Consider the following 111982-nt stretch of genomic DNA (forward strand, 5'->3'; position numbering starts at 1 on the left):
CGGCCGCATGGAGATCATGTCCGCACGCGAACAACAAGATCACCTCGAAGTCCTGGACTGGGTACGTGAACAGCCCTGGTGCAACGGCGACCTCGCCATGACCGGCATCTCCTACCTCGCACTCACCGCCCTGCAGACCGCCGGGCACCGGCCCCCGGGACTCAAGGCCGTGTTCGCCCTCGTCGGCTCCGAGGACCCCACCCGCGACCTCATCCTCACCGGCGGCGCCCAATCCATGTTCACCCTGGCCTGGTTCGCCGCCGTCAACGGCAGCAAATGGCTGCCCTCGGTGCCCGGCCTCGTGAAATCCGGTGCCGCCGTGCGCTATCTACGCGACCGCGTCGCCAGCCCCTTCACCCGGCTCACCGATATCGCCGGCGCCATGATCGACGACGAACACCCCGAACACTTCTACAACGCCGACGCCCACGTGCGCCGCCCGCAACTCGAGAACTTCGCCGCCGCCACCTGGATCCACGCCGGCTGGCACGACGTCTTCGCACGCTCCGCCTCGGCCCTGCACAACCGCCTGCAATTGCCCGCGGGCGCAGCGCAACTCGTCGTCGAGGACGGCTACCACATCAACCCCGGCAGCGGCTTCGGCGCCGCCGAGAACCCGCAACGCCTCGACGAACTGCAATGCGCCTTCTTCGACCGCTGGGTCAAAGGCATCGACAACGGCATCGACCGCTACGGCCCGGTCACCCTGCACCAGATCGGCGGCGACTGGATCAGCCGCGACCACTTCCCGCACCCCGCCGCCCGCGTACACCGCTGGTACCTGTCCGGGCAGAGCAGCGGCGCCGCCCCGCACGCCGCCACCGACGGATCCCTGCGCGAACAACCCGACCGCTACCCGCACCGAATCCGGCTGCCCCGCAAGCGACCCAGCATCGTGTCCCAGACCAGCACCTGGATGCTCATGGGGCTGCCCACCTTCCTGGGGGAGAACTGGTTCATCGACGACCGCACCCACGAGGAATCCGCCGCCACCTTCACCAGCGACGCCTTCGACGGCGACCTGCTCATCTCCGGACCCGTGAGCCTGCACCTGCGCGTGCTCGCCGAAGGCACCGACGCCTTCTGGGCCGTCACCGTCTGCGATGTCGCACCCGACGGAAAATCCACCGTCATCACCCGCGGCGCGCTGCGCTCGACCCGGCGGGCCCTCGACGAAACCGGCAGCGGCTACCTCGACGGGGAACTGGTCACCCCCGAGCACCCGCTCTCCGCCGATACCGTGCTCCCGGTGAAACCCGGTGTCCCGCACGAACTCGACATCGACCTCACCCCCACCGAAGCCGTCCTGTGTGCCGGGCATCGCCTGCGAGTGGCCGTGGCACGCACCAGCTGGCCGCGCTACTTCCTCACCCCGGCGGTCGCGCGCACCATCAAGAAGCAGTCCATCCTGCTCGATCCCCGCCACCCCAGCCGCCTCACCTTCCTGGCCACCCCCGTGAACACCGGAATCGAACGCCGACCGGCCTGAAACCGATTGCCGCAGCGCAGAACCGGTCACACACCCTTGCCGTGTGGCCGCAACGGCCGGTGATCACCCCGGTCCGGATGCTCGAAACTCGCTGTGCGGCAAGAATGCGGCCCGTACGGTGAGCGTATGGAGCCGGTACTCGTCACCGGTGCCGCCGGGGGTAGGCAGGGATCCACCGGGCGGCATCTCACAGCGCAATTACTCGGACGCGGCATCCCGGTCCGCGCACTCGTCCACACCGACGACGTCCGCGCCACCGTGCTACGCGCACTCGGCGCCCAGGTCGTGGTCGGCGACATCCGCGAATACGCCACCATCCGCAGCGCACTCGACGGGGTCCGCGGCGCCTACTTCACCTACCCGGTCACCGACGGACTGCTCGACGCCGCCGGCGCCTTCGCGGTCGCGGCCCGCGAAGCCGGCATCGACCGCGTCGTCTCGGTCTCCCAGCTCGCCGCCGGCCCGCAGGCCCTCACCCCGCGCATGCGCCAGCACTGGGTAGCCGAACAGCTCCTGGACTGGGCCGATATCGGCGCCATCCACCTGCGCGCCGCCGTCTTCCACGAAAACCTCGCCCGCATCGCCGACACCGGCGACGGCAACACCCTCACCATGCCCATGGGCCCGCCACACACCGAACTCCCGCTCGTCGCCGCCTCCGACGTCGCCCGCGTCGCCGCCGCACTGCTCGCCGACCCGCAACTCGAGGCCGACCCGGTCATCCTGCTCGCCGGGGACGTCCTCACCATCGAGGCCGCCGCCCACACCCTCGGCCGCACCTACCGCGACACCGACCCCGACGACTGGCACCGCTGGGCCCTCGAGTTCTACGGCAGCCACCACGCCGCCGAACACCTCACCAAACTCTGGGAGATCTTCCGCCTCCTCGGCGAAGGCACCGGCCTCTACCAGGTCACCCCCGGCATCGAGCAATACGGCGGCCACCCCCCGATCACCCTCGCCGACTTCACCATCCACCGCCCCGGCCACTGACGGGAACCGTCCACGAGGAGTACACCAGCGAGCATGATCCATTACCCGACGGGTAATAGTCCTGGGCGTGGCGGGTCAATACGATCGGGGCATGCACACACAGACGGCAGGGGATCTGCTGCGGCACTGGCGGGTCGCCCGGCGGCTCAGCCAGCTCGAACTGGCCGGGCGCGCGGAAACCTCCACCCGGCACCTGAGTTTCATCGAGACCGGGCGCGCCACCCCCAGCCGGCAGATGATCCTGCACCTGTCCGATGAACTGGAAATCCCACTGCGCGAACGCAACCGCATGCTGCTCGCCGCCGGCTACGCGCCCGTCTACTCCGAATCAGCATTGGACAGCCCCGCCATGGAACCGGTACGCAATGCCGTCCGCCAGATACTCACCGGGCACGAACCCCATCCGGCACTGGCCGTGGACGCGAGCTGGAACATGCTCGACGCCAATGCCGGCATCGCCCTCTTCCTCGAAGGCATCGACCCCGCGCTGCTCGCCCCGCCGGTCAACGCCCTGCGCCTGAGCCTGCACCCCGACGGCCTCGCCGGGCGCATCACCAACCTCGCGGAATGGCGCGGCCACCTCTTCGAACGGCTGCAGCACCAGATCGACGCCAGCGGCGCCCCCGACCTCATCGCACTCCTCGCCGAACTGCGTGGCTACCCGGGCGGGGAAGAAGCCCCCGGCCTGCCCGCCCCCGACCAGGCCGTCGTGCCGCTGCGCCTGCGCCTCGACGGGCACGACCTCGCATTCATCAGCGTCACCACGGTTTTCGGCACACCCATGAACGTCACCGTCGCCGAACTCGCCATCGAAGCGTTCTTCCCCGCCGACGCCGCGACCGCCACCCTGCTGCGCGAACGACTCGCCGTCCAGGCCGACTAACCGGTCCGTATTCTCCCACTGTCCGGGACACCATGCCGCACAATGAGACTCCATGGACCTGCCCGCACACCTGCGCCGGCTCCTGGGCGAACCCGTCGACCACCTGGAACCCCTCGGCCACCGTCACGCCTGGACCCTGCATCGTGCGCACCTCCCCGACGGCCGCACCCTGTTCGTGAAGGCCCGCACCGACACCGACCCGGACGCCGTCGGAGTCGGCGCCGGCGTAGGCGGAACCACCTCGGACGGCGTCTTCACCGCCGAAGCCGCCGGACTACGCTGGCTCGCCGCCGGCAACCCCGACCTCGTCGCCCCGGTCCTGGCCTCCGACGACCACGTACTCGTATTGCCCTGGCTGCCAACCGAAACCCCCTCCGCGATCGCCGCGGAACACTTCGGGACCGGCCTGGCACAATTGCACGCCGCCACCCCCGCCAACTACGGCGCCACCTGGCCCGGCTTCATCGCCACACTGCCACTGGACAATTCACCGAGCACGGGGGAGTGGGGGACCTGGTACGCCGAACACCGCCTCGCCCCCTACCTGCCCGCCGCCGCCCACGTACTCGGCCGCGACGGCATCCGCCTGATCGAACGCGTCATGGACCGCATCGGCCACCTCGCCGGCCCACCCGAACCACCCAGCCGCATCCACGGCGACCTGTGGTCCGGCAACATCTTGTGGGGCTCCGGCCACGCCGTCCTCATCGATCCCGCCGCGCACGGCGGACATCGAGAAACCGACCTGGCAATGCTCGCCCTGTTCGGTACGCCCCACCTCGACCGCATCCTGGCCGCCTACCACGAAGTCGCACCCCTGAGTTCGGGCTGGCGGCAGCGGATTCCACTGCATCAACTACATCCGCTGCTGGTGCACGTGGTGCTGTTCGGTGGCTCGTATCGCGGAATGCTGCTGGCCGCGGCCGCCTCCGCCCTGGCAGGTTAGTCGCCGTACATCAAGGCCTTGACCAGCTTGTCCGGCCAGATATTGCACAGCGAGGCGACGATCTTGGTGTTACCCGGGTTGATCTTCCAGCCGGGGCCATAGGTCGTAGCCAGCGAGTTCAGGACCGAGGCCATCGTGTCGTCGTCGAAACTCTTGTATTGGGAGCAGGTTACGGTCGCGGCATCGCCCGCGTAGGGCGCGATGGCGACGCTGGTCGTGACAGGCGGCGTGGGCAGCGCGGAAGAAGTCTGATCCGGGCTCGTCGTCTCGGCCGCACTGGTCTCGGTCACCGTCGCCGGCCCGGCCTGCGGATGCCCATCGGTGGTGCTGCCACACGCGATCAAGGTGGCGGCCAATCCGGCCATAGCGACCGGTAGCAGTAGCAGGCGCGTGCGAACACGGAATTGGTGCGCAGACATACGGTTCCCTCCCAAAGAATCTCCGGGTGTGAGTATGCCCGATCACGATATCGCCTATCCGATACGTACATGGAAATATGCGCATCTACGCATGTGGCTTGGATGGGTCTCCGCTGAACGGCAGAGCGCGGAGCGGGGAAGGGGAGTGGGATAGCGTCGGCCGAATGGAATTGCAGCGCATCCATCACGTCGCGATCATCGCCTCGGACTATGTGAAGTCGAAGGCGTTCTATACCGAGATCCTCGGCTTGAAGGTGATCGCCGAGATCTATCGTGCCGAAAGGGATTCGTACAAGCTGGATCTCGCACTGCCCGACGGCGGGCAGCTCGAGCTGTTCTCGTTCCCGTCGCCACCGCCGCGGCCCTCCCGCCCGGAGGCCGCCGGCCTGCGGCACCTGGCCTTCCTGGTGCCGGACGTAGGGGAGGCCCTGGCCGAGCTGGCATCCCACGGGGTAGCGGGGGAGGAGATCCGCGTCGACGAGTACACCGGCAAGCGTTTCTCCTTCTTCGCCGACCCGGACGGCCTGCCGCTGGAGCTGTACGAGGCGTGATCGATGGCCACCTCCTCCAGGAGGTTCCTCAACTCAATTAGGAGATGGAAATATGCGCATCTAACGATGTGTTGGTGTATCAAAGACACTTCGGTGCACCGGACCACTCGCAGCCTTCTGACCTCACTCATCACCTACTCGCACAGAAGAGGGGAGGGGTTGGGCCACTGGGCTTTCGATGCCGCGCGGCCGGGTGGTTTCGGGCTCCCATACGATGGGCGGCATGACCAAAGTGCTCCTGAAGACCTCTGCCGGGGATATCACCCTGGAACTGGACGAGGCGAAGGCACCGAAGACCGTCGCGAACTTCGTCGACTACGTCAAGGCGGGCCACTACTCGGACACCGTGTTCCATCGGGTGATCCGGGGCTTCATGATCCAGGGCGGTGGGCTGACCGCGAACATGCAGCAGAAGCCTGCCCCGAACACTGTCGAGAACGAGGCCTCCAACGGCCTGAAGAACGACAAGTACACCGTTGCCATGGCGCGTACCTCGGCCCCGCATTCGGCCAGCGCGCAGTTCTTCGTCAACACCAGCAACAATGACTTCCTGAACTACCCGGGCCAGGACGGCTTCGGTTACACCGTGTTCGGCAAGGTCGTCGACGGCACCGCGGTGGTCGATGCCATCGAGGGTGTGGCCACCGGCAGCAAGGCCGGCCACCAGGACGTGCCGAAGGAAGCCGTCACCATTCTGTCGGCCGAGCTGGTCTGACGGAGTCCGTTTCTCCGCGAACGTAATACGCGCCGGGTTCGAGAGTCGAACCCGGCGCGTTGCTTTTGCCGTGAGGGTCAGGCGTCTAGGACGCGTGGCTCGCGGGTGACGACGGGCGGCAGCACCGACCACGGGAAGTTGATCCAGCGGTCGGTGTGCTTCCACACGTATTCGCAGTGCACCTCGGTGCGTGGCTTCTCGTAGATGACCGCGCATCGGACCTCGCGGACATGCTTGATGCAGAAGTCGCGCACCAGTTTCAGGGTCGCGCCGGTGTCGGCGACGTCGTCGGCGACCAAGACGGTGGCGCCGGTGAGGTCGACGGCGCTGGGCACGGGCGGCAGCATGACCGGCATGTCCAGGCGCTGATCCACGCCGGTGTAGAACTCGACGTTCATGACGTGGAGGTTCTTCACGTCGAGGGCGTATCCGAGGGAGCCGGCGACGAAGAGCCCGCCGCGGGCGATGGAGAGAATGAGGTCGGGTTCGAACCCGTCGTCGGCGATCTGCTGGGCCAGCTCGCGGCTGGCGGTGCCGAATAGATCCCAGGTGAGTTCTTCCCGATCGCTCATGCGCGGTCCTCTCTTACGGGTGGTGGCTGATCGTGTACCAGAGCAATGCCAGTGTGCCCAGTGCGAAGATCGGGACCAGGATGAGGGTCTCCATCTTGTTGCCGGTGCGTTCGATGATCGGGAAGCGCGTGCGAATCTTCAAGGGCCACAAAAGCCGGCAGCCGCGGTCGGTGAGGCAGTCGCCGATGAGGTGGGCGAGGGCGCCCAAACCGACGGAGAACGGTAGCCAGGCGGGTTTGTCGCTGATCCAGTGGTCGATGGCGAAGGTGCCGCAGGCGGCGAGGATCACGACGGTGCCCCACGCCTGGGGTCCGTCCCCGGTGGGTGCGAAGTTCAGGGCACGGATGGCGAGCGCCAGTAGGAAGAACGAGAGCGCGAGGGTGAAGTAGCGGCCGAGCCAGTGCTCGCCCGCCCACGTCCCGTAGGTGACGAGGGCCACGAAGGCGAAGGAGTGGGTGCCGTGGCGGTGTCCGCCGGAGATCCACGAGATGAAGCGGCAGGCGTAATGCGAGATCGGCCCCAGCACATGGGAAATGGTCCCGTTGGGGTGATCCGCGTCGGGGAGCAGCGCGGCGCCGGCGGTGAGGAAGGTACCCATGATCAGGTCGACCGCGCGGATCGGCCCGTGTTCCATCACCGGATAGGTCAAGAGCGTGAGCGGTAGCGCCGCTGCCGCTGCCGACCAGGCGAGCGCGCCGCTGGTCGCGTGAGAATGTCCTAGCACCGCGGAAACGTTAGCCCATCTAACTGGGCCGATGTCCAATGTCCGGCGGGGAGGCCTTCGAAAGTGCTTGCGGCCACACTTGTTTGACCCCTCCATGGTAAGACCGGGCCCGCCCGATTGGACTCGAGGTGAGTGAAATAGTCTCGGGTGGAACACGCTTTCCGCTCAGAGAGGAACGGGCAATGCCGGTAGCGTCCGCTGTCAAGGACCAAATCCAGCAGATCGGTGGAGGATTCATGTTCTCTCGGGAAGCGCGGGCCTTCGCCGCGAGCACCGGCGTGGACGGCTTCCTGCCCGGCTACACCCGCGGCCGCGGCGGTGTGCTCGGCGATGTCGACGCCGATGTGGTGACCGCCGCTTTCGGGTTCTTCCGTCCCGATACCGTGCGGGCTGCGTGGGAGTCGACCTCGGCCATGCCCGCCGCGGAGGGCGCGCTGGGGTATCTGAAGGCGTGCCAGGACTTCGGCCGCCGCAAGCTGGCCGAGTTCGACGGCGTGGAGCGGCTGGCCGGGTTGCTCGGCCGGGTGGTGGACGCTGCGACGCCGGTCGGCGTGCCGCTGTTCGCCGGCTGGCGGGCCCTGCCGCGGGCCGAGGACGCGCCCGGGCTGACCCTGCAGTTGATCCACACGCTGCGGGAGCTGCGCGGTGGCCTGCATCTGGTGGGTGTGCTGGGCAGCGGCCTGGCGCCGCTGCAGGCGGTGCTCATCGCGGGCTCGGCGCTGACCGCGGGCCCGGATCAGGCCCGCAATTTCGGCTGGCCGGAACCGTTCGAGGAGATCACCCCCGAGCTGAAGGGCCGCTGGGTCGCGGCGGAGAACATCACCGACGACCTGATCGCGCCCGCGTTCGCGGCACTGTCCGAGGCCGAGGGTCAGGAGCTGGTGTCGCTGCTGAACGCCTGCCAGGCCACGGTTTTCGCGCGCGCCTGAGACGCGCCGGCTACGGGGCCGAGAGCAGCCAGCGCCAGCGCGGCAGCTCGGCCACCGTGGTCGCGGCCGCCAGTACGGTGGTCAGCACGCCCGCCCAGACCGGCAGTACCGACCAGGCGCCGTAGAGGGCGCCGGCGAGCTGCAGCAGCATCATGACGATGGTGGCCCAGCCGGGCACCGCGACCATGACGTCCTTCTTGTCCCCGCGCGTGGAGAGCACCGCGGGGACCGCGATGAGTACGAGCAGCGACAACACCGACAGCGCAATCGAATACGAGGCGAGTGCCCACGGCACGGTCACCCAGGCGATCAATTCGGTGAGAACCCGCAGGACCGCGGGGATCCGGCCCCGGTCGGTGAGGTTGGGGGAAGTGGCGGCACGCTCTGACACCGGGAGAGCTTGACACAACACGTGTTCGGCCGCGATTCGGCGGGAACACCCGCCGAATCGCCACGAATCATGCTCGGCCCCGCGCAGAGTCGGCGCCGCCGCGAGAGTTCGTCAGCGCTGCAGGAACTCGAGGGTGACGCGTTCGAAGGCGTCCTTGGCCTCGTACATCACCCAGTGCCCGCAGTGCGGGAACACGTGCATCTCGGCCTCGGGGATGAGCCGCAGCGGGATCAGCGCCATGTCCGGCGGGCACTGGCGGTCGTTGGCGCCCCAGGTGAGCAGGGTCGGCGCTTTGACCTTGTGCAGCATGGACCAGTAGGGCGGGTTGGGGGAGTTGGCCAGGAACTGCTGCTGCAGGGCAAGGGCTTCCGAGCCGTACATGGCCTTGAGTGCCTGCTGGGCGTCGGGGCGGCTGGCGGCGGTCCAGCGTTCGTCGACGAGGTCGTCGGTGACGAGCTTCGGGTCGTAGATCATGCATTCCAGCCATTGCAGCAGCCGCTCGCGGCTGGGCTCGTCGGCGAAGTGCTGCAGCAGGCGGGTGCCTTCGCTCGGGTCGGCGCTGAACACGCCCGCGCCGATGCCGCCGATGGCGACGAGCTTGCGGACCCGATCCGGGTGGCGCATGGCCACATTGACCGCGACCACGCCGCCCATCGAGTTGCCGATGATGTGGGCGGAGTCGATGCCGAGGGCGTCGAGGAATCGGGTGACCGCGTCGACGGCGGTGAGGACGGGGTGGCCGGGGACCGGGTCGCTCACGCCGAAGCCGGGGAATTCCAGCACGTAGCAATGGAAATGGTCCGCATAGAACCCGAGGTTGCCACGATAATTGCGCCAGCCGTTCACGCCGATGCCGGAGCCGTGCAGCAGGAGCAGGGGAGGCCCGTCACCGGCCTCGTGGTAGCGGAGGATGCCGTTGTCGGTGGCGATTTCCCGCTTGGTGCTCTCGTATGTCACATCCACTCCGCCAGAGTAGAACACGTTACAGTCAGGAGGGTCATGTCCGAGGCCGGAGTACTACGGGTCGTACAGCTCAATATGGGATCACTGCTCGAACCGCACTGGGACGAACGACGATTCGAGATCCTGGCCTGGCTCGACCGGCTCGACCCGGACATCGTCTGCCTGCAGGAAGTCTGGGAGGACCTCGCCGAACCCGGCAGCAATACCGCTGGCTGGCTGGCCGGGCACGCCGCACCGGGACGCTGGCACTGGTGTTTCGGCGGCTTCCCCATCCGGGAACTCATCCGCGGCGACCGGGACCTGCTGTTCGGATCCGCCATCCTCAGCCGCTGGCCCATCGACCGGCACGAAGTGGTACTCCTGCCCGTGGATGCCGCCCCGCCCGACCCGCACCCCTCCTGGCGCATGCGCGCGGAACTGCTGCACGCGCACACCGGCGGCATGGACGCCTTCGGTACCCATCTCGCACCACCGCCCGCGCAGGCCTATCTGCGAGTGCGGCAGGTCCGCGCCATCGACGAGGCCATTCGCGCCCGCCATCGCGCCGACGTGCCGCTGCCGGCGGTCCTGTGCGGGGACTTCAATGCCAAACCGCCCTCGGACGAAATGCGGTTCCTGTGCGCGAACGCCGTCATCGACGGGCACAGCACGCACTACCAGGACGCCTGGCACGTCATGCATCCCACCGAACCCGGGCACACCCTCGACCCGCTCACCAACCCGGCGGCACGCTCGCTGAACGTGCCGCCGCAGCGCATCGACTACGTGTACGTGGGCGACCCGTTCATGCGACCCGGTGGCGCGGGCCGGATCCTGCGCGCCGACTTGGGTTTCCACGAGCCGCTCACCGGAATCCTGGCCAGCGACCATTATGGTCTGGTGGTGGACGTGAACTGGCCGCAGAAACCCGCGCCGTGACCACCGTGCCGGACCGGGTGCTGGTCGCCGACGGCGGCCTGGCGAGCGAGCTCGAAGCCCGCGGGCACGACCTGTCCGACCCACTGTGGTCGGCGCGGTTGCTCCTCGACGCGCCCGGCGAGATCCAGGCCGTGCACGCGGCCTACTACTGGGCGGGCGCGACGATCGCGACCACGGCGAGCTATCAGGCCTCCTTCGACGGGTTCGCCGCACGCGGCATCGACCGGGCCGGCACGGCGGAATTGCTGCGGCGCAGTGTCGAACTGGCGCAGGCGGCCCGCGACGAATTCGACGACGGCCGCACCCGCTGGGTCGCGGCCTCGATCGGGCCTTACGGCGCGGCCCTGGCCGACGGCTCCGAATATCGCGGGCGCTACGGGTTTTCGGTTGCCGAACTCAAGGCCTGGCACCTGCCGCGACTGGAAGTGCTCGCCGCCAGTGGGGCCGATGTGCTTGCGCTGGAGACGATTCCCGATATCGACGAGGCGGAGGCACTGGCCGGACTGCTCGACGGCAGCGGGGTGTGCGCATGGTTGAGCTACAGCATCGACGGGCTGCGCACCCGGGCCGGGCAACCCCTGGCCGAGGCCTTCGCCGTGGCCGCGGAGGTACCGGAGATCCTCGCGGTCGGCGTGAACTGCTGCGCACCCGGAGATGTCGCGGCGGCGGTCGCGCTGGCCCGGGAAGTGACCGGTAAGCCGGTGATCGCCTACCCCAACAGCGGTGAGCGCTGGGATGCGGGGGAGCGCTGCTGGACCGGGGTAGCAGAGTATTCGCCTGAGCAGGCCCTGGACTGGATCGATAGGGGAGCGGCGGTCGTCGGAGGCTGCTGCCGTGTCGGGCCTGCCGAGATCGAGCGACTGGCCGCACTCGTTTCGAAACGGTAGACCTGCCGGTCGGGGCGGGATAGCGAGCAAGAAATAGTTACATGCAGACATGCGCATGTATTGCTGTTATCTTCGTAGGTATGACGAGAGCAGCGAACCCTCGGTTATCAAAAGACCGCACGGAAGACCGCCGCAATCCGGGCGCCGGCCACGGGCACGGCAACAGCCTGCTCTGGCCACGCGCCGAGATGATCTTCGCCATCGGCTCGGGCATCACCTATACGGCGGGGATGGCGACCAAATACCTGATCGACAGCCCGTCCTGGATACCGTCCATGCTGTTCCTCGCCACCTACGTGCTGGGCGGGTTCTTCACCGTCCGCACCGCGTACGAGACCGTGCGCCGCGGCCGGTTCGAGGTCGACTTCCTCATGCTGGTCGCTGCGGCCGGCGCGGCCGCCGTCGGCAAATGGGCCGAGGGCTCGGTGCTGCTGTTCCTGTTCAGCCTCGGGCACGCGCTCGAGGAGTACGCCATGAGCCGCGCCCAGCGCTCGATCGCCGCGCTCGCTGAACTCGCGCCGCGGACCGCGCTGGTACGGCGCGCACCCGATCAGGTCGAGGAGGTCGATGTCGACGCCCTCGAGATCGGGGATGTGATTGTGGTGCGGCCGAATTCGCGGCTGAGCGCGGACGGCATCGTGATCGCCGGAACCAGCGCGGTCGACGAATCCTCGGTCACGGGCGAGAGCATTCCCGTGGAGAAGCAGGCCGCGGAGGATCCGCAGGCGGCGCTGAAAGCGCGTGGACCGGTGCCGGAATCGCAGCGCGTGTTCGCCGGGACGCTGAACGGGTCGGGCGTGCTGGAGGTGATGGTGACCAGCCGGGCCTCGGACAGCATGCTGGCCCGGGTCATCGAGATGGTGCGGTCGGCGGATTCGCAGAAGTCGCCGACGCAGCGGTTCATCGACCGCTTCCAGATGTTCTATGTGCCCGCGGTGATTCTCGGCGTGCTCGCCGTGATCGGTTACGGCGTGCTCGCCTTGAGTGAGCCCTTCGCCGACAGCTTCTACCGGGCCATGGTGGTGCTCGTGGCCGCGAGCCCCTGCGCGCTGGCCATCGCGACACCCAGTGCCGTGCTCGCCGGTGTCGCGCGTGCCGCACAGGCCGGGGTGCTGGCCAAGGGCGGCGGGCCTCTGGAGTCGCTGGGCCGGGTGCGGTCGATCGCCTTCGACAAGACCGGAACCCTTACTTGGGGTCGTCCCCGGGTCACCGATATCGAGCCTGCGAGCGCCGAGCTGCAGGAGCAGTTGGTGACCACGCTGGTGGCGGTCGAATCCTTCAGTGATCATCCGCTGGCCGCCGCGATCACCCGTGATCTCGCACCGCAGGTCCCGGTGGGTGTGGAAGAGACTGCTACCGAGGTGAATTCGGTGACCGGGCGCGGTGTGACCGCGCTGGTCGACGGGCAGGCCACCGAGATCGGCAATCTGACCATGTTCGCCGAGCTCGACCCGGACGGGGTGCCTGCGGCGGTGCGTGCCACGGTCGATCGCCTGCATGCGGCGGGGCGCACCACGATGATCGTGCGCCGCGCCGGTGTGTATCTCGGCGTGGTCGGGGTGATGGATACGCCTCGCGCGGAAGCCAAGCCGGTCATCGAGCAGCTGCGGGCCATGGGCATCGCCGATATGGTCGTCATCTCCGGTGACAATCAGCGGGTCGCGGACTCGGTGGCGCAAGGCCTGGGCCTGGATGCCGCGCACGGCGGGCTGTTGCCCGAGGACAAGGTCACCAAGATGGCCGAGCTGCGCGAGCGCGGCGGCGCGGCCATGGTCGGGGACGGGGTGAACGATGCTCCGGCCATGGTGAATTCGTCGGTGGGCATCGCCATGGGGGCGAGCGGGTCCGCGGTGGCGCTGGAGACCGCGGATGTGGCGCTGATGACCGATGACATCGGCCGGCTGCCGTTCGCGGTGGCCTTGAGTCGGCGGACGGCGATGATCATCCGCCAGAACCTGACGGTGGCGCTGGTGATCGTGGCGGGTCTGGTGCCCGCGACCTTGATCGGGTTGCCGATCGGCCCGGCGGTGTTCATCCACGAGGGTTCGACGCTGCTGGTGGTGGCGAATGCGTTGCGGCTGTTGCGTTTCCGGCGCGGCGCCGAGCATGCCGGGATCGAGCACGAGGCCCGGCCGAACTGATCACGGCAAGCCCGCAGCATTCACGACGCTGGCACACAGTGTCCACCCAGTGAGTTCACAGAGTTGGCGCGCATTCTGAGGTCCGGTCGCTCGTCACGGGAGGGAAACGCCCTCCGGTGGCGAGCCGAAGGACAGGAACCCTCATGGCGTCATCGCATCCCAGCCTGCGCGCCGGCCGCACCGCGACGGCCGCACTGGCCGCCCTCGCCGTAGCGGGCACGCTCACCGCCAGCGCACTCGCCTACGCCTACACACCTGGCAGCGACTCCGGCGACGGCACGGTCAGCACCGCCCAGACCACCCGCCACCGGGAACTACGCGGACGTGGTGCGGCGCTCGGGCTTCGAACCGCACGCCGGGCGTGATCGCAGAACCTGCCCGGCCGCTCGGGGCCGGGCAGTACCCCTCTCGAACACAGGTCATCAATCAGCGGGTCGAGCGAAAGGTGTGGGAATGATCGGGCATGCACCTGCGGTGCTGGGCGTGGACAGTGGGATTCGGCTGCTGGCGGCGGATTCTCCACAGTTGAATGCGCACGTGGACTGCTACGGCCCGCTACCCGCTGTGACGCCGGCGCTGATCGACGCCGTCGCCGAAGCGGGCTTGCGCGGCCGCGGCGGGGCCGGGTTCCCGATGGCGCGCAAGCTGGCGGCGGTGGCCTCCGGACGCAAACCGATCATCGTCGCCAATGGCGCGGAAGGCGAACCGGAAAGCCGCAAGGATGCCGTATTACTCACGCGCGCACCGCATCTCGTGCTGGATGGGCTGTTCGCGGCAGCCGCGGCCGTGGGGAGCCGCAGCTGCCGCCTGTACGCACCGGCGGCCGTGCTCGAATCGGTCCGGCAGGCGCTGGCCGAGCGGTGCGCCGCGGGATTCGAGGAACCGGAGGTCGAGCTGACCGCCGCGGCCGAGACGTTTCTGGCGGGGGAGAAGACAGCCGTACTGAACCGCCTCGCCGGGCGCGCCGCCGTCCCGAGGGACCTGCTGTTCAGCACCTCGAAGTCGGGCCTGGAAGGCCGGCCGACACTGGTACAGAACGTGGAAACCCTGGCACACCTGGGTTTGATCGCCCGCTTCGGGCCACACTGGTTCCGCACCGCCGGGACACCCGAGGAACCGGGCACCATGCTCATCACCCTGACCGGCACCGCCCGCGAGGGCGTCTTCGAAGTACCCGCCGGGATCGCCTTACCCGAGGTGATCTGCGGCCTGGGCGGCACCGAACCCACCGGGCTGCGCGCAGTCCTGATCGGCGGCCGCCACGGCACCTGGGTCTCGAGCGGCGCACTCGCCCACACCACCCTCTCCGAAGCCGGTCTGCGCCATGTGCACGCCAGTCCCGGCGCGGGCGTGCTGCGGGTGCTGCCGCGTGGGCAGTGCGGGCTGTATCTCACCGCCGCCATCACCGGATACCTCGCCGAGCAGAGCACTCGCCAGTGCGGGCCGTGCCGCAACGGATTACCCCGCCTGGCCGCCGGTTTCGCCGATCTCGTGCACGGCGACGGCAATGCCGGGGAACTCGAGCACGTGGCCGGGCTGGTCGAGGGCCGCGGCGCCTGCCATCACCCCGACGGCACCGCGCGTCTCGTGCGTTCGGCGCTGACCGTGTTCGCCTCCGACATCCAGTTGCACCGCCGCGGTACCTGCGAAACAGCCATGCACGCCAAGCGAATCGGAGCCCTGCAATGACCACCACCGCGCGCCTGCACATCGATTGGACCCGCTGCGACGGCCGCGGCCTGTGCAGTGAACTGCTGCCCGAGCTGCTCACCCGCGACGACTGGGGTTACCCGCTGAGCAGTGATCACCGCGACCCGATCCTGGATACCGGCCAATTACCCGTGGCCCGTGATGCGGTCTCGCTGTGCCCGCGCCTGGCCCTGACCCTCGCGCCACCGAACTGACACCTGGCATGATCGGCGGGGAGCACTCAGGACGGGGAGGACATGCCGACCACGACATCCGAGCGAATCCGCCGGCTCCGCACACTCATCGACCATCCACGCACCGGCACGGCCGAACGTGCTGCCGCACAACGCATGCTGGACCGGATCCTGGCCCGCACCGCCACCGAAACCCGGGCGACGGGGGACCGCCGCTACGGTGAGCGCCACGACCGGCCCGGCCGGCATGCGGGACTCTCACGGATCGCGGACATGATCGGTGAGGACGTCGCGCTCGCCCGCCTCTTCACCCTGCCCGGCGAACCCGGAGAAGTGGAGCGGCGCAACATGATTCGCGACGCGCCCCCCGCGATCACCTACAGTGTCGAGTCGCCGTTCGACCTGAGCATCGTCATCACCGTCGACGCCGTACCCGAGGGGTGGGCCGGGACGGAGGATCTCGTCGCCGAGCTCACCACGCTCATGGACGCCTACAACCATGACGGCACCGACACCGGCAAACGTTTCTTCGGCACGGTCCGGATCCACACCGCAGGGGAGTAGCACCCCCCGGCCTTGGATACGCGAACGCCCCGCGAACCGGATCCGGTTCGCGGGGCGCCGCGGGTCATCCTCGGACAGTCACTGCCCGGTGAGAATGGCTCAGACCAGGTCGAACCGGTCCAGGTTGGCGACCTTCGTCCAGGCCTTCACGAAGTCCTGCACGAACTTGCCCTTGTTGTCGTCCTGGGCGTAGACCTCGGCGATGGCCCGCAGCTGCGAGTTGGAGCCGAAGACCAGGTCGACGCGGGTGCCAGTGCGCACGACCTTGCCGGTGGCGCGGTCGGTGCCCTCGTAGACGTTCTCGTCCGAGGTGGGCGCCCACTTGATGCCCATATCGAGCAGGTTGACGAAGAAATCAGGCGTCAACGAGCCCGGGGTCTCGGTGAACACGCCGTGCTGGGTGCCGCCGTGGTTGATGCCCAGCACGCGCAGGCCACCGATCAGGACGGTCAGTTCCGGCGCGGTCAGGGTGAGCAGGTTGGCCTTGTCGACGAGCGCGAACTCGGCGGGCAGGCGCTGGCCCTTGCCCACGTAGTTGCGGAAGCCGTCGGCGGCCGGCTCGAGCGCGGAGAAGGACTCCACGTCGGTCTGCTCCTGGGTGGCGTCGGTGCGGCCCGGGGTGAACGGCACCTCGACCTCGACACCGGCGTTCTTGGCGGCCTGCTCGACGGCGAAGCCACCGGCCAGCACGACCAGGTCGGCGAAGGAGATCTTCTTGCCGCCGGACTGCGCGGCATTGAAGGACTCCTGGATGCCTTCCAGCACCCGGATGACCTGCGCGAGCTCATCGGGCTGGTTGACCTCCCAGCCGGCCTGCGGCTGCAGGCGGATGCGGCCACCGTTGGCGCCACCGCGCTTGTCCGAACCGCGGTGCGAGGACGCGGCCGCCCACGCGGTCGAAACCAGCTGCGCGACAGACAGGTTCGAGTTGAGCAGGCGCTCCTTCAGGTCCGCGATCTCGGCGGCGCCGACCAGCTCGTGGTCGACGGCCGGGATCGGGTCCTGCCACAGCAGGGTCTCGGCCGGCACCTCGGGTCCGAGGTAGCGGACCTTGGGGCCCATATCGCGGTGGGTGAGCTTGTACCAGGCCTTGGCGAACTCGTCGGCCAGCTCTTCGGGGTGCTCGAGCCAGCGGCGGGTGATCTCCTCGTAGATGGGATCGATCCGCATCGACAGGTCGGTGGTCAGCATGGTCGGGCGGTGCTTCTTGCCCGCCTCGAACGCGTCCGGGATGACCTCGTCGGTGGTCTTGGCGATCCACTGGTTGGCGCCGGCGGGGGACTTGGACAGCTCCCACTCGTAGCCGTAGAGGGTCTCGAGGAAGGAGTTGTCCCACTGGGTCGGGGTCGGGGTCCAGGTGACCTCGAGACCGGAGGTGATCGCGTCCTTGCCGACACCGGTGCCGAAGGTGGAGTGCCAGCCCAGGCCCTGCTCCTCGAGGGGGGCGGCCTCGGGCTCGGGGCCCACGTGGTCGGCCGGGCCGGCGCCGTGGGTCTTGCCGAAGGTGTGGCCACCGACGATCAGCGCGGCGGTCTCCACATCGTTCATGGCCATGCGGCGGAACGTCTCCCGGATGTCGACCGCGGCCAGCAGCGGATCCGGGTTGCCGTTGGGGCCTTCGGGATTGACGTAGATCAGGCCCATCTGCACTGCGGCAAGGGGGTTCTCGAGGTCACGCTTGCCGGTGTAGCGGGCGTCGCCGCCGAGCCACTCGTGCTCGGGACCCCAGTACACGTCCTCCTCGGGCTCCCACTGATCGACGCGGCCGCCGCCGAAGCCGAAGGTCTGGAAACCCATGTCCTCGAGGGCGACGTTACCGGCGTAGACGATGAGGTCGGCCCAGGACAGCTTGTTGCCGTACTTGGCCTTGACCGGCCACAGCAGCCGGCGCGCCTTGTCCAGGCTGGCATTGTCGGGCCAGGAGTTCAGGGGAGCGAAGCGCTGCATGCCCGCGCCGGCTCCTCCGCGGCCGTCGTTGATGCGGTAGGTACCGGCGGCGTGCCAGGCCATGCGGATGAAGAAGGGGCCGTAGTGACCGAAGTCGGCGGGCCACCAGTCCTGCGAGTCGTGCATGACCTCGACGATGTCGGCCTTGACGGCGGCCAGATCGAGGGTCTTGAACGCGGCGGCGTAGTCGAAGTCGCCGCCGAAGGGGTTGATCTCGGCCGGGTTCTTCTGCAGCAGCTTCAGGTTGATCTGGTTGGGCCACCATTCGCGGTTGGCGTTGCCGCCCTCGACCGGGGGCTTGAGGCGACCGAATCCAGCGGGGCAACCGGCTTCGGGCTCGGTCTGGGCCTCTCCGATGGGCGGGTGTTCCTCAGGCACTGTGATTCCTTTCGGGAGTGGGGGATTGGGCTGTCGTGCAGTCGGGGCACAGGCCCCAATAGATGACCTCGGCCTCGTCATAGTTGAATCCGTGGGAATTCGACGCGGTCAGGCACGGTGCGTCGCCGACGGCGCAATCGACGTCGGCGATGGCGCCGCAGGTGCGGCACACGATGTGGTGATGGTTGTCGCCGACGCGGGTCTCGTAGCGGGCGACGGATCCCATGGGCTGAATTCGCCGCAGCAGACCGGCGGCGGTGAGCACCCGCAGTACGTCGTACACGGCCTGATGCGAGACCGTGCCGAGGGAGGTACGGACCTTGGCGAGGATGGTGTCCGTATCGGCGTGCGGGTTGTCATGGACCGTGCTGAGCACCGCGACTCGCGGTGCCGTCACACGCAGAGCGGCCTCGCGCAGCTTCCGCTCGAAGTCCGTACTGGTGGACATGTTCCGAAGTATGACTGATTCCAGTCTTGGGGGTAGTCGTTTCAATGAACGGGGTCGGGGCGGCGGGGAAGGATCTGGCTTGGAGGAAGCCACGATCTTGATTGCCGCTAGTTGACATAATGTAGATTATCGGCGCATTTACGGCCTCGGTAGGAAGATCAAAAACTGCTGTGCCACAAACGTATTCACGTATCCGCCGCGCCGCCGGTTCGATGCCCCGCCGGCCTCGGGGCGCCGACCCGCCCCAGTGTCGTCGCCGTGCGGCAATGACGTGAACCCCTACCGGAATATATTTTCCGTGCACCCCACCTGGTGAACCGGAAAATTTCCGAACGGGAGCATTCGGGCCGATCGGGGCTCCCGGTACTTTCCCCGACACTCCCCTGACTCTCCGCATACCCGCCGTCAATACGTCACAGTGACGGAATAATGCAAGGGTGGGAAGCGTCATCGGCGAATCAGGTGAACGCTACGAGGTCGACGAAACACCGTTTCGGGACATTGACGGACGGTCGGTGACCTACCGGTGCTGGGACAGCCGAGGACGCGAACGGGTATACCGCCGCTACACCGAACCCGTCGGGCACGGACGATGGATCCGCGGCACCACCGTGCACGGGCACGCCGCGGTGTGGGCCGAGGAATTGAACGGGCCCGTCGCCGAATCGGCGATCGGCTGGCCCATCGACGTGGTGGCACTGGGCAATTCGGTGGCCGGCGTGATCGCACCGGTGGTACCCGCGGGATTCCGGCTGCGCGACGGGCGATTCCGGACCCTCGAGGATCTGTGTGTGCCCGCACGCAATCCGCCGGACGCGGCGCGGCGGGTCGGGGTGCTCCTCCGGGTGTGTGATCTGTTCGTGCTGCTCGAGGCCGCGCAGTTCGGGCACGGACACGTCGAGCTCGACGAGATCGCCTGGCGTGACGAACCATTGGACGCCTATCTGCTGCGCGCGGATCGGCTGCGACCTTACGGCGCGGGCTGTGACGGGGACGGGGATCGGCTCACCCTGGCGGTGCTGATCTATCAGGGACTGTTCCTCGGGCCCGCGAACCGGCAGAGCGTGTACGAGGCGTGGCAGGTGCCCGGCGGGCTGCCGGCGGGGCTGGATATGCGGTTGCGGGTGCTCTTCGATCGGGCGTTCACCGGTGAGAGCCGGCCCGGGCCGGTGGAATGGCGTGACGGGCTGGCTGCGGTGTATCTCACGCCGGACGGGAGTTCGTTTCTGGCACAACCACTCGGCGTGCTCGACGAGTTCGGTGAATACTTCCGCGGCACGGTCATCGGGCAGGTGGCGGCGGTGCCGCCTTATCTCACGCCGCAACCGCGGCCCAGGCGGCGGCGCGGATGGCCGATGGGGCGGATCGCGGCGGTGGCGGCGGGGATCATGCTTTTGCCGGCCGTGGCGATCGGGCTCGGCATGGGTGCGGCGGTGGTGGCCAAGCGAACCAGCCATCAACCCTCGGCCGGTGATCTGGGCGCGACGACCTCGGTGCGGTTGAACACCGCGGCCGCCACGGTCGTGACATCCACGGTGGTGATCACGTCGGCTCCGGTGGTGACGACCTCGGCGGTCGCGGCTGCTCCCCCGGCGCAGGATCGCTACGCGGCGGTGGTGCTGGCCTACTTCGATGCGATCAACCGCCACGATTACGACGCGGCCTGGAGTCTGGGTGGCAGTGTCATCGAGGGCGGTAATCGCGCGCATTTCCCGCACGAGTTCGACAGCCTGTCCCGGGACGCGGTGACCGTGTATCCGACCGGTGGGCCGACGGTGTACGCACATCTGGATGCCTATCAACTCGACGGCAGCGTGCAGCATTACGACGGGTACTACGTCGTGCAGGGGTCATCGATCGTGCAGTGGAACATCCACCCGTCCAGCTGACCCGCTCCCCTGCCATGTCGACCCCCCCATTGATACGTCACAGTGACGTATATCGGTGTGCATGCAGGTCTGCGCAAAAAGCCGCGCACTAGACACCCCGAGCCTTACTGTCTGGGAAAGCGAGCGGTGAGTGGATCGAGATCTGTGATGAGCGAACAGAATACGTCCTGTGCGGCCTTCCAGCGGGTGGCGGCCATCGACCCCGGCGCCGTCGCGGTGCGATCGATCGGCGGGACCCGGCAACTGACCTGGAGCCAGTACGCGGCCCAGGTCCGCGACGTGGCCGCCGGACTGGCCGCCCTCGGCATCGGACGCGGCGACACCGTCGCTTCCATGATGGCCAACCGGGTCGAGTTCTACCCCCTCGAAGTCGGCGCCCAGCACACCGGCGCCACCTCCTTCACCGTCTACAACACCCTCTCCCCCGAACAACTGCACTACGTGTTCACCAATGCCGGCAACCGGGTGGTGATCTGCGAAGCCCAATACGTGGACCGCATCCGCGCCTCCGGCGTGCCGATGGAAACCATTGTGTGCGTGGACAATCCGGTACCCGGCACGCTGTCGGTGGCGCAACTGGTCTCACTCGGGCGCTCGGACTTCGACTTCGACGCCACCTGGCAGGCCATCACCCCCGACGACATCGTCACCCTCTGCTACACCTCCGGCACCACCGGCAACCCCAAAGGCGTCGAAATCAGCCACGCCAACCTGGGATTCGAATGCCGCACCTACGCCTCGGTCATGCCGGTCGAATTCGGGGACCGCAATATCTCGTATCTGCCCACCGCGCACATGGCCGACCGGGTCATGAACCTGTACCTGCAGGTCTACTACGGCACCCAGATCACCGTGGTACCCGACCGCGCCGACCTGCCCGCGGCACTGGCCGACGTGCACCCCACCATCTGGGGTGCGGTCCCGCGCGTATGGGAGAAACTCAAAGCGGCCGTGGAATTCTCCGTCGCCACCGAAACCGACCCGGCCCGCAAGGCCGCACTGACGTGGGCGCTCGAAGCCGCCGGACGCAAGGCCGCCGCACAACTGGCCGGCGTCCCACTCGATGACACCCAAGCCGCGGAATGGGCGCGCGCCGACGAACTGGTGCTGTCGAAGCTGCGCGCCAAACTCGGCCTGGACCAACTCAAATGGGCGCTGTCGGGCGCCGCGCCCATCCCGCCGGAAACCCTCGGATTCTTCTTCGGCCTCGGCATCCCCATCTCCGAAGTCTGGGGCATGTCCGAACTGACCTGCGTGGCCAGCGTCAGCCCGCCCGCCGAAGCGCGACTGGGCACGGTTGGCAAACTGCTACCCGGGCTGGAAGCCAAGATCGCCGACGATGGCGAATACCTGGTGCGCGGGCCACTGGTCATGCGCGAATACCGCCAGGAGCCCGGCAAGACCGGCGAAGCGCTCGACGACGACGGCTGGCTCTACACCGGCGACATCATCACCGAGGACGCCGACGGGTACCTGCGGGTGATCGACCGGAAGAAGGAACTCATCATCAACTCCGGCGGCAAGAACATGTCCCCGGCCAATATCGAGAACACCATCAAGGCCGCCACGCCGCTCATCGGCGCGCTCGCCACCATCGGTGACCGCCGCCCGTACAACACCGCCCTGATCGTCATCGACGCCGAATCGGCCGCGCCCTATGCCGTCGCGCACGGCCTCGGTGACGATTCGGTCGCCGGGCTGGCCGCGCACCCCGAACTGATCGCCGAGATCGCGCGCGGCGTCGCGGTCGGGAACGCGAAACTCTCGCGCGTGGAACAGATCAAACGGTTCACCATCCTGCCCGCCTTCTGGGAGCCCGGCGGGGACGAGATCACGCTGACGATGAAACTGCGGCGCAAACCCATCGCGGAGAAGTACGCGAAGGAGATCGACCGCATGTACAGCGCCGAGGTCGAGGACGGCGTGCACGAACCCGCCTGACCCACTCGGGCCGATCGCGAGACACCTGCTCGCACAATCGCATTCCCCTGCCTGTTCGCGGTCCCGGAAAAGTCCGGTGATCGGTCGATACCGCGTGCGTATAACTGGTTATCAGCACAGGCGCTGCGGTGCGGCGCGCAGGTGAAAGCGAGACCTGATGACCGAGGAATACTCCGCCGTCCCCGCGGACGGCCACGACCCTGCTCTCGAACGCCAGGCCGCTGATGCCGAGCTGTTCAAACTGCTGCACACGCACGGCTTCACGGGCCCGGAATGGGAATGGTTCCAAACCCAAGTCGCCCGCTATGCCGTCGGAGTACTGCACGCCTGGCTGAGTACCGGGCACATCACCGCGCAACTGCGCGCCCACCGAGTTACGCCGCTTCGCCCTCGACGACGAATTCCGGCACGGCGCGGTCGACACCATCGTGGCGGTCGCGCTGCACACCTTCCGGTCGCGCAGCCTCGACGACCGGGGCTGGCGTCCCGACGGGCAAGCCACGCTCCGCACCTACCTGATCACCGAGTGCCTGTACGCCCTCTACGACGAGATCCGCACGCAGCGTCGCAGCGAGGAACGCTACATCCGCGCGGTGGAAGCCGTGGCCCGCAACGAATCCGCGCGACCCGACGCGGACGGCTACACCCACCCCGACCCGGTCCACTATCTCAGCGGCCACGACATGCTGCGCCACGAGCTGCGCAAGCTCGAGCCCCGCGATCGCTACATCGTGTGGGGCAGGGCCGCCCGCAAGACCTTCGCCTACCGCACGCCAGGCCGCGACGACGCCCGCGAATGGCAGCTGAGCTGGCTGCCCGGCCGCGCCCTGACCCGCAACCAAGCCCTGCACGGCATGGTGCTCGACCGCATTCTCGGCGATCCCGAGCTGGTCGAAGACGCCGAAGCCCTCGACGTGGCCGCCGGGGCTGCCGCATGCCTCGACCTGACCGTCGCCGAAGCCGTGGTCGCCATGACCGAACGGTATCTGCAGGGACGTGGACGACTGACTCACCGCGAGCTCGCCGACTGCCGCGGTGCGGGCATCGAACGATGAGTGAAGACAGGGGGAAACATCATGTCCGAGAACGCTTTCCGGTCGGGTGAACCGGTCGCCACCACACTCTCACCGGCCGTCGCGGACCCCGTCGGCCTCCCGGCACCACCGTGTGTCGTCGTGCAGCGGGTCGTCGTACAGCCGGACCTCGCGATGCTCGACACCGCCCCGACCGCGAACGAGCCCTGCCGCCGGACCGGAAGCTGCTCCGGCACAGGCGATGCATCCTGCCCCTCGCTGCCTTCCGGCGAACCTGCGCGCACGGGCCGTTCGAGCGAGCACTCCTGGACCTGGCAGACCATCGTGCTGGTCGCGGGATTGGTGGCCATGAGTTTCGGGTTCACGTTCGGGCTGGTCGATTGCCACGGCACCGCACCCCTGGCCGCCGCCGCGGCGACATTGCTACTCGTGTCGGGCATCATCACCTGCGTGGTGCCCGGACGGCCCAGCGGCACCATGCGCCGCCTCGTGCGGGCGCTGCTCACCCTGCTGGATGCCCGCAACGGGTAGTGCGATTTTCGGGGGAATCGTTGAGACATCTATCCCGTTGTGCGCCGCCGCATTTGATGCCCTGCCTGCCGTGAGCCGACCCGCCGAAGACGCTCTGACCTGGGGCGGAGCCGTTCTCGAGGGCACTACGAGTGGGCGACTTCGCCGATGCGGGCGGTCCGCGTTGTATGAACTGGCATTTTATGCCCCCTGCGGCATGCCAATAGCGTCGTTTTCATGGATTGGAACTTTCGCTCGGCCGAAGAACTTACGGTCGCTTTGCATGCTGGTGACGTGACGTCGGTGGAGCTGACCGAGGAGGCGATCGATCGAATCGAGCGCGAGGACAAGGCAATCAATGCGATCTGTGTCCGCGACTTCGACCGGGCACGCGAGACCGCACGCGAGGCGGATCAGGCGCGCGCCCGCGGTGAGAACCGGCCGCTGCTCGGGATTCCGATGACGGTCAAGGAGTCCTACAACATGGCCGGGCTACCCACCACCTGGGGCATGCCCGCACACCGCGACTACGTGCCCACCGAGGACGCGGTGCAGGTCTCGCGGATCAAGGCCGCCGGCGCGGTGGTGCTCGGCAAGACCAATGTGCCGCTGGGACTGCAGGACATCCAGAGCTTCAACGACATCTACGGCACCACCAACAACCCGTGGAACCACGCCCGCACCTCCGGTGGCTCCTCCGGCGGGTCCGCCGCGGCGCTGGCAGCCGGATTCGGTGCCCTGTCCCTGGGCTCCGACATCGCGGGCTCGTTGCGCACTCCCGCGCATTTCTGCGGCGTCTACGCCCACAAGCCGACGCTCGGGCTGGCCGCGCCACGCGGCATGGTCCCGCCGCCCGGACCGGCGCTGCCGATCGATCTCGATCTCGCCGTCGTCGGCCCGATGGCGCGCACCGCACGCGACCTCACGCTGCTGCTGAACGTGATGGCCGGACCGGATCCGCTGACGCACGGCATCGCCTACGACCTGAAACTGCCTGCCGCACGCCACGATCGGCTCTCCGAGTTCCGCGTGCTCGTCCTCGAGGACCATCCGCTCATCCCGAGCTCGGCGGCGGTGCGCGCCGCAGTGAACCGGGTGGCCGATGCGCTCCTCGACGGCGGCGCTAACGTCGCCCGGCACAGTGCGCTGCTGCCGGATCTGGCCGAGGCCGGCACGCTCTACACGCAGTTGCTGATCTCGAACTCCGTGGCACGGTTTCCCATCGACTCCTACGAAATGCTGCAGATCCGCGCCGCCGCCCTGAGCCCGGAGGATCGCAGTCTCGACGCCGCGCGACTGCGTGCCATGGTCTTCACCCACCGTGACTGGCTCGAGGCGAACAACCTGCGCGAACGGCACCGCCACGGCTGGCGGCAACTGTTCACCGAATTCGACGCCGTCGTCTGCCCGATCACGCCGACCCCCGCCTTCCCGCACGACCACCATCCCGATCCACTCACCCGCCGCATCGACGTCGACGGTGTCACCTACCCGTATTTCGATCAGCTGGTGTGGGCCGGTGCGGCGACCATGCCGGGCCTGCCCGCCACCGCCATCCCCACCGGCCCGTCGCCCGAAGGCCTGCCGGTGGGTGTGCAGCTCATCGGCCCGATGTTCGAGGACCGCACCCCGCTGCGGCTGGCCGAACTGCTCGAAGAACAGCTGGGCGGCTTCCGCGCACCGTAGGAGAGACCGGGGTGGTGTGACGAACCACCCCCATAACAGAGCAGTTGCTCTGTTATGGTGAATCCATGCCGAGGCCACGCCAGTACGATCCCGAAACGGTGCTCGACGCCGCGGAATCACTGGCCGTGGCCGGCGGTCCGGCCGCGGTGACCATTCGTGCGGTCGCCGCGGCCACCGGCATGTCCAACGGCGCGATCTACCACACCTTCCCCTCGCGCGCGGAACTGCTGGCGCGCACCTGGATTCGTGCCGCACAACGGTTCCTCGCGGTCCAGGATGAACTGGCCGGTGCACACACCGGCGTGGACGCCGTCATCGCCGCGGCCGACGCACCCGTCGAATTCGCCCGGCGCTACCCGCAATCCACGCGGATGTTCTTCGCCGTGCACAGTAGCGACCTCACCGCCACCGACCTACCGGACCCGGTGCGCGCCGAAGTCGAAGCGCCGCAACGCGCACTGGTGGGCCTGATGAAACGGCTCGCCCTCGACCTGTGGGGGCGACGCGACGCCGCCGCCGTCGACACCCTCACCATCTGCCTGGTCGATCTGCCGACCGCGATCCTGCTCGACCGCGACCGGCTCGCCGATCCCACCGCCCGCGAACAACTGCGTGCCGCCGTGCGCGCCGTGCTCACGGTCGGACCCGCACCGAAATAACCTCTCTCCGAAGGAAACCGTCATGCCCTCGCTCAGCTACCTCGACAAGATCGCCGTCCTCGACCTCGGTGACGGCGAGAACCGGTTCAGCCCCGAGTTTCTCGACCAGGTCGGCGCGCACCTGGACACCGTCCTCGCCGACGGCGTGCAGGCACTGATCACCACCGCGAGCGGCAAGTTCTACTCCAACGGCCTGGACCTGGACTGGCTGGGCGCCAATTCCGAACGCTTCGGATGGTATGTCGGACAGGTGCAGGCACTGTTCGCGCGCGTGCTGACCCTGCCCGTGCCGACCGCGGCCGCGCTGCCAGGGCACGCCTTCGGCGCCGGCGCCATGCTCGCCATCGCACACGACTTCCGGGTCATGCGCGAGGACCGCGGCTACTTCTGTTTCCCCGAGGTCGACATCCACATCCCCTTCAGCGCGGGCATGGCCGCACTGATCCAGGCCAAGCTCAGCCCGAAGTCGGCGGTCGCGTCCATGACCACCGGGCGGCGCTTCGGCGGGCCCGACGCCCTCGCCCACGACATCGTCGACGCGGTCGCACCCGCCGACGCGGTCACCGAGGCCGCCGCCGCACTGCTCACCCCGCTGGGCGCCAAGGATGCCGCCACCCTCGGCGCGATCAAGAACACCATGTTCGGGGCGGCCGTCACCGCTCTGGCCACGGTCTGACGCCGGGCTCGGTAGGTCACTGCGCTAAGCCGACCGCGTACACCGCGAGCCGGACGCGATTGTCACAGCCGGTCTTGTCCATCAGCGTGGCGATGTGCTTCTTGACCGTCGTCACGCCCAGGTGCAGGCGGTCGGCGATCTCCTGATTACCCCAGCCCTCGGCCACCAGCGCCAGCACCTCACGCTCACGGGCGGTGAGATCGATTGCAGCAGTAGCGTTCTGCCGCACCGGGGCGGTGACGGCGCGATCGACCAGGCGGCGCAGCAGAGCCGGGGAGAACAGCAACTGCCCGTCCATGGTGCGCCCGATGGCGTCGAGCAGATCGGCGGGTTCGGTGTCCTTCACCAGATACCCGCACGCACCGGCGGCCAGTGCGGGGAACAGGTGCTCGTCGTCGTCGAAGGTGGTCAGTACCAGCACCTTCGACGACGGGTGCGCCGCCGTGAGCTGCCGGGTCGCCTCCACACCGTCCATCCCGGGCATGCGCAGATCCATCAGGATCAGATCCGGGCCCAACTCCGCGGCCGCACGCACCGCCGCCACACCATCGGCAGCCTCCCCCACCACCTCCAGGCCCGGCGCGGATTCGATCAGCATGCGCAACCCCGCCCGCACCAGACGCTGATCATCGACCAGCAACACCCGGGTCATCGCGCCACCACCGGCAGCCACGCCTGCAACCGCCAGCCCTGCGGGAGTGGCAGGACTTCGACTGTGCCGCTGGCGAGTTCGGCCCGCTCACGCATACCGATGATGCCCTGACCAGCGAACAACCCCTGCCCGGCTGAATGGGTGGCATGCGCGGGATGGGTGGTCGCGGCGGGTGGGTCGGTGCGGCCGTTGCGTACCTCGAGATCGAGCCCGGACGCGGTGCCGGCCACGGTGATCCGCACCGGTTCGCCGCGGTCGGCATGCTTCATCGCGTTGGTGAGCGACTCCTGCACCAGCCGCAACAAGGTCAGGCGCCCGATCGCATCCAGCCCGGTCGGGATCTCCCCGATACTCGCCTCCACCGTGAACCCGGCCTGGCGCACCCGGGCCACCGCCGCCTCGATTTCTTCACGCACCGAACCGGTATCGAGCAAGGCCACCTCACCCAAGGTCGGATCACGCAGTGCGGCAAGCAGCCGACGGATATCGGCGAGCGCGCCCGCCGCCGTGGCGGCCACATCGTCGAGAACCTCACGCACGCGCGGGTCCGGATCGGCCAGCACCGTGCGAGCCACCTTGACCCGCAACACGATCGAAGCCATATGGTGGGCGACCATATCGTGCAGCTCGCGCGCCAGCGCGGTGCGTTCCTCTGCGCGCGTACGGTTCTCGGCATCGGCGGCGCGCAGGCGCAGACTCTCCGTCAGCTCGCGCTGCCCGCGCAGATACAGCCCCAGCACCAGCGGCAAACCCACATACGCGACCGCCTGCACCACCGTGGCGCCGCGCCACATGCTCGGCTCGTGCCCGCCCCACTGCCCGGCCGCCACCGCCACCGCCCACGCCGCCGTCGCGAGCACCGTGGCCCGGCGATCCCCGCGCGTCACCACCACGACCAGCGCCGCCGCCCCCACATACGGGACCAGACCCGAGGGACCCCACGCCGGAATCACGAACATCGGCAAGGCCAGCGCCGAGATCGCCAGCGACACCGGCAGCGGCCACCGATCACACAACGCGAACAACGCGCACGCGGCGAGGGCAAGCACCCAGTAAACGACCGGGACCCGGTACTTGCCGGGAAAGGTGCTCGCCGTCAGCAGGACGGGCGTCAGCAGCAGCGGCAGAAAGCGCCCGGCCCGCCACAGCTCTCGCGGCGTACGGAGGTCCATCACGAATCCACCGTAGAGAACCCGAGACTCGCGTGCCGCAGACGGGTCGCGATAGCAGATCGTTAGCTCACCCACAAGATGCCCGAGGCCGCGAATCCGGGGTTCGAATGCGGCCGCACGGAGGAGCCGCGCGCATGCGTGTTCGCGAAGGCTGGTCCTGACCCCCGCAATCCGGGGACCGCCGGCCATTTCCGAGGAGCCTCAGTGATCTCGAGACGACGACTGCTCGCCGCCGCCGCCACACTGCCGCTGGTCACCGCCGCGGCCGGCTGCGGGCGCACCGGTGCCGCCACCGCGACGACCCGCCCGCTGCCCGTGCCGCCGCTGGCGCCCGCGGTCGTCGGCGCCGACGGGGTGCGCCGCTTCGGCCTCACCGCGCAGGCCGGGGTCAGCGAGATCGTGCCCGGAAAGTCCACGCCCACGTGGGGATACGACGGCGCCATGCTCGGGCCGACGCTGCGCGCACACCGTGGGGAGACCGTCGCCGTGCAGGTACACAACACGCTGCCCGAACCGACCAGCGTGCACTGGCACGGCATGCACGTCCCCGCCGACTGCGACGGCGGCCCGCACCAGAGTGTCGCGCCCGGCGGCACCTGGCATCCGCAATGGCGCATCGACCAGCCCGCCGCCACCCTCTGGTACCACCCGCACCCGCACGGCAGCACCGAGAAACACGTCTACCGCGGACTGGCCGGACTGTTCCTGCTCGACGACGCCGACACCGACCGGCTCGACCTGCCCCACGACTACGGCGTCGACGACATCCCCCTGGTCATCCAGGACCGCCGCCTCAACGCCGACGGAACCCTCGACGAAACCCTCACCGGCAGTTTCGGACTGCTCGGCGACACCCTCACCGTCAACGGCATCAACGGCGCCCACTTCGACGCCACCACCGCGCGCGTGCGGCTGCGACTGCTCAACGGGTCGGCCAGCCGGCTGTTCAATCTCGGCTTCGACGACGACCGCCACTTCGCCCTCATCGCCACCGACGGCGGACTCATCGCACAACCGGTGCCGCTCAACAGGATTCAGCTCAGCCCGGGAGAGCGGGCCGAGATCGTCGTCGACCTGCACAGCGCCGACACCGCGACCCTGCGCGCCTTCCCGGTCGATATGCGCGGCGGGATCGACCAGCCGGATCGCTTCGGCTTCGACGACACCTTCGACGTGCTCGCCGTGCGCGGCCCTGCCCGGGCCACCGTGCTCCACCACGAGGACAAGGGCATGATGGGCCAGTTCCTCATCCTCGACCCCGGCCAGCAACCCGCCCTCGCCGATATGCCGCCGATGGGTGACATGCCCATGAATGGCATGGGGACGCACGGTCATTGAGTCAGCCGAGCCCGGGCGGGCTAGGCCGTGCGATCGGTCCCGTCGTGGGCGCGCAAGTGCGGGAGCAGATGCGCGGCCACCGCGTCCGGCCGCTCGGCCTGCAGGAAATGCCCGCAGTCCTCGAGCACCGCATGCGTGGCCCCCGCGCGCTGCGACAGCAACCGGCCCATCTCCACCGACAGACACCCGTCGCGGGCACCCGCCAGCGCCAGGGTCGGCAGCTCCGCGGCCGGGGCCATCAGCAGCTGCTGGAACTCCCGCGAGGGCGCCTGCGTGACGGTGAACAGCGAACGGTAGTAGCGCGTCGCCGCCCACCCCAGCTCGGTATCGGTGAAAACCGCTGCCGTAGGCGCGAATTCGAGATCGGTGAACTCCCAGCCCGGCGACCACCGCCGCCACAACCACCGCACGAACGCCGCATCATGACGCGCCAGCAACCGCGCCGACGCCCGCGCCTGCATCACCGGGATATACGACGACAACAGCAACTGCCGCGGCAGACACCGCACGATCCCCGGCGCGAACCCGCCCCCGAACGACGGAATCGCCAGCAACGACAGCGAAAGCCACTGCCGCGGCTCCTGTTTGGCCGCCACCATCGCCGCGAACGCCCCCCAATCGTGCCCGACCAGATGCGTCGGCGGCCCACCCAGCTCCGCATGCCACGCCGCCACATCCGCGGCCACCGCCATCAGGTCATACCGCGCCCGCCGATCCGCCGACCCTCGCGTATACCCGCGCAGCCACGGCGCCAGCACCTGATACCCCGCATCCACCAGCGCCGGAATCAGCCCGTCCCACCCGTGCGGCGTATCCGGAAACCCGTGCAACAACATCACCAGCGGCGCATCGGCCGGCCCGAACCCGCGCGCCGTCAACTCCAGCCCATCCCGGCGCAACGTCAACGTCGACTCGCTGAACCCCATGACCCAACCCTCTCCGGCGATCGAACAACCCGCCCCGCCACGCTAGAACATGTTCCTATTCCCGGCACCCCGTCCGCCCCGATCCACCCCCGCGACCCCACTCACCGAGACCACACCGCAGCCTGTTCCGCACACCCGCGCTGCCAGCGGTGCACCCGGGTGACACCGGACAGATGATCCCTGACGGGTGCACCGCTGGGCGGAGCTATGACGCCGGACTGCGGCCAACCGGTGACGGCGCGTGCCGGGCCGGCATTCGCCTGTGGCTACACCCCGCGCCACACCGGCGGGCGCTTCTCCACGAAGGCGCGCATGCCCTCCGCGGCGTCCTGCGAGGACAGGGCGGACGCGGCGGCCCGGCCTTGTAGATCGAATGCCTCGGCGGTCGACCAGTCCGGGGACTGGTCGATGATCTGCTTGCTCGCGTCGATGCTCAGGGGGGCGTTCACCGCGATGCGTTCGGCCAGGGCGAGTGCGGCCTCGAGGGCCTTGCCGGGGTTTGCGACCTGGTTGATGAGGCCGATTTCCGCGGCGCGGGTCGCGGTGATCGGGTCGCCGGTCAGCGCCAGTTCCATGGCCAGGGCGCGCGGTAGGCGCTGGGACAGGCGCAGGACGCCGCCGCCGACGGCGACCAGGCCGCGTTTGACCTCCGGGATGCCGAAGGTCGAATCACTGGCCGCGACGATCAGATCCGCGGCCAGGGCCAGTTCGCAGCCACCGGCCAGGGCCGGGCCTTCGACGGCGGCGATGAGGGGTTTGGCCGGTGGGCGCGAGACGATACCGAGGATGCCGCGCTTCTCGGTGATGGGGACCTCGCCGCGGGCTGCTGCCTTGAGATCCATTCCGGCGCTGAAGTAGCCGCCGGCGCCGGTGAGGATGGCGATGCGGGCGTTGGGGTCCGCTTCGTAGGCGTCGATGGCGCGTTCCAGGCCCAGGGCGGTGGCCAGGTTGATCGCATTGCGGGCCTGCGGGCGGTTGATCGTGATGATCATGACGTGGCCGCGGCGTTCGATCAGCACGGGAGCCGGTGGCGGCGCGGGCAATTCGACCCGATCGGTCGATGTCACGGTCAGGCCCTCGTCCGACACGGTCACCGGCAGGCCCAACAGGTCATCCTCGCTCAAACGGGTCAGCAGTTCGGAATCGTTGCTGCGCAACAGGACTCGCTCGCCCTGGGGGGTCAGCAGGCTCACGATGGCGGCCTCGGGGTCACCGTGGCGGTCGTAGGGCAGGGTGTAGGCCTCCACCACCGCCTCGCCGGTGTACTCGCTGCGGGCCGGGCGCGCCGGTGGATGCTCGATCACCGGAGTCAGGTGCCGGAATGCCTGTTTGGGCGGGGTCGCCGAGTACACGCCGAGGGCATGCTTGGTCAGATACCAGCCCAGTGAGGAAGCCAGGCCGAAGGATTCGGGCTCGGCACGCAACCGCTGCACCAGGCTGGCCACCGCATGCCCGCCGTAGTTGTTGCCCGGCCCGCCACCGAAGGTCAGGCCACCGGTCACCGTCAGCGGCCGCTTCGCGTCATCGGAGGGCAGACCCAGTTCGCGTGCGGCGATCTGCACCGCCACCGGGAAACAGGCATACAGATCCACATGGGTGAGCTCCTCGGCGCTGACCCCGGCATGACCGAGCACCGCCGCACCCAGCGTGCGGATGGCCGGGGAAGCCGCCAATTCGGTGCGCTCACTGACGAACCACTCATCGGTGCCCGAGGCACCGGCGTGGATGAACACCCACTTGTCCTGCGGAATACCCGCCGCCTCCGCGGCCGCCGCACTGCACATGATCAGGCCACTGGCCATATCGACGGTCAGGTTGGCGCATTCGAGCTTGGTGTAGGGCGCCGAGATCAGCCGATTGGCCTCACTGGGCGTGGCGATCTCGGCGGGGGTGAACTCCTGCGGCTGCCAGGCATACGGATTACCCGCCGCCACCGCCGAGAACCGCGACCACAACTCGGCCACCGCCTGCGCATGCTCGGCCGGCGTACGACCCAGCCGCTGCCGATTCGCCGACTCCAGCAGCGCATACATATTGATCGGCGCGAGCAACCCGGCCGTGGTCTCGGCCGCATTGTTTGCCGCCTTGTCGATCCCCACCGTGCGCGTCGGATGCACCGCCGGATCCTGCACCGGCCACGACAATTCGATCCCCGCCCGCTGCGCCGCCGCCTGCGTGGCACCGGCTTCCGCGCCGGTCACCAGCACCACGTCGTACTCACCCGCCGCGATGGCAGCCGCCGCCTCGTTCACCACCAACTGCCCGCCGTCCCCACCGAAGGGACTGGACTGCACGGTCTCCGCACTCAATGCCCCGACGCTCCCGGCCACCAGCGCCCCGAGATCGCGGTACTGCCACGACGTCGGCGCCACCGCGAACACCGCATCCGCCGCCGCCAGCAACCGCGCCCCCGCCCCGGATTCCTTCGGGTCGGCAGTACCTGTGCTCGCGCTGCCTGCCGATGCCGTGGCGGCAGTCGATGCGCCGCGAGCGGTGACCGAGCCTGTGCCGCGGCCGCTTTCGGCCGATGCGGCGGCAGCGGACCGGCTCGTGGCGGCAGCGGGGCGGTTCTCCTGGACGGGGGCGGCCGCGGCGCTGCCGGTGGTAGTGCTCGTTGTCGCACCGAAGGCATCGGCCGCGGCACGGCGCAAAGCGCGCACCGCCAGGGTCGACGGATCCACATACGCCGGATCGGGGGTGCGGTCCACCACCTGGCCCACGCCCACCAGGATCGGGGTGTTGGGTGCGAGGACGACACCGGAGGCCTTGTGCCGCACCGCCTTACGCGGTGCGCGACCGGCAGGCTCCGAGGCGGCAGCGGAGAGGGCGGCCGGGACGGCGGACAGGGAATCGCTCAGGGCCTCACCGAGACTGCGGGCCACCGTCGCGCCGAGAGGGCCTTCGATCGGCTGGCCGGCCAATCCCGCGTCCAGGTACACCGTGGAACCGGAACCGCTCGGGGCCACCGAGATCCACAAACCCAGGGACAGGCCCTGTGGTCCCGCGCCCTGCAGTTCGAGGCCGGTGGCGCTCACCGCGGCGACCGTCCAGGCCAGATCGGCCGGGATGCCCATGAACTTGGCCACCTGCACGTATTCCAGGCCGGGTTCGGCCTGGGCGGGCGGGTCGCCGCGCCAGCCGCCGTGGAAGGTGACCCACTCCGGGATGTGGTGCAGCGCAGTCAGATACGCGAGCGTGGTGGCCGGGTCGGAGTCGACGGACTGCTGGGCGTGCGCGGTGCGGGTGAACGCGGCGAGCCCGGCCGGGGGCTGATGTTCGCCCAGGTCGGCGGGTGGTTCGGGAGCAGGTGCGTGGCCGGTCAGTCCGGCTACCAGTTCGCGGGCGATCCGTGGGTCGCGGCGTATCGCGCCGAGCAGTTCGCCGCCCGCCCGCAACTGCTTGCGCAGCGCGCGGCCCTGGTCGAAAACCGTACGGAACCTGTCGGATCCGGGTACCTCGGTCACCGTCACACCTCCTCGTCGAGCGTTCGAGGCCCACCGTAGCGCGCGGTTGCCGCTCGCCGGAATGGCCGAACGGACTTCGCACCCCCGCCAACTCGGCCGATTTCAGCAACCACGGATCCCTTCCACCCCGAATTGCGTAAGTGTAGGCTTACGGTTCGTGGGGACTTACCAAAGTGCCGCGCTGGATGCCCTCGGGGATCCGACCCGGCGAGCCATCTTCGAACGTCTCGGCCGCGGACCCGCCGCCGTCGGGCAACTCGCCGGCGAACTACCCGTCTCGCGACCGGCCGTCTCCCAGCACCTGAAGGTGCTCAAAAGGGCCGGACTCGTCCGCGACGAGGCCGTGGGCACCCGCCGCGTCTACCGCCTCGACCCGGCCGGCATCGACGCACTGCGCATGTACTTCACCCACTTCTGGTCGACAGCACTGTCGGCGTTTCGCGAGGAAGTGAACCGACAGGCCCGCGAGGGCCACACCGAGGAACCCGCACCCGATCCCGCCGGAAAGGCAGAGCAGCAGTCATGACCCAGCAACTCGACAACACCGTGCGCGTCGAACTCAGCGTCGACGCGGACGCCGCCACCGCCTACCGCGTCTTCACCACCGGCATGGACAGCTGGTGGCCGCGCGATCACCACATCGGCGCCGGCCCGCTCGCCGAGGCCGTCGTCGAACCCCGTGTCGGGGGCCGGTTGCTCGGCCGCGAAGCCGACGGCGCCGAATGCGCCTGGGGCACTGTCCTGGTCTGGTCGCCGCCGGCCCACTTCGCCTTCACCTGGGACATCACCCTGGCGTGGAAACCCGAAACCGACACCACCCGCTCGAGCCGCGTCGATGTCACCTTCACCCCGATCGACGCCACCCACACCACCGTCACCCTGGTGCATTCCGGCCTCGAAAACCACGGCCCCGGCTGGCAATCCATGCTCGACGCGGTCGGTTCCCCCGACGGCTGGCCCGCCCTCGCCGACACCTATGCCGAGGCCGCCGCCGCAGCCTGACCCGAATCCCTCCGCGCCCCACCGCCTAGGGCGCAACGCCGACGGCGCGGACCCGTGAGGATCCGCGCCGTCAGCGTCGAATGTGGAGTTGTCCGAGTGGAGTCAGAGCCGGATGCCCAGCAACGCGTCCACCGCGTCCTTGACCAAACCGGGGGCACCGCTGTCCGGCCCGCCGTAGGCGAGAGCCTGCTCGGCCCAGCTGTCCACAGCGGCAATGGCTTTCGGAGTGTCCAGATCGTCGGCCAGATGCTGGCGCAGGCGAGCGATCGTGTCCTCGGCCCCCGGCGCGGAGGCCAGCGCCACCGCCGCACGCCAGCGCTCGAGCCGCGAGAGCGCCTCGGCCAGTACCTGATCCGACCATTCACGATCGGCGCGGTAGTGCCCGGCGAACAAACCGAGCCGGATCGCGGCCGGATCGGTCCCGGTACGGCGCAGCGTGGAGACGAACACCAGATTGCCGCGCGACTTGGACATCTTCTCCCCGTCCAGCCCGATCAGCCCGGCATGCACGTAATGACGCGCGAACCGGCGCCCCTTCACCAACGCTTCGGCGTGTGCGGCGGAGTACTCGTGATGCGGGTAGATCAGGTCGCTGCCCCCGCCCTGCACATCGAATTCGGTGCCGATGCGGTTCAAAGCGATTGCGGCACACTCCACATGCCAGCCCGGCCGGCCCGCACCGAAGGGCGCCGGCCACGACGGCTCACCCGGGCGCTCCGCACGCCACAGCAGCGCATCGATCGGATCGCGCTTGCCGGGACGATCCGGATCACCGCCGCGCTCGGCGAACAGCGTGTCCATGGTGGCCCGGTCATAGCCGGACTCGTAGCCGAACTGCTCGGTGGCGTCGTGGCGGAAGTAGATGTCGGGGTACTGCGGATCGTCGACCACATAGGCCGCGCCGGAAGCCAGCAGCTTGTCGACCAGATCCACCACTTCCTGCACCGATTCGATGGCGCCGATGTAGTCGCGCGGCGGGATCACCCGCAGCGCCGCCATGTCCTCACGGAACAGTTCGATCTCGCGGGTGCCCAGATCACGCCAGTCGATGCCGTCGCGTTCGGCCCGCGCGAACAGCGGGTCGTCGACATCGGTGGTGTTCTGCACGTAGTGCACCTCGTGCCCGCCGTCGCGCCAGAGCCGGTTCACCAGATCGAAGGTCAGGTAGGTGGCGGCATGCCCGAGATGGGTCGCGTCGTAGGGAGTGATGCCGCAGACGTACATGGTGGCGGTCTTACCCGGGGTCACCGGGCGCACCTGCTTGTCGGCGGTGTCGAACAAGCGCAACGCTGGTCCGGATCCGGGGACGGTCGGGACAGCGGTATCGGACCAGGACTGCATGGTTATGAGGGTAAACGGATGAGCGATGAGCGAATTGCCCGCCCCGGTGCGCGTGTGCGATGCGACACTCTCCACCCCGGTGCCGACCTGCACTTTAGTGCTTCAGCGGGAATGGTCAATGGTTGAAATCATGATGCTGGCAACGACTTCGGTGCGAGCGCCGCACGCGATGAACAAAGCCGGGCCGGACACCGGTTCAGAACGCCGGCCAGGGGATCGGCCGCTGCGAGTTGGGCAGCGGCAGCACCGGATTCTCCAGCAGTGCCCGCCCGCGCGCTTCGAGAGCGTCGATCTCCGCGTCGGTGAGATGTTCGGCCAGCCGCTCACCGAGTTCACCGGGTAGCGCCTTCACCAAAGCCGTGATGTCGGTGAGCAATTCATCCGCGACACCCTCACCGGCCCACCCCCACAACACCGTGCGCAGTTTCGGTTCGGTGTGCAGGCAGATCCCGTGATCCACCCCGTACACGTGTCCGTCCTGCCCGGCCAGGGCGTGCCCGCCCTTGCGGTCGGCATTGTTGATCAGCACATCCAGCACCGCAATGCGATGCAGCTGCGGATCCTCGGAGTGGATGAGCGAGACCGGATGTCCCGCCGGATCCAGCGCGCGCAGCACCTCCCGGAATCCGTCGGGCACCTGCCCGGCCGGGCACAGATCCACCAGATCCGGGCCCTCGCCGTCCTCCACGACCTCGATCCAGCGCTGCACCATGCCCGGACCCAGCGGGCCCTCGCGCAGGATGGTCTCCGGAATCACGCCCCAGCCCAACGCATCCGACACCAGATACGAGGCCACCTCACGCCCAGCGAGCGTGCCGTCGGGGAAATCCCACAGCGGCCGCTCCCCGCGGACCGGCTTGTACACCACCCGCAGCTCGGTGCCGTCCTCGCGCGGGGCCTCGCACACCAGCGTCACATTCGATGCGGTGGTGACCTGCCCGATCACCGTCAGCTCGGCGGTGCGCAGCAAGTCGTTCACAACTATTCCTCGTCGTCTTCGATACTCGTGGCGCCGAAGATGTCGCCGCGCCTGTAGCCGTTGGTGCGAACACACATGTGGCCCTTGGCCGACAGCGGTTCCCCGCACAACGGACAGGGGGGCCGGCCCGCGGCGATCACCCGCGCCGAGCGTAAGGCGAACTCGCGCGCCTGCACCGGGGTCAGGAACACCCGTACCGCGTCGGGGCCCTCCTCGGTGTCGTCGAGTACCACCGATTCGTCCACCTCGGTCTCGGTGATGGCCAGTAATTCCACCACCACCGCATTCGCGTCGGCATCCCAGCCCAAACCCATGGTGCCGACCCGGAATTCGGCATCGATCGGCGTCATCAGCGGGGCGGTGTCGGCCACGTCCGACGGTTGCGGCGGCACCGGTGTGCCGAAACGCCGCGAGACCTCGTCCAGCAGCAGACCCATCCGATCGGCCAGCACCTTGACCTGCTGCTTCTCCAGCAGCACGCTGATCACCCGCGGCTCCTGCACGGCCTGCAGGTAGAAGGAGCGGTCGCCCGGCTCGCCGACGGTGCCGGCGATGAAACGATCGGGGGTGCGGAAAATATGGATTGCTCGGCCCATGGCACCTCCTGAAAGTTCGTTCACACTAAGAATCGGGGTGTTCCGTTACCCCATTATCCGTACTTCCGGTCATACCCGTTTCGCCGCCGGGGACCGGCCCGGATCTGGATTCGCCGCCGGTGCGCGGCGAAATCGCCGCCAAACCCGACAGATCGGCGCCCGTGTCGTTCACCCGCCACACGTAGGGGGCCGTCGCGGTGTAGCGGACCACGCTGATCGAGGCCGGCTCCACCACGATGCGCTGGAAGCCGTCGAGGTGGATGCCGAACGCGTCGGCCAGAACAGACTTGATGACATCCCCGTGCGTGCACGCCACCCACAACACATCCCCGCCGTGTTTCATGGCGAACTCGCGGTCGTGTTCGCGGATAGCTGAAACCGCGCGAAACTGTACCTGCGCCAAGCCTTCTCCGGAAGGGAACACCGCACCCGAGGCGTGGCGTTGCACCACCTTCCACAACGGCTCGGTCACCAGGTCCGCCAAAGCCTTGCCCGTCCAGTCGCCGTAATCGACCTCGAGCAGGCGTTCGTCGGGTTCGGCCTCCAGGTTCAAGGCGTCCGCGAGCGGGGCGACGGTGCGCTGGCAGCGCAGCAGCGGCGAGCACACGATGCGTTCGATGGGCAGCGACCCGAGCCGTCGCGCAATGGCCTGCGCCTGTTCGCGACCGCGGTCGGTCAGATCGACGCCCGCGCTGCGGCCGGCCAGGGTGTGGGCAGTGTTCGACGTCGAGACGCCGTGCCGCAACAGGATCACCGTCACCGGAACAGCCTACTGGCTAGGTCGCGGACACGACGCCGGTCGCCAGCAGTGCCATCACAGTCAGCCCGAGCGCGATGCGATAGCCCACGAACCAGTCCAGCGAATGGCGGGTCACGAACTTCAGCAGCCACGCCACCGACGCATACCCCACCGCGAAGGACACCAGGGTCGCCACCGCGATCTGCGCACCCGACGCATTGAGGCCCTCACCAGCGGGTTCGAACGCATCCGGAAGCGAGAACAGCCCCGAGGCCACCACCGCCGGAATCGCGAGCAGGAACGAAAACCGCACGGCCGCCGCACGAGTCAGCCCGCAGAACAGCCCCGCCGAACTCGTCGCCCCCGAACGCGACACGCCCGGGATGAGCGCCAGGCACTGCGCCAGGCCCATCAGCAACCCGTCGCGGGTCGTCAACTGCTCGATCGGGCGCCGCTTGGTCCCGAAGTACTCCGCGGCCGCGATCACCAACGCGAACACGATCAACATCGCCGAGACCAGCCACAGATTCCGTGCGCCCGTACGGATCTGGTCCTTCAACAAGAATCCGAGCACCCCGATCGGGACGGTGGCGATGATCACATACCAGCCGACGCGATAGTCCAACTCGCGCTGCGTGTCCGGGTTCGGGCCGTACTCGAGGCCACCCTCGCCGGTGTAGACCGGCAGCTGCGTGGTCGCCATCTCGTGCACCGGGACCGGTTGCCGCCGCGGCGCGCTCACCTGCCGCCACACCGTCGTGCACCAGGCCACGATGATGCGCCGGATGTCCTTGGCGAAATACACCAGCACCGCCGCCTCGGTGCCCAGCTGGGTCACCGCGGTGAACGACGCGCCCGCATCGTCGCCGAAGAACACCGCCGACACGATGCGCATGTGCGCCGACGACGAAATCGGCAGAAACTCCGTCAAGCCCTGCACCAGACCCAGAATCAGGGCCTGCCCCCACGTCATCGCCTCGCCCACACGCCCTCCGGTCTCGAATCGTCCACTGCCCGAGCGTGATCCGCGCGGGCCCGCGAGCGCCGGCGCACCCGCTCACCGCGCGCTCCGCCGCAACACGGCAGCGACCCTACCCGGCCGATGTCCGAATTCGGACATGCACGGGCGGGATTCGTGACCCCGATACGCCTCCGCGCAGGCAGCACCCCACAGCCCGGCGCGCCGCGTGAGCGGCCCGCCGGTCCCCGTGCGCGCCAGCACGGTTCGCCGCGTGCGGCGCCCGCGTGTGTCGGTGGTGGCGTAGCCGAGCAGATGCGACCCGTGCGCTTAGGCTGACGCGTGTGACGAAAGTGCAAGCGCGGTGATGGAACAGCGAACAGTGGGACGCAGCGGGCTGCGCGTCTCGAGACTCGGCCTGGCCACTCACACCTGGGGCAGGGAGACCGACGCCGACGACGCGGCCGCTCAGCTGATGGCCTTCGCCGAGGCCGGTGGAACCCTCGTCGACACCTCCCCCGCCTACGGAGACGGTGCCGCGCAACGCATCCTCGGCGACCTGATCCGCGAACTCGGCCGCGAGGACCTCGTGCTCAGCGGCAGCGCCGGGCACACCCCGGTCCGCGTCGACGCCGCCACCCCGCATCCGGTGCCCACCCGCTGGATCGTCGACGCCTCGCGGCGCACCATGATGCGCCAGCTCGATCAGACCCTGGCCCTGCTCGGCACCGATCACCTCGACCTGTGGACCGTGTCCGCCTGGGACCCGCACACGCCCCTCGAGGAGATCACCGACACGCTGCAGTGGGCGGTGCGCACCGGGCGTGTCCGCTATGCCGGTGCCCGCGGCTACGACGGCTGGCAGCTGGCCACCCTCGCCGCCGCCGCACCCCTGACCGCCGCGCAGACCCAGTACTCGCTGCTGGCGCGCGGCGTGGAACACGAATTCGTGCCCGCCGCACAGCATCACGGCATCGGCATCATCGCCACCGCACCTCTGGCGGGGGGCATCCTCACCGGCAAATACCGCGACGGTGTCCCCGCCGACTCGCGCGGCGCCGACGAGGCCACCGCCGCCGAGATCACCGCCCGCCTCGACGATCGCGCGGTGCGTGTCGTCGATGCCGTGGTCACCGCCGCCGACGGCCTGGGTACCTCACCGCTCGCGGTGGCCCTGGCGTGGATCCGTGATCAGCCCGGCGTGGCCAGCATGCTGGTCGGTGCGCGCGATATCGGTCAGCTCACCGGCATCCTCGCCGCCGAAACCCTGGAACTGCCCCGCGCCATCGCCGCCGCCCTCGGCGACGTCAGTGCCCGCACCGAATGAGGGCCGCATCCGGCCGGAAGGCATGATCGGGGTGTCCGCACCGCTTCCTCCGGTCGACAGGCCGGAGGCTAGCCTTACCTGCATGAGGTGTTCCGTGAGTGCCCGATCGGCCGTGCTGTTACGCGCCCTGCTCATCCTGCTGGGAGTCGCGCTGGTCGCCGGCACCACCGCCTGCGGCACCACCACCTCGAGCGCGCCCGGTCAGCAGGGGCCCGCGACCGCGTCCATCGGCGACCCCAATCCGGTGCCCATCGGACCGGACCCGACCCCGGTGCTGCCGGTCACCGTGAAGAACTACGACGGCAGCGAGGTCACCGTCACCGACGCGAGCCGCATCATCGCCGCCGACCGCGACGGGACGCTCGTGCAGACCGTCATCGCGCTCGGCATGGGCCCGAAACTGGTGGGCCGCTCCACGAATGCGCCCTCGACGGTCAGCAGCCTGCCCGTCGTGAGCTCCGGATCCGGCCAGCTCAGCGTGGAAGCCATTGCGGCGCTGCGGCCCTCGGTGTTCCTCACCGATACCACCAGCGCCACCCCGGTCATGCGCGACCAGCTCAAGGCGCTGGGCATCACCGTGGTCTACATGGACCCCAATCGCACGATGGACGGTGTCGGCCCGCAGATCCAGGCCGTCGCGGCCGCGCTCGGCGTGCCCGAGGCCGGGCAGAAACTGGCGAAGCGCACCAGCGACGAGATCTCCGCCGCCACCGCCTCGGTGCCCAAGCAGGACAAGCCGCTGCGCATCGCGTTCCTCTACCTGCGCTCCACCGCCATCACCATGATCGCCGGTAAGGGCTCGGGCGCCGACGCGCTGATCGCGGCCATCGGCGGCGTCGACGCCGGCACCGCCTCGGGCATCAACGAACCGTTCGTCCCCATCACCAGCGAAGCCCTCATCGCCGCCGCCCCCGACGTCATCCTCGTCATGACCGACGGGCTGGCCTCGGTCGGCGGCGTGGACGGGCTGACCAAGATCCCCGGCATCGCCCAGACCCCGGCCGGTAAGAACAAGCGCGTCGTCGACATGGCCGACAATGTCGTGCTCAGCTTCGGCCCCAACACCGGCCGCGTCGTCGGCGCCCTCGCCAAGGCCGTCTACGGCGACCACACCGCATGAGCCCCACCCACCCCGGCTCGGACCAGCAGCACCCCGCACCGCCAGACCAGGACCCGGACCTACCCTCGAATCCGATTGCCGCCACCCCCGATTCAGCGGCCTCGGGTTTGATCGGCGGCGGGCGGCGGTGGTCGCGGACCGCGGTGTTCTTCGCCGCCGCCATTGCCGGACTGATTGTGCTGGCGTTGATCTCGGCGGCGGTCGGGCAGGTGCCGACCACGCCGGGTGAGGTCGCGGGGGCGTTCTTCCATCGGATCGGGTTGGACTGGGGGCCGATGCCGCACCATCCGGCCGGGTATGTGACGTTGTGGGAGGTGCGCTTCCCGCGGGTGGTGCTCGCGATCCTGGTGGGTGCGGCGCTGGCGACAGCGGGTGCATTGTTGCAGGGCGTGTTCGCCAATCCGCTTGCCGAGCCCGGGGTTATCGGTGTCTCGGCGGGTGCGGCGGTCGGCGCGGGCGCCGTCATCGTGGTCGGGGGCGCGTTCGTGGCGGCCTGGTCGGTCGCGGCGGGCGCGTTCGTGGCCGGGCTCGGGACGACGCTGCTGGTGTATCTGCTGGCGCGCTCGGGTGGGCGCACCGAGGTGGTGACGCTGGTGCTGACCGGTGTGGCCATCAATGCGTTCGCGGGCGGGCTCATGTCGTTCCTGCTGTTCACCGCGTCACCGGCGGCACGGGATCAGATCGTGTTCTGGCAGTTGGGCAGTCTCAACGGCGCCACCTGGCAGTCGGTGTATGTGGTTGCGCCACTGACCTTCCTCGGGGTGGTGGCGGCGATCTTCATGGCGCCCAAGCTGGATCTGCTGGCATTGGGAGAATCCGCGGCCCGGCATCTGGGTGTGGACGTGGAACGGTTGCGGCGCAATGTGATCGTCGTGGTCGCGGTGCTGGCCACCGCGGGCGTGGCGTTCACCGGGATCGTGTTGTTCGTCGGGCTGATCGTGCCGCATCTGGTGCGCATGATGGTCGGGCCCGCGCATCGCGTGCTCATCCCGCTCAGCGCGATCGTGGGCGCGGTGGTGCTGCTGGCCGCCGATATCGGCGCACGCGCCCTGGTCCACAATGCAGATCTGCCACTGGGCATGCTGACCTCGCTGGTCGGCGGGCCGTTCTTCTTCTGGCTGCTGCGGCGCACCCGCGCCCGCTCGGGAGGCTGGGCATGAGCACCATGCTGCGCGGACTGACCACCTTCACCCGCCGCCACGAACTGCCTGCCACTCCGGAACCGGGAGCGGTGACGCTGCGGGCGCGCGGAGTCGGGCTCGAACGCGGTGCCGGGCGGCGCGTACTCGACGGCGTCGACTTCGATGTGGTCGCCGGGTGCATCGTCGCCCTCGTCGGCCCCAACGGCGCGGGCAAATCCACCCTGCTGGCCGCCCTGGCCGGGGAACTCGAACCCAGTGACGGCACAGTCGAACTCGACGGGCGGCCCCTCACCGAGTGGGCGCCGGTCGATCAGGCACGGCGCCGCGCCGTGCTGCCGCAGAACCACACCGTCGGATTCCCGTTCACCGCACGCGAAGTCGTGGCCATGGGCCGCGCCCCGTGGGCCCGCACCGACCGCCAGGACGACGACGAGATCCGCATTGCCGCGGCCCTGGCCGCCACCGATGTCGAGCACCTTGCCGGACGCCACTTCCCGGCCCTGTCCGGCGGTGAACGCGCCCGCGTCGCCCTGGCCCGTGTGCTGGCCCAGGACACCGCGACCCTGCTGCTGGACGAACCGACCGCCGCCTTGGACCTCGGACACCAGGAACAGGTACTGCAGCTCGCGCGCGCTCGTGCTGCCGCGGGCGCGGCCGTCGTGGTCGTGCTGCACGACCTCGGTGTCGCCGCCGCCTACGCCGATCGCGTCGCGGTCCTGGAGTCCGGTCGGATCGCCGCCGACGGCCCGCCGCGCGAGGTGCTCACCACCGAGCTGCTGACCCGCGTCTACAAACATCCGGTCGACGTGTTCGATCACCCGGTCACCGGTGCGCAGCTGGTGCTGCCGGTGCGCGGCGGTGAGTGAGCACCCCCGCAATTAGCTGGACGGTCGCCCATGACAGTGGGTAGGGTGGCCGTCGTTCGTGTTCACACAGTTCGAGGAAGGGAGGTGGGGTTGATGACCGCGCGTACCGCTGTCGCCGCGTACCGGATGTCCCCGGCCTCCCCGGCGACGGCCTGACGGTCCGTCCCCCTGACCGACACAAGATCACCAGCACATGACCGAGGCGGAATCGGGCGAATCCCCTCGGTCATGTGCTTCTCGTGAACAGCTCAGCGCCAGACCAGTTTCAGGACCGCCGGGGTGAGCAGCATGCGGATCACGGTGGCGTCCAAGACGAGTGCCGCGATCATGCCGTAGGCGATGTACTTCATCAGCACCAGATCCGAGAAGCCGAACGCCCCGGTCACCACGATGAGAATCGCTGCCGCCGAAGTGATCACACCACCGGTGTGCGCGATCCCGTACCGGATCGCCTCCGCCGGCGCCGCCCCCGCGGCCCGCGCCTCGGCCATGCGCGACTGCAGGAACACCTCGTAATCGGTGGACAGCCCGAACAACACGGTCACGATCAGCACCAGCACCGCGAACATGAGCGGTCCCGCCGTGAAATCGAACAGCCCCGACCCGTGCCCCTCCACGAACACCCAGGTCAAGATGCCGAGCGTCGAGCCCAGGCTCAGCGCGCTCATGACCACCGCCTTGAGCGCAAGCACCAGCGACCGGAACGCCGCGTACATCAACGCAATCGCCGCCACGACCAGGATCAACGCCAGCAGCGGCAGCCCGTGGATCAGGCTCTGGATACTGTCGCGTTCCAGCGCGGGCACCCCGCCCACCATCACCTTCACTCCCGGCGGGGCAGGAATACCGCGCAATTCCGCGATCACCGAGTCGGCGTCCTGCTTGTCCTTCAACCCGCTCGCCAGCACGGTCACCGCATCCTTGGTCGGCGCCGCCGGATCGAACGGCCCGGTCATCTGCGCCGCGGTCCGCTGATCGGCCTCGTAGCGGATATCGGAGAGCTGCTGCTGATTTCCGCCCACCACCACCAGTTTCAGTGGATCGGTGCGGAACTGCGGGAACATCCGATCGAAATCCTCCTGAGCGACACGCGCTGGATTGGACGCGGACAGATACCGCTCGCTGAGCCCGCCGAACTCGATACTGCGCATCGGCAGGATCAGCACCAGCAACCCCAGCACGATCGGCACGATCACCGCCCACGGCCTGCGCATGGCGAATTGCGCCAGCCGCGAGAAGAATCCGGCATCGATCTGCTCGGCGGTGCGGATGCTCGCCAGCCGATGCCAGCCCCACAGATCGATGCGCCGCCCCACGATCGACAACGCCGCCGGCAGCGCCGTCACCGACAGCACCGACGCCAGCACCACCGAGGAGATACCGCCCAGAGGCACCGAGCGCAGCACCCCGTTGGGGAAGATGAACAACGCACCCAGGCTCACCGCGATGATGGCCGCCGAGAACAACACCGTGCGCCCCGCCGTGGCGACCGTGCGCGCGCTGGCCTCCTCCACACTGCGCCCGGCCGCCAGCTCCTCACGAAAACGCGTGACCGCGAACAACCCGTAGTCGATGGCCAGGCCCAGGCTCACCAGAGTGACCACCGCGGAAGCGAACACATTCACGTGGATGTAGTTCGTGAGCAATCGCATGATGCCCTGACTGCCCAGGATCGTCATCCCGCCGATGAGCACCGGCAGCAGCGCCGCGATCACCCCGCCGAACACGAAGTACAGCAGGATCGCCACCAGCGGCAGCGCGATCAGTTCCGCGCGGTGGATGTCGTTCTGCATGCCGGTGTTGATGCCCTCGACCACCGGCTGCATGCCCGCCAGCTGCACGGTGGTGCCGCCCGGTCCGGAACCCGGTGTGCCGGACCGGAATTCGCTCTTGATGGCCAGGTAGTTGTCGACGGTGGCGGTGCCGCCGTCGCCGCGCAGTCCGATGGCGGCGAAGGCGTGGGTGCGCGAGTCGTCGGCGAACTGACTCATCATGGCGCCGTCCCAATACGAGTCGATCTTGAGGATCCGGTCGGGATGCTCGGTGAGCAGCCGATTCAGTTCCCCCGCAACGGCATTGCGGATCGGTTCCTCGTCCAGGGTGTGCCCCGGCGGGGCGGTGTAGAGGGCGATGAGGTCACCGTCGGTATCGCGCCCGAAAGTGGAATCAGCGAGTTTCGAGGCGGCCACCGATTCACTCGAATCGTCGAACCAGCCCTCCTGCGTGAGGTGTTTACCCAGGTCACGGCCGTAGAGCCCGGACCCCAGCACCGCGAGCACGAAGACCGCGAACACCACGAACCGGTAGCGGTGGATCAGACGCCCCCACCGTAGGGATCCGGCCTCGACCATTACCCGCAGGCCGTGGTCTTGTAATCGGCCGAGCGCAGGATGCCGCAGAGGTCGTTCTTGGAGATCTTCCACCGGTTGTCGAGGTAGATGAAATGCACCACCGTCGTGCGCACGTCGGTGCCGGTACCGTCCTTGTCCAGGCTCAGCGTGGCGGTGAGGGTGCCGTCGTGATTGTCGAAAACGGGGTCCTTCACGCCGTACACCGCCCGCGGATGGTCCTGCAGCGCCTTGTACATGTCCGGAATGGCGTCCTTGAACGCGGCGCCGTCCTGGATGAGGTCGGTGCGGTCACTGTCGGGCAGATTGGGATCGAGCGCGGCCTTGATCTGCGCGTCGAGCTGCTGCGCGGTCGGGATCGGCCGGCTCGCGGCGCTGGTGGCGGCCACCGCCGAGGACGAGCTCAACGCCGCGTACGCCGAGGAGCGGGCCGCGGCCACCGAGGCCTCGCTGTCGTCGCTGCTGCACGCGGTCACGGCGGCGCCGATCACGGCGAGAGTCAGGGCGGCGGCGGCCGTTCGTCGAAGTCGCATCGATTCCTCGGGTGCTCGAACTGCGGTTGTGTGCCGTTAGTTTGTCACGCGCACGCCGCCACGGTGATTCGCACCTCATCGGCCCCCGTGTTGTGGCCCGGCGCGCAGGTCACGGCGGTCGATGCGAATGTCGCGGCGTCGACCGCCGTGTCACCGGGCAGGGCAGACCGTGTCGACCGGCCGAGCGGTTCAGATGCCGTCGAGGACGGCGGCCAGCCGACCGAGCAGGGCGCGCACGGTGGTGGCCTCGTGCGGCTGGGCGGCGGGCACCGGGATGGCCTGCGGGACGAGGTCGCGGACCAGGGCCACGATGCTGCGTTCGTCGTCGAGGTCGATATCGGTGACGCGGGCGACGGCGACGGCCTGCACGTCTTCGGGCGCGGGGACCGCGGTGTCGAGGTCGGCGCGATAGATCTCCAGCGTGAGCGTGGCCCGATTGGTGCGGAATGCGAAGGATCGCCCGTCCGCGGTGACCCCGAAACCGTGCGCGTACCGGCCCACGGTCACGTCTTCGACGGCGAAGCCCGAGGTGTGGTCGCTCATCACCAGAAACTCCCTGACACTTCCCACTTTTACGTTCCACGGTAACCGCAGCCACCGACAAGGGCAGCGAACCCCCATGTCACGTCATGCGGCGCAGGTCCGAAGTGTGACGGCGCGCCGAACCGGGCACCCCCTCCACCGGGCGTGGTCGGCGACCATGGTCAGATTAGGGAGCACGCATGATTACGTCGGTCAGTTCGGTCAGTTAAGGAGTTCGCTGCATGCGCCGTCGCGGCTGGATCCGGTCGGCCCTCGCGGGCGCGGCAGTGGTGGGCTTGCTCGCCGGATGTTCGTCCAACGGTGGTGACAGCGATCATCCGACCATCGACCGGGTGCCCGCGGCCCCCGCACCCGCGGTCACCGTGGCCCCCGCCGGGTCGGTGACCCCCAGCGCCGCGATCACCCAGCTGCTCTCGGAACCGGCGACCGGCACCCTGGTCGAGGTCACCGACGGCGCGAACGCGCTGCAGCTGAACGCGAACGGGACCACCCGCACGGTGGCGCTGCCCGCCAAGCCCGCTTCCCTCGCCCTCGGCAAGCCCGGTGAGGTCCTGGTTGCCGTGCCCGGCAAGGTGATCCGCGTCGACGTCGCCACCGGCACCACCAGCGAGATCGGCGTCGACGGCGACGTGCTCTCGGCGGCCCTGCGCCCCGACGGCACCCTCGCGGTCGGCCTGGCCAACGGCAAGGTGCTGCTGCTGGACGCGAACGGTGCTGTGCAGCACACGATTTCGGGTCTGGTCTCCGCGGATGCGGTGGACGCGAGCGACAATCACGTCGTCGTCCTCGATCAGCGCCAGACCACCATCACCCAGCTCGATCTGCCCGCGCACCAGCTCGGTTTGAGCCTGCGCGCCGGTGACGGCGCCACCCACATGATCGGCGATCACTTCGGCCGGCGCCTCGTCACCGACACCAAAGGTGGCGAACTGCTGGTCTACACGGCCGATCCTTTGGTCCTGCACCAGCGTTTCCCGGTAGGCTCTTCGCCCTACGCACTCGCCTACGATCAGCGGTCCGAGACCGTGTGGGTGACGCTGACAGGCAGGAACGAAGTCGTCGGCTACGACTTGTCGACGGGTATACCGGTAGAGGTAGGGCGCTACCCGACGGTGCGCCAGCCGAACACGGTGACCATCGACAGCCGCACCGGTGACATGTTCGTGGGATCCGGGACCGGTGACGGTCTGCAGCGGATTCCTGCGGACCAGCGGAAGAGAGGGCAGTGATGGCGCAGGCCTCACGATCTGGGCGCGGTTCGCGCCAATTACCGGAAGGCTGGGAGGAAAGCAGCGACGAGTGGGAGTATCTTCCGCTCCGATTGCCTCCCGGCGTCAATCGGGTCACCGCGTCCATGCGATTGACCATTCACGCTGAATTCAGTGGCTGGGAGCTGTCGCGGGTGCGTGCCTACACCGACGGTTCGCGTCGGGTGTTATTGCGCCGCCGCAAGAGTTCCCTGCTATCCCCACGACCCGAGGCGGTGATGTAACCCGCATGTCTGAGCGTCTGTATGCCCTGCTGTTGAAGGTGATGTTCCTGCTCCCGCCGGAACGCATCCATCATCTGGCATTCGGTGCAATGAAACTGGCCACCCGGTTCGCGCCGGGTCGGCGGCTGACCGGCACACTGCTGGTCTCCGGCGATCCGATCCTGCGCACCCGGGTGTTCGGCGTGGACTTCCCCGCGCCGCTCGGCTTGGCCGCCGGTTTCGACAAGAACGCCGAAGGCGCCGACGCCTGGGGGCCACTCGGTTTCGGCTACGCCGAGATCGGCACCGTGACCGCACAGGCGCAGCCGGGCAATCCGGCGCCCCGCTTGTTCCGCCTGCCCGCCGATCGGGCGCTCATCAATCGCATGGGCTTCAACAACTTCGGCGCGGCCGCGGCGGCCGATCATCTGGCACACCGCCTTCCCGGCGGTGTGCCGATCGGCGCCAATATCGGCAAGACGAAGGTCATCGAACCCGAGGACGCCGCAAGCGATTACGCCATCAGCGCCAAACTGCTGGGCCCGCTCGCCGACTTCATGGTGGTCAACGTCAGCTCCCCCAATACCCCCGGCCTGCGCGACCTGCAGGCCGTGACCTCCCTGCGCCCCATCCTGCAGGCGGTCCTGGACGCGGTGACCGTCCCGGTGCTGGTGAAGATCGCCCCCGACCTCTCCGACGAGGACATCGACGCCGTCGCCGACCTCGCCGTGGAACTCGGCCTGGCCGGAATCGTGGCCACCAACACCACCATCCGCCGGGACGGCCTGGCCACCCCCGCCGCCACCGTCGAGGACTGCGGCGCCGGCGGCCTGTCCGGCCCTCCGGTCGCCGACCGCTCCCTCGAGGTCCTGCGCCGCCTCTACGCCCGCGTCGGCGACAAGGTTGTCCTCATCTCCGTCGGCGGCATCGAAACCGCCGACCAGGCCTGGGAACGCATCCTCGCCGGCGCCTCCCTCCTGCAGGGCTTCACCGGCTTCATCTACGGCGGCCCCCTGTGGGCGCGGCGCATCCACCGCGGCCTCGCCGACAAGCTGCGCGCGCACGGCTACGCCAGCCTGTCCGACGCGGTCGGCGCGGAACACAAGGCCCGCGCCTAGCCCTGGCTTTCCCTGCGCTCGTTGCGCATTCGGTGCGAGGTTGCACCGAATGCGCGAAACGGGGTGTGCCGGTGGGCGATCGGCCGCCGGTGGGCGATCGGCAGGAGCCCCGGCCCGGATTGGGGCGCCGGCGGCCCGCGGATCAAACCGGGGGCTGCGGCGGCAGCCGCCACCGACCCGGTGGCGCGCGGATTCGCGCCCGGCGCACCGATTGTGGGCGCGGTTCGCGCCTGCGCCCACACTACAAACGGTGTCGAGCGGGAACAGTCAGCCCCAGCGGTGCCGGGAGCGGGCGCCCGCGGCGACGGGTGCGCAGTCCCGCCGGCCGCCCGCTCTCGGGTTCGTCCCGGCCGGTTCGGGTTCCGCGCCCCACTCCGCCGCGTCGGCCCGCGCCATCCGTTCGTTCATCCGTTGCACGAGCACGATCACCGCGTGCTCGACGGGAATCCCCAACCGTCGCGCCCGCACCGCCGCCCGCTCATGCGCGGTCTCGTCGTACACGATGTCCGGATCGGAGAGGATCTCGTCCAATTCCATTCCGGCCCGCGCCTGTTCACCTGTCAGCCGGAGCTCCGGCAGCCAGCTCAACCGCCACGCCCCCGATTTCCCGGCCACGCGAATCGCGTATTCGGGACTGACGTCACTGGTCATCGCCCGCGTGCTGATCTGGATCGTCACCGCTGGGTCCTCCTGAGCCGTTCCGGCGAGCGCCGGGATCCCCGCCGCCTCGCCTCGTTGTGCTCCCGCCCGGGCGGTCGCCCGGAACGGGGATTGCTCCTACATCGAATCCCGATCGGTCGGTATTTCACCGCCCGCCCGAATCCCGCCGCAGTGCGCGAGCATTCACCCCTCCCGCCGCGTCAGCACCGCCATCGCCTCCTCGACAGCGATCCCGAGTTCGTCCGCGCTCACGATGGCCCGCACCGCGAGCACCACATCCTGCTGGTAATGCCGGCCGGAGAAAATCTCCGCCAACTCCATCCCGGCCAGCGCCTGCCCCCGCGACACCAGCCGATGCGGCAGCCAACTGACCCGCCACCCCAACTCCCACCCATCGGCCACCTTCTGCGCCGACTCCGCGGTGAGATCACTGGTCATCTGCCACTCCGTGTAATAGACGGTCACGACCCCGTCCCCCTTTCTCTGCGCCGCCGCTGCAGCACCGCCATCACGTACTGCACGGTGATCCCCAGCTCCGCGGCAAGATCGGCCGCCCGAGCCCCCGGCTCCGCACCGGTACTGCACAACTCGGTGAGCTCCATTGCGTCCCTGGCCTGTTCACGCGTCAGCAGCGGCTCCGGCCGCCAGCTCAACTCCCACGTGGCCCCGCCCTCGCGCGCCGAGAATCGGCGCGCCCATTCCTGGACGCTGCTACTGGTGATGGATCGGGTGCTCTCGTAGATCACGGCGGTTTCCTCCAGGGTGTGTCGTCGCCCTGCGGAATCCGTTGTGCGGAATGCGTGAGACCGGCCGATCGTGGTGTCCTGATCGGCCGGTGATGTCGCTGGATCGTGCGGTGGGCACCGGCAGGCGACGACGAGGCGAATGTGTTTGGGCGACAGGCGGATGCAGGTGTCCGCCTAGTGCACCGCCGCGTCGGCGTCGAGGTCGGTCTCCGGTTCGCCGGCCGCTGCGCGCGTGCCTCTCCGAAAGTGTCGAATCACGAGAATCGCTCCTGGCACCAGAACCTCCCGAAAACGTCTGGTGGGGCGTGTTCCGCCAAGTCCAGTATGGCATTTGCCGGACAGATCCGGCATTTGCCGTAACGAGAAGGGAATTGACGAATCCTGCCCGGGCTAAACCTGCCCGGCGGTATCGTTGAGGCGAGAATGGTGATGAACCCCAACTCCCGCAACGATGTCTCCGTGACCGCCGTGCCGAAGTCACGGACCCGCGCGGTCCTGAGCATCCTGGTGGGTTTGCGTAAACGGGCGGGGCTGAGCCCGGATCGGTTGCGCTCCACCGAGATCGACGTCTCGGATCTGCTCGATCTCCCAGTGGTGCGGCGCTATGCGCATCTTCAGCGGATCTCCCCACGCGAGGCACTGCCGGGGCTCGTCGCACACGTCGCCCGCCAACTCCCAACTACGCAACGGCTGATCGTCGACAGCGAGCTGTGCCTGCGATTGTTGGATTCCGACCCGCCTGACGGTGTGGACCTCGGTCGCCTCTATGCCCCCGATCTCGGTTTGCGCCGCCGCGCTCTGAGCGAGCAGTGGGATCGGTTGCACGAGGCGCTCGGCGTCGGCGATATTCCGGGCGCCCCGACCGAACGTGCCCTGCGTGACGCACCCGAGCAGCAGGCATTCACCGCTCTGGCTGTGGCGCTCACCGCCGGGGCGGTACCCGATGTCGTGCAGCGGGTCACCGCGACCGTCGTCGGCGACGCGGTGATGGATCACAACATCATGGTCGACGAGATCCCCGAGGACGGGATGGACGTCTGGGGGGACCTGCAGGAGCACCCGGGCGGAAAGGGCCTCAACCGCGCGGTCGCCCTGGCCCGGCTCGGGCTCGATGCGCGGCTGCTCACCGTAATCGGCGATGATGCCCGCGGTTCGGAGATCCAGCAGTACCTGTCCGACCGGGAGGTCGACACCAGCCTGGTCGAGGTGAAACACGGTCGCACGCCGGCAACGACAGTGATCCGATCGCTGAGTGGCAAACGAACGACGATCGCGTTCAAGCAGCATCGTGTCTGCCTTGCGGATGCGGATATCGACAGGGCATCGAATCGGCAGGCCATTACCGACTCGGACGCGGTGCTGGTCACCTTCGAGACGCCGATGGAGGTGGTGGAACGGCTACTGCGGGTGGTGGATTCGCTGCCACGAACTCAGCGGCCGCTCCTGATGCTGAATATCTCCCCGCCCGAACAATTGCCCAGGGTGGCGCGCCGGTTCCTCGGTGCTGTCTCCTACGTTGTCGGTGCCCCCAAAGATTTGACTGCAATGTGGCGGGTCGGCGATTCCCACCTCGATACCGTCTTCGAGCTGCTGAAAAGCGTGACTGGCGCGGTATGCGTGATCGACGGTCCGACGTACCGGTTCCATCGCCCGGAGTCCGATCCTTACGAGACTGTGTTACCAGATGGGGTGGCGGCCAAATCTCCTTACTCGTCCGCGGCGCTGTCTGCCGCGCTGGCGTTTCGGTTGCTGGGGCGTCAAGAACCGGTCGACAGCGATGACTTTCGCTGGGCCACAGCGGCTGTGCTGGCCACAGAGCGCCTCGCATCGAAGCTGACGGCGGAAGAAGGCGTCCCCAATGTTCCTGATGCGATGCCTACCTACGACCAGATTGCGGCAGAGGTGGGACGGGTCGTTGTACGGACAGTGCGCAGTCCCTAGCGTCGACACACCGTGCGGGCCGATGCGGTTCCGCCATTCGAATCGATAACATTCGCGAAGCCCACCCGGGCATAGCTATCGGCTATTACATATGAATTCCTGGAAGGCGGTCGACGGCGATCATGGTGGGTCTGGAGCCGAGAGCACTCATCGCTGCGAGCACTCCGACCCCCGATGCACTGGATCCGACTCCAACCCGCGATGCCCTGAATCTGTTCGATACCGAGCATTGGTTCGCACGCACAGGACTGCGGCCGCTGAAGGTCCGAGTGGCCGAGATACCCGGCGAGCAGCCCGGCCATGCGCTCATCTTCGGATCCGGCAGCATCGGAGACGGCTGTCTGGTGCGCATTCATTCCCGTTGCCTCTACGGCGACGCCCTCGAGTCCGACGACTGTGACTGCGGGCCGGAGCTCACGCTGTCGATGGACATGATCCATGCGGAGCGCGGCGGGGTATTGATCTACCTCGAGCAGGAAGGCCGTGGCGCAGGACTGTCGAGCAAGGCGCGCGGCTATCGCCTCAGCCAGAACGAGAACCTCGATACCTTCGCCAGTTTCGAGCGACTGGGCTACGACCCCGACAGTCGCCATTATCGCGATGCGGCGATCACGCTGAAGGCATTGGGGTTGACCACGGTTCGCCTGCTGACCAACAACCCCGACAAGATCGCCCACCTGACGGGCGAGGGCCTGTGCGTGCAGCATGTCCCGTTGTTGACCGTTCCCCGTAGCCGCCGGGCACGCCGGTATCTCACCGCAAAGCGGGAGCGCCGGGGGCACGCACTGCCGCGAACCTGGTGGCTGTGCCGTATCGCCGACGGGCTGCTGGCAGCCGTCTTCGTGGGTGTTGCCAGCATCGTCGGTGCAGGGCTGGCCGACGGACTCGCCGGTGTGACGGGCTTGGCCCACCACGGGTCCCTGTCCGCTGCTGCAGCTTTGCTCGTGGGGCATCTCGGATGGTCGCGAACTCGGTTGCTGCGGGCCAGGTTTCGATTGTTCTGCTCCGGTGTTTCCGGCCTTCGACTCACTTGAGTCGTGCAGCGGCCGACAATGGGAGGATGTGTCGGCTGCCGTTCTGCCCGGCGCCGTGTCGACGAGCTGGAGTCGCCGTGGAAGACCACGAGCCGCAAGGCCGCAAGTCGGAGGACCGCAAGTCAACGTCGCATGTGATCTGCCGCAAGGGTCGTGAGCTGCCGGTGCGGCAAGTGATGGAGCTGTCGGAGAAGTCGCGCGACGGTGCCCGTGCGCACGCCGGTCAGGTGGTGGTGTTCGGCGACATCGCCGACGGATGCCTGGTGCGGATTCATTCCCGCTGCCTCTACGGTGACGTGCTGCGCAGCGACGACTGCGATTGCGGTCCCGAGATCGATCTCGCCATGGATCGCATCCAGTCCGAGGGCAGTGGCGTGCTGATCTATCTCGACCAGGAGGGCCGTGGTTCGGGCCTGGTGGTGAAGGCCGAGGGGCTGGGATTGGCCGACCGCACCGGTGTCGATTCGTTCGCGAGCTATCGTGCGCTCGGGCACCCGGTCGATTCGCGGTCCTATGGGCAGGCAGCGGAAACGCTGGCAGGGCTGGGGCTCACCTCGGTCCGATTGATGACCAACAACCCGGACAAACTGAGCGCGGTGCGACGAGCCGGTATCACTGTTCAGCGGGTGCCGCTCCTGACGGTTCCGCGTTCTGAACGAGCGCGCCGCTATATGGAATCGAAACGGCGGGTTGCGGGTCATCATCTGCCGGTGCCCGATTCGCTGGGCGGGTCCTGGATCTGCCGGTTCCAGCAACTGGTGCCGGCACCACTGCGGCCGTTCTGGGAATGGTTCGGCCGAGTGCCCTTCGAGCGCACGGTGTAGCGGGCGACACGTTCGCGATTTTCTGGCTACGCTGAGTGAGCCGCGCCACATGGTGCGTGCCCATGGTGTGAGTCGGGTTGGACGTCGGGTTTGCGCTGGGGTTATGGGTGCGTGGTGTGTGGCGGGGGAAGTGAGAGGCGATCGGGAAAAGGGCTTATGACGACGAACATCGGCTATGCGCACAAGTCGGGCACTACCGTTTACACGATTCCGGAGGCGTTCCAGCAGACGCTGACGTTGCGGCCCGAGCAGGTGGCGTTGCGGACGGTGGGGGGTACCAGGACCATCACGTGGCGGGAGTACGGGGAGCAGGTGCGCGGTATCGCGGCCGGGCTCGCCGGGCTGGGTGTGGGGCGCGGGGACACGGTGGGGATCATGCTCACCAACCGGCCGGAGTTCAATCTGGTGGATACGGCGGCGCTGCATGTGGGGGCGACGCCGTTCTCGATCTACAACACCAGTTCGGCCGAGCAGATCGCGCATCTGTTCACCAATGCCGAGAACAAGGTCGTCATCACCGAGCCGGCCTTCCTCGATGCGGTGCGCGGGGCGGGTGTCGAGCTGGAACATATTGTGCTGGTGGAGGGTTCGGCCGAGGGCACGATCACTCTCGCCGAGGTGGTGGCGGCGCCGGCCGCCGATTTCGATTTCGAGGCCGCGTGGCGGGCGGTGCAGCCGCAGGATGTGGCCACGCTCATCTACACCTCCGGCACCACCGGGCCGTCCAAGGGCGTCGAGCTCACGCACAGCAATGTGGTGGCGCAGATCGTGGGCTTGGTCGACGGCCCGCTCACCGTCGGGCTCGATGACCGGTCGGTGTCGTATCTGCCGGCCGCGCATGTGGCCGACCGGATTTCGGGTCACTGCGCGAACCTGTTCACCGGCGTGCAGATGACCTGCGTCCCGGATGCGCGCGAGATCGCCGCCGCGCTGCCCGATGCCCGCCCGACCGCGTTCTTCGGTGTGCCGCGGGTGTGGCAGAAGATCAAGGCCGGGATCGACGCCAAGCTGGCCGTGGAGCCGAGCCCGGTGAAGAAGGCCCTCGCGAACTGGGCGCTCGGTGTGGGCGTGCAGGCCGCGCGCGCCGACCTGGCCGGCAACGGCCGCGGTGTACTGCTGGAAGTGCAGCACAAGCTGGCCGATGCGCTGGTGCTGTCGAAGCTGCGGCACGCGCTGGGTTTCGACGAGCTGAAGGTGGCCGCCTCGGGTGCGGCCGCCATCCCGCCCGACACCCTGGAATACCTGCTGGGCCTGGGCTTCACCGTCACCGAGGTGTGGGGCATGTCGGAGACCAGCGGCGTCGGCACCTACACGCCACTGGCCCGCCCCAAACCGGGCACGGTCGGAATCGCGTTGAAGGACACCGAACTTCGCCTCGCCGAGGACGGTGAGCTGCTGGTACGCGGCCCGATCGTCACGCACGGCTACCGCAAGATGGCGGAGAAGACCGCCGAGGCCATCGACGCCGACGGCTGGCTGCACACCGGCGACGTGGCCACCATCGACGCCGACGGGTACGTCACGATCGTGGACCGCAAGAAGGAACTGATCATCAACGAGGCGGGAAAGAACCTGTCTCCCACCAATATCGAGAACACGGTGAAGGTCGAGTCCTCACTGGTCGGCCAGGTGGTGGCGATCGGTGACGCCAAGCCCTACATCGCCGCGCTCATCGTCCTCGACGCCGACACCGCGGTGGTGCGAGCCAAGACGCTCGGCATCCCCGACGCCGACCTGACGACCCTGTCGGTGCGCCCGGAGATCGTCGCGGAGATCCGCTCCGCGGTCGCGGCCGCGAACACGAAACTGTCGCGGGTGGAACAGATCAAGCGCTTCGTGATCCTGGATCAGGGCTGGGAACCCGGCGGTGACGAGCTCACCCCGACGCTCAAGCTCAAGCGCAACCCGATCGCCGGCAAGTACGGCGCCGAAATCGCCGCCCTGTACACGACTCCAGCGCCGGAGAACGTCATCAACATGGGCTGAACCGGCCCCTCGAAGTGAATCCGGCTGTGGCCCGGTACCCCTCGTACAGGGCCACAACCGTTCGCGTCGACACGGTGAAACGGACGGTCGCCTCACCCCCGCAGCGCAGCCGCCGACACCCGATCCAGCTGCGCCCGCATCGCCTCCCCCACCCGATCCAGCTGCGCGTGACTGTGCTCGGCGGTGTCGTATTCGACCTGAACGGTCATCCGATCCCCGACGGTGAAGATGGTCATCTTCGGCGGCATGCTCGCAGCCATGGCGAACACGTCGTCACGGACGAATTCCACGCCCGCCGGCATCGAATGAGCAGGCAACCGGCCGATATTCGACAACGCGATACTCGGCCCACCAGTAAGAATGGTCGAGGTCGCCGGATCGAGCGGACGGTGCGAGGCGCGCATGAACAGCGCCGGGAACCGCATCTCCATCGCCTGCCGCATACCTGCCTCGACGGCCTGCGCGAGCACGAGCGGATCGGCGTCGCGATCGACCAGCGCGGGCGTCCCGGCCCCGGACGCGCAGTTGAGAATCGTGGCCGCCGGCAGCTGCGGTACGAGCACCCCGCGCAGGTCGGCCGCATGCCCGCAGATCATCGGCAACGCCCCCGCATTCGCATCGAGCTCGCCGCGCACCGCCGCCAGCGCGGCCCCGCCGAGCAGGCTGTTCACCGAAACCCCCTGCTCGCGTGCGACATCCACCAGCGCCGCGGTCTGCGCCGCGTCCAGACTGATGCGCCGCAGCGCGAGTCGCCCGTCGGGATCCTCGACCCCGTCGAGCGGCAACGTGCGCGGGGCGGCCTCGGGCCCCAGGCTCGCCGCCAGCTGCAGCACCTGGCCGAGGAAGCCGTCGATCTCGGCCTCGCTGACGACCTGCGCCAGTTGAATATCCACCCCCGGCACCAGCTCGCGATCGGAATCACCCACCGGCAGCGGTGATCCGGCCACGTGCGCGGTGTAGCGCCGCCACATCTCGTCGAGCAGCGCGAAGGCCGAGCGGCCGTCGCTGATGCCGTGATGCAGGATCAGCACGATGCGCGTGCACTCCGCGCCGCGCAGCAGCACCGCCCGGAACAGCCCGGCATCCCAGTCCGGCCGGGTGTTCACCAGCTCCCGGTATTCATCGGCGCCGCCCGCCCGCACCTCCAGCGCGGGCACATAGCTGTCGTCGATCTCGAAGCACTGTGTGCCGTCGGCGTTCTCGAGCACGTGGCTGCGCAGCAGCACATGCCCGGCGGCGAGCTCGCCGAGCACGCGCTGCAGCAGGTCCGGGTCGATCCGGCCGCGCACGGTGCTGCCGATGTAGAGCGGCATGCCGCCGATGGGCACGCTGCCCAGCCGGGTGTCGTGGCCGAAATAGCCGATTTCGAAGGGGGACAAGGGGCGTCGCTTCGTCATGGTTCGAACTTCCGTGTGGTGGTGCGCTGACCCCACGAACCATACACACGTTTCAAACAACTGTCACAGACGAGCGTTTGAAACCAATGTCACAAACATTCGTTCCACAGCGCTGCTACCCTGGGCGCGTGGGAACCCGAGAAGATCTCCTGGCCGGCGCCAAACAATGCCTGGCCGAGCGCGGCCTGGCCCGCACCACCGTGCGCGATATCGTCGCCGCCTCCGGCACCAACCTGGCCGCCATCAACTATCACTTCGGCACCCGCGACAAACTGCTGAACCAGGCCATGCTGGAGTCGACCGCCGAGGCCGTCAGCCATCTGCTCGACACCCTGCCCGCGGACACCGAACTCGACTCGGCGGGCCGGCTGCACAGCTTCTGGACCAAGCTGCTCGCCTCCTTCGGCAGTGACCGCACCATCTGGTCGGCCAATGTGGAAGCCCTCGCCCACTCACTGCACTCCCCCGAGATCCGCGCGGAAATCGGTGTGGCGCAGCAACTCGCCCGCGACGGCCTGTCCCGCGACCTCGGCAACGACAATCCCGACGTCGGCATGCTGCTGCAGAGCCTCATCGTCGGCCTGCTGGTGCAAGCCCTCGTCAACCCCGACCACGCCCCCACCGCCGAATCCATCGCCTCGGGCATCCGCGCCCTGGCCGACCTCTCCACCCCCGCACCGCACTGACCCGCGAGCGGGCACTCATGGTGTGGGCCACTCGCGAAATGCCGCAACAGTTGCCCGCTCGATGAATGCTCGCGGGGGCGGAAACGCGTGTGGCCCCGAGCGATTCGCTCGGGGCCGCCTGACGTACGGGGGTGCTACTTCTGTTCGTGCGTGCCGATCAGGACGGCGCGGCCGATGGCGTTCATGAACAGATTGAAGCCCAGGTAGGCCGGGGAGGAGTGCGCGTCCACCTCGAGGGACTCCACACCGACCGCGTGCACCACCACGAAGTAGCGGTGCGCGCCGTGCCCGGCGGGTGGGAAGGCGCCGGTGTATTCGTGCAGGCCCACATCATTGGGCAGGACGACCGTGCCGGCGGGCAGGCTGCCGCCCTTGCTGCCCTGTCCGGTCTCGAGGCTGGTGGTGGTGACCGGGATATTGGCGACCACCCAGTGCCAGAAGCCGGAGGCGGTGGGTGCGTCCGGATCGTACACGGTGACGGCGAAACTCTTGGTCTCGGCGGGGAATCCGGACCAGCTCAGCTGCGGGGAGATGTCCTTGCCGCCGGCGCCGCCGAGGGCGCTGACCTGGTCCAGGTGCAGCGGCTTGCCCTCGCTGATGTCGGTGGAGGTGAGGGTGAACTCGGGCAGCTGGGGCAGCGGCGCGTACGGGTTGTACGAATAGTCGGGCACGAAAGGTCCTTTCGAGTCAGCTGTGCAGCAGGAAGTGTTCCAGCACGCGGGTGCCGAATTCGAGCGATTCCACCGGAACCCGCTCGTCGACCCCGTGGAAGAGCGCCGAGAAGTCCAGTTCCGGCGGCAGTTTCAGCGGTGCGAAGCCGAAGCAGCGAATGCCCAGGCGCGCGAACGCTTTCGCATCGGTGCCGCCGGAGAGCATGTAGGGCACGGTACGCCCGTGCGGATCGTGGGCGAGCACCGCATCGTTCATGGCGTCGACGAGGTGGCCGTCGAAAGTGGTTTCGTAGGAATCGAGTTTGGTGATCCACTCGCGTTCCACATCCGGGCCGATGAGGGCGTCGACCTCGCGCTCGAATTCGGCCTGCCGACCCGGGACCACGCGGCAGTCGACGACGGCCTCGGCGGTCTGCGGGATGACATTGGCCTTGTAGCCGGCCTGCAGCATGGTCGGGTTGGCGGTATCGCGCAGGGTGGCGCCGATGATGCGGGAGATGGTGCCCAGCTTGGCCAGCTGGCCTTCGATATCCGGGCTCTGCGGATCGAAGGACAGCCCCGACTCCTCGGCGACGGCGGCCAGGAATTCGGCGACCGAATCGGAGACCACCAGCGGGAAGGTGTGCGTGCCCAGGCGCGCGACGGCCTGCGCGAGGATGGTGACGGCATTGTCCTCGTGCAGGAACGAGCCGTGCCCGGCGCGGGCCTTGGCGCGCAAGCGCATCCAGCCCAGGCCCTTCTCCGCGGTCTCCACCAGATAGAGGCGGCGTTCGCTGCCGTCGGGACGCGGCACGGTGAGTGAGAACCCGCCGACCTCGCCGACCGCCTCGGTGACGCCGTCGAACAGGTCGGGCCGGTTGTCGACGAGCCACTGTGCGCCCCAACGCCCGCCGTTCTCCTCATCGGCGAGGAAGGCCCACACGATATCGCGCGGGGGCACGGTGCCCTCGAGCTTGAACTGGCGTGCCACGGCCAGCATCATGCCGACCATGTCCTTCATATCGATGGCGCCGCGTCCCCACACGTAGCCGTCGCGGACCGCGCCGGAGAACGGGTGCACGCTCCAGTCGGAGGCTTCGGCGGGCACGACGTCGAGGTGCCCGTGCATCATGAGCGCGCCGCGGCTGGAGTCCGCGCCCTTCAACCGCGCGAACACATTGCCGCGCCCGGGCGCCCCGGATTCGACGTATTCGGTGGTGTAGCCGGCTTGGTGCAGCTGATCGGCCACCCATTGCGCGCATTCGCGCTCACCCTTGGTGGTTTCCAGTTCGCCGGTATTGGAGGTGTCGAACCGGATCAGCGCGCTGACCAGGTCCACCACTTCCGAGACGGCGCGGGAGGTGCGGGTTTCGGCGGTTTCGGACACGCCCCCTTTCCTACCACTTGCCGGACACGCCGTGCCCGGCCACCATCCGCATACCCATCACTCACCGCAGGTGAACACCCGCGCACCGAGTTGAAATCACCCGTCGCACAAGCCTTCCCATCCGCCTGGACCGCCGGACCGCAGGTCGTCCCGGACATCGCGGCGCGGCCGGCTCCCGGGCGGTCGGGCGGTCGGGAATGCCTGCTGCGCTCAGCGTTCGGTGCTACGCGCCGGTGGGCTGCGCGGTCGCCGCTGGGTTCAGCGCAGTAGGCGGATGGTGGTGGTGAGGGTGGCGAGGAGGGAATCGAGGCGCTGGTCGGTGACGCGGCGTTCGAGGAGGTCGGAGTCCAGGCGGGTGCTGGTGGCCCAGAGTTCGCCCAGGCGGGCCTGGACGTCGACGTCGGTGGCGGCGAGCAGCCACAGCAGCGGCGCCCAGAGGCGGGCGGCCTGGGCGATGGCGGGGAGCATGAGCAGGGTGGGGGTGTCGAGCTGGGTGAGGCGCAGGCCGGCGCGGCGGCGCACCTCTTCGGGGGTGCGGGCCAGGGGTTCGAGGACGCCGCGCCAGACGGCCAGATCGCTGGTGCCGTCGACGGCGGTGACCATGGGTTCGGCGATATCGGCGATGACCGGGTTGAGGGCCAGGCGGGTGAGCGCGTTCTGGCTGAGGTGGCCGATGAAGCGCAGCATCTCGGGGGTGGCGTCGGCGCCGATATAGGTGGTGAGCAGGTCGGCGATGGCCGAGGGCGGGGCGACGTCGAAGAGGATGTCGCCGACCGCGGCGATCACATCGGGTTCGCAGCGCGCGAACACCGACAGCGCGGCGAGCCGTAATTCCTTGGAGCCGTTGATGATCGTGCCCAGCATCGCCGGTAATCGCTGCCCAGGCCCCGCGAGCAGGCAGCGCACGACCGCGCTGATGCTCTCCCCCGAATAGGCGTAGGCCGCCGAGCGGATCAGGCCCTCGTCATCGGGCACACCCTCTTCGACCGCCCGGATCAATTCCGGTGTCGCATAGGCGAGGAACGGCCCGGCGGTGACGTAGTCGCGCCGCTGCAACAGCTCGTTGACGATGGCCACGACCGGCGGCGCGGGCGCGTCGTCGGCGAGCTGACCGACGGTGCGCGGGTCCAGGAAGGGCGCACAGTCCGCGGCGTATTCGACGCTCATCTTCAGCAGCGCCTCCACCGCCTTGTGCGGATACTGCACACCGATGGCGCCGGCGGCCCGCCCGGTCATGGTGGGCGGCACCAGCCGTTGCACGATCGGCAGCGAGATGCCCAGCGGAATGATCGGCACCAGTTTCGCGATCCGCTCGAAAACCGGTGTGTGCTGGTCGAAGAGGGTGGCGGCGCTGCGCTGCTGCAGTTCGTGCAGCCGGCGCGGCCCGAGTTTCTCCAGGTGGGCGATGCGGTCGACGGGGACGTGCAGGGTGCGGGCGAGCAGGACGAGCTGGGCCCGGGTGACCAGATCCGTCATAGGCCCGGCCGGGTCGTTCTCGTGCGGCAACCCTCGAATTCGGCTGTGGCAGACATGTTTCCCCGTTTCCCGGCCGTCTGGGTCAGATGCCCCCCGTATTGACCGCCCATCATAGGGCGGTAATCCGGGCGAAAAATCCAAAAGGTGCATACTCCCTGCCCACGGTGACGCCGACAGTGAGCCTTCCCAGCCGAGTGGCACCCGAGCGTGACGACACGCCGCGGATCCCCGCGCTGAGGTGCCACTCGCCGATGCAAGCGCGGTGCCAGCACAGTGCAAGGGCCCAGCAATCGGGGCTGGGCACAGTCGGAGTCATGAACGAGACACATGATGTGGTGATTGCCGGAGCCGGACCGGTCGGACTCATGCTGGCGGGCGAATTGCGGCTGGCGGGCGTGGATGTGATCGTGCTGGAACGACTTCCGGAACCGGACCTGACGATCAAGGCGGGATCGATCAATGTGCCCACCGCACAAGCCTTCGGGCGGCGTGGGCTGGCCGCCGAGCTGGCCGCCGCGCAGGAGGCCACCCAGCAGCAGATGGCGGCGTACTTCGCCGGGGCCGCCCGGCGTCCGTCGGGCGCCCCGGATGCCGGGGCCGCGCAGCCCGCAAAGCCGAAGCGCAGGGGTATGGGCGCGCATTTCGCCGGAATCATGCTGTGGGCCGACAATATCGACCCTGAAGAGCCCGCGTTCGCCGATCTCGGGCCGGCCGCCGACAATCGCGTGGTCTCCCAGCAGGACATCGAAGCCATCCTGGCCCGCTGGGTCGCCACGCTCGGCGTGCCGGTGCGCCGCGGTGTCGAGGTGCGCGGATTCAGCGATGACGGTGTCGGCGTCACGATCGCCACGGATTCCGGCGTTGTCCGCGCGAGCTGGCTGGTCGGCTGCGATGGTGGCCGCAGCACGGTACGCAAGCTGGCTGGCTTCGATTTCCCTGGCCTGGGCCCCGAGATCACCGGCCACCAAGCGGTGGTCGAGATGACCGGGCACGAGAACGTTCCGGCCGGCTGGCACGACTCCCCCACGGGCATCTACGTTCTGGGCCCGATGCCCGGCCGGTTCCTCACCGTGGAATTCGACGGCCCGCCCGCCGACCGCGACACCCCGATCACCGCACTCGAACTCGAGAACAGCCTGCGCACGGTCACCGGCGCCGACATCCGGGTCGGCGCGGTGCATTCGGCGACCCGCTTCACCGACAACACCCGCCAGGTCCCCGACTACCGCAAGGGCCGCGTCCTGCTCGCCGGGGATGCCGCGCACGTGCATTCACCGTTCGGCGGACAGGGATTGAACCTCGGCATCGGTGATGCGGTGAACCTGGGCTGGAAACTGGCCGCGGCGGTGCGTGGTTGGGCCCCGGAAGACCTGCTCGACACCTACACCAGCGAACGCCACCCGATCGGGCAGTGGGTGCTGGAGTGGACCCGCGCGCAGATCGCGGTGATGCGCACCGACGAACGCAGTCGCGCCATGCGTGGCGTGCTCACCGAGCTGCTCGACACGCAGTCCGCCACCACGGCGATCGCCACGAAACTGCTCGGCGTCCTGCAGCGCTACGACCTCGGCGACGACCACCCTCTTGTCGGCAAGGCCACCCCCGATTTCCCCTTGGCCGACGGCACGTACGTCTCCGAACACTTCGCCGACGGCAAGGCCGTCCTGTTCGATCTCGCCGACAACCCCGCCCTGCGCGCCGCGGCCGCACCCTGGTCGGATCATGTCCGCGTGGTCACCACCAAACCCGTTGAGGCACGCGAACTCTCGTCGCTGCTGGTCCGCCCGGACGGCATCGTCGCCTGGGTGTCGCCGGACGCCGGCACCGACGGCCTCGAGGCCGCACTCGAGCGCTGGTTCGGCGCGCCGCGCTAAGCGACGCCGTGCACGCGCTGGGCGCCGATGCGGTCGATGCGGCGTTTGCCCCACTCGCCCAGCGCGGCGAGGGCGGCATTGAGGGCGAGGCCCTCCGTGGTGAGTGAATACTGTACGCGCGGCGGGATTTCGGCGAAGACTTCACGGTCGACGATGCCGTCCTCGGCGAGTTCGCGCAGGTGCTGGTTGAGCATCTTCTCCGAGACGCCGGGGAGGTTGCGGTGCAGTTCGCCGAAGCGGCGGGTGCCATGGGTGTGGAGTTCCCACAGGATCAGCGACTTCCATTTGCCGCCGACGACGTCCATGGCGGCGTCGATGCCGCAGAAGTATGGCCCGGATCTCTTTTCGCCCATGGTCGCCTCTCCTAGCTGGATACACACCTTCCGGTCAGTAGCTGTGGGGAAAGTGCGTACTTGTGGGGCAACACCGTAACCGGGAGTCTCGATTCCAGCGCGCGCCACCATCGACCACTGATTCGACGAGGAGTTGACCGGTTATGACGAAGACCCAGTACGGCCCGGTGACGGTGCTCGGGCTCGGCGCCATGGGACGCGCGCTGGTGCTCGCACTGCGCAAGGCGGGTGTCGAGACGGCGGTGTGGAATCGGTCGCCGGGGCGGGATGCGGAAGTGGTTGCCGCGGGCGCGGTATCGGGTGACTCGGCCGCCGCGGCGGTGCGGGCGGGTGAGTTGGTGATCACCGTGCTGTTCGATCACGCCTCGGTGGACGAGACGCTGGATCCCATCGCGGCCGAATTGCGCGGGAAGCAGTGGCTCAACCTGACGACGACCTCACCGGAACAGTCACGGGAACTGGCGGTATGGGCGGCGGCGCACGGGATCGAGTTCCTCGACGGCGGAATCATGGCGGTGCCGGCCATGATCGGCGCCGACGGGGCGGCCGTTCTCTACAGCGGCTCGCGCAGCGTGTTCGAGGCACATCGAGGTCTGCTGGAATTGTTCGGCGCCGCCGACTATTTCGGTGAGGACGCCGGTGCCGCGGCGGCATGGGATTTCGCGCTGCTGGCGAACATGTACGCCATGTTCGCCGGGTTCTTCCAGGGCGCCGCACTGGCCGGCGCCGCGGGGATCAGTGCCACGGACTTCGCGGCCCGTGCGGTCCCGTGGGTGAGTGCCATGACGCACACACTGCCTGCCTACGCGCGCATCATCGATTCGGGTGACTACACCGCGGAGGTGTTCCAGGATCTGGTGTTCACCAAGGCCGCACTCGAGGCGCTCACGACCGCGGCCCGTGATGCCGGGGTCACCACCGAACCCCTGGACGGCCTCACGGGCCTGGTCGATCGCCAGATCGGGAACGGCCACGGCGCGGCCGCCTTCGAGCGCACCATCGAGGAACTACGCCCCGCCGCACGCTGATCCGGCGTTATTGCGTGATCTGCAAGGTTGCGGCGAGTGTCGTGAGCTGGTCGGTGAGTCCGAGGTCGGCGATGCGCCGTTCGATCTCGTTGCGCTCCAAGGCGGGCAGGGCCGACCACAGTTCGCCGATGCGGGATTGCGCGTCGGGTTCGGCGGCGGCGAGCACCTTCAGGGCCGGGGGCCACAGGTGTTCGGTGGTGAGGATGGTCGGCAACTGGGCCAGGGGGGCGGTGTCGAAATGCGAGACCTGGCCGGCGATGCGGCGGGCAGTCGGTGTCGGGGTGCGCTCGGCCAGTTCCAGGAGTCCGCGCCACACAGCGGGTTCGATGTCGCCGTTGACGACGGCGGTGACCGCGTCGATGGCCTGCGGGTCGGCGACAATGGGGTTGGCGGCCAGCAGGTCAAGGGCCGCGGGGCTCAATCGGCCGATGAAGCGCAGGGTTTCGGGGATCGCGCCTGCGGCGATGAAGGTCTCGGTGAGGTCCGCGATCTCCTCGGCGGTGCCGACGTCGAAGAGGATGTCGCCGATGGCGACGATGACATCGGCATCGCAGCGCGCGAACACCGACAGCGCCGCCAGCCGCAGTTCCTTGGAGCCGTGCAGGATGGTCTGCACGAGTTTCGGGATGCGCCGGGCCGCACCCGCGAGCAGGTGGCGGATGATGATGCTGATGTTCTCCCCGGAGTAGGAGAACGACGCCGAGCGGATGAGTCCCTCGTCGTCGTGCACGTCCGCTTCGACGGCGCGCACCAATTCCGGTGTGGCATAGGCCAGGAAGGGTCCGGCGGTGATGTAGTCGCCGCGGCGCAGCAGTTCGTTGATGATGCGCATGACCGGTTTGGGTGGCGCGATATCGGCGAGCTGCCCGACACTGTGCGGGTCCATGAAGGGTGCGGCCTGCGCGGCGTAGCCGGGGTCGAGCATGCCGACGGCCTCGGCGGCCTTGCGGGGATGATCGACGCCGATCGCGCCGGCCGCGCGGCCCGCCATCACCGGCGGCACCATGCGCTGCACCAGTGGCAGCGAGATGCTCAGCGGGATGACCGGCACCAGCAGGGTGAGCCGGGAGAAGGTCTGATTGTGCTGGGCGAAAATGACTTTCGCCAGGCGTTCCTGCAGGTCGTGCAGGTTTGCGGCGCCGAGCTTCTCCAGGTAGGCGAGGCGGTCGGCGGGCACGTGCAGGGTGCGGGACAGCAGTTCGATCTGCGCCCGGGTTACCAGATCGCTCATCGCCTATCCCAGCTTGTTCCCGAACATGATCTTCTTCGCGGCCGTCCGCAACGGCCACGGCAGGGCGCCGACGGTCTTGTCGACCGCCTCCACCATGGCGGTGGTCTCGGCCTGCTGTGCGTCGCGGAACATGCCGAGCAGATCGGCTGTCTCCTGATCGGTCAGCAGATCCAGCGCGGCCACCGGCCCACCCAGCGCCTGCTCCAGTTCGGCTCTCGCACCCATGACGTCTCCCCTTGTCCCCCGCCCCGTTGTGACAGCGGGTGCCCCCACTTGATCACAGATTTCGCTTACGCGACAAGGGATCCGTAATGGACATTCGAGTCGAAGCGGGAATTCGGGTCGATCACCCCAATTCGGCGGCGATCGCCTCGGCCGCCCGTAAGGCAAAGGCCATTATGGTGACCTGCGGATTGACCCCCAGCGAGGTCGGCACCACCGACCCGTCGGCGACGTACAAACCGCGCGTACCGAACACACGATGCTCGAAATCGACCACGGCCGTCCGGGCGTCGGCGCCCATGCGTGCGGTGCCCAGCGGATGCGGGCCCAGCAACCGGAAACTGCGTGGCCCGATCGAGGTCTCGGCCACCGCTCGTGCCTGGGCCAGGGTGCGTACCGGCGCTGAACCCGCGATCGGCAGCGCGACTTCCTGTGCCCCGCCCAGCAGGAACAGTTCGGCCAGCTTCGCGCACGCATGCCGCAGCGCCTCGCGCACGCGCGGTGTCACGCTGTCGCGCACCAGCGTGCGCCCGCCGGGCCCGCGCGAGACGCTGCCGGTCCCGGTGTCGCGCACCATGGCGCCGAACTGTTCGGTTCGCGCCCAGGCATTCATCCATTCGGTCAGCAGCGCGCCGTGGAAAGGCAGTGCAGCCGCGGCGAATTGCGGCGGCACCACGACGCCTTCGAAGGTGACCAGCGGATCCCCGAGTCCCGTCACGTGATACCCCTGCGGAATCCCCTGCCACGGCGTGCCCGCATCCGCCATCAACGCGACCGCGCTCAATGACGGATGCACCGACAGATTCCGTCCCAGCGCCGGCAGCCTGATCCCATTGCGGCGCAACAACAGTGGCGTCAGCAGCGTGCCCGCCCGCGCCCGCGACCGCCCGCGACCGGATTTCGAGCATCCGCGGAGCACCGTGGGAATCCTGGCCCTCCGCCAGCACTCCCACCGCCCGCGAATCCGACATCAGCACCCGCGTCACCGTCAGGTTGGTGTAGAGCTGCGCGCCAGCCTTCAACGCCCGCGGTACCCAGCTGACATTGCTGCTGCGCTTGGCATCGGTCGGGCAGCCGTACACGCATTGGCCTTGGCCGTCACATCCGGTCGCATTGCGCGGCAGCGGCCCGTGCGCCGCACCCAGTGCGTCCGCACCCGCACCGATGATGTCCGCGATCCGCCCCAGATACTTCGGATCCGCCTCGGCGATACCGAGTTCGGCCGCCACCTCGTCCAGATACGGCCGGAACGCCTCGGGGGTGAAGTCCGACGGAAACCCCAGCGCCAGCCACTCCCGCAGCACGGCGTCGGGCGTGCGGAACGCGGTGCCGGAGTTGATGACCGTGGTCCCGCCCACCAGCCGGCCGGTCGCGATGCCCAGCACCGAATTGCCGAGGGCCACATTGAAACCGCCGTCACGCCAAAACTTCTGTGTGCGCTCGCCGAGATCGCCGCGGAACTGCGCCCGCCCCGCGTACTCGCCCTCCTCGACCAGCACCACGCCCAGGCCCCGCTCGGTGAGCCGCGCGGCAACCGCCGCACCGCCCGCACCGGTGCCGACCACCACGACATCGCAGTCGACGACCTCCCGGCGCGAAAGACCATCCGGGGTGGTCACGTTCGCCATCCAGCCCGGCGTCTGTTCGAGCACGGCGTCGAGATACCGCGGCGCCCCGAGTGCATCGAGGTAGCGCCGGTCAGCGAAATGCGCCACCCGCAGCGAGGATTCGACCGCCTCCACCGCGGGCTCGAGCGCCGGATTGCGCCGCGCGGCCGCGAGCACCGCCTGCCGCGACGTCTGCGGCAACCGGGCCAGGCCCTTGCCGTGCCGTACCCGCGCGGCGGTATCCAGACTCCGCAGGGCCCACCGGATTCCGGACTGCATGAGCGGGGTCATATTGCCGACATAGGAATCGAGCCGGGCGACGGACTCCGCACTCACCGGCGGCACCATCCCCGCGGGCACGATGAGCGCCTCACCCAGCGCCTGCAGGGTCGTCAACTGCCGGTCGGTGAACGCCTGCGCCGGCCGGGTGCCGTCGGGCAGGTCCGTACGCAGTGACGCCCATGGCCGGAACGAACCCAGGAACCGGGGCAGATCCCGGGTCTCGAACCGCATCCACCCGTGCGCGACCTCCCGGCCCTCACACCACAGCGTCGTATCCAGATTCGTGAGGCTCGCATACGGGCGCCGCAGCCAGCGCACATCCTTGTGCCCGCTCAGCCGCCACGCGCGCCCGTCGTCATCGCGGAAGTCGAGGTCGTAGGTCATGAGCCGTTTCGTCACCGGCAGCGCCACCAGCGTCCCGGTGACGGCGACCCCGTCCACCCACTGCGCGGCCCGCACGGTGCCCGTCAGCCGAGCCTGCCCATTGGTCAGGAACCCGAGCGCCCGCCCGGATTCACTGCGCAGCTCCATGACCACGGAATGCGCGCGCCCCTCGGCGTCGTGGAGCTCACCGCTCATGGTCTCGAAGAAGGTCAGAGGCATGGCTGTTCTCTCAGACGACGGGCTGCACGGCCGGAACCGGCTGCGGAACAAGGAATTCCAGCGCGCCCCCGTGCGCACTGCGCAATTCGAGGGCATTGCCGTTGACGGGCGCGACATGCACCGACACCGCCGCGGTCTTGGAATTGAGGCAATAGCTGGTGGCCCGTGCGGGATTCCGGTAGGCCAGGCACACCATCTGCGCGGGATCGGCGATCATCCGCACCGTCGCGGTGCCGTCGCGCCCGCGCATGTGCAGGGACCATTCCGGGAAATCCAGCCGCGGCCGCTGCCGCCACAGGTCCACGATCCGATCGAACCGGTATGCGTCGTCCCCGCGCCGCACCACCAGCATGGAGATCAGCGGTGACACCCGCCCGCCGATCCGCGTGCGCCCCGACGCCCCCTCCATCACCGCGAACGGCTCCCCGGTGCCGGTGTCGGTGAAAATGGCCTGCCCCCAGGCGTATTCCGGACTGTGCTCGCTGCCCCAATTGTGTCCCTGCATGCCGTGCCAGCCGTCGAGATCCCAGTGTTCACCGTCCCATTCGAGCGAGCCGGAGCAGGCTGCGACCGGAAAGGGGCTGACCAGCTTGTTGTTCGGCACCGAGGTGTCCAGTAGCCGCGCGCTGGGCAGCATGGACAGCGGCTCCCCGAGGCCGGGCACTTTCCGGAACGCCAGATCCCAGCCCACGCTGGATGTTTCGTCTCGCAGCGCGCCTCGGGTCCGGCCGCCGGAGGCGCGCAGCGTCATCCGCAGTGGCCCGATCGAGAGTTCCTGTTCGAACACGTCGGGCTCGGGTGCGGTGAGGTTGAATTCGGCGTCGTCCAGGGCTACCGCCTCGCGAGATCCAACCCGATCTTGGCCAGGTGGCCAAGTGGTCAGACCAATATAGCCATCCGTGCGACGACGTCAACAGGGCGATGAACCCGAATCCTCCGCCCAGTCGCCATATGCCGGGCCGGATTCGGGCGAATCCGCAAGGCACAGGCGGCCGGAGTCTCACCCCAGGCGCGGCATCACACGGCACGCAGGTATGCCGAGCGCCTGATCTGGCAATTCGAGCAGCCGCGGCGCCCGGCGACCCGGGCCGTGTGCGACGGGACCCAGAGCCGAAAGGGTCAGGCGCCCTGCTGCCGCGTCTCGCGCAGGAGGCTCTCGAAGCCGGTGGCGGCCAGCGCGAGCAGCTCGTCGGCGGCGGTGCGGGCGCCCGCATCGTCCCCGGCGACGACGGCCGCGGTCAGGGCGCGATAGTGGCCGATGCTGCCGACCTCGGGCGCCATGACGGTGGCCAGGGCAGTGACGGCGGGTTCGTAGACAGCGCGCAGATCGTTGTAGAGCAGGCGGTAGACGATGGAGTCCGCGCCGTCGACCAGGTGATCCCAGAAGATGAGGGCGTGCAGCTGCTGGGTGACCGGATCATGTTCTGCGGCAAGCAGATCCAATGTCACGGTGAGATCGCCGGTCAGTGCCGCCCCCGCGCGCTGTGCGGCCAGCGCCGCCACCTCGCGTCCCAGCGCACGGCGGGTTTCGAGGATCGATCCGATGACCGCGGGATCGGGTTCACCCTGGCGCAACAGCAACCGGGGCAGCATGTCCATGCCCGCGTGCCGGCGGAAGTCGCGGACCGTGGTGGATCCACCCTGCCGCACCTCGACCAGTCCGCTGTGGGCCAGCCGCTGCAGCGCTTCGCGCACGGTCGGCCGCGAGACCCCGAGCGTCTCGGCGAGCTGCCGTTCGGCGGGCAGCGTGGCGCCCGGTCCGAGTTCACCGGCCAGGACCTCGCCCGCGAGCTGGTCGAACACGGTGTCGGGGACCGTGCGCCGGTCGATCCGCTTGAATGCCATGCCCGAACGCTAGGTCCGCGCCACGCAACAGGTCAAGCGGTCTGACCAGTGGCGCGCCGGATGCTCGCTGCGAGGTTCGCATTCCGGTATCCGCAGCCTGCGTTCCACCGGCCCGCGGCCTGCGTAATCCGGTCTTCGGCAGGGTTGGCCGGTTCTTCTGCTGGAGTTCACGCGATGTTGGTCGCAGGGGCTGCACGGGTGGACCGTCGACCTGCCACGATCGGCGCGTGCGCATCGTGCAGCTGGCTAATTTCTACGGTCCGCGTTCCGGGGGGCTGCGCACCGCACTGCATCACCTCGGTGATGGGTATGTGGCGGCGGGGCACGAGGTCGTGCTGATCGTGCCGGGCCCGCGGCGCGCGGAAGAGGCGCTCGCGTCGGGCGTCGTGCGAATCACGGTGCCCGCGCCCGCGATTCCGTGGACGGGCGGCTATCGCGCCGCGCATCCGCGCCGGGTGGCCGATGTGCTGGCCGGGCTGCGCCCCGACGTGCTCGAGGTGTCGGATCGCTTGACGCTGCGCGGTTTCGGGCGCTGGGCCGGGCGCCGCGGTATCGCGAGCGTGATGATCTCCCACGAACGCCTCGATCGCCTGCTCGGCCAGGTGCTGCCGGGCCCGGCCGCCCGCCGTGCCGCCGACACCGCCAATCGCCGCACCGCCCAGACCTATGACATCGTGGTCTGCACAACCGAATTCGCGCGCGAGGAGTTCCAGCGCATCGACGTCCCCAATGTCGAACTGGTCCCGCTGGGTGTGGACCTGGACATGTTCCGTCCCGACCGCCACGACGATCGCCTGCGGGTGGATCTGGGCGCCGCGGACTATCCGCTGCTGGTGCACTGCGGGCGCCTGTCGGTGGAGAAGCGGGTGGATCGCAGCATCGAAGCGGTTGCCGCCCTGCGTCGCACGGGCCTGGACGCGCGCCTCATCGTCGCCGGTGACGGTCCGCGCCGCGACGCCCTGGAGCGCCGCGCCCGCACTCTGCCGCCCCTGCGTGACGGCCTGTCGAGCGTGCATTTCACCGGCTTCATCGACGACCGTATGGCGGTGGCCACCCTGCTCGCGACCGCTGACGTCTCGCTGGCGCCCGGCCCGCACGAAACCTTCGGTCTCGCCGCCCTGGAAGCCCTGGCCGCCGGCACGCCGGTGGTGGCGAGCCGTTCCTCGGCGCTGGCCGATATCGTGACGGCCGATTGCGGGGCGGTGGCCGCGGACGATCCGCGCGCCTTCGCCGCCGCCGTCACCGATGTGCTCTCGCGCCCGACCGCGCAGCGCCGTCAGGCCGCGCGCAGTCGCGCGGAGCAGTTCACCTGGCCCGCAGCGGTTTCCAGCATGCTGGGCCTGCTCGGTTCGGCCTGAGCCGGTTCCGCGGGGGTGTCATGGGCCGGATGACGGTGGCCTGGCTGCTGACCCTGCCGCTGGCCGGTCTGGTCGGCGCGCTGTGCTGGTGGATCGCCGACGCGATCGGCGGACTCGCCGGTGTGGGCGTGGATCTGGTCATCCTGATCGTGCTCGCGGGCTACATGTACCTGCGGTCGCGGCGCAATCCGGTCGACACCTCCAATGTCAACGCCGATTGGGACGACGGCAGCACGCCGGACCGGCCGGCCAAGACGTCCGTGGCGGCCTGAGGAGTCCGCGAAACATGCATACCTTCAACGCCATCGCCAAGTCGCTGGGCGAAGTCACGCTCATCGCGCTCGCGCTCGGGGTCCCGCTGATCTTCGGGCTCGGCGTTCGCTTCTGGGCCGCCGAACCCGTCACGGTCAACGGCGCGCCCGCCCCGCAACGCAATCCGCTCATGCAGGTGCTCGCCTACGTGTGCTTCGCGGTCGCCCTGATCGTGGTCGTGGCCGGAATCCTCTACATCGCCAAGGATTTCATCAGCCACACCTTCGATATCCAGCTGTTCGGCGCAAAGAAGAGTTGAGTACATGACGACGAACCGCTCCCTCTCGCCACCATCCTGGACTGGCTGCGGGCCGGCTACCCGCACGGCATTCCGCGGGAGGACTATGTCGCGCTGTTCGCGGTGCTGCACCGCAAACTGACCGACCAGGAGGTGGAGGAGATCATCGAACAGCTGGTGACCTCCGACCGCGAAATCGACCGCTCACAGATCGAACACGCCATCTCGCAGCTTGCTCTGGAGAAGCCGGGCGAGGACGATGTGAACCGAGTGGCCGCCCGGCTGGCCGCCGGTGGCTGGCCGCTCGCTGATCCGTTCGACGCCTGAGTTGCGTTCTCGCACAGAGGAAGCGGAGTTCCATGGCCTGGTCCGACCTGCTCGCACGCATTGTGGATTGGCTGCGCGCCGGCTATCCGCAGGGGGTGCCGGAGACGGATTACGTGCCACTGTTCGCCCTGCTCTCACGGCGGTTGTCCGAGGACGAGGTGCGTGAGGTGGTGAGCGCGCTGGTGCAGCGTGGTGCGCTGCCCGCCGACAAGGTGGATGTCGGTGTGCTCATCACCAAACTCACCGACGAGATGCCCCTGGAAAACGATGTGGAACGGGTCCGCACGCATCTGCGGAAGGGTGGCTGGCCCGTCGGCGACGGGTGGCCCGAGTCTTCGAACTGAGAGACTCACCCGCTCGAAGATGATTCGGTGAGACCCGCCACATCGGCCCGAAAACCGATCATTCGAATGATGAAACAGAACACTGAAGAATTATCTTCAGTGTTCTGGCATTAATCCCGCAGAATCTTCATACTTCACTCCAACGGCGGCAGTCGCCCCGACGCACGAGACGACGCACAGGAGTGAAGAATGAAGATCGGTATCCCCCGCGAGGTGAAGAACCACGAGTACCGGGTTGCCTGCACCCCCGCCGGGGTGCACGAGCTGGTCACCCGCGGCCACGAGGTTTACCTCGAGACCGGCGCCGGCATCGGCTCCACCTTCGACGATGCGGCCTACACCTACGCCGGCGCCCGCGTGCTCGACACCGCCGACGAGGTCTGGAAGACCGCCGACCTGGTCCTGAAGGTGAAAGAGCCCGTCGCCGAGGAGTATTCGCGCCTGCGCCGCGATCAGGTACTGTTCACCTACCTGCACCTGGCCGCCTCCAAGGAGTGCACCGACGCCCTGCTGAACTCGGGCATCACCTCCATCGCCTACGAAACCGTCACCGGCCGTGACGGTTCGCTGCCGCTGCTGGCCCCCATGAGCGAGGTCGCCGGCCGGCTGGCCCCGCAGGCCGGCTCCTACCATCTGATGCGCAACGGCGGCGGCCGCGGCGTGCTCATCGGCGGCGTGCCCGGTGTGCGCCCGGCGAATGTCGTGGTGCTCGGCGCGGGCGTGTCCGGCCGCAATGCCATCGCCATCGCCCAGGGCATGGGCGCCAATGTCACCGTGCTGGACCTGAATATCACCCGCCTGCGCGAGATCGACGACATGTACCACGGCAAGGTCCGCACGGTCATGTCCAACCGGCTCGAGGTGGAGAACCTGGTGCGCGAGGCCGATATGGTCATCGGCGCGGTGCTGGTCCCCGGCGCGAAGGCCCCCAAGCTGGTCTCCAATGATCTGGTCGCGCAGATGAAGCCGGGCTCGGTGCTCGTCGACATCGCCATCGATCAGGGCGGCTGCTTCGAGGATTCGCACCCGACCACGCACGCCGACCCCACCTACCGGGTGCACGATTCGATCTTCTACTGCGTGGCCAACATGCCCGGCGCGGTGCCGCACACCTCGACCGTGGCGCTCACCAATGCCACGCTCCCCTACGTGGTGGCCCTGGCCGACAAGGGCTGGCGCGCCGCGACCGCCGCCGATGCGGGCCTGGCCGCGGGCCTGAGCACCCACGACGGCGTACTGCTGTCGGAGTCGGTGGCCGAGGCGCACGGTTACGTCGCGCAGACCGTGGCGGCCTGACCCGTCCCGACCCCGCGGATCCGGTGCCCGGTTGGGTGCGCCGGATCCGCACTGCCTTGCGCCGCAACCGGATTCGCTCGCAGACTCGAATCCGCGTGCGTGGCGCGAGGACCCGGATGCGCCGGCGCCGGCCTCGGAACCCGAGGGCGACGCCGGCGCACCGGTGTCTACAGGTCGTCAGGAGATGGTGCTCGGCCCGCCCTGGCGCACATGCTCGAAGATCAGGATCGTCTCGGTCGAGGCGACCGCCGCATGCGCGCTGAGATTCTCCAGCACGAATCGGCGCAGCTCACCGGAATTCGCGGTGGCGACATGGATGAGGTAGTCGTCCGCGCCCGCGATGAAGTACACGTTCTCCACCTCCGGCAGCGCCGCCATCTGGTCGCCGAACTGGGCGAGGTGGCTGCGGGCCTCGGCATGCACCCGGACCGCGATCATGGCCTGCAGATCCCGGCCCAGCGCGGCGGGATCGATATCGGCGTGGAAGCCGCGGATGACGCCGCGCTCCACCAGCGCCCGCACCCGCCCCAGGCAGGTGGATGGCGCGATGCCGGCCCGGTCGGCGAGGGCATTGTTGGTCATCCGCCCGTCGCGGGCGAGTTCGTCGAGCAGTACCCGGTCGATATCGTCGATCGCCGCCGGTGTCGAAGGAACCTTCTTCACAGGTGCACTGTATCGAAGATTATTCACGCACTTTCCTCTCTCTCATCAAAACTTCGAGATCATCCGGGTCGCGGACGGTCTCGAACAATCGCCGGTTAGGCTCGCTGCGTGGGTACCTATTGGCATGCGGTCACGCCGCCCCCGGTCGCCTGATCGGGCGCACCGGCTGATCTCCGCTTCGCACTCCGGCTGATCCGTTCGCGGCAGCCCGGATGCCGTCGTGCGCCCGTTTCGATTCCCTTCACCACCGGAATTCGACGACGGAGTACCCGACTGTGCCGAATCACCTTGCCACGTCCGCACTTTCGACATCCCACCCCACCCCGCGCCGCGGTCCGGCAGCCATATTGGCCGCGGCCGCCCTGTGGGGCAGCACCGGAACCGCCGCCTCGCTGGCCCCGGCCGGAACCCCCGCGGCCGCCATCGGCTCGGCCGGGCTCGCCCTCGGCGGACTGCTGCTGTTCCTGACCGCCCACGGAGATCGCCTGCGCGGCAACGGATCCGCACGCCTGCGCTACCGGCGATCCGAACGCCTGCTGCTGGTGCTGGGCGCGTGCGCGGTGGCCGGATATCCCGTCACCTTCTACCCGGCGATCGCCCGCATCGGCGTCGCGGTCGCCACGGTGGTGGCGCTGGGCAGCGCCCCGGTCTTCGCGGGACTGCTGGCCTGGGCCGCCGGTCAGGGCCGCCCGACCCCGCACTGGACGGCCGCCACGCTGCTGGCCGTAACCGGTTGCGCCGTACTGGTTCTCGGCCCCGTTCTGCTCGCTCACGGTGCGGGCCGCGGCGGCAGCATCGACGTGTTCGGTATCGGCCTGGCGGCCTGCGGCGGGCTCACCTACGCGGTCTACTCCCTGATCGGCGGCAAGCTCATTGCCCGCGGCCATGATTCGTCGCGGGTCATGGGCGCCATGTTCGGCCTGGCCGCCCTGCTGGTGCTCCCGGTGGTGCTGCACGCCGGATTCGCCTGGCTCGCGACCACCCGCGGCGCGGCCGTCGCCGCACACCTGGCCCTGCTCACCACGTTCCTGGCCTACCGCCTGTTCGGATACGGCCTGCGCCACACCACCGTTGCCGTCGCCACCACCCTGACCCTGGCAGAACCGGCGGTCGCGGCCGTACTCGGGGTGAGCGTGGTCGGCGAACGACTCCCGCTGGTGTCCTGGTGCGGGATGGCGATTCTCGCGGCGGGCTTGGTGGTGTTGTGTGCGGGTAACGTGCGACGGGTGGACGCAGACAGTGACCGGACCGCACCGACCCCGGAGGTCAGCGCGATCGCGAACCAGGTTTTCGGCAATATCGCCAACAAGTGGGCGCTGCTGGTCATCGACGTGCTGGGCGCCGAAACCCTGCGGTTCGGCCAGATCAAGGCGCGCGTGGAGGGAGTCAGTCACAAGATGCTCACCCAGACCCTGCGAAACCTGGAGCGCGACGGCATCATCGAGCGCACCCCGTACGCGACCGTGCCGCCGCGGGTCGACTACCACCTGACCGAGGCCGGGCACGAACTGCAACGGACCGTCCACGGCCTGTGCCACTGGACGCGCAGCCATCTCGACCACATCTCCACTGCGCGGGCGCGTTTCGATTCGGCCGGCTCGTAGTCACCTTCGGGTTCCTTACTCACAAAATAGTGCGTTATTGCTGGTCAGCCGCATCTTTCCTACGGTTCGAGGATGACCATTCTCAAGACCTACGCGCGACTGTGGACCGGGAACCTGGACCAGGCCCTGCCACTGCTGACCGAACTCGTCGGCGCCGCACCGGATCTGCGCCTCGAGTTCGGCCCGGTGGAACTGGCCGCCATCGGTGACTTCCTGGTTATTGCCGGTCCCGCGGCGGCCGCGGCCACGCTGCCCCCTGCGACGACCACCGTGGTCGTGAGCGATCTCGACGCGGTTCACGAGACACTGTCCTCTCACGGTGCGGAAATCACGTTCGGGCCGGCCGTGGGGCCGACCGGGTGGTATCTGTTCGCGCGCCACGCCGATGGCTCCGAGGCCGAGTACGTCCAGTGGAAGCCCGAACTCGTGGAACGGATCCTGCGCTGATATGGCAAGCGGCCGGGTGGGTTGCGGAGGCATACCCACCCGGCCATCCGGGGAATATTGGCGTCGGTTACTCCCCGGAGTCTTTGGGGGTCAAGCAGTTTCGGCGACGGCCGGCGGCGGTGCCGTCTGCGCCAGTTTGGAATGGGTGCGTGAGTAGCCGAAGTAGATGACCAGGCCGACCACCAGCCAGGACACGAACCGCACCCAGGTCTCCCACGGCAGCGACCAGATCAGGTAGATCGAGAACCCGATGCCCACGATCGGCACCACCGGCATGAGCGGCAGCCGGAACTCGCGATGCTCGTCGGGGCGGGTGTAGCGCAGCACGATCACCGAGACGCTGACCACGATGAACGCCATCAGGATGCCGATATTCGTCAGCTCCGCAACGGTATTGATGGGCAGCAGGCCCGCCAGGATCGCCGAGCCGATGCCCACGATCCAGGTCACCCGGGTCGGCACCTTGCGCACCGGGTGGGTCTTGGCGAACCAGGCCGGCAGCAGTCCGTCGCGGCTCATGGCGTACCAGACGCGGGTCACACCGAGCATGAAGGTGAGCACCACGGTCGCGATGCCGACGATGGCGCCGATCGCGATGATGTTCGCGACGCCCGGCAGCCCGACCGACTTGAAGGCCGTGGAGAATCCGCTGGTCGGGCTGATCTCGGTGTACTTCTGCATACCGGTGAGCACCAGCGTGGCCAGCACGTACAGCACCATGGCGATGGCGAGTGAGTACAGGATCGCCTTGGGCAGATGCTTTCTCGCCTCGGTGGACTCCTCGGCCGCGGTGCTCATGGCGTCGTAGCCGAATACCGCGAAGAACACCGTCGCCGCACCGGTCCACACCGCGCCCGTGCCGTACGGGAAGTAGGGCGAGTAGTTGGCGCTGTTGATGTGGAACACGCCCAGCACGATGATGAGCAGCACGATCGCGACCTTGATGGCCACGAAGAACGTCTCGAACCGGCCCACACTGCGGATACCGCGTGAGAGCACCCACGCCGTGCCCAGACAGAACAGCATGGCGAACACGTCGACCACATGCCCGTCACCGGTCCCGGACGCGCCGAGCATCCAGTGCGGCAACGTGATTCCGATCTGGTCGAGCAGGAAGTTGAAGTAGCCCGACACACCGATGGCCACCACCGCGGCCACCGCCACGTATTCCAGCAGCAGATCCCAGCCGATGAACCAGCCGGCCAGCTCACCCAGCGACACATAGCCGTAGGTGTAGGCCGAGCCCGCCTTGGGGACCATGCCGGTGAACTCCGCGTAGCACAGCGCCGCACAGGCGCTGGCCACACCGGCGATGAGGAAGGAGACGAGCACCGCGGGCCCGGTGGTCTTGTTGGCCACCGAACCGGCGAGCGCGAAGATGCCCGCGCCGATGATGCCGCCGACGCCGATGGCGGTGAGCTGCCACAGTCCGAGGTGTTTGGAGAGCTTCTGGTCCTCGGCGGTGTCGTCCTCTACCTCTATGAGGGGTTTGCGGCGCAGGATCTGACCGCGCAACTCCGCAATCGACATGCGGCATCCTTTCGTTCTTTCTCCGCGCCCTGCCTCGATGCAGTAACGCAGGTCACACAAGAGCCAGCTCAGCTAATACGACCATGTGCGGGGGTGTGATCGGCCGATTAGTTAAATAAAGTTCATCAGTGTTGTCCGAACGGCCAACGACCGGGCGTCCAGTCTGCACTTCGGCCGGACGCCCGGACCCGATCAGCGCCGCGCGCCGGGCCGCAGCGACCGCAGGAAGAACGCCAGATTCGCCGGGCGTTCGGCCAGTCGCCGCATGAAGTAGCCGTACCACTCGTCGCCGTAGGGGACGTAGACGCGCAGATGCTGCCCGTCGGCCACCAGCCGGCGCTGTTCCTCGTCGCGGATGCCGTAGAGCATCTGGAACTCGAACTCGTCGGGCTTGCGCTCGGCGGCCGCCGCGGCACGATAGGCGGCCTCGATCATGACCGGGTCGTGGGTGGCCACCATCGGATAGCCGTCACCGTGCATGAGCACCTCGAGGCAGCGCAGATAGGAACTGTCCACCTCGGCCCGATCCTGGAAGGCCACCGTCGCCGGCTCGCGATAGGCGCCCTTGCACAACCGGATTCGCGACCCCGGGCCCGAGAAATCGCGACAGTCCGATTCGGTGCGCCGCAGATAGGCCTGCAACACGGTGCCCAGCCAGGGGAAGTCCACGCGCAGTTCGCGCACGATGGACAAGGTCGAATCGGTGGTGGTGTGATCCTCGGCGTCCACGGTCACCCACACCCCGGCCGCCATGGCCGCGGTGCAGATCTGGTGGGCGTGATCGCGGGCGATGGCATGCCCGTCGTGCGGCAGGGATTGACCCAGCGCGGACATCTTCAGCGAAACCTCCAGCGGCCGCACCGATTCGGCCGACTCCGGCAGCTCGGCGAGCATGCGCAGCATCTCCAGGTAATGCGAGACGGTGGCGCGCGCCTGGCGGATATCGGTGGTGTCCTCACCCAGATAGTCGATGGTGACGAACCGCTCGCTCCCGCGCAGGCTGCGGATCGCGGCCGCGGCCTGCTCCTCCGAGGACCCGGCGACGAAGCGGTCCACCAGCTTCCGGGTCGCGGACATACCGCTCACCGACCGTTCCACCCGCGGCGAGCGCGAGGCAGCGAGCAGCGCGGGACGCAGCACACTGGTGAACATCAGCGCTCCTCCGCGGTGTGCGCGGCCTCGACGGCCTGGTGCGGGTAGCGGTGATCGGTCGGCGGGACGAAGGTCTCCTTGATGGTCCGCGCCGAGGTCCAGCGCAGCAGATTCTGCGGCGAACCGGCCTTGTCATTGGTGCCCGAGGCACGCGAACCGCCGAAGGGCTGCTGGCCGACGACCGCGCCCGTGGGCTTGTCGTTGATATAGAAATTGCCCGCCGCGAACCGCAACCGCTCGGTCGCGCGGCCGACCGCGACCCGGTCATCGGCGATGACCGCACCCGTGAGCCCGTAGGGCGCACCACGATCCACCAGGTCCAGGGCCGCATCGAAGCCGCTCGCGGTGCTGTCGTCGTAGACGTGCACGGCCAGGATCGGCCCGAAGTACTCGGTGCGGAACGCCTCGTCGCCGGGATCATCGCCCAGCAGCACGGTCGGCTCGACGAAGTATCCAACACTGTCGTCGGCGCGCCCACCGGTGAGCACGGTCAGGCCCGCGGTCGCCTTGGCCCGGTCGAGGGCCGCGGCATTGCGGTCGAAGGCCCGCCGATCGATCAGCGCCCCACCGAAATTGGTCAGGTCGGTGACGTCGCCGTAGCTCAGCGCCGACACCTTGTCGACGAAGTCGCCGGACATCTTCTCCCACACCGACTTCGCGACGAAGGCCCGCGAGGCGGCCGAGCACTTCTGGCCCTGATAGTCGAAGGCGCCGCGAATCAGGGCCGTGGTCAGCACATCCGGATCCGCGGAGCTGTGCGCGAGCACGAAATCCTTGCCGCCGGTCTCCCCGACCAGGCGCGGGTAGGTGTCGTAGCCGGCGATATTGCCGGCCACCGACTGCCACAGGTGCTGAAAGGTCTTGGTGGAGCCGGTGAAATGGATGCCCGCCAGCCGCCGGTCGGCCAGCACGATCTCCGAGACCTCGGGTCCGTGCCCGTGCACGAGGTTGATCACGCCGGGCGGCAGGCCGGCGGCTTCCAGGAGTTTCATGGTCCAGTAGGCGGCCACGGCCTGCGTCGGCGAGGGCTTCCACAGCACGGTATTGCCCATGAGCGCCGGCGCGGTCGGCAGGTTCCCGGCGATGGCGGTGAAGTTGAAGGGGGTGATCGCGTAGACGAAGCCCTCCAGGGGCCGGTACTCGACCCGGTTCCATACGCCGGGCGCGGAGATCGGCTGCTCGGCCAGGATCTGGCGGGCGAAATGCACGTTGAAGCGCCAGAAGTCGACCAGCTCGCAGGGGGCGTCGATCTCGGCCTGGTAGGCGGTCTTGGACTGGCCGAGCATGGTCGCCGCGGCGATGGTTTCGCGCCACGGGCCCGAGAGCAGATCGGCCGCACGCAGGAAGATCGCGGCGCGATCCTCGAACGGCATCGACCGCCACCCTGGTGCGGCGGTCGCGGCGGCCTCCACCGCATCGCGGACGTCCTGCGGCTCGGCGATGGTCAGCGTGCCGAGTACCGCCGAATGCCGGTGCGGCTGCACCACATTCACCGTGGCGCCGGCGCCGCGCCGGTGCGCGCCGCCGATGACGTGGTGGATTTCGGTGGGTGCCGCGGCGAGTTCGGTGAGTTTGGCCCGCAACCGGGCGCGTTCGGGTGTGCCCGGCGCGAAGGTGCCCACCGGTTCGTTGACCGGCGTGGGCGGGGTGGTGACGGCGTCCATGCTTCCTCCTGCGAACTGTGGTTCGGACCACACGGTGATTACGCGGAATTCAACTCGGATCGGCCGTCACTGGATTGAGCCGATAGGCCAAAGAAGTGATATTCCTGTTGTACGGTCGGCCGAACGGGTCACCGGCGCGAGCGGGCGCGATGACGATCGAGCCCGGAGAACGGAACGGAGGCGTGACCATGGCCGCGGACGATCCGGGCATCACACTGCGCGAACTACTGGGCGCCCTCGGCGGCACCCTGGTGGACCTGCTCGGCGCCCCCGCCGGCGACACCGTGGTCATCCGGTCCGTCGCCCTCGTCGACGCCTCGGACCTGGCCCTGGAAACCGATTCGCGCGCCCCCACCCTGGACATGTACCTGCACGTCGGCATCGCCGAGGCCGATGCGGTGGCCTGGCTGCGCGATATGGTCGCCCGCCCGTCCGGGCAGCGCCCGCGCGCCCTGCTGTCCAAGACCGCACCCGACTCCCCCGCCCTGCGCCGCGCCGCCGACCGCGCGGGCGTGGCCGTGGTCGCGGTGCATCCGCAGGCCCGCTGGGATCAGGTGTACCCGCTGATCCGCAGCATGCTGGACCGCTCGCGCAGCACACCCGGCGCGGAGGACCGCGACCTGCTGGCCACCGATACCGACCTGTTCGGGCTCGCGCAGATCGTGGCCCAGAACGCGGGCGGCATGGTCAGCATCGAGGACGCGCATTCGCATGTGCTCGCCTACTCCGCCTCCAACGACGCCGCGGATCAGCTGCGCATCCAATCCATCCTGGGCCGCGAGGGGCCGCGGGAATACCTGCGGGTGCTGCAGCAATGGGGTGTCTTCGACCGGCTGCGCCAGACCGACGAGGTCATCGACCTGCCCCCGCACGACGAACTGGGGATCAAACACCGTCTGGTGGTGGGCATCCGGCGGCCCGGTGCGGGCGGGGCGTCGGGTTCGGGTGTGCTGGGGGCCATCTGGCTGCAGGAGGGTGAGCGGCCGTTCAAACCCGGTGCGGCCGAGGTGCTGCGGGGCGCCTCGGCCATTGCCGCCCGCATCATCTCGCGCAGTCTGGACGCACCCTCCACCGAGGCACTGCTCATCCAGCGGCTGTTCGGCGCGCGTGGCAGCGGCGTGGACGTGCCGTCGGTGGCGAGTGCGCTCAACATTCCGGTGACCGGCCCGTCGGCGGTGATCGGGTTCGCGCTGTCCGCGGATTCTCCGGCAGAGCAGGATCTTTCGGCCCTGGGCAGCACCATGCGCCTGCACGCCAGCGCCTTCCGCCGCGATTCGCTGGCCACCGTCATCGGTGACCGCGCGTACGTGCTGTTGCCGCGCTATCAGTCGGCGCGTTCGGTGGCGGCGTGGACGCGCCAGCTGGTGGACCAGCTGGAGTCGGCGCGGGCCTTGATCCTGCGCGCCGCCATCGCGATTCCCGTCTCGGATCTCACCCAGGTCGCCCGCGCCCGCCTCGAGGTCGACCGTGTGCTGGACAGCACCGCCGCCGCCTTCCCGCGCGATCGCATCACCACGCTGGAGGAATCGCGCACCGCGGTCCTGCTCGGTGAGATCCTCGATCTGCTCGCCGCCCGCCCCGAACTGCACGATCCGCGCTTGGACACGCTCCTGGACTACGACGCGAAACACGCTGCGAGCCTGCGTGAAAGCGCCGAAGCCTATCTGCGCGAACACGGTGATGTGCGCGCCGCCGCCGACACCCTGCGCATCCACCCCAACACCCTGCGCTACCGGCTGCGCCGCACGGCCGACATCACCGGCATCGACCTCGACGATCCGGCCGATCGGCTGCTGCTGGAACTGCAACTGGCCCTGCATCATCGGCCGGGCCGCACGCCGCAGACCGGGGGTTAACGCAGGTCGCGCGGGCGGTGTGGGCGCACCAGCGGGCGCAGGGTGATGACCGGCGGATGCAGGTTCGCGGGCGTGCGGTAGCGCGCGAACTCCGGTTCCAGGGCCATGATCCGGGTGAGGAGCCGGTCGTGTTCGGGCTCTTCGGCAATGGCGGCGGTGGCGTCGTAGACGTCGGTGCCGATCTCCACGATGACCCGCGGATTGTGGCGAATATTGTGATACCAGTCCGGTTTCCGGGCGCCGCCGAGCCCGGTGGCGATGACGGCGGGCCGTCCGTCGATGTCGAAGAACTGCAGGGGGCTGGTGCGGCGCAGTCCGGTGCGGGCGCCGACGGTGGTCAGCAGGATGAGGGTCTGGCCCTCGAAGCGTCCGCCCACCCGCCCGCCATTGGCGCGGAAGGCCGCGATGACCCGGCGCTGGAACTGATGGTAGTCGCTGTCGGGGAGGGCACCGAGATGGATGACCACATCACTCCTTTCGTCGGGTTCGCCGCGGCCGGTTCATGATTCAGCAGGTGGACGGTGCCGGTTCGCCGCGGAAACGCGCATCGATCCAGCCGACCGCGAACGGTGCGCCGAGCACCGCCGTGGTCAGATGGTCCGGGGTCGGGAACAGCTGGGTCTGCACCGGCACGCCGGCCGCGCAGTAGTGGTCCATCGTGTGGGTGATGGCGTCCACCGGGATCAGGGCATCCTTCGGGGAATGCCATTCGAACAGCGGGATGGTCGGGATGCCGTCGAACAGTTCGAGGCTGTTCTCCTCCACCACTTCTCGCGCGCCGCGATCGTTGAGCAGTGAATACGAGCGCGCGAAGTCCGTCACCGCGTGCCCGGCGCCCGCAACCAGGATGTCATTGGTGCAGCCGTTGGCCATCGAGTTGCGCAGGGCCAACCCGGCGGCGTTCATGCTGTTGCTGACCGGGAGTTTGCTCGGGTATTCGCGTTCGAGCCCGATGGCCGCTGCCATGGCCAATCCGAAGGCCGGATGATGCTGATAGCCCAGGCCTTCGATCATCTTGACCAGGTTCATCGGCACCCCGCCCACGGCGGCGCCGACCATGCGCAGTTCGGGCGCATACCGCGACTGCAGCGCCGCCGCCCACGAGGTGGCCATGCCGCCGCCCGAATAGCCCATCATGGCAACCGGACTCGTGGCCAGTTTCAGTTCGGGCGCGTGCTGCACGGCGCGAATGGAATCGAGGGTGATCAGGCCGCCCAGTTTGGCTGCGCCGTAGGCGAAGTTGGGGCCGAGATGATCGGGCAGCGAGATGGTCCACCCGCGCCACAGCAGCGCATTGAGCACCGGCGCCTCGCGCACCACCAGGTTCGGGTCCTTGGTGTAGAGGATGTGCGAGACAGCGCATTTGGTGCCTAGGCCGTTGATGATGTGCTGATAGGACAGCAGCGGCCCGCCGGGTGCGGCATTGGGCGGGCGCAGCACCGTCGTGGTGGCCGCGATCGGACCGCCGGTGGAGTTGGTGGACCGGAACTTCACCAGCGTCACGCCGATACCGGGGAAGCCGAAGATGGGCGGCATCGGCCGGGTTGCCAGCACCTCGCCCGGCGCGTGCGCCGCGATATCGGCCGGCGCCGAGAAGAACGGGTCGGGATCGGGCGCCGGATAGATCGGCGCCGCCGCCGCGGGCGCCGCGCCGAGCGCCATGAGCAGGGGCACGGCGCCGAACACGGTGAGAAGCAGCGGACGGGACATTCTGGCTCCGCGACGGATCACGGCTGTCAACACGTTGTGCGCACCTCCGGACGACACTGGGTTGCCGAATGCTTGCTCTTTGCATCATCGGAGTCCGGACAGGTCATCTGCCGCCAAGACACGCCGAAATCGGCGACAAATAGGATGGCGGTGGTGTAACCGCCCCCTCGGACAAGGAGTCACCCGTGGTAAAGATCCCGACCGTCACCTTGAACAACGGCCTCACCATGCCGCAGCTGGGCTTCGGCGTCTTCCAGGTGCCCGACGCGGAAGCCGAGACAGCGGTTTCGACCGCCCTGGCGGCCGGCTACCGCAGTATCGACACCGCGGCCATCTATGGCAACGAGCAGGGCACCGGCGCGGCGCTGGCGGCCTCGGGCATCGCCCGCGCGGACCTGTTCGTCACCACCAAGCTCTGGAACGGCGCCTCCACCACGTGGACCGCCGAGGCCGTCGACCGGGAATTCGACGCGTCGCTGGACCGGCTGGGCCTGGATTACATCGATCTCTACCTGATCCACTGGCCGCACCCGATGCGCGAGGACTACCTCACCATCTGGCGGGCCTTCGAGGACATCGCGCGCAGCGGCCGGGCAAAGGCCGTCGGCGTCAGCAACTTCCAGCCCCCGCAGCTGCGGCGGCTGATCGCGGAGACCGAGCTCGTGCCCGCCGTCAATCAGATCGAGCTGCATCCGCGCCTGCAGCAAGCCGAACTGCGTGCCCTGCACACCTCGCTGGGCATCGCGACCGAGGCGTGGTCGCCGCTGGGGCAGGGCAGTCTGCTCACCGACCCGGTGATCGGCAAGATCGCGGCCAAGCACGGCCGCACCGCGGCGCAGGTCGTGCTGAACTGGCATCTGCAGCTGGGCAATACCGTCATCCCCAAGTCGGTGACGCCCTCGCGCATCCGGGAGAACCTCGACGTCTTCGACTTCGCCCTCGACGATCAGGACCGCACGCTGATCGCCGGACTCGACGTCGATACCCGGGTGGGACCGAACCCGGACACCTTCGATCCGAAGTGAGCGCCGTGCCGATCACCAAGTTCGGGCTGGGCACGGCCGCGGTCGGGCGGCCCGGGTACATCACCCTCGGCCGCGACCTCGACCTGCCGGCCGACCGCAGCGTCGAGGCCATGCGTGTCCGCACCCACGCCCTGCTCGATGCGGCGTGGTCGGCGGGGGTGCGGTATTTCGATACGGCCCGTTCCTACGGGCGCGCCGAGGAATTCGTCGGTGACTGGCTGGCCGGCGCGCCGCCCGAGGTCGCGGCCGAGGTGCGGCTGGGCAGCAAATGGGGTTACACCTACACCGCCGACTGGCAGGCGTCGGGTGTGCCCGTGCACGAGGTCAAGGAGCATGCGGCGGCGGTGTTCGAGCGCCAGATCAAGGAGACCCGGGCCGCGCTGGACCGGAATCCCGATGTCTACCTGGTGCATTCGGTGACCCCGGACAGTCCGGCGCTCACCGACCCCGAACTGCTCGAGCGGCTGGCGGTGCTCGCCTGGGAGGGCGTGCGGGTCGGATTGTCGACCAGTGGTCCCGGGCAGGCCCAGGTGCTGCGCTCGGCATTGCAGGTGGAAGTGGCTGGGCGGCCGCTGTTTTCCGCGGTCCAGTCCACCTGGAACCCGCTCGAGCCGTCCGCGGGTCCGGCGCTGGCCGAGGCGCATGCGGCGGGCTGGATGGTGGTGGTGAAGGAAGGGATGGCCAACGGCCGCCTGGCCGACCGCAATGCGACCGGGCCCGACACCGCCGCGCTGCGGAAGCTGGCCGGCGATATCGGGGTGTCCTGTGATGCGCTCGCGCTGGCCGCGGCCGCCGCGCAACCCTGGGCGGATGTGGTGCTCTCGGGTGCGGCGACCCTGGATCAGCTGACCTCGAATCTCGGTGCGGCCCGGATCGATCTGTCTCCCGGCGAACTGTCCGAGCTCGCCGTGCTCGCCGAGACGCCCGCCGGCTATTGGCGGACGCGCGCCGAATTACCCTGGGCCTGAGCCGGATTCAGGCGATCCAGGTCGCGGTGAGGTGCTGTACCGCCGAGCCGTCGGTGTCGGAGAGCTTGAGCCCGGTGAAGGCGCGGGCGAGGTCGGAGGTGAGGGTGCGGAAGGCGGGCTGAGTGGCGTCGAGTTGCTCGACGATCTGGGCGGCGACCTCGTCCGGATGCTGGGCGTTGGCGAAAGCCTCCCGGGTGCGGCCCAGGTAGGCGGTCAGGGCCGGCGCGTAGGGGCCGGCCTTGGCCAGCAGAGTGTCGTCGACGCCGACATTGTTGACGAATTCGCTTGCCACCGCGCCGGGTTCGATGACGCCGACGCTCACCCCGACGCTCGCGGCCACCGGTGCGAGGGCTTCCATGAAGCCTTCGACCGCGAATTTGGCGGCACAGTAGGCCTCGTTGAACGGCTGCCCGACGATGCCGCCGACACTGGTTACGGTCAGCACCCGCCCGCTGCTCGCGCGCAGCAGCGGCAGCGCCGCCTTGGTGATGTTGAGGACGCCGAAGAAGTTGGTCTCCATGACGGCCCGGACATCGTCGATGCTGTCCTGTTCGAGGGTGCCGACGTGGCCCGCCCCGGCATTGTTGACCAGCGCGTCGAGGCCGTCGAGCCCGGCCACACAGGCCGCGACCGACGCCGGATCGGTGACGTCGAGCGCGCGGACGTCGACGCTCACGCCCGCTTTCTCCGCGGCGGCTGACAGGGCGGCCGACTTGGCGGTGTCGCGCATGGTCGCAATGACATGCCATCCGCCCTCGGCGGCGGCGATGGCCGTGGCCAGGCCGATGCCGGAGGAGGTGCCGGTAATCAGAACGGTCTTGGTGGTCATCGATGGACGTCCCTTCAGTTCGCACCGGAGTCGGGCTTGGCGCGGGTGCGCAGCACCTCGATGCCGATCGGTATCAGTGATACCACCGTCCACACCGCCAGGGCCGGGACCAGGTAGGAATTGATGTCGTGGGGCCGCCAGTCCCCGAGCAGATACCCCAGCATGATCACCCCGTCGGCCCACAGCAGCCCGCCGAGGGTGTTCCAGAACAGGAATCGGCGCGCCGGCACCCCCAGCGCACCCGCGACCGGATTGAGCATGGTGCGCACCACCGGCACGAACCGGGCCATCACGATCGCCTTGCCGTGCCCGAACCGCGCCAGAAACCGTTGCGCACGTTGAACTCTCGCCGCCGTCAGCCAGCGCGATCCGGGCCGCGCCAGCAGTCGCGGCCCCACCCGCGCCCCCAGCACGTACCCGATCTGCGCCCCCGCGATCGCACACACCGGTGTCCCCACCAGCAGTGCCGGCAGCCACAGCCGATACCCGAACACCGTCAGCGCCGATTGCGAGGACGCCACCCCGGCCAGCAGCAGCACCGTGTCACCGGGCAGGAAGAACCCCACCAGCAGCCCGGTCTCCGCGAGCACGATGGCCCACACCCCCACCACCCCGGCCACATCGATAACCGACCGGGCGTTCAGTACGTCCACCCTGCCGACACTACGTCGCGTCGTAGCCGCGTGCCCGTGGCCCGGCTGTCCGGGTTCGGCAGAAGAAGACCGCTGATCGGCATCGGCGGGAGCATTGCGGCGCTATGGTTTTCGAGTATGGCTCGTTTGCCCGGATCGCGATCGCGTGCGGTGTTCGCGATATTCTCGATCGCCGCGATACTGCTCGCGACCGCCTGTTCCAGCAGTAGTAATTCGTCCGCCAACCGGGATCTGTGCTCGCCGCCCGGGGTGAGTTTCGCTTCGGCGGCGCCACCGAACCTGGCCGCGGGGCCGACCGCGGGCGTCGATCGATATACGACGGCGACCACGCTGCCGCTGAGTCAGATCGATGTGAAGAAACTCGACCTGATCACGCCGGGCACGCTGAGCGTCGGCACGCTGTCGGATGCGCCGCCGAGCGTGTGCGTGAATTCCCAAGGCACCTACACCGGGATCGACAATGAGCTGCTGAAGGCGATCGCGGCGAAACTGGGTCTGCGGGTGCAGTTCTCGGGGACCGAGTTCGCGGGCCTGCTGGCGCAGGTGGCGAACCGGCGCTTCGATGTCGGTGCCGCCAGCATCACCTCCACCGACGCGCGCCGGCAACTCGTCGACTTCACCAACGGCTACGACTTCGGCTACTTCTCGCTGGTCGTGCCGAGCGGCAGCGCGCTGAAGGCGTTCACGGATCTGCACAAGGGCCTGCGCATCGGCGTCGTGCAGGGCACCGTGCAGGAGGAGTACGTGGTCGGCACGCTGCACCTGGATCCGGTGACGTTTCCCGACTTCAACACTGCCTACGCGAATCTGAAGACCGGGCAGCTCGATGCCTGGGTGGCGCCGTCGGGGCAGGCGGCGGGTGCGATCAAGCCCGGTGATCCGGCCTCGGTCGTGCAGAACACCTTCAGCCTGCAGAACTATGTCGGATTCGCGGTGCGCAAGGGTGATCAGCCCTTGACCGATGCACTCAATTCCGGGTTGGACGCGATCATCGCCGACGGCACTTACGCCCGCATCTACGCCCAGTGGGAGCCGCGCCCGTTTCCGCCGGGCTGGAAGCCGGGCTCGAAGACCGCACCCATGCCGGTCGTGCCCGATTTCGCGAAGATCGCCGCCGAGCACGCCGCCGCCAAAACCGCTCCGCCCCCGCCGAAGTCGACGCTGGCGCAGCTGAAGGACACCTTCCTCGACTGGTCGCTGTACCGCAAGGCGTTCCCGGACCTGTTCGAGACCGGCCTGCCGAACACCTTGATCCTGGCGGCGGTCTCGGGCGTGCTCGGCACCATCCTCGGCATGCTGCTCGCGGTCGCCGGGATCTCGCGAACGCGCTGGTTACGCTGGCCCGCAAGGGTTTACACCGATGTCTTCCGCGGCCTGCCCGCCGTGGTCACCATCCTGATCATCGGCCTGGGTTTCGGCCCCATCGTCAAGAACGTCACCGGGAACAACCCCTACTGGCTCGGCGCGGTAGCACTCGCCCTGCTGGCCGCCGCCTATATCGGCGAGATCTTCCGGTCCGGTATCCAATCGGTCGAGTCCGGTCAGATGGAGGCCGCCCGCGCGATCGGTTTCGGCTACCGCCAATCCATGACCCTGGTCGTGATCCCGCAAGGTGTGCGAAGAGTCCTGCCCGCCTTGATGAATCAGTTCATCGCCCTCATCAAGGACTCCTCACTGATCTACTTCCTCGGCTTGCTGGCCACGCAGCGCGAACTGTTCGCTGTCGGCCGTGATCTCAATGCGGAAACCGGAAATCTCTCCCCGCTGGTAGCGGCCGGTCTCGTATATCTGCTGCTGACCGTCCCCCTGACCCATCTCGTGAACTACATCGACGGCCGCCTGCGCACCGGCCGCGCCGAGGATCCCACCGCCCCGGTCGAACAGGCCGCCATCACGGAAGGTCGCGGAGCATGACCACTCCCACCCCGCAGCCGCCCGACCCCGCGGACCGCCCCGACAGCGCCTCCCTCACCGGCTCGGCCCTGCATCTCACCCTCGGTAACAACCACGTCCTGCAAGGCGTCGACATCCAGGTCGACGCGGGCAAAACCACCACCGTGATCGGCCCCTCCGGCTCCGGCAAGTCCACCCTGCTCCGGGTCCTGAACCGTTTGTACGAACCCGATTCCGGCGACGTCCTGATCGACGGCAGGTCGGTCCTGTCCGAGAACCCCGACCGCCTCCGCCAGCGCATCGGCATGGTCTTCCAGCAATTCAACCTGTTCCCGCACATGACCATTGCCGACAACGTCGCGCTGGGCCCGCGCAAGCTGCAGGGCCTGTCGAAGGAGGCGGCCCGCGCCCGGGCGGCCGAACAACTCGAAATCGTCGGCCTGGCAGGGAGAGCCGACGCACGCCCCGCGAACCTCTCCGGCGGTCAGCAGCAACGCGTCGCCATCGCGCGAGCCCTGGCCATGAAACCCAAACTGATGCTCTTCGACGAGGTCACCTCGGCCCTGGACCCCGAACTGGTCAAGGGCGTGCTGTCACTGATGGCCGATCTCGCCACCGCCGGCATGACCATGATCGTCGTAACCCACGAAATGGCCTTCGCCCGTTCGGTCTCCGACCGCCTCGTCTTCATGGACCGCGGCCAGGTCGTGGAATCGGGTGCCCCGGAACAGCTTTTCGACAATGCGGAGACGCCGCGCCTGCGCCAGTTCCTGTCCCAGGTGCTGTGACAGAAAATGCCTGGCGGGCCTGGAGATACTGAGGTGGTCGATCCTCGTATCTCGTCGAAAGGACCACCAGGTGAGTGCTGCCACCGTCGTTCCGCTGCTCGAGCAGGTCGCTACCGCGGTATCGGCGGCGATCGTGCGAGCCCGCCCGCAACTCGCGGGAGCGGACCCGGTGGTGCGCCGATCGAATCGGTGAGGTACCCGGACGGCTGGCCGCTGAACTCGCGGCCGAAGTCGGCGACGATGCGCTGATCGCGGAAGTGCAGGCGTCGGGTCCCGGTTTCCTCAATATCGCCGTCACCGACGCGTCCCTCTGGACGCAGCTCGCCGCGCGGGTGCGTGATCCGCGGCTCGGTGTGGGCGAATCCGCACACGGGCAGCGGATGTGGTGCGCGCCAACCACCTCGGCGACTGGGGCTGCTGTCTCCCGGCGACTATGCCGGTGAATCGTTCTACAACCCGATGCTGGCCGAGACGACCACAGAGCTTCTCGGAAAGCCGTGGCCGTGTAGAGCGCCGGCGAGGTGGTCGTGGAATCCGGGGAGGTGACCGGTCCGGACGGCACGCCGTTCAAAACCCGCACCGGCTTCTACGATGCCTGCCCGGTCCTCGCCGCTCCCGATGCCATCCGCGAGAACCGGATCGCATTGTGCAGCTTGGCCGTTCGCACTCTCGCGCACGGCCTGGGGCTGCTCGGGATTGCGGCACCGGAGCGACTGTGAGTCACCCGGCCCGACGACCGGGCAAGCGGCGCAGCATGTTCCGTCCCTACGCCAGTGCCCGCTGGAAGAACGGGGAACCGACGGGCAGGATCTGGCGGCCGTGCTGGCCGTTGATCACGCCAGCCGCGGAGGCGTAGAAGGCTGCGGCAGCGGTCACGACGCCGACGTAGCCGCCGATTTTGATGAGGGTGGTGGGGGTGGCGGCATTGCCGGCGGCGAAATTGCCTGCGAACAGGAGGATCTCGGTCGCTTCCAGGGTTAGGAACACTGCGAAGACCGCGGCATTGACCTGGGTGGCGAAGAACATCATGTAGGTGTTGAAGATGGCGAAGGCCAGCAGGATCCAGGCCAGGTCGTTGTGGGTCTGGGCGGCCGAGGTCGCGTGCGGGGCGGCGAGCTGGATGTAGAGGCCGAGGCCGATCCAGAAGCAGCCGTAGGTGGAGAAGGCGGTGGCGGCGAAAACATTGCGGTTGCGGAACTCCCACATGCCGGCCAGCAGCTGGCCCAGGCCACCGTAGGCATAGGCGTAACCGAGCCAGGCGTCGGTGCCCTGTGTCCAGTTGGCGTTCTTGGCGGAGAGCAGGAAGGTGGTGAGCCCGAAGGCGGCGAGGCCGAGCGGGGCGGCGTCGGCGGCCGGAGGGGCGATGATGGGTTTGTCTTCGGTGACAGTCATGAGCGGGTTCTCCCGACATCGAATGCGCAGCGGATCCGAAAGGTCCGTTTCGAGCGTAACGCGCCGGAAACATTCGCATGGCCCGATTCGGGCGGCGGATACCTCTGCTACGCAGGGCCGTTCGGGTTCTCGCTGGTTTCGATGCGGGGGTCGGCGAACAGGCCGACCCCCGCATCGTCCGCGACGGTCAGGCGCGCCGCGGCAGCATCGGTGACGCGTAATGCGTAGAGATGCTGCGCGGGATCGAGGGCGACCAGACCGAACGCGGTATCGACATCGCTCACGCTGAGACCCAGGACCTGCAATGCGGCATCGAGGGTCGCGTGCTGCGGAAGCCGAATCGTCAGCAGCGGCATACCTCCGACGCTACGCCCGAGTGGCCGTCTGCTGCAGGGCCGTGAGCAGTGCCGCGGTGTTCACCACCCCGTAGCCGTAATCATTGTCGAAGTCCGCGCTGCCGCGACGGGTTGCGGTGCTGCGCAGCAGGGCTCGCAGCTGTGCGGGCGGCAGCGCGGTGGCCGACCACTGGGTGCGGATGGCCGCGACCACGCCCGCCGCGACCGGGCAGGCCGCCGAGGTGCCGGTATCGGGTTCGTTCGCGCCGAAAGCCGTGGAGCCGAGAAAGTGCGTGTAGGAGCAGATATCGGGCTTGTTCGCGCTCAACCGGCCAGGGCCCTGCGAGGAGTATCCGACCCGGGTGCCGGTGTCGTCGACGCCGCCGATGCACAGCACGCTCGGCGACGAATTCGCGCCGCCGATGGGCTGACTCGTGTAAGCGCAGCGTTCGTCCGGGCAGTCCCGCCCGCAGTTGCCGGCCGCGAAGATGATGTCCGCCCCCGCGGCCTCGAGCGAACCGACGATGACATTGAACGGATGCGACGGATTATCGGAGTAGTTCCCGGGATTCCCCACCGGGAAATCCCACTGCGGCGAGAACGCCCCCCAGCTGTTGCTGATGACCAGCGCCCGTGAGGCTTCCGGCTGATCCGACAGCACGGTCCGCAACTGCGCATACGCGGCAACGGCATCCGACAGCAGCCCGTCCATCACCGTGCTCCCCTGCCGCGTGCTCTGCAGCACCGGAATATCGAGCAGCGAGGCCAGCGGTGCGGCGATCATGGTGTCGAACGCGCACATCGACCCGTGCGCCACCGGGAACTCCCCCGCCGTCCCGGTCACCCCGGCCGGATTCCAGCTGCGCTTGGCATCGATGATCGGCGCCGTCCCGCGCACCTTCCGGACGAACGCGGCATTGATCCCGGTATCGACAATGGCGAGCGCCACGCCCGTTCCGGTCAGCCCCGCCGCGGTGAGTTGATCGACATTCAGCCGTGATTCGATGTCCTGCCAGGTCCCCACCGCCGGATCCCCGCCGCAGGTCAAGTTGGTCTCGATGACCGGATCCGCGAAAACCCCGGTGACCGACCGGGACCGCTGCAACTCCCGGATCCCGGCCACGATGTCCTCGTCCGGAATCTCCCCGCGCACCAGCACCGACGCGTCCTCCGCCGCCGAGGAGTAGCTGGGCCGATCGTTCTCCGCGGCCAGAGGCCCGACCGCGGGCACCATGATCGGCGCATACGAGTCGTCGAGCACGAACCCGCCCGCCGGGTCGAGGATGTCGGAGGAGCGAACGGTGACCCCGGGATCTGCCACTGCCGCAACCACGTCGGCTGCCGGGCGAAGCTGAATCAGAAGGCGCATACCCGCCATCCTGCCGCGCATCGCGAACTTCCGCGTGCCGGTCGCCGAGATCAGGTAGAACGCGGGCGGTCGGAGGCGGCGGGAAACGCCCCGCGCAATGCCAGCGTGATCCCGGCAAACACGACCGCCAATGCGGCTGCGCCGAGCCAGAATTGATTGCCGTGACCGGCATCGGTCAACCACCGGTATACGGCGACGCCGGCGCCCCACCGATTCGCGGTCGATCACGGTGATGGTGAGATCTGCTGCACGGCACGCCAGTTCGCGCGCGATGAGGCAGCCGATGATGCCGCCGCCGAGCACCGCGATATCGACGCCGGTCATCCGAACACCACCTGCGCCGCGTCCTCGGGGCCGAGTTTGGTCGACCAGTCGATGAACGATTCGCGTTGCTCGTCGCTGCGCTCACCGCGTAGCTGATCCACCACCCGCTGACTGCGCCAGGCGATCAGGCTGAGGTTGCGGTCGGCCAGGCCACGCTGCCGCACGGCCGCGTTCTGCACGAAGATCCGCCGATCCGCGGGACCGTCCCACCGCACGGCGAAGTTCCGGTCGATCCGGAACTCCTCGCCCTCCCGCTCCAGCCGGTGCGCGATGGGATCGAGGAAATCCATGCGCGCCGGGCGGAATCCGGTCGCCCACACGATGACATCGGCATCGAGCCGGCGGACGACACCGGGGTGATTGTTGTTCGCCACCTCGATCTCCCATTCGCCGTCGCCGCCGGACCGGACCGTGCGCACCTCCCGGTTCGGGTAGAGCGCGACCAGGTCATGGGCGCCCTCGACGAACCGCAGCAGATACACGCGCTGGTAGATCTCACGCAGCGTGGACTCGGAGATGCCGTCGCTGGCGAGCAGCTGGCGGGCGTTGAACTCCTGGCGCACACCGCGATCGAGGGTGAAGAAGTACTCCGAATAGCTGGGCCCGAAGAAATCGTTGGTGAACGGTGAGTCGTCGATCGGAAAGTAGTTGGGCCGCCGGCTCACCCAGGAGACCCGGCGTGGACGGTCGCGCTCCGGCCGGTTGATCAGGTCCAGGAACACTTCCGCACCGGATTGCCCGCCGCCGATCACGCAGACCCGCCGGCCGCCGAGCCGCGTGCCCCTCGTCATGATGTCGCCGGCGTGGAACTGCCGCTCCCCGAGCCGCGCCATCTCGGGCACCCAGGCCCGGCTGCCGACGCCCACCGAGACGTTGTTCGCGGTCAGGGTCCGTTTGTCGGTGCGGACGGTGAAGGCCCGGTCGAAGTCGACGGACAGCACCTGTTCGCCGAACACGACATTGGCGTTGCGATCGGCGGCCCATTTCAGGTAGTTGCGGAACTCCTGCCGGGGCACGGCGTCGAATTGCGCATTGATGAAGTGATAGATCTTCCCCTGCGCGTGCAGGTAGGAGAGGAACGAGAAGCCGTTGGTCGGATCGGTCAGGCTGACCAGGTCCTTCAACATCGAAACCTGCAGTGTCGCACCGGGTACCAGTTGCCCGTCGTGCCAGTCGAAGCCGGTCTTCTGGTCCAGGAACAGGTTCGTGATGTCCCGATGATCGTGCAGCAATGACGCCAGGCTCAGGTTGGCCGGGCCTGCACCGATTCCGATGCAGTCGTAATGCGCGCACGGCGAATCGCCACTCATCAAACGGACCTCCATGGTCTTTCGGGGTTCCGGTAGTAATCGCGCGGAAAACAACACATATGGCTGGACCAGCGACGATGCGGTTGTGATCGGTTCGGGCCGTGCGCTGGTTTGCGTCAGATGCGGGGTGGGGCGGGGCTGCTGATGATGCGGTGGATGGTGGAGCGGCCGACGCTGTATTCCTCGGCGAGGTCGGCCAGGCTGGCGTCGTTGTCGGGGTCGTGGTAGCGGCGGTGGATCGTTTTGCGTGCTGCCAGAGGCAGTTTCGGCGCTTTGCCCTTGAGACGGCCCTTGGCGCGGGCCTTGGCCATGCCTTCGCGGGTGCGCAGGTGATTCAGGTTGGCCTCGAATTCGGCGACCATGGCCAGGGTTTGCAGGAAGAGTTTGCCGAACGGGTCGTTCCAGTCGTAGACGGAGCTGCCGAGCCCGAACAGGACATCGCGCTGGCGCAGGTCGGTCAGGATCTCTCCGGCTTCGGCCATATTGCGGGCGAATCGGTCGAACTTCGTCGTGGTCAGCACAACCTGCCGTCCGGTGACAGCCGCCGCAGCCGAGGTCACCGCGGCGAGCGCGTTGTCGAGGCCCGTGCGGTTTTTGCGGGTGGTGCCGGAGAACCCGGTGTCGATGAAGATCCGTTCATGTGGAACGCCGAGCGCGAGTAGTTGGTCGGTTTGGATCTCGACGTCTTGTTCATCGGTGGAGCAACGGCAGTATCCGACGCGGAACGGTTCACCCATACCCGGAATTGTTCCGGATAGCGGGGGTTGAGCGGGACAGTGCTCGGAACACCTCTACGGAACAGGTGTGAGCTGGGTCGGAAGCGGCGTGGTGGGGTGTTCCGTTGGTGGATCGGCTTACGGAACACCACGACTACAGTAAGCATTTCGGGCCGCCCGGTTGCGGGCGGCCCGAAAGTTGGGTCAGTGAGCGGTGATTGCGCTTGCGGCGGGTCGGGTGCGGCGTGGGTAGGGGTGGCGGGCGCGGGGGTGACGGGGGTCAGGAGATCGAGGTGCTGCCGGATCGGCGCGCATGGCGGGCGCCATGATCGTGTCCCACCACGGGCGCAGGGGGCTGGGCTCGGGCCAGTACACGACCGAGGAGTCGTCGGGATCGGTTGCGGCGGCGGGTATCCGGCGCCCAGCAGCGCGAGGGCGCGGGTGGCCGGTGGTCTGGGGCGGGTGTGTGGAAGTCATGGCGGTTACCGGATTCGGGCTGTGCTGGGGAACAGGTGTGATGCGGTCGCGTCTCGTTCGGTCAGGTGCTGGTGTCGGGCTCATGCGGCGCGCGCACGGCAGCGGGATCGATACGGCCGATCGGGTCGGGTTCGTGGGCGCGGCCGACCGGTGCCCGCTGCGGGTAGGGGCCCGACGCTGGTGGTGCGGATGTAGGGCACGACGCGGGTGGCCTCGGGCCCGCGGTCGGTGTCGGTGGCGGTGAACACCACCGGTTGTCCGGCGGTGAGGGTTTTGAAGCCGGGGACCTCGATCACCTGGTAGTCGACGAACACCGCGGGGCCGGTGTCGGGTGTCAGGAACCCGAAGCCCTTTTCGGTGTTGAACCAGGCGACGTGGCCGTGCTGCCAGCGCGGCAGCTGCTGCGCGTCGTGGGTGTGGGGTTCGCCCCGGGAGGTGGCGAGGTGTGGGCACTCAGTCGGCATTGTGGTGGTCGTAGTCGTCGTCATCGCAGTCCAGTGGGGTGATCCAGGCTTGGTCGATACGGTCGGTGATCGCGGCGTGCTCGAGCGCGGCGCGCACGGTTTCGGTCGGCGGTGTCAGTGTGGTCGGGTCCAGTCCGGCCTCGCGGTCACTGTCTCCGACGGGAAGGTTCTGTTCGGCGCGGTCGAAGTCGCTGCCCGCCGGGGCGAAGGTCGCGGTGCTGCTCATTGCTCTGCCCTCCTCGAGTCGATCGTGGTCGATGAAGCGAAAGGGGCCGGGTGAGCCCGGAAGTCACAGCTGACCGGGCTCACCCGTTGACGGAAGGAATCTGAACAGGACTTCCCTGTGAAGGTTCTCGCGTGGGCCGACGGCCCCGTGCCGTGGCTGCCGGGATGCCACTCGCGGTGGCTGTGCACGCGCCGGACCGAGGGGTGTCCGTGAGGCGCTGGTGCCGATGTGCAGGCCCGGCCACGGTCGTCGGCCTTTGGTCGCGAGAACAGTTGTGTAGGAGAACGTTTCGTGTGATCTGCGTTTTTGGTCGATGTCTGACAGGCATCACCTCGCTCTCACTGGTCGTCGAATACCGGGTCGAGCCGGGCTCGGGTGTGCCGTGGGTGGAGCGCGTTCCCGCCCATGCCCCGGGGCAGGCTGGTGACCGTGGTGCCGTGGGGCCGGCCACCGGCGGCCCGGTCGTGGCCGGGGTGTGCGGGGTTCGCGGCGCGGCGGGCGCTCCCAGCGGTCGCGGGCCCGGCACAGGATGTCGTCGATCTCGGCGAACAGTCCCTCGAGATCGGGATCCAAGCCCAGCAGCCGTGAATCCAGCCACGACAGCTCCTCGGCGGTCTCGCTCGGTGCGGGACCGGTCGAGCATCTCGTCACGAGGATCATCACAGGCTCCCGTGATGGCGTCGGCGCTCAGGCGTTGATGGCCTGATGTTCGCCGTTGTGGTGGGTGATCTCGATCTTGCGGGGTTTGGCCTTCTCCGCGACCGGGATCACCAGGCGCAACACCCCATCGCGGTAGTCGGCGCGGATGGCGTCGGTGTCGAGGTTCTCCCCGAGGAACAGCTGGCGGGAGAACACCCCGCGGGTGCGTTCGGCGGCGAGCATCGACCGGTCGGGGTCCAGTTGCGGGCGTGACGCTTTGACGGTCACCACGTTGCGTTCGATATCCAGATCCAGGGAGTCGGGGTCGATACCGGGCAGGTCGAGTTCGACGTAGAAGTCGTCGCCCTCGCGCCAGGCGTCCATCGGCATGACCGCCGGACGCGCCGACGTGCCGAACACCTGCTGGGTCAGGCGATCCAGATCCCGGAACGGATCGGTGCGCATCAACATGGTCGCCACCTCCACTCACTCCATTCTCACTCGGTGGGCTTCAGATAACCTCTGTCATCTGGCTGAGATTTGTTTTAGCACTCTAGCGAGAAGAGTGCAAGTATCGTGCTGAGGTAATCTGGTGGCATCGAGAAAGAGAGAGCAGATGCTGGATCGACACGACCCCCTGCCCGGCCCGGGTGGTGATCACCGGCCGGGCCCGAGGCAAGCGGTGTACGGGATCTCGGTGGCCGCCGAGCTGGCCGGGATGGGCGCGCATTCGCTGCGCCTGTACGAGCAGCACGGACTGCTCACCCCGGCCCGCAGCACCGGAGGTACCCGCCGCTACAGCGACGACGACCTCGCCCGGCTCGCGCGCATCGCCGCGCTGGCCGGCGAAGGGATCAACCTCGCCGCCATCGCGCGGATCCTCGACCTCGAGGACACCAACACCGCACTACGGCACTCCAACGCCGCGCTCACCGCCGAACGTGACCGGCTCGCCGACACACCATGACCGCCACACCCGCGCCGATCGGCCCGCCCGACACCGCGGTCCTCGAGCGGATCGACCCACTGCTGCACGACATCGCCCGCGACCTGGCCACCCTGCGCCAGCTCGAACACATCCAGCGCCAGCACCAGATCACACTCGCCTGCACCCAGGCCATCGCCACCGACCTGCACGCCGAGATCACCACGCTGGCACAGGATCTCGCTCATGCCCATGCACTCCCCGAACCCGCCCACCCGCACAGTTCCCCCGCCGCGCCTGGTTGGCCGGGATCGGGATCAGAACAGGTGTCGCGTATCCGTAGCGGTCCGCTAGCCTTCACGCACGGTGGTCGTGGGCCGGTCGGGGGTCGTGGTCGGTGGTCCAGCTGGCCAGGAGACGGAGGGCGTCTTCGGAGTCGCTGCCCGGCTGGGTGCCGTAGGCGATGAGGATGAGGTCGTCGGCGGGCAGGTCGAGGGATTCGTAGGTGAGGTGGAGGTCGCCGACGACGGGGTGGTGGATGAGTTTGGGGCCCTGGTGGTGTCGGAGGACGTCGTGACGGGCCCAGCGGGTGCGGAATTCGTCACTGCGGGTGGACAATTCACCAATGAGGTCGGTGAGGTCCTTGTTGTAGGGATCGCGGCCGGCTTGGGTGTGCAGCAGGGCGACGATGGCGTCGGCGGCGCGGTCCCAGTCGACCCAGAATTGGTGGGAGCGGGGGTCGAGGAATACGAATCGGCCGTGGTTGGGGACGGCACCACGGGCGGCTTCGATCATGGGGGCGTACAGGGCGCGGCCGAGGACATTGCTGGCCAGGACGTCACCGCAGCGGTTCACGACGAACGTGGGGCAGGCCATGGAGTCCAGGAGGCGCTGTACATTCGGCCGCACCGTGGCGGCCGCGTGTCGTCGGCGGCCCGGACCGGCGATGCGGGCGAGATCGTCGAGGTGGGCGCGGTCGTCCTCGCTCAGCCGCAACGCCCGGGCCAGGGCGTCGAGGACCTGACCTGATACTCCGGCCAGGTTGCCGCGTTCCAGTCGTGCGTAGTACTCGACGCTGATTCCGGCGAGTTGGGCGACCTCGGCGCGGCGCAGTCCCGGCACCCTGCGGTTGCCGAGTGCGGGCAGCCCGGCCTGCTGTGGGCTGATGTTGGCGCGGCGGGAGGTCAGGAACTCCCGGGTCTCGGCTGCGTGATCCACAGTGCCCAGGTTAAAGGCGTTCACTGTGCGGAAGGGTTCCCTACCAGTACACCTTTCATCAGTGGCTTCCTCTCCACCCGAAAGTTACTGTGAAATTGCTGCAGCAGGTACCGGACGATTTTCCATCAAACGGAAAGCGAAGGAGCTACTGCCATGGCGGACACTTCGGAGATGATCAAGGGCCTGGTCGGAGGCATGTTCACTCATCCGGTGCGGGGACCGATCCTGCGCAAGCCGGATGAGTACGGGATGGCATATCAGGAGATCTCGTTCCCGTCCCTGGACGGCACTCCGCTCGAGGCATGGTGGATCCCCGCGCCAGGTTCGGACAAGCTGATCGTGGCCAACCATCCACTGCCGATGAACCGCTACGGTTTCGCGTCGCATCTGGAGCCCTGGAAGAGCATGGTCCCCGGCGGCAACGACTTCGAGGTCAACTTCATGCCGGAGTACAAGAGCCTTCATGATGCCGGGTACAACATCCTGACCTACGACGCGCGCAACCACGGCCAGAGTGCCGAGGCCAATGGCGGCATTTTCACCTGGGGCCAGTTCGAGTCCCGTGACGTCGCCGGCTCCCTGGAGTACGTCAAGTCCCGGCCCGACCTGCGCGACATGACGCTTGGCCTGCTCAGTCGCTGTATGGGCGGCAACGCCACCTACGTCGCCATGGCCAGGTACCCCGAACTCTTCACCAACGTCCGCTGCATGGTCAACCCGCAACCGGTCTCGCTGCGCGTGATGGCCGAGCAAGCCCTCGCGGGCGTGGGGATCGCGGACCAGATCGGCGCCATGGACCGGGAGTTCCAGCTGATCACCAGCTTCACGATGGACCAGGTGTCGCCGATCGAGTACGCCAAGAATTGCCAGGTGCCCACCTTCATCATCCAGGTGCGCGACGACGTGCTGACCAGGCCCGAAGACGTGCAAGCGATCTTCGACGCCATCCCCGCCGGCGACAAGAAGCTGTTCTGGATCGAGGGCAGCACCGCCCGATGGGATGGCTACACCTATTTCCCCGAACATCCCGAGCAGCTGATCGAATGGTTCGACAAACACATGAACTGAACCCCGTTCACTCTCGGGTCGTGTGAGCGGCTCGAGGGCGGGGCACGGCGGCGATAGCTTCCACCGCGCGGGCCGCTTGCTCGCACCGAACCTCATGCGACGCACGGGCGTGGGGCTTGCCGGTCAGAACAGAGTGTCGCGCACGCGCAGCGGCCGGTACCCGGTCGGCCCGAGTGTGGCCAACTCGGCCTCGATGTCGACTTCGATCGCGCCGAAGAAGTTGATGTTCTCGCTGTGCGCCGGGCTGATGTGGTGTGCCAAAGACTCCCGCTCGTCAGGGCGAGCGGGCATCACCCCATTCGTGTGATTCGAATCTGTGCCGTGATATGGAACGATGTGCCTCGTCGCGGCTCAGCAAGATTAGGGAGGCGTGACGAAGGAGTCAATACCTCACTACGAGTAATGAATTCGGCCGCCGGATCAGCGCCGACCCGGCACCGCCGGTGCGCCTTCGGTCAGGGCGTGCCGATGCCGTGCAGGAGGGTGTCGACGACGAGATCGGCGCCGCGGGCGGCGTCCAGGTGTGGCATCTGCCGGACCACCACGTGTACGAGTTGCGGTAGCACCTTGGCTGCCCAGCCTTCGGGTAGGCCGGTGCGCAGGAAGCCTGCTTCGGTGGCGCGGGCCAGGAAGGCGTCGACCTCGCGGATCGATGCGTTGCGGCGGGTGTTCATTGCCGGGTCGGCGAGCATGCGGTCGAAGTCCACGGGCCATCGCTGATTGACCAGGATGACGTTCTCCACGTAGCGGTGCAGTGCGACGGGGATGGGCGCCTCGCGGAGGCGGGCGTCCGCGATGGCTGCTTCCACCGCGTCGAGGCGGGCGGTGTAGACGGCTTGTTCGAGGTCGTCGCGGGAGGCGAAGCGCCGGTAGACGGTTCGGCGATCGACACCGGCCGCGGCGGCGATGCTCGCGATGCTGACCGCAGGGTCGGCGGCGAGCATTCGGGCGGCGGTGGTGAGGAGTGCTTCCAGGTTGCGCTCCGCGTCTGCTCTCACCCCGCGAGCATAACCAGCGGTGTGGAGTATGGGCCATTTACTGACACGGGCTAGTGTCTTAACTCTACATAAGTGCTACATTCGAGTGGCAGATAGTGGCGTGACATTCTGACGCCAGGAGTTCGGAGGACCGACCGATGATCACCTTTGACCGGCTCTACCTCGGCGGTTCGTGGACCGCACCGAGTGATCCGCACCTGCTGGACATCCACTCCCCGCATGACCGGTCGGTGATCGGCCAGGCCGCGCAGGCGCTGCCCGCGGATGTGGACCGCGCACTTGCGGCGGCCCGGGCGGCCTTCGACAACCGTGAATGGCGTAACACTCCTCCCGCCGACCGCATCGCCGTTCTGCGGCATTTCAACAAGTTGCGCGAGGAGAATGCCGACCGTATCGCCGAGCTCATCACGCTGGAGAACGGTTCAGCGTCCTGGTTCACTCGTGCCGGTCAGCCCGGTCTGAGCCGGCAGGCCAATGCCTATCTGAAGGCCGCCGAGGAATTCGCGTGGGAGGAGACGCTCACCCCGTCCGATCCGGCCGCGACCCTCCGCAGCGTGGTGCGCCGCGAACCGGTCGGCGTGGTGGCGGCGGTGATCCCGTGGAATTCGCCCTTCTCCGCGGCCACCTCGAAGCTCATCCCCGCGCTGCTGGCCGGAAACTCGGTGGTGCTCAAGACTTCTCCGGAGAACTCGCTGAGCATGGGCCTGCTCGCGGAACTGCTCGACCGGATCGGGCTGCCCGAAGGCGTACTCAGTGTGCTGCCCGCGGACCGCGAAACCAGCGAATACCTCATCTCGCACCCGCAGGTGGACAAGATCGCCTTCACCGGGTCGACGCGCGCCGGGCGGCGCATCGCTGCCATTGCCGGAGAACAGCTCAAGCGGGTGAGCCTGGAACTGGGCGGCAAATCGGCCGCGGTCATCCTGCCGGACGCCGATCTCGACGCCGTCATCGCGGGGCTGAAATTCGGATCACTGCTCAACAATGGCGAAGCGTGCATCGCACAGACCCGGATCCTGGCTCCGCGCAGCCGATATGAGGAAGTCGTGACCGCACTGGCGGAGATGGTGCGCTCGCTGCAGGTCGGCGATCCCCGCAGCCCGGACACGTTCATCGGCCCGATGATCCGCCTCGATCAGCAACAGCGCGTCCGCGACTACATCGAGATCGGTATCCGCGAGGGCGCACGACTCGTGTGCGGCGGTCCCCAGATCCCGGCCGGACTGGAGGCCGGTTTCTATGTCACGCCAACGGTTTTCGCCGATGTCGATCCTTCCATGCGTATCGCGCAGGAGGAGATCTTCGGCCCTGTCCTGGTCGTGATCCCCTACGACGACGTCGAGGACGCGATCCGCATCGCCGACGACTCCGAATACGGCTTGTCCGGCGGCGTGTGGTCGGCGGATGTGGCTGCCGCACTGGCGGTAGCGCGCCGCATCCGCACCGGCACGGTCACGATCAACGGTGCCGCAATCGGATTCGACGGCCCCTTCGGCGGTTTCAAGGCCAGCGGTATCGGCCGCGAGTACGGCGCGGTCGGGCTGGGCCAATACACCGAATACCAGACCATCACCTACTGATCCGCGAGGAAATGATGCTGAAGGTCATCGCCCTGCTGGTGAAGAAGCCGAGCACCACGCGCAACCAATTGATCGACCACTACGAGCACCAGCACGTGCCCCTGATCACGAGCCTGGCGCCGGCCCCGGCAGGCTACCGTCGCAACTACGTGGTGCCCGGAGACGCGGGCAGCGACGTGGACGTCGTCACCGAGTTGAGTTTCGCCGACATCGAGTCCTACAAGGCGTGGCTGGCGGTCGTATACGCGCCGGGCTCGGGAGTCGCCGAGGACGAAGCCACCTTCCTCGACCGCTCTCGCACACGATCATTCATCGTCGAGGAACACGCGACGTAGCATGATCGCCGACATTTGCGACGGTCGTCAGGGGTGGAAATGGCTCGTGCACTCGTACTCGGCGGGACCGGCGCGATCGGCTCCGCGATAGCGCGGCGCCTGCTCACCGCCGGTTGGACAGTAGATCTCGTCGCCCGCGACCCGAAACGCCTCACGCCCGACCTCGCCGAGGCCGGTGCACGCTTCATAGCCGCCGACCGCCACGACGACGCCGCCTTGGCCGCCGCCTACGGCGCAGGCGCGGACCTGCTCGTCGACTGCCTCTGCTTCACCGCCGACCACGCCCGCCAAGTGCTGCCCTTCGCTGAGGACGCAACCTCGACAGTGGTCATCTCCAGCAAAGCCGTCTACGTCGACGATGCGGGCCGCCACGTCAATTCACCTGCCGCACCACGATTTCCGGGCCCGATCCACGAAACGAACCCGACCCTCGCGCCCGGCAGCGGTGACTACAACACCCGAGAGGGCTACGGCGCCAACAAGGTAGCCGCCGAACGCGTGCTCCTCGACAGTAGCGCCCCGGTCACCATCCTCCGCGCCTCGAAGGTGCACGGCCGCGGCGCGCGTCCTCCCCGCGAGTGGTACTTCGTCAAACGCGTGCTCGACCGCCGCCCTCACATCCTGCTGGCCGCGCGAGGTATCGGCGCCGACCATCCGACCGCCGCCGCGAACCTCGCCGCCTTGGTGGAAACCGTTGCAGCCCAGCCCGGTTCCCGAATCCTCAACAGCGCCGACCCGGACGCCCCCACCGGTCGCCGGATCGCCGCGATAATCGCGGATCACCTGAACCACTCCTGGACAGAGATCCTCCTCGACGAGACCGCCGACCCCACCCTCGGCAACCATCCCTGGAACGCCGGCCCGCCGATCGTCCTCGACACCACCGCCGGCCTGAACCTGGGTTATCGCCCGGTCGGCGACTACGCCGCCACCGTCGTAGACGAAATCGATCGGCTCGTCGAATCGGCTGCGACCTCCCCCGACGGCACATGGCAACTGCCAGGCATCGACGAGGACTTCTTCGCCGATGCCTTCGACTACACAGCCGAAGACGCTTCCCCCTACGTCAGCCCGCGTTAGCGGTGCACTCGGTGTGCACTATCAGCACGTTCTGACTCCCCGCGCTGATCGACCCCACATCCGGCGCCGCGAAGGCGTTCATCGCGGCGCTCTCGGCCTCCTCGCGTGTACCGCCGACCCCGCCGAGCAACTGACTGCCGCGGCGAGCAACCGACCCGCATCCATCGACGAACCGGGCCACCACGACACACCTGCCGAACCGGCAATGCTGCAATGCGGCATCATCGGACTCGCCCCACCCGGCGCGATCCACCGCCCACATGACCCGCCAGACACCGCCGATGCTCTCGGTCGCCAGCGATCCGTACAGCCGTCCATCCGCCCCCGGCTCGGCGTCGGCCACACCGGCCACGGACCCGCCGGCCGCGGCGGCGAGGATCGCGACGACACCGAAAGCCTTGTGCGCCAAAACCATTACCGTCGCTCCTCGCTCGGGGCCGGATCTCTGCGGATGTCGCAGACCCAGAGTAGCTAACAGTCAGCTAAGCCTGTGCGCCGCCACTACTCAGTGCTACTATCTAGCAGTAGTCAGTAACACTGAGTAGCGTTAGGCGGGCGGGTTATGACGACAATGCAAGCTCCGGCGATCCAGGTGCAGGGCCTGGAGAAGTCGTACAAGGATTTGAACGTACTGCGCGGCGTGGACTTCGAGGTGGCACGTGGCAGTATCTTCGCCCTGCTCGGATCGAACGGGGCGGGTAAGACCACCATCGTGCGCATCCTGTCCACGCTGCTCCGCGCGGACGCGGGGACGGCCACCGTCAACGGCTTCGACACCGCCGCCGACGCGGCGCAGGTGCGCGAATCCATCAGTCTCACCGGGCAATTCGCGGCCGTCGACGAAATCCTCAGCGGGCGTGAGAATCTGATACTGGTCGCCCGGCTGCGGCGCGTCCCGAACCCGGGCGTCGTGGCGGATGACCTGCTGGAACGCTTCTCGCTGACCGATGCGGCCACCCGCAAGGTGTCGACCTACTCCGGCGGTATGCGCCGGCGCCTCGATATCGCCATGAGCCTCATCGGGGATCCGCCGGTCATCTTCCTGGACGAGCCGACCACCGGCCTGGACCCGCAGGCCCGCATCGAGGTGTGGCAGACCATCGAGCAGCTCGCCGCCCGCGGCACGACGGTGCTGCTCACTACCCAATACCTGGACGAGGCAGAACAACTCGCCGACCGGATCGCGATCCTGCACGAGGGCCGCATCATCGTGAACGGCACCCTCGACGAGCTCAAACAACTGCTGCCGCCCGCCAAGGTTGAATACGTCGAGAAACAGCCGACCCTCGAAGACGTCTTCTTCGCCATCGTCGGCGAGGCAAAGGAACTCCGATGAACACTCACTTCTTCGGCGATACCGCCATCCTGCTGGGCCGCTCGCTGCGCCACATCACCCGCAGCGTCGACACCATCGTCACCACCGCGGTCACCCCGATCGCCATGATGCTGATGTTCGTCTACGTGTTCGGCGGCGCGATCGACACCGGAACGCATTCGTACGTGAAGTACCTGCTGCCCGGCATCCTGCTCATCACGGTCGCCTCGGGCATCGCCTACACCGCGTACCGGCTGTTCCAGGACATGCGCAACGGCATCTTCGAGCGCTTCCAGTCCATGCCGATCGCCCGGTCATCGGTGTTGTGGGCGCACGTGCTGACTTCGATGGTGGCCAATGTGGTCTCGCTGGTACTCGTGGTGGGCGTCGCGTTGCTCATGGGCTTCCGCACCGGCGCGAGCGTGCCGGCCTGGCTCGGGGTGGCCGGCATTCTGCTGCTGTTCACGCTGGCCTTGACGTGGCTGGCCGTCATCCCCGGTCTCACCGCGACGACCCCGGACGGCGCGAGCGCGTTCTCCTACCCGCTGATCTTCCTGCCCTTCGTCAGTTCGGCCTTCGTGCCCACGGGTTCGATGCCCGGCCCGGTGCGCGCCTTCGCCGAACATCAGCCGGTGACCTCCATCGTCAACGCCATCCGGCACCTGTTCGCGCAGCAGCCGGTCGGCTCCGATCTGTGGATCGCCCTCGCCTGGTGTGTCGGCATTCTCGTTGTGGCGTACTACTTCTCGATGGCCATCTACCGCCGCAAGATCTCCTGACGCGGCGTCCTAAGCGCTGACGGCCCGGGCTCCCGGGCCGGGGCGGCCCTGCACATCGCGTGCGGTGAGCGGGCCGTGCCCTGCGGCGCAATGGATTTCGGCCTTGATCGGCTCCCCGCAGTCACGGTGGAAGAGCTCGACGGGCGGCCCGGCGGGATCGGCGGTCCAATGATCACCCCATTGCATGAGGGCGACCAGAGCGGGAAACAGCTCGATACCTTTGGCGGTGAGGCGGTATTCGTCGCGCGGCCGAGATCCCGCTTCCTGGTAGGTCTCCCGCCGCAGCAGGCCCTCGTCGGTGAGGGTCTTGAGGCGGGCCGAGAGGATATTGCGCGCGCAGCCGATCGCGCGGTGGAAGTCGGCGAACCGCCGCACCCCGTAGAAGGCTTCGCGCAGCACCAGGAACGTCCACTTCTCCCCCACGATGTCGAGGGTGCGCCGGATGGAGCAGTTGTCGGCGTCGAACAGGAACCGATCGGGATGCATACGACCAATCTACCGGACTGGGTTGACTTTCGAAACTCAGGGTGCGATGGTTGAGTTTCCATTCGAAACCCAGCCTCGGAGGTAGTCATGCCCCAACTCGATGTATTCATTCCGGAAGGCGCACTCGGCGCACAGGCCGAACAGGACCTGATCGCAAAACTGACCGACATCCTGCTGCGCAACGAGGGCGCGGATCCCGCCGATCCCAATGCCCGTTCCATCGCCTGGGTCTGGCTGCACCGGCCCGCCGCGGTCTATGTCGCCGGAACACCGGCAGCCCTGCCCCGGTACCGGGTCATCGCGTCCGTCCCGGAAGGCCAGTTCGACGACGAGCGCCGCGAGGCAATGGTCGCCGAAGTCACCGAGGCGGTCCTCGACGCCGAGGCCGACGTCTACCCGCGAGACCCGTTCCGGGTCTGGGTCTTCGCCAATGAGATCCCCGACGGCACCTGGGGCGGTGGCGGCCGCATCGCCCGGCTGGCCGATATCGCGGGCTTCATCTTCGGCAACGCCCAACGCGGCCGCGAGTACGCGGAATCACGCCTCGCGGGCCGCCGCGTTCCGGTCGCCGGGTGAAAGGTTTTGCGTAGCACCACTGCTCGATGCGGTCAGGCCGCCGTGGTTGCGGGGACGAGGTCCACCGCGGCGGTACTGCCGCGCAATATCCAGCGCAGGAGCGGGCCCGTGGCAAGTGTCGTGATGAGGGCCATGCAGACCAGGAGTGAGTAGAGGCGCTGGTTGATGATGCCCAATTGGAGACCGGCGGTGAGGGCGATCAGTTCGGTCAGGCCGCGGGTGTTCAGGAGGATCGCGAGTGCCATGGCCGAGCGGGCGGGGATTCGCGTCAGGCGGGCGGCGAGGTAGCCGCCGATCAGTTTGCCCGCGCAGGCGGTGGCGACGATGAGCAAGAGTTCGGCGATGTCGGCGGCGTGCAGGCGCAGGTTCACGTTGAGGCCGGCGGCAACGAAGAACAGCGGCAGCAGCAGGCCGCCGACTCGGTGGGCGTGTTCGTGGACCACCGCGGCGATCGATGCGGAATCGGCTGCGGTGGTCTGTGATTCGTCGACCGGATCCGGGGACGGGGAGAGCAGGCCCAGCAGGAATGCGCCGAAGATCAGGTTGAGGCCGGCGGCCTCGGTGACCGCTCCGGATGCCAGGACGCCGCTGAGCATCAGACTCGTCGCCAGGATCCGGCGCCGCGGATAGGCGGCAGCCCATGCGTACATGCGCGGAACGCCGACCCGCGTGATGACCATGAGGACGACCAGATACGGTGCCAGCCAGAGCAATTGCCAAGGCCCGTGGCCGTCACCGGCCAGCGCGATCGCCACCGCGAGCAGCAGCCAGCCGATCACGTCACTGGCCGCGGCCGAGGCGAGTGCCATCCGGCCGAGCGGGACGCGATAGAGCCCGGCGTCGATCAGGATGCGGGCCAGTACCGGGAAGGCCGTGATGGCCAGCGCAACTCCGACGAACACCGTGAAACCCGCGGGCAGGCCGTGATATCCCGGCGCGGCCCGGACCGGGCCGAGGGTCAGCAACATACCCACCGCCAGCGGAAGCACCGTGGCGCCGGCCGCGATTGCCAGCGACTGCGGCGGAATGGCATTGCGCCGCCCGCGCCCGGACTCCAGGCCGAGACCGAACATGAACAGGACCACGGCGATCTGCGCCAGACCCTGCACG

The 111982-nt window shown here is 68.3% G+C and carries 117 protein-coding genes and 1 pseudogene (2 of these 118 only partly in view); 63 read left to right on the top strand and 55 right to left on the bottom strand.

Going from position 1 to position 111982, the window contains the following annotated elements; all coding sequences use genetic code 11:
• The 4 genes from ACH438_RS25145 to ACH438_RS25160 form a co-directional block, all read left to right on the top strand.
• On the top strand, nt 1-1489 hold the 3' portion of the coding sequence (locus ACH438_RS25145; protein WP_397009271.1) for a CocE/NonD family hydrolase. 464 nt of this gene lie to the left of the window's left edge; the window shows 1489 of its 1953 coding nt (coding positions 465-1953); its start codon lies beyond the left edge, outside the window; its stop codon occupies nt 1487-1489.
• 126 nt (nt 1490-1615) lie between these two features.
• Nucleotides 1616-2482, top strand: coding sequence for an NAD(P)H-binding protein (locus tag ACH438_RS25150; RefSeq protein ID WP_397009273.1), 867 nt, complete (start codon nt 1616-1618; stop codon nt 2480-2482).
• Nucleotides 2483-2573: 91 nt separating this feature from the next.
• Nucleotides 2574-3365: a helix-turn-helix domain-containing protein gene (locus tag ACH438_RS25155; protein ID WP_397009275.1), complete on the top strand. Its 792-nt coding sequence runs from the start codon at nt 2574-2576 to the stop codon at nt 3363-3365.
• Nucleotides 3366-3417: 52 nt separating this feature from the next.
• On the top strand, nt 3418-4311 hold the full coding sequence (locus tag ACH438_RS25160; RefSeq protein WP_397009277.1) for a fructosamine kinase family protein: 894 nt from the start codon (nt 3418-3420) through the stop codon (nt 4309-4311).
• Here ACH438_RS25160 and ACH438_RS25165 read toward each other — a convergent pair.
• Entirely contained in the window at nt 4308-4730 is a 423-nt protein-coding gene (locus ACH438_RS25165; protein ID WP_397009279.1) for a hypothetical protein, read from the bottom strand. The genes ACH438_RS25160 and ACH438_RS25165 overlap by 4 nt on opposite strands.
• Nucleotides 4731-4894: 164 nt before the next feature.
• Between ACH438_RS25165 and ACH438_RS25170 the strand changes: the two genes are divergently transcribed.
• Both ACH438_RS25170 and ACH438_RS25175 read left to right on the top strand, forming a co-directional pair.
• Entirely contained in the window at nt 4895-5281 is a 387-nt protein-coding gene (locus ACH438_RS25170; protein ID WP_397009281.1) for a VOC family protein, read from the top strand.
• 223 nt (nt 5282-5504) lie between these two features.
• Nucleotides 5505-5996 (top strand): peptidylprolyl isomerase, encoded by a 492-nt coding sequence (locus tag ACH438_RS25175; RefSeq protein ID WP_397009283.1) that lies wholly within the window; start codon nt 5505-5507, stop codon nt 5994-5996.
• A gap of 77 nt (nt 5997-6073) precedes the next feature.
• Here the strand turns inward: ACH438_RS25175 and ACH438_RS25180 are convergent, their stop codons facing one another.
• Both ACH438_RS25180 and ACH438_RS25185 read right to left on the bottom strand, forming a co-directional pair.
• Complete coding sequence (locus ACH438_RS25180; RefSeq protein WP_397009285.1) at nt 6074-6568, bottom strand: phosphoribosyltransferase; 495 nt, start codon at nt 6566-6568, stop codon at nt 6074-6076.
• Between the two features lie 13 nt (nt 6569-6581).
• Nucleotides 6582-7292, bottom strand: a complete 711-nt coding sequence (locus ACH438_RS25185; protein ID WP_397009287.1) for a metal-dependent hydrolase — start codon at nt 7290-7292, stop codon at nt 6582-6584.
• 182 nt (nt 7293-7474) lie between these two features.
• Between ACH438_RS25185 and ACH438_RS25190 the strand changes: the two genes are divergently transcribed.
• Nucleotides 7475-8221: a hypothetical protein gene (locus ACH438_RS25190; protein WP_397009289.1), complete on the top strand. Its 747-nt coding sequence runs from the start codon at nt 7475-7477 to the stop codon at nt 8219-8221.
• Nucleotides 8222-8231: 10 nt separating this feature from the next.
• Here ACH438_RS25190 and ACH438_RS25195 read toward each other — a convergent pair whose 3' ends face one another.
• Nucleotides 8232-8612 carry a hypothetical protein gene (locus tag ACH438_RS25195; protein WP_397009291.1) on the bottom strand — a complete coding sequence of 127 codons (381 nt, stop codon included), beginning with the start codon at nt 8610-8612 and terminating at the stop codon, nt 8232-8234.
• Nucleotides 8613-8723: 111 nt separating this feature from the next.
• Entirely contained in the window at nt 8724-9575 is an 852-nt protein-coding gene (locus tag ACH438_RS25200) for an alpha/beta fold hydrolase (protein WP_397009293.1), read from the bottom strand.
• A gap of 36 nt (nt 9576-9611) precedes the next feature.
• Between ACH438_RS25200 and ACH438_RS25205 the strand changes: the two genes are divergently transcribed.
• The 7 genes from ACH438_RS25205 (at nt 9612) to ACH438_RS25235 (ending at nt 15968) form a co-directional block, all read left to right on the top strand.
• Nucleotides 9612-10493, top strand: coding sequence for an endonuclease/exonuclease/phosphatase family protein (locus tag ACH438_RS25205; protein WP_397009295.1), 882 nt, complete (start codon nt 9612-9614; stop codon nt 10491-10493).
• Nucleotides 10494-10513: 20 nt separating this feature from the next.
• A complete protein-coding gene (gene mmuM / locus ACH438_RS25210) occupies nt 10514-11380 on the top strand; it encodes a homocysteine S-methyltransferase (RefSeq protein WP_397009971.1) in 867 nt (288 codons plus the stop codon).
• 80 nt (nt 11381-11460) lie between these two features.
• Entirely contained in the window at nt 11461-13521 is a 2061-nt protein-coding gene (locus ACH438_RS25215; RefSeq protein WP_397009297.1) for a heavy metal translocating P-type ATPase, read from the top strand.
• Nucleotides 13522-13664: 143 nt separating this feature from the next.
• The gene (locus ACH438_RS25220; RefSeq protein WP_397009299.1) at nt 13665-13886 is read left to right on the top strand and encodes a hypothetical protein; all 222 of its coding nucleotides are present in this window, start codon (nt 13665-13667) and stop codon (nt 13884-13886) included.
• An 88-nt stretch (nt 13887-13974) separates the two neighbouring features.
• On the top strand, nt 13975-15210 hold the full coding sequence (locus ACH438_RS25225) for an NADH-ubiquinone oxidoreductase-F iron-sulfur binding region domain-containing protein (RefSeq protein WP_397009301.1): 1236 nt from the start codon (nt 13975-13977) through the stop codon (nt 15208-15210).
• Nucleotides 15207-15425, top strand: coding sequence for a ferredoxin (locus tag ACH438_RS25230; RefSeq protein WP_397009303.1), 219 nt, complete (start codon nt 15207-15209; stop codon nt 15423-15425). Before ACH438_RS25225 ends, ACH438_RS25230 begins: the two co-directional genes overlap by 4 nt.
• Nucleotides 15426-15467: 42 nt before the next feature.
• Nucleotides 15468-15968: a hypothetical protein gene (locus ACH438_RS25235; protein WP_397009305.1), complete on the top strand. Its 501-nt coding sequence runs from the start codon at nt 15468-15470 to the stop codon at nt 15966-15968.
• Between the two features lie 99 nt (nt 15969-16067).
• On the opposite strand, the gene katG is transcribed toward ACH438_RS25235, so the two are convergent.
• Nucleotides 16068-18293 carry a catalase/peroxidase HPI gene (gene katG / locus ACH438_RS25240; protein ID WP_397009307.1) on the bottom strand — a complete coding sequence of 742 codons (2226 nt, stop codon included), beginning with the start codon at nt 18291-18293 and terminating at the stop codon, nt 16068-16070.
• Nucleotides 18286-18741 (bottom strand): Fur family transcriptional regulator, encoded by a 456-nt coding sequence (locus ACH438_RS25245; protein WP_397009309.1) that lies wholly within the window; start codon nt 18739-18741, stop codon nt 18286-18288. The genes katG and ACH438_RS25245 overlap by 8 nt, the downstream gene beginning before the upstream one ends.
• A gap of 437 nt (nt 18742-19178) precedes the next feature.
• On the opposite strand from ACH438_RS25245, the gene ACH438_RS25250 reads away from it, so the two are divergent.
• The 7 genes from ACH438_RS25250 (at nt 19179) to ACH438_RS25280 (ending at nt 27136) form a co-directional block, all read left to right on the top strand.
• Nucleotides 19179-20630, top strand: coding sequence for a hypothetical protein (locus ACH438_RS25250; RefSeq protein ID WP_397009311.1), 1452 nt, complete (start codon nt 19179-19181; stop codon nt 20628-20630).
• Between the two features lie 147 nt (nt 20631-20777).
• Nucleotides 20778-22571: a fatty acid--CoA ligase FadD11 gene (gene fadD11, locus ACH438_RS25255; protein ID WP_397009313.1), complete on the top strand. Its 1794-nt coding sequence runs from the start codon at nt 20778-20780 to the stop codon at nt 22569-22571.
• Between the two features lie 428 nt (nt 22572-22999).
• Entirely contained in the window at nt 23000-23626 is a 627-nt protein-coding gene (locus tag ACH438_RS25260) for a hypothetical protein (RefSeq protein ID WP_397009315.1), read from the top strand.
• 21 nt (nt 23627-23647) lie between these two features.
• On the top strand, nt 23648-24136 hold the full coding sequence (locus tag ACH438_RS25265) for a hypothetical protein (protein ID WP_397009317.1): 489 nt from the start codon (nt 23648-23650) through the stop codon (nt 24134-24136).
• Nucleotides 24137-24352: 216 nt separating this feature from the next.
• The gene (locus ACH438_RS25270) at nt 24353-25801 is read left to right on the top strand and encodes an amidase (protein ID WP_397009319.1); all 1449 of its coding nucleotides are present in this window, start codon (nt 24353-24355) and stop codon (nt 25799-25801) included.
• Nucleotides 25802-25866: 65 nt separating this feature from the next.
• Nucleotides 25867-26460 carry a TetR/AcrR family transcriptional regulator gene (locus ACH438_RS25275; RefSeq protein ID WP_397009321.1) on the top strand — a complete coding sequence of 198 codons (594 nt, stop codon included), beginning with the start codon at nt 25867-25869 and terminating at the stop codon, nt 26458-26460.
• Between the two features lie 22 nt (nt 26461-26482).
• Complete coding sequence (locus ACH438_RS25280; RefSeq protein WP_397009323.1) at nt 26483-27136, top strand: enoyl-CoA hydratase-related protein; 654 nt, start codon at nt 26483-26485, stop codon at nt 27134-27136.
• Nucleotides 27137-27152: 16 nt separating this feature from the next.
• Here the strand turns inward: ACH438_RS25280 and ACH438_RS25285 are convergent, their stop codons facing one another.
• Together ACH438_RS25285 and ACH438_RS25290 are read right to left on the bottom strand one after the other, a co-directional pair.
• The gene (locus tag ACH438_RS25285; protein ID WP_397009325.1) at nt 27153-27788 is read right to left on the bottom strand and encodes a response regulator; all 636 of its coding nucleotides are present in this window, start codon (nt 27786-27788) and stop codon (nt 27153-27155) included.
• The gene (locus ACH438_RS25290; protein ID WP_397009973.1) at nt 27785-28960 is read right to left on the bottom strand and encodes a sensor histidine kinase; all 1176 of its coding nucleotides are present in this window, start codon (nt 28958-28960) and stop codon (nt 27785-27787) included. The genes ACH438_RS25285 and ACH438_RS25290 overlap by 4 nt, the downstream gene beginning before the upstream one ends.
• Nucleotides 28961-29164: 204 nt before the next feature.
• Here ACH438_RS25290 and ACH438_RS25295 point away from each other — a divergent pair, with 204 nt between their 5' ends.
• Nucleotides 29165-30298, top strand: coding sequence for a multicopper oxidase family protein (locus ACH438_RS25295; RefSeq protein ID WP_397009327.1), 1134 nt, complete (start codon nt 29165-29167; stop codon nt 30296-30298).
• A gap of 20 nt (nt 30299-30318) precedes the next feature.
• Here ACH438_RS25295 and ACH438_RS25300 read toward each other — a convergent pair whose 3' ends face one another.
• The gene (locus ACH438_RS25300; RefSeq protein WP_397009329.1) at nt 30319-31224 is read right to left on the bottom strand and encodes an alpha/beta fold hydrolase; all 906 of its coding nucleotides are present in this window, start codon (nt 31222-31224) and stop codon (nt 30319-30321) included.
• A 266-nt stretch (nt 31225-31490) separates the two neighbouring features.
• Complete coding sequence (locus tag ACH438_RS25305; protein WP_397009331.1) at nt 31491-34688, bottom strand: crotonase/enoyl-CoA hydratase family protein; 3198 nt, start codon at nt 34686-34688, stop codon at nt 31491-31493.
• A gap of 157 nt (nt 34689-34845) precedes the next feature.
• Here ACH438_RS25305 and ACH438_RS25310 point away from each other — a divergent pair, with 157 nt between their 5' ends.
• Nucleotides 34846-35214, top strand: coding sequence for an ArsR/SmtB family transcription factor (locus ACH438_RS25310; RefSeq protein WP_397009333.1), 369 nt, complete (start codon nt 34846-34848; stop codon nt 35212-35214).
• Nucleotides 35211-35690 (top strand): SRPBCC family protein, encoded by a 480-nt coding sequence (locus ACH438_RS25315; RefSeq protein ID WP_397009335.1) that lies wholly within the window; start codon nt 35211-35213, stop codon nt 35688-35690. Before ACH438_RS25310 ends, ACH438_RS25315 begins: the two co-directional genes overlap by 4 nt.
• A gap of 102 nt (nt 35691-35792) precedes the next feature.
• Here ACH438_RS25315 and mshC read toward each other — a convergent pair whose 3' ends face one another.
• From mshC to ACH438_RS25340, 5 genes are all read right to left on the bottom strand, one after another.
• Nucleotides 35793-37031, bottom strand: a complete 1239-nt coding sequence (gene mshC, locus ACH438_RS25320; protein ID WP_397009337.1) for a cysteine--1-D-myo-inosityl 2-amino-2-deoxy-alpha-D-glucopyranoside ligase — start codon at nt 37029-37031, stop codon at nt 35793-35795.
• A gap of 196 nt (nt 37032-37227) precedes the next feature.
• Nucleotides 37228-38010: an SCO1664 family protein gene (locus tag ACH438_RS25325; RefSeq protein ID WP_397009339.1), complete on the bottom strand. Its 783-nt coding sequence runs from the start codon at nt 38008-38010 to the stop codon at nt 37228-37230.
• A 2-nt stretch (nt 38011-38012) separates the two neighbouring features.
• Nucleotides 38013-38606: a DUF3090 domain-containing protein gene (locus ACH438_RS25330; RefSeq protein ID WP_397009341.1), complete on the bottom strand. Its 594-nt coding sequence runs from the start codon at nt 38604-38606 to the stop codon at nt 38013-38015.
• 25 nt (nt 38607-38631) lie between these two features.
• Nucleotides 38632-39366 (bottom strand): histidine phosphatase family protein, encoded by a 735-nt coding sequence (locus tag ACH438_RS25335; protein ID WP_397009343.1) that lies wholly within the window; start codon nt 39364-39366, stop codon nt 38632-38634.
• Nucleotides 39367-39382: 16 nt separating this feature from the next.
• Complete coding sequence (locus ACH438_RS25340) at nt 39383-40318, bottom strand: undecaprenyl-diphosphate phosphatase (RefSeq protein ID WP_397009346.1); 936 nt, start codon at nt 40316-40318, stop codon at nt 39383-39385.
• A gap of 352 nt (nt 40319-40670) precedes the next feature.
• On the opposite strand from ACH438_RS25340, the gene ACH438_RS25345 reads away from it, so the two are divergent.
• The 4 genes from ACH438_RS25345 to ACH438_RS25360 all read left to right on the top strand — a co-directional run bounded on the left by ACH438_RS25345 (nt 40671) and on the right by ACH438_RS25360 (nt 44758).
• The gene (locus ACH438_RS25345; RefSeq protein WP_397009348.1) at nt 40671-41630 is read left to right on the top strand and encodes an aldo/keto reductase; all 960 of its coding nucleotides are present in this window, start codon (nt 40671-40673) and stop codon (nt 41628-41630) included.
• Nucleotides 41631-41712: 82 nt separating this feature from the next.
• Nucleotides 41713-42750, top strand: coding sequence for a hemin ABC transporter substrate-binding protein (locus tag ACH438_RS25350; RefSeq protein WP_397009350.1), 1038 nt, complete (start codon nt 41713-41715; stop codon nt 42748-42750).
• The gene (locus ACH438_RS25355; protein ID WP_397009352.1) at nt 42747-43910 is read left to right on the top strand and encodes a FecCD family ABC transporter permease; all 1164 of its coding nucleotides are present in this window, start codon (nt 42747-42749) and stop codon (nt 43908-43910) included. Before ACH438_RS25350 ends, ACH438_RS25355 begins: the two co-directional genes overlap by 4 nt.
• On the top strand, nt 43907-44758 hold the full coding sequence (locus ACH438_RS25360) for a heme ABC transporter ATP-binding protein (RefSeq protein ID WP_397009354.1): 852 nt from the start codon (nt 43907-43909) through the stop codon (nt 44756-44758). The genes ACH438_RS25355 and ACH438_RS25360 overlap by 4 nt, the downstream gene beginning before the upstream one ends.
• A 248-nt stretch (nt 44759-45006) precedes the next feature.
• Here the strand turns inward: ACH438_RS25360 and ACH438_RS25365 are convergent, their stop codons facing one another.
• From ACH438_RS25365 to ACH438_RS25375, 3 genes are all read right to left on the bottom strand, one after another.
• Nucleotides 45007-47109: an MMPL family transporter gene (locus ACH438_RS25365; protein WP_397009356.1), complete on the bottom strand. Its 2103-nt coding sequence runs from the start codon at nt 47107-47109 to the stop codon at nt 45007-45009.
• Nucleotides 47109-47639: a hypothetical protein gene (locus tag ACH438_RS25370; RefSeq protein ID WP_397009358.1), complete on the bottom strand. Its 531-nt coding sequence runs from the start codon at nt 47637-47639 to the stop codon at nt 47109-47111. The genes ACH438_RS25365 and ACH438_RS25370 overlap by 1 nt, the downstream gene beginning before the upstream one ends.
• A gap of 189 nt (nt 47640-47828) precedes the next feature.
• Entirely contained in the window at nt 47829-48182 is a 354-nt protein-coding gene (locus ACH438_RS25375) for a hypothetical protein (protein ID WP_397009360.1), read from the bottom strand.
• Nucleotides 48183-48403: 221 nt separating this feature from the next.
• Here ACH438_RS25375 and ACH438_RS25380 point away from each other — a divergent pair, with 221 nt between their 5' ends.
• From ACH438_RS25380 to ACH438_RS25390, 3 genes are read left to right on the top strand one after another with little or no spacing between them, the layout of a single operon-like run.
• On the top strand, nt 48404-49411 hold the full coding sequence (locus tag ACH438_RS25380; RefSeq protein WP_397009362.1) for a YncE family protein: 1008 nt from the start codon (nt 48404-48406) through the stop codon (nt 49409-49411).
• Nucleotides 49411-49674, top strand: coding sequence for a DUF5703 family protein (locus tag ACH438_RS25385; RefSeq protein ID WP_397009975.1), 264 nt, complete (start codon nt 49411-49413; stop codon nt 49672-49674). The genes ACH438_RS25380 and ACH438_RS25385 overlap by 1 nt, the downstream gene beginning before the upstream one ends.
• Before the next feature lie 17 nt (nt 49675-49691).
• Entirely contained in the window at nt 49692-50771 is a 1080-nt protein-coding gene (locus ACH438_RS25390) for a quinone-dependent dihydroorotate dehydrogenase (protein WP_397009977.1), read from the top strand.
• A 267-nt stretch (nt 50772-51038) separates the two neighbouring features.
• Here ACH438_RS25390 and ACH438_RS25395 read toward each other — a convergent pair whose 3' ends face one another.
• The 3 genes from ACH438_RS25395 to ACH438_RS25405 all read right to left on the bottom strand — a co-directional run bounded on the left by ACH438_RS25395 (nt 51039) and on the right by ACH438_RS25405 (nt 52177).
• Entirely contained in the window at nt 51039-51449 is a 411-nt protein-coding gene (locus ACH438_RS25395; protein WP_397009364.1) for a hypothetical protein, read from the bottom strand.
• A gap of 165 nt (nt 51450-51614) precedes the next feature.
• Nucleotides 51615-51869 carry a hypothetical protein gene (locus tag ACH438_RS25400; RefSeq protein WP_397009366.1) on the bottom strand — a complete coding sequence of 85 codons (255 nt, stop codon included), beginning with the start codon at nt 51867-51869 and terminating at the stop codon, nt 51615-51617.
• Between the two features lie 23 nt (nt 51870-51892).
• Nucleotides 51893-52177 (bottom strand): hypothetical protein, encoded by a 285-nt coding sequence (locus tag ACH438_RS25405; RefSeq protein ID WP_397009368.1) that lies wholly within the window; start codon nt 52175-52177, stop codon nt 51893-51895.
• 423 nt (nt 52178-52600) lie between these two features.
• Between ACH438_RS25405 and ACH438_RS25410 the strand changes: the two genes are divergently transcribed.
• The 4 genes from ACH438_RS25410 (at nt 52601) to ACH438_RS25425 (ending at nt 57962) form a co-directional block, all read left to right on the top strand.
• The gene (locus tag ACH438_RS25410; protein WP_397009370.1) at nt 52601-54118 is read left to right on the top strand and encodes a carbohydrate kinase family protein; all 1518 of its coding nucleotides are present in this window, start codon (nt 52601-52603) and stop codon (nt 54116-54118) included.
• Nucleotides 54119-54387: 269 nt separating this feature from the next.
• Nucleotides 54388-55152, top strand: a complete 765-nt coding sequence (locus ACH438_RS25415; protein WP_397009372.1) for a GTP cyclohydrolase II — start codon at nt 54388-54390, stop codon at nt 55150-55152.
• A 77-nt stretch (nt 55153-55229) separates the two neighbouring features.
• A complete protein-coding gene (locus ACH438_RS25420) occupies nt 55230-55976 on the top strand; it encodes a GTP cyclohydrolase II (protein ID WP_397009374.1) in 747 nt (248 codons plus the stop codon).
• A gap of 156 nt (nt 55977-56132) precedes the next feature.
• Complete coding sequence (locus ACH438_RS25425) at nt 56133-57962, top strand: AMP-dependent synthetase/ligase (RefSeq protein WP_397009376.1); 1830 nt, start codon at nt 56133-56135, stop codon at nt 57960-57962.
• A 92-nt stretch (nt 57963-58054) separates the two neighbouring features.
• Here ACH438_RS25425 and ACH438_RS25430 read toward each other — a convergent pair whose 3' ends face one another.
• Nucleotides 58055-59359 carry a hypothetical protein gene (locus tag ACH438_RS25430; RefSeq protein ID WP_397009378.1) on the bottom strand — a complete coding sequence of 435 codons (1305 nt, stop codon included), beginning with the start codon at nt 59357-59359 and terminating at the stop codon, nt 58055-58057.
• 128 nt (nt 59360-59487) lie between these two features.
• On the opposite strand from ACH438_RS25430, the gene ACH438_RS25435 reads away from it, so the two are divergent.
• Nucleotides 59488-60045 carry a TetR/AcrR family transcriptional regulator gene (locus tag ACH438_RS25435; protein ID WP_397009380.1) on the top strand — a complete coding sequence of 186 codons (558 nt, stop codon included), beginning with the start codon at nt 59488-59490 and terminating at the stop codon, nt 60043-60045.
• A 134-nt stretch (nt 60046-60179) separates the two neighbouring features.
• Here the strand turns inward: ACH438_RS25435 and ACH438_RS25440 are convergent, their stop codons facing one another.
• The 3 genes from ACH438_RS25440 to ACH438_RS25450 form a co-directional block, all read right to left on the bottom strand.
• Nucleotides 60180-60716, bottom strand: coding sequence for a YbhB/YbcL family Raf kinase inhibitor-like protein (locus ACH438_RS25440; RefSeq protein WP_397009382.1), 537 nt, complete (start codon nt 60714-60716; stop codon nt 60180-60182).
• 16 nt (nt 60717-60732) lie between these two features.
• Nucleotides 60733-62082, bottom strand: a complete 1350-nt coding sequence (locus ACH438_RS25445) for a M20/M25/M40 family metallo-hydrolase (protein ID WP_397009384.1) — start codon at nt 62080-62082, stop codon at nt 60733-60735.
• Nucleotides 62083-62340: 258 nt separating this feature from the next.
• The gene (locus ACH438_RS25450; RefSeq protein WP_397009386.1) at nt 62341-63558 is read right to left on the bottom strand and encodes a hypothetical protein; all 1218 of its coding nucleotides are present in this window, start codon (nt 63556-63558) and stop codon (nt 62341-62343) included.
• A 314-nt stretch (nt 63559-63872) separates the two neighbouring features.
• Between ACH438_RS25450 and ACH438_RS25455 the strand changes: the two genes are divergently transcribed.
• A complete protein-coding gene (locus ACH438_RS25455) occupies nt 63873-65432 on the top strand; it encodes an FAD-dependent monooxygenase (protein WP_397009388.1) in 1560 nt (519 codons plus the stop codon).
• Here ACH438_RS25455 and ACH438_RS25460 read toward each other — a convergent pair.
• A complete protein-coding gene (locus tag ACH438_RS25460; RefSeq protein WP_397009390.1) occupies nt 65429-65785 on the bottom strand; it encodes a winged helix-turn-helix transcriptional regulator in 357 nt (118 codons plus the stop codon). The two genes, ACH438_RS25455 and ACH438_RS25460, sit on opposite strands and share 4 nt — an antisense overlap.
• Before the next feature lie 143 nt (nt 65786-65928).
• Here ACH438_RS25460 and ACH438_RS25465 point away from each other — a divergent pair, with 143 nt between their 5' ends.
• Nucleotides 65929-66813 (top strand): NAD(P)-dependent oxidoreductase, encoded by an 885-nt coding sequence (locus tag ACH438_RS25465; protein ID WP_397009392.1) that lies wholly within the window; start codon nt 65929-65931, stop codon nt 66811-66813.
• Between the two features lie 7 nt (nt 66814-66820).
• Here ACH438_RS25465 and ACH438_RS25470 read toward each other — a convergent pair whose 3' ends face one another.
• The 6 genes and pseudogenes from ACH438_RS25470 to ACH438_RS25495 form a co-directional block, all read right to left on the bottom strand.
• Nucleotides 66821-68044, bottom strand: coding sequence for a hypothetical protein (locus tag ACH438_RS25470; protein WP_397009394.1), 1224 nt, complete (start codon nt 68042-68044; stop codon nt 66821-66823).
• 3 nt (nt 68045-68047) lie between these two features.
• Nucleotides 68048-68269: a hypothetical protein gene (locus ACH438_RS25475; RefSeq protein WP_397009396.1), complete on the bottom strand. Its 222-nt coding sequence runs from the start codon at nt 68267-68269 to the stop codon at nt 68048-68050.
• Between the two features lie 121 nt (nt 68270-68390).
• The gene (locus ACH438_RS25480; protein ID WP_397009979.1) at nt 68391-69032 is read right to left on the bottom strand and encodes a GMC family oxidoreductase; all 642 of its coding nucleotides are present in this window, start codon (nt 69030-69032) and stop codon (nt 68391-68393) included.
• Nucleotides 69033-69147: 115 nt separating this feature from the next.
• Nucleotides 69148-70875 (bottom strand): annotated as a pseudogene (locus tag ACH438_RS25485) (GMC family oxidoreductase N-terminal domain-containing protein); the annotation flags it as partial.
• The gene (locus ACH438_RS25490) at nt 70769-71545 is read right to left on the bottom strand and encodes a hypothetical protein (RefSeq protein ID WP_397009398.1); all 777 of its coding nucleotides are present in this window, start codon (nt 71543-71545) and stop codon (nt 70769-70771) included. The pseudogene ACH438_RS25485 and the gene ACH438_RS25490, both read right to left, overlap by 107 nt.
• Nucleotides 71546-71877: 332 nt before the next feature.
• Entirely contained in the window at nt 71878-72603 is a 726-nt protein-coding gene (locus ACH438_RS25495) for a FadR/GntR family transcriptional regulator (RefSeq protein WP_397009400.1), read from the bottom strand.
• 227 nt (nt 72604-72830) lie between these two features.
• Between ACH438_RS25495 and ACH438_RS25500 the strand changes: the two genes are divergently transcribed.
• From ACH438_RS25500 to ald, 6 genes are all read left to right on the top strand, one after another.
• Complete coding sequence (locus ACH438_RS25500) at nt 72831-73961, top strand: glycosyltransferase (RefSeq protein ID WP_397009402.1); 1131 nt, start codon at nt 72831-72833, stop codon at nt 73959-73961.
• A gap of 29 nt (nt 73962-73990) precedes the next feature.
• Nucleotides 73991-74233 (top strand): hypothetical protein, encoded by a 243-nt coding sequence (locus ACH438_RS25505; protein WP_397009404.1) that lies wholly within the window; start codon nt 73991-73993, stop codon nt 74231-74233.
• A gap of 14 nt (nt 74234-74247) precedes the next feature.
• A complete protein-coding gene (locus ACH438_RS25510) occupies nt 74248-74532 on the top strand; it encodes a hypothetical protein (protein ID WP_397009406.1) in 285 nt (94 codons plus the stop codon).
• Nucleotides 74533-74601: 69 nt separating this feature from the next.
• A complete protein-coding gene (locus tag ACH438_RS25515) occupies nt 74602-74838 on the top strand; it encodes a DUF3349 domain-containing protein (protein WP_397009981.1) in 237 nt (78 codons plus the stop codon).
• Nucleotides 74839-74870: 32 nt separating this feature from the next.
• Nucleotides 74871-75182: a DUF3349 domain-containing protein gene (locus tag ACH438_RS25520; protein WP_397009408.1), complete on the top strand. Its 312-nt coding sequence runs from the start codon at nt 74871-74873 to the stop codon at nt 75180-75182.
• A gap of 189 nt (nt 75183-75371) precedes the next feature.
• Nucleotides 75372-76478 carry an alanine dehydrogenase gene (gene ald, locus ACH438_RS25525; protein WP_397009410.1) on the top strand — a complete coding sequence of 369 codons (1107 nt, stop codon included), beginning with the start codon at nt 75372-75374 and terminating at the stop codon, nt 76476-76478.
• A 177-nt stretch (nt 76479-76655) separates the two neighbouring features.
• On the opposite strand, the gene ACH438_RS25530 is transcribed toward ald, so the two are convergent.
• On the bottom strand, nt 76656-77141 hold the full coding sequence (locus ACH438_RS25530; protein ID WP_397009412.1) for an Lrp/AsnC family transcriptional regulator: 486 nt from the start codon (nt 77139-77141) through the stop codon (nt 76656-76658).
• A gap of 275 nt (nt 77142-77416) precedes the next feature.
• Here ACH438_RS25530 and ACH438_RS25535 point away from each other — a divergent pair, with 275 nt between their 5' ends.
• Entirely contained in the window at nt 77417-78745 is a 1329-nt protein-coding gene (locus ACH438_RS25535; RefSeq protein WP_397009414.1) for a winged helix-turn-helix transcriptional regulator, read from the top strand.
• A gap of 72 nt (nt 78746-78817) precedes the next feature.
• Nucleotides 78818-79192 carry a VOC family protein gene (locus ACH438_RS25540; RefSeq protein WP_397009416.1) on the top strand — a complete coding sequence of 125 codons (375 nt, stop codon included), beginning with the start codon at nt 78818-78820 and terminating at the stop codon, nt 79190-79192.
• 90 nt (nt 79193-79282) lie between these two features.
• On the opposite strand, the gene ACH438_RS25545 is transcribed toward ACH438_RS25540, so the two are convergent.
• The 3 genes from ACH438_RS25545 to pruA form a co-directional block, all read right to left on the bottom strand.
• Entirely contained in the window at nt 79283-80722 is a 1440-nt protein-coding gene (locus ACH438_RS25545) for an amino acid permease (protein ID WP_397009418.1), read from the bottom strand.
• A gap of 192 nt (nt 80723-80914) precedes the next feature.
• Nucleotides 80915-81874, bottom strand: a complete 960-nt coding sequence (locus ACH438_RS25550) for a proline dehydrogenase family protein (RefSeq protein ID WP_397009420.1) — start codon at nt 81872-81874, stop codon at nt 80915-80917.
• Nucleotides 81874-83538, bottom strand: coding sequence for an L-glutamate gamma-semialdehyde dehydrogenase (pruA, locus tag ACH438_RS25555; protein ID WP_397009422.1), 1665 nt, complete (start codon nt 83536-83538; stop codon nt 81874-81876). The genes ACH438_RS25550 and pruA overlap by 1 nt, the downstream gene beginning before the upstream one ends.
• 149 nt (nt 83539-83687) lie before the next feature.
• On the opposite strand from pruA, the gene ACH438_RS25560 reads away from it, so the two are divergent.
• Nucleotides 83688-85394 (top strand): PucR family transcriptional regulator, encoded by a 1707-nt coding sequence (locus ACH438_RS25560; RefSeq protein WP_397009424.1) that lies wholly within the window; start codon nt 83688-83690, stop codon nt 85392-85394.
• Here ACH438_RS25560 and ACH438_RS25565 read toward each other — a convergent pair.
• On the bottom strand, nt 85391-85861 hold the full coding sequence (locus ACH438_RS25565) for a nitroreductase/quinone reductase family protein (protein ID WP_397009426.1): 471 nt from the start codon (nt 85859-85861) through the stop codon (nt 85391-85393). The genes ACH438_RS25560 and ACH438_RS25565 overlap by 4 nt on opposite strands.
• A gap of 40 nt (nt 85862-85901) precedes the next feature.
• Entirely contained in the window at nt 85902-87104 is a 1203-nt protein-coding gene (locus tag ACH438_RS25570; protein ID WP_397009428.1) for a lipase family protein, read from the bottom strand.
• A gap of 227 nt (nt 87105-87331) precedes the next feature.
• Between ACH438_RS25570 and ACH438_RS25575 the strand changes: the two genes are divergently transcribed.
• Nucleotides 87332-88129 carry an aldo/keto reductase gene (locus ACH438_RS25575; protein WP_397009983.1) on the top strand — a complete coding sequence of 266 codons (798 nt, stop codon included), beginning with the start codon at nt 87332-87334 and terminating at the stop codon, nt 88127-88129.
• A 5-nt stretch (nt 88130-88134) separates the two neighbouring features.
• Nucleotides 88135-89097: an aldo/keto reductase gene (locus ACH438_RS25580; RefSeq protein WP_397009430.1), complete on the top strand. Its 963-nt coding sequence runs from the start codon at nt 88135-88137 to the stop codon at nt 89095-89097.
• A gap of 7 nt (nt 89098-89104) precedes the next feature.
• Here ACH438_RS25580 and ACH438_RS25585 read toward each other — a convergent pair whose 3' ends face one another.
• Entirely contained in the window at nt 89105-89926 is an 822-nt protein-coding gene (locus ACH438_RS25585) for an SDR family oxidoreductase (protein ID WP_397009432.1), read from the bottom strand.
• A 14-nt stretch (nt 89927-89940) separates the two neighbouring features.
• The gene (locus ACH438_RS25590; protein WP_397009434.1) at nt 89941-90579 is read right to left on the bottom strand and encodes a DedA family protein; all 639 of its coding nucleotides are present in this window, start codon (nt 90577-90579) and stop codon (nt 89941-89943) included.
• A gap of 117 nt (nt 90580-90696) precedes the next feature.
• Between ACH438_RS25590 and ACH438_RS25595 the strand changes: the two genes are divergently transcribed.
• The 5 genes from ACH438_RS25595 (at nt 90697) to ACH438_RS25615 (ending at nt 93979) form a co-directional block, all read left to right on the top strand.
• On the top strand, nt 90697-92493 hold the full coding sequence (locus ACH438_RS25595; RefSeq protein ID WP_397009436.1) for an ABC transporter substrate-binding protein/permease: 1797 nt from the start codon (nt 90697-90699) through the stop codon (nt 92491-92493).
• Nucleotides 92490-93260, top strand: a complete 771-nt coding sequence (locus tag ACH438_RS25600; protein ID WP_397009438.1) for an amino acid ABC transporter ATP-binding protein — start codon at nt 92490-92492, stop codon at nt 93258-93260. Before ACH438_RS25595 ends, ACH438_RS25600 begins: the two co-directional genes overlap by 4 nt.
• 70 nt (nt 93261-93330) lie before the next feature.
• Nucleotides 93331-93453 carry a hypothetical protein gene (locus ACH438_RS25605; RefSeq protein WP_397010004.1) on the top strand — a complete coding sequence of 41 codons (123 nt, stop codon included), beginning with the start codon at nt 93331-93333 and terminating at the stop codon, nt 93451-93453.
• Nucleotides 93454-93466: 13 nt separating this feature from the next.
• Nucleotides 93467-93703 carry a hypothetical protein gene (locus ACH438_RS25610; protein WP_397009985.1) on the top strand — a complete coding sequence of 79 codons (237 nt, stop codon included), beginning with the start codon at nt 93467-93469 and terminating at the stop codon, nt 93701-93703.
• Nucleotides 93704-93787: 84 nt separating this feature from the next.
• Nucleotides 93788-93979 (top strand): DALR anticodon-binding domain-containing protein, encoded by a 192-nt coding sequence (locus ACH438_RS25615; protein WP_397009440.1) that lies wholly within the window; start codon nt 93788-93790, stop codon nt 93977-93979.
• Nucleotides 93980-94025: 46 nt separating this feature from the next.
• Here the strand turns inward: ACH438_RS25615 and ACH438_RS25620 are convergent, their stop codons facing one another.
• From ACH438_RS25620 to ACH438_RS25650, 7 genes are all read right to left on the bottom strand, one after another.
• Nucleotides 94026-94652: an acetate uptake transporter gene (locus ACH438_RS25620; RefSeq protein WP_397009442.1), complete on the bottom strand. Its 627-nt coding sequence runs from the start codon at nt 94650-94652 to the stop codon at nt 94026-94028.
• A 107-nt stretch (nt 94653-94759) separates the two neighbouring features.
• Entirely contained in the window at nt 94760-95008 is a 249-nt protein-coding gene (locus tag ACH438_RS25625) for a hypothetical protein (protein ID WP_397009444.1), read from the bottom strand.
• Between the two features lie 10 nt (nt 95009-95018).
• A complete protein-coding gene (locus ACH438_RS25630) occupies nt 95019-96308 on the bottom strand; it encodes a S8 family peptidase (RefSeq protein WP_397009446.1) in 1290 nt (429 codons plus the stop codon).
• A 368-nt stretch (nt 96309-96676) separates the two neighbouring features.
• Nucleotides 96677-97990: a lysine N(6)-hydroxylase/L-ornithine N(5)-oxygenase family protein gene (locus ACH438_RS25635; RefSeq protein WP_397009448.1), complete on the bottom strand. Its 1314-nt coding sequence runs from the start codon at nt 97988-97990 to the stop codon at nt 96677-96679.
• Between the two features lie 116 nt (nt 97991-98106).
• Nucleotides 98107-98727, bottom strand: a complete 621-nt coding sequence (locus tag ACH438_RS25640; protein ID WP_397009450.1) for a recombinase family protein — start codon at nt 98725-98727, stop codon at nt 98107-98109.
• 536 nt (nt 98728-99263) lie between these two features.
• Complete coding sequence (locus ACH438_RS25645) at nt 99264-99647, bottom strand: cold shock domain-containing protein (RefSeq protein ID WP_397009452.1); 384 nt, start codon at nt 99645-99647, stop codon at nt 99264-99266.
• Complete coding sequence (locus ACH438_RS25650; protein WP_397009455.1) at nt 99637-99873, bottom strand: hypothetical protein; 237 nt, start codon at nt 99871-99873, stop codon at nt 99637-99639. The genes ACH438_RS25645 and ACH438_RS25650 overlap by 11 nt, the downstream gene beginning before the upstream one ends.
• A gap of 405 nt (nt 99874-100278) precedes the next feature.
• Between ACH438_RS25650 and ACH438_RS25655 the strand changes: the two genes are divergently transcribed.
• Nucleotides 100279-100461, top strand: a complete 183-nt coding sequence (locus ACH438_RS25655) for a hypothetical protein (RefSeq protein ID WP_397009457.1) — start codon at nt 100279-100281, stop codon at nt 100459-100461.
• Between the two features lie 99 nt (nt 100462-100560).
• Here ACH438_RS25655 and ACH438_RS25660 read toward each other — a convergent pair whose 3' ends face one another.
• Nucleotides 100561-100983, bottom strand: a complete 423-nt coding sequence (locus tag ACH438_RS25660) for an Hsp20/alpha crystallin family protein (protein WP_379261061.1) — start codon at nt 100981-100983, stop codon at nt 100561-100563.
• Nucleotides 100984-101128: 145 nt separating this feature from the next.
• On the opposite strand from ACH438_RS25660, the gene ACH438_RS25665 reads away from it, so the two are divergent.
• Nucleotides 101129-101479: a MerR family transcriptional regulator gene (locus ACH438_RS25665; RefSeq protein WP_397009460.1), complete on the top strand. Its 351-nt coding sequence runs from the start codon at nt 101129-101131 to the stop codon at nt 101477-101479.
• A gap of 315 nt (nt 101480-101794) precedes the next feature.
• Here ACH438_RS25665 and ACH438_RS25670 read toward each other — a convergent pair whose 3' ends face one another.
• On the bottom strand, nt 101795-102655 hold the full coding sequence (locus ACH438_RS25670; protein WP_397009462.1) for a helix-turn-helix domain-containing protein: 861 nt from the start codon (nt 102653-102655) through the stop codon (nt 101795-101797).
• Between the two features lie 153 nt (nt 102656-102808).
• Between ACH438_RS25670 and ACH438_RS25675 the strand changes: the two genes are divergently transcribed.
• Nucleotides 102809-103723 (top strand): alpha/beta hydrolase family protein, encoded by a 915-nt coding sequence (locus ACH438_RS25675; RefSeq protein ID WP_397009464.1) that lies wholly within the window; start codon nt 102809-102811, stop codon nt 103721-103723.
• A gap of 123 nt (nt 103724-103846) precedes the next feature.
• Here ACH438_RS25675 and ACH438_RS25680 read toward each other — a convergent pair whose 3' ends face one another.
• Both ACH438_RS25680 and ACH438_RS25685 read right to left on the bottom strand, forming a co-directional pair.
• The gene (locus ACH438_RS25680) at nt 103847-104014 is read right to left on the bottom strand and encodes a hypothetical protein (protein ID WP_397010006.1); all 168 of its coding nucleotides are present in this window, start codon (nt 104012-104014) and stop codon (nt 103847-103849) included.
• Nucleotides 104015-104178: 164 nt separating this feature from the next.
• Nucleotides 104179-104721, bottom strand: coding sequence for a TetR/AcrR family transcriptional regulator (locus tag ACH438_RS25685; RefSeq protein ID WP_397009466.1), 543 nt, complete (start codon nt 104719-104721; stop codon nt 104179-104181).
• Between the two features lie 137 nt (nt 104722-104858).
• On the opposite strand from ACH438_RS25685, the gene ACH438_RS25690 reads away from it, so the two are divergent.
• From ACH438_RS25690 to ACH438_RS25700, 3 genes are read left to right on the top strand one after another with little or no spacing between them, the layout of a single operon-like run.
• Complete coding sequence (locus ACH438_RS25690) at nt 104859-106301, top strand: aldehyde dehydrogenase (protein WP_397009468.1); 1443 nt, start codon at nt 104859-104861, stop codon at nt 106299-106301.
• Between the two features lie 11 nt (nt 106302-106312).
• Nucleotides 106313-106636, top strand: a complete 324-nt coding sequence (locus tag ACH438_RS25695) for an EthD domain-containing protein (protein ID WP_397009471.1) — start codon at nt 106313-106315, stop codon at nt 106634-106636.
• Nucleotides 106637-106675: 39 nt separating this feature from the next.
• Entirely contained in the window at nt 106676-107716 is a 1041-nt protein-coding gene (locus tag ACH438_RS25700; RefSeq protein WP_397009473.1) for an NAD-dependent epimerase/dehydratase family protein, read from the top strand.
• Here the strand turns inward: ACH438_RS25700 and ACH438_RS25705 are convergent.
• Entirely contained in the window at nt 107703-108131 is a 429-nt protein-coding gene (locus ACH438_RS25705; protein WP_397009475.1) for a DUF4189 domain-containing protein, read from the bottom strand. The two genes, ACH438_RS25700 and ACH438_RS25705, sit on opposite strands and share 14 nt — an antisense overlap.
• Before the next feature lie 156 nt (nt 108132-108287).
• Here ACH438_RS25705 and ACH438_RS25710 point away from each other — a divergent pair, with 156 nt between their 5' ends.
• Together ACH438_RS25710 and ACH438_RS25715 are read left to right on the top strand one after the other, a co-directional pair.
• The gene (locus ACH438_RS25710) at nt 108288-109052 is read left to right on the top strand and encodes an ABC transporter ATP-binding protein (protein ID WP_397009987.1); all 765 of its coding nucleotides are present in this window, start codon (nt 108288-108290) and stop codon (nt 109050-109052) included.
• Nucleotides 109049-109810 (top strand): ABC transporter permease, encoded by a 762-nt coding sequence (locus tag ACH438_RS25715; RefSeq protein WP_397009477.1) that lies wholly within the window; start codon nt 109049-109051, stop codon nt 109808-109810. The genes ACH438_RS25710 and ACH438_RS25715 overlap by 4 nt, the downstream gene beginning before the upstream one ends.
• A gap of 9 nt (nt 109811-109819) precedes the next feature.
• On the opposite strand, the gene ACH438_RS25720 is transcribed toward ACH438_RS25715, so the two are convergent.
• Nucleotides 109820-110296, bottom strand: coding sequence for a winged helix-turn-helix transcriptional regulator (locus ACH438_RS25720; protein ID WP_397009479.1), 477 nt, complete (start codon nt 110294-110296; stop codon nt 109820-109822).
• Between the two features lie 87 nt (nt 110297-110383).
• On the opposite strand from ACH438_RS25720, the gene ACH438_RS25725 reads away from it, so the two are divergent.
• Complete coding sequence (locus ACH438_RS25725) at nt 110384-110872, top strand: 4-oxalocrotonate tautomerase family protein (protein ID WP_397009481.1); 489 nt, start codon at nt 110384-110386, stop codon at nt 110870-110872.
• Nucleotides 110873-110904: 32 nt separating this feature from the next.
• On the opposite strand, the gene ACH438_RS25730 is transcribed toward ACH438_RS25725, so the two are convergent.
• Nucleotides 110905-111982 carry the 3' portion of a cation:proton antiporter gene (locus ACH438_RS25730; protein WP_397009483.1) on the bottom strand. The gene runs 194 nt beyond the window's last position, so 1078 of the gene's 1272 nt are visible here — the last part of the coding sequence; the start codon falls outside the window, past its right edge; the stop codon is at nt 110905-110907.

Source organism: Nocardia sp. NPDC020380 (genome assembly GCF_044386975.1).
Taxonomy (GTDB): Bacteria; Actinomycetota; Actinomycetes; order Mycobacteriales; family Mycobacteriaceae; genus Nocardia.

Excerpts from the sequence above, each read along its gene's own strand:
- ACH438_RS25365 (WP_397009356.1), bottom strand. The coding sequence starts at position 47,109 with ATGGTCGAGGCCGGATCCCTACGGTGGGGGCGTCTGATCCACCGCTAC.
- ACH438_RS25270 (WP_397009319.1), top strand. The coding sequence starts at position 24,353 with ATGGATTGGAACTTTCGCTCGGCCGAAGAACTTACGGTCGCTTTGCAT.
- ACH438_RS25465 (WP_397009392.1), top strand. The coding sequence starts at position 65,929 with ATGACGAAGACCCAGTACGGCCCGGTGACGGTGCTCGGGCTCGGCGCC.
- mshC (WP_397009337.1), bottom strand. The coding sequence starts at position 37,031 with ATGCAGTCCTGGTCCGATACCGCTGTCCCGACCGTCCCCGGATCCGGA.
- ACH438_RS25715 (WP_397009477.1), top strand. The coding sequence starts at position 109,049 with ATGAACACTCACTTCTTCGGCGATACCGCCATCCTGCTGGGCCGCTCG.
- ACH438_RS25680 (WP_397010006.1), bottom strand. The coding sequence starts at position 104,014 with ATGCCCGCTCGCCCTGACGAGCGGGAGTCTTTGGCACACCACATCAGC.
- ACH438_RS25155 (WP_397009275.1), top strand. The coding sequence starts at position 2,574 with ATGCACACACAGACGGCAGGGGATCTGCTGCGGCACTGGCGGGTCGCC.
- ACH438_RS25370 (WP_397009358.1), bottom strand. The coding sequence starts at position 47,639 with ATGCGACTTCGACGAACGGCCGCCGCCGCCCTGACTCTCGCCGTGATC.
- ACH438_RS25215 (WP_397009297.1), top strand. The coding sequence starts at position 11,461 with ATGACGAGAGCAGCGAACCCTCGGTTATCAAAAGACCGCACGGAAGAC.
- ACH438_RS25475 (WP_397009396.1), bottom strand. The coding sequence starts at position 68,269 with ATGGGTGCGAGAGCCGAACTGGAGCAGGCGCTGGGTGGGCCGGTGGCC.
- ACH438_RS25410 (WP_397009370.1), top strand. The coding sequence starts at position 52,601 with ATGGTGATGAACCCCAACTCCCGCAACGATGTCTCCGTGACCGCCGTG.
- ACH438_RS25725 (WP_397009481.1), top strand. The coding sequence starts at position 110,384 with ATGCCCCAACTCGATGTATTCATTCCGGAAGGCGCACTCGGCGCACAG.
- ACH438_RS25695 (WP_397009471.1), top strand. The coding sequence starts at position 106,313 with ATGATGCTGAAGGTCATCGCCCTGCTGGTGAAGAAGCCGAGCACCACG.
- ACH438_RS25230 (WP_397009303.1), top strand. The coding sequence starts at position 15,207 with ATGACCACCACCGCGCGCCTGCACATCGATTGGACCCGCTGCGACGGC.
- ACH438_RS25375 (WP_397009360.1), bottom strand. The coding sequence starts at position 48,182 with ATGAGCGACCACACCTCGGGCTTCGCCGTCGAAGACGTGACCGTGGGC.
- ACH438_RS25460 (WP_397009390.1), bottom strand. The coding sequence starts at position 65,785 with ATGGGCGAAAAGAGATCCGGGCCATACTTCTGCGGCATCGACGCCGCC.
- ACH438_RS25235 (WP_397009305.1), top strand. The coding sequence starts at position 15,468 with ATGCCGACCACGACATCCGAGCGAATCCGCCGGCTCCGCACACTCATC.
- ACH438_RS25560 (WP_397009424.1), top strand. The coding sequence starts at position 83,688 with ATGACGATCGAGCCCGGAGAACGGAACGGAGGCGTGACCATGGCCGCG.
- ACH438_RS25505 (WP_397009404.1), top strand. The coding sequence starts at position 73,991 with ATGACGGTGGCCTGGCTGCTGACCCTGCCGCTGGCCGGTCTGGTCGGC.
- ACH438_RS25570 (WP_397009428.1), bottom strand. The coding sequence starts at position 87,104 with ATGTCCCGTCCGCTGCTTCTCACCGTGTTCGGCGCCGTGCCCCTGCTC.
- ACH438_RS25510 (WP_397009406.1), top strand. The coding sequence starts at position 74,248 with ATGCATACCTTCAACGCCATCGCCAAGTCGCTGGGCGAAGTCACGCTC.
- ACH438_RS25640 (WP_397009450.1), bottom strand. The coding sequence starts at position 98,727 with ATGGGTGAACCGTTCCGCGTCGGATACTGCCGTTGCTCCACCGATGAA.
- ACH438_RS25300 (WP_397009329.1), bottom strand. The coding sequence starts at position 31,224 with ATGGGGTTCAGCGAGTCGACGTTGACGTTGCGCCGGGATGGGCTGGAG.
- ACH438_RS25265 (WP_397009317.1), top strand. The coding sequence starts at position 23,648 with ATGTCCGAGAACGCTTTCCGGTCGGGTGAACCGGTCGCCACCACACTC.
- ACH438_RS25660 (WP_379261061.1), bottom strand. The coding sequence starts at position 100,983 with ATGTTGATGCGCACCGATCCGTTCCGGGATCTGGATCGCCTGACCCAG.
- ACH438_RS25160 (WP_397009277.1), top strand. The coding sequence starts at position 3,418 with ATGGACCTGCCCGCACACCTGCGCCGGCTCCTGGGCGAACCCGTCGAC.
- ACH438_RS25205 (WP_397009295.1), top strand. The coding sequence starts at position 9,612 with ATGTCCGAGGCCGGAGTACTACGGGTCGTACAGCTCAATATGGGATCA.
- ACH438_RS25380 (WP_397009362.1), top strand. The coding sequence starts at position 48,404 with ATGCGCCGTCGCGGCTGGATCCGGTCGGCCCTCGCGGGCGCGGCAGTG.
- ACH438_RS25330 (WP_397009341.1), bottom strand. The coding sequence starts at position 38,606 with ATGGGCCGAGCAATCCATATTTTCCGCACCCCCGATCGTTTCATCGCC.
- ACH438_RS25315 (WP_397009335.1), top strand. The coding sequence starts at position 35,211 with ATGACCCAGCAACTCGACAACACCGTGCGCGTCGAACTCAGCGTCGAC.
- ACH438_RS25665 (WP_397009460.1), top strand. The coding sequence starts at position 101,129 with ATGCTGGATCGACACGACCCCCTGCCCGGCCCGGGTGGTGATCACCGG.
- ACH438_RS25275 (WP_397009321.1), top strand. The coding sequence starts at position 25,867 with ATGCCGAGGCCACGCCAGTACGATCCCGAAACGGTGCTCGACGCCGCG.
- ACH438_RS25635 (WP_397009448.1), bottom strand. The coding sequence starts at position 97,990 with ATGAGTGGCGATTCGCCGTGCGCGCATTACGACTGCATCGGAATCGGT.
- ACH438_RS25650 (WP_397009455.1), bottom strand. The coding sequence starts at position 99,873 with ATGAGCAGCACCGCGACCTTCGCCCCGGCGGGCAGCGACTTCGACCGC.
- ACH438_RS25625 (WP_397009444.1), bottom strand. The coding sequence starts at position 95,008 with ATGCCGCTGCTGACGATTCGGCTTCCGCAGCACGCGACCCTCGATGCC.
- ACH438_RS25225 (WP_397009301.1), top strand. The coding sequence starts at position 13,975 with ATGATCGGGCATGCACCTGCGGTGCTGGGCGTGGACAGTGGGATTCGG.
- ACH438_RS25690 (WP_397009468.1), top strand. The coding sequence starts at position 104,859 with ATGATCACCTTTGACCGGCTCTACCTCGGCGGTTCGTGGACCGCACCG.
- ACH438_RS25450 (WP_397009386.1), bottom strand. The coding sequence starts at position 63,558 with ATGACGGATCTGGTCACCCGGGCCCAGCTCGTCCTGCTCGCCCGCACC.
- ACH438_RS25710 (WP_397009987.1), top strand. The coding sequence starts at position 108,288 with ATGCAAGCTCCGGCGATCCAGGTGCAGGGCCTGGAGAAGTCGTACAAG.
- ACH438_RS25360 (WP_397009354.1), top strand. The coding sequence starts at position 43,907 with ATGAGCACCATGCTGCGCGGACTGACCACCTTCACCCGCCGCCACGAA.
- ACH438_RS25655 (WP_397009457.1), top strand. The coding sequence starts at position 100,279 with ATGCCCCGGGGCAGGCTGGTGACCGTGGTGCCGTGGGGCCGGCCACCG.
- ACH438_RS25355 (WP_397009352.1), top strand. The coding sequence starts at position 42,747 with ATGAGCCCCACCCACCCCGGCTCGGACCAGCAGCACCCCGCACCGCCA.
- ACH438_RS25180 (WP_397009285.1), bottom strand. The coding sequence starts at position 6,568 with ATGAGCGATCGGGAAGAACTCACCTGGGATCTATTCGGCACCGCCAGC.
- ACH438_RS25340 (WP_397009346.1), bottom strand. The coding sequence starts at position 40,318 with ATGACGTGGGGGCAGGCCCTGATTCTGGGTCTGGTGCAGGGCTTGACG.
- ACH438_RS25290 (WP_397009973.1), bottom strand. The coding sequence starts at position 28,960 with ATGGACCTCCGTACGCCGCGAGAGCTGTGGCGGGCCGGGCGCTTTCTG.
- ACH438_RS25645 (WP_397009452.1), bottom strand. The coding sequence starts at position 99,647 with ATGCCGACTGAGTGCCCACACCTCGCCACCTCCCGGGGCGAACCCCAC.
- ACH438_RS25190 (WP_397009289.1), top strand. The coding sequence starts at position 7,475 with ATGCCGGTAGCGTCCGCTGTCAAGGACCAAATCCAGCAGATCGGTGGA.
- ACH438_RS25385 (WP_397009975.1), top strand. The coding sequence starts at position 49,411 with ATGGCGCAGGCCTCACGATCTGGGCGCGGTTCGCGCCAATTACCGGAA.
- ACH438_RS25480 (WP_397009979.1), bottom strand. The coding sequence starts at position 69,032 with ATGGCGGATGCGGGCACGCCGTGGCAGGGGATTCCGCAGGGGTATCAC.
- ACH438_RS25700 (WP_397009473.1), top strand. The coding sequence starts at position 106,676 with ATGGCTCGTGCACTCGTACTCGGCGGGACCGGCGCGATCGGCTCCGCG.
- fadD11 (WP_397009313.1), top strand. The coding sequence starts at position 20,778 with ATGAGCGAACAGAATACGTCCTGTGCGGCCTTCCAGCGGGTGGCGGCC.
- ACH438_RS25425 (WP_397009376.1), top strand. The coding sequence starts at position 56,133 with ATGACGACGAACATCGGCTATGCGCACAAGTCGGGCACTACCGTTTAC.
- ACH438_RS25585 (WP_397009432.1), bottom strand. The coding sequence starts at position 89,926 with ATGACCACCAAGACCGTTCTGATTACCGGCACCTCCTCCGGCATCGGC.
- ACH438_RS25345 (WP_397009348.1), top strand. The coding sequence starts at position 40,671 with ATGGAACAGCGAACAGTGGGACGCAGCGGGCTGCGCGTCTCGAGACTC.
- ACH438_RS25720 (WP_397009479.1), bottom strand. The coding sequence starts at position 110,296 with ATGCATCCCGATCGGTTCCTGTTCGACGCCGACAACTGCTCCATCCGG.
- ACH438_RS25575 (WP_397009983.1), top strand. The coding sequence starts at position 87,332 with ATGCCGCAGCTGGGCTTCGGCGTCTTCCAGGTGCCCGACGCGGAAGCC.
- ACH438_RS25455 (WP_397009388.1), top strand. The coding sequence starts at position 63,873 with ATGAACGAGACACATGATGTGGTGATTGCCGGAGCCGGACCGGTCGGA.
- ACH438_RS25620 (WP_397009442.1), bottom strand. The coding sequence starts at position 94,652 with ATGACTGTCACCGAAGACAAACCCATCATCGCCCCTCCGGCCGCCGAC.
- ACH438_RS25400 (WP_397009366.1), bottom strand. The coding sequence starts at position 51,869 with ATGACCAGTGATCTCACCGCGGAGTCGGCGCAGAAGGTGGCCGATGGG.
- ACH438_RS25220 (WP_397009299.1), top strand. The coding sequence starts at position 13,665 with ATGGCGTCATCGCATCCCAGCCTGCGCGCCGGCCGCACCGCGACGGCC.
- ACH438_RS25675 (WP_397009464.1), top strand. The coding sequence starts at position 102,809 with ATGGCGGACACTTCGGAGATGATCAAGGGCCTGGTCGGAGGCATGTTC.
- ACH438_RS25430 (WP_397009378.1), bottom strand. The coding sequence starts at position 59,359 with ATGACGAAGCGACGCCCCTTGTCCCCCTTCGAAATCGGCTATTTCGGC.
- ACH438_RS25595 (WP_397009436.1), top strand. The coding sequence starts at position 90,697 with ATGGCTCGTTTGCCCGGATCGCGATCGCGTGCGGTGTTCGCGATATTC.
- ACH438_RS25545 (WP_397009418.1), bottom strand. The coding sequence starts at position 80,722 with ATGTCGATTGCGGAGTTGCGCGGTCAGATCCTGCGCCGCAAACCCCTC.
- pruA (WP_397009422.1), bottom strand. The coding sequence starts at position 83,538 with ATGGACGCCGTCACCACCCCGCCCACGCCGGTCAACGAACCGGTGGGC.
- ACH438_RS25520 (WP_397009408.1), top strand. The coding sequence starts at position 74,871 with ATGGCCTGGTCCGACCTGCTCGCACGCATTGTGGATTGGCTGCGCGCC.
- ACH438_RS25600 (WP_397009438.1), top strand. The coding sequence starts at position 92,490 with ATGACCACTCCCACCCCGCAGCCGCCCGACCCCGCGGACCGCCCCGAC.
- ACH438_RS25550 (WP_397009420.1), bottom strand. The coding sequence starts at position 81,874 with ATGTTCACCAGTGTGCTGCGTCCCGCGCTGCTCGCTGCCTCGCGCTCG.
- ACH438_RS25705 (WP_397009475.1), bottom strand. The coding sequence starts at position 108,131 with ATGGTTTTGGCGCACAAGGCTTTCGGTGTCGTCGCGATCCTCGCCGCC.
- ACH438_RS25165 (WP_397009279.1), bottom strand. The coding sequence starts at position 4,730 with ATGTCTGCGCACCAATTCCGTGTTCGCACGCGCCTGCTACTGCTACCG.
- ald (WP_397009410.1), top strand. The coding sequence starts at position 75,372 with ATGAAGATCGGTATCCCCCGCGAGGTGAAGAACCACGAGTACCGGGTT.
- ACH438_RS25540 (WP_397009416.1), top strand. The coding sequence starts at position 78,818 with ATGACCATTCTCAAGACCTACGCGCGACTGTGGACCGGGAACCTGGAC.
- ACH438_RS25150 (WP_397009273.1), top strand. The coding sequence starts at position 1,616 with ATGGAGCCGGTACTCGTCACCGGTGCCGCCGGGGGTAGGCAGGGATCC.
- ACH438_RS25170 (WP_397009281.1), top strand. The coding sequence starts at position 4,895 with ATGGAATTGCAGCGCATCCATCACGTCGCGATCATCGCCTCGGACTAT.
- ACH438_RS25175 (WP_397009283.1), top strand. The coding sequence starts at position 5,505 with ATGACCAAAGTGCTCCTGAAGACCTCTGCCGGGGATATCACCCTGGAA.
- ACH438_RS25285 (WP_397009325.1), bottom strand. The coding sequence starts at position 27,788 with ATGACCCGGGTGTTGCTGGTCGATGATCAGCGTCTGGTGCGGGCGGGG.
- ACH438_RS25495 (WP_397009400.1), bottom strand. The coding sequence starts at position 72,603 with ATGGCATTCAAGCGGATCGACCGGCGCACGGTCCCCGACACCGTGTTC.
- ACH438_RS25470 (WP_397009394.1), bottom strand. The coding sequence starts at position 68,044 with ATGAGCGATCTGGTAACCCGGGCGCAGATCGAACTGCTGTCCCGCACC.
- ACH438_RS25245 (WP_397009309.1), bottom strand. The coding sequence starts at position 18,741 with ATGTCCACCAGTACGGACTTCGAGCGGAAGCTGCGCGAGGCCGCTCTG.
- ACH438_RS25280 (WP_397009323.1), top strand. The coding sequence starts at position 26,483 with ATGCCCTCGCTCAGCTACCTCGACAAGATCGCCGTCCTCGACCTCGGT.
- ACH438_RS25350 (WP_397009350.1), top strand. The coding sequence starts at position 41,713 with ATGAGGTGTTCCGTGAGTGCCCGATCGGCCGTGCTGTTACGCGCCCTG.